The organism is Streptomyces sp. XH2 (assembly GCF_049725035.1).
In the GTDB taxonomy this organism is placed as follows: Bacteria; Actinomycetota; Actinomycetes; order Streptomycetales; family Streptomycetaceae; genus Streptomyces; species Streptomyces roseoverticillatus.
Genome location: NZ_JBMMMZ010000012.1, coordinates 112,802 through 212,890, shown reverse-complemented (window position 1 = coordinate 212,890; position 100,089 = coordinate 112,802). Strand labels below are relative to the sequence as shown.

Annotated in this window: 93 protein-coding genes, 1 tRNA gene and 3 pseudogenes (1 of these 97 running past the window's edge); 28 read left to right on the top strand and 69 right to left on the bottom strand. The window is 70.9% G+C overall.

Features of this window, described 5'->3' with window-relative positions; all coding sequences use genetic code 11:
• Positions 1–113 precede the first annotated feature (113 nt).
• A complete protein-coding gene (locus ACOTKD_RS24915) occupies positions 114–1,325 on the top strand; it encodes an acetate kinase (RefSeq protein ID WP_424891236.1) in 1,212 nt (403 codons plus the stop codon).
• Between the two features lie 72 nt (positions 1,326–1,397).
• Positions 1,398–2,825 carry a pyruvate kinase gene (gene pyk / locus ACOTKD_RS24910; RefSeq protein ID WP_424891235.1) on the top strand — a complete coding sequence of 476 codons (1,428 nt, stop codon included), beginning with the start codon at positions 1,398–1,400 and terminating at the stop codon, positions 2,823–2,825.
• A gap of 83 nt (positions 2,826–2,908) precedes the next feature.
• Here the strand turns inward: pyk and ACOTKD_RS24905 are convergent, their stop codons facing one another.
• The 4 genes from ACOTKD_RS24905 to ACOTKD_RS24890 all read right to left on the bottom strand — a co-directional run bounded on the left by ACOTKD_RS24905 (position 2,909) and on the right by ACOTKD_RS24890 (position 6,956).
• On the bottom strand, positions 2,909–4,180 hold the full coding sequence (locus ACOTKD_RS24905; RefSeq protein WP_424891234.1) for a hypothetical protein: 1,272 nt from the start codon (positions 4,178–4,180) through the stop codon (positions 2,909–2,911).
• Positions 4,170–4,694 carry a DUF6114 domain-containing protein gene (locus tag ACOTKD_RS24900; protein ID WP_424891233.1) on the bottom strand — a complete coding sequence of 175 codons (525 nt, stop codon included), beginning with the start codon at positions 4,692–4,694 and terminating at the stop codon, positions 4,170–4,172. The genes ACOTKD_RS24905 and ACOTKD_RS24900 overlap by 11 nt, the downstream gene beginning before the upstream one ends.
• 92 nt (positions 4,695–4,786) lie before the next feature.
• A complete protein-coding gene (locus ACOTKD_RS24895) occupies positions 4,787–5,428 on the bottom strand; it encodes a DUF6230 family protein (RefSeq protein ID WP_424891232.1) in 642 nt (213 codons plus the stop codon).
• Between the two features lie 559 nt (positions 5,429–5,987).
• Positions 5,988–6,956 carry a tetratricopeptide repeat protein gene (locus ACOTKD_RS24890; protein WP_424891231.1) on the bottom strand — a complete coding sequence of 323 codons (969 nt, stop codon included), beginning with the start codon at positions 6,954–6,956 and terminating at the stop codon, positions 5,988–5,990.
• Positions 6,957–7,137: 181 nt separating this feature from the next.
• Between ACOTKD_RS24890 and ACOTKD_RS24885 the strand changes: the two genes are divergently transcribed.
• A complete protein-coding gene (locus ACOTKD_RS24885) occupies positions 7,138–7,773 on the top strand; it encodes a TetR/AcrR family transcriptional regulator (RefSeq protein WP_424891230.1) in 636 nt (211 codons plus the stop codon).
• 111 nt (positions 7,774–7,884) lie between these two features.
• Here ACOTKD_RS24885 and ACOTKD_RS24880 read toward each other — a convergent pair whose 3' ends face one another.
• The 7 genes from ACOTKD_RS24880 to ACOTKD_RS24850 all read right to left on the bottom strand — a co-directional run bounded on the left by ACOTKD_RS24880 (position 7,885) and on the right by ACOTKD_RS24850 (position 13,071).
• On the bottom strand, positions 7,885–9,585 hold the full coding sequence (locus ACOTKD_RS24880) for an acyl-CoA mutase large subunit family protein (RefSeq protein ID WP_424891229.1): 1,701 nt from the start codon (positions 9,583–9,585) through the stop codon (positions 7,885–7,887).
• A gap of 136 nt (positions 9,586–9,721) precedes the next feature.
• Positions 9,722–10,051 carry a DUF3817 domain-containing protein gene (locus ACOTKD_RS24875; protein ID WP_424891228.1) on the bottom strand — a complete coding sequence of 110 codons (330 nt, stop codon included), beginning with the start codon at positions 10,049–10,051 and terminating at the stop codon, positions 9,722–9,724.
• Positions 10,052–10,129: 78 nt separating this feature from the next.
• Entirely contained in the window at positions 10,130–10,678 is a 549-nt protein-coding gene (locus tag ACOTKD_RS24870; protein WP_424891227.1) for a MarR family winged helix-turn-helix transcriptional regulator, read from the bottom strand.
• A gap of 43 nt (positions 10,679–10,721) precedes the next feature.
• Positions 10,722–11,084 (bottom strand): hypothetical protein, encoded by a 363-nt coding sequence (locus ACOTKD_RS24865; RefSeq protein ID WP_424891226.1) that lies wholly within the window; start codon positions 11,082–11,084, stop codon positions 10,722–10,724.
• A gap of 31 nt (positions 11,085–11,115) precedes the next feature.
• The gene (locus tag ACOTKD_RS24860) at positions 11,116–12,333 is read right to left on the bottom strand and encodes an MFS transporter (RefSeq protein ID WP_424891225.1); all 1,218 of its coding nucleotides are present in this window, start codon (positions 12,331–12,333) and stop codon (positions 11,116–11,118) included.
• Positions 12,334–12,433: 100 nt separating this feature from the next.
• Positions 12,434–12,730 (bottom strand): MTH1187 family thiamine-binding protein, encoded by a 297-nt coding sequence (locus ACOTKD_RS24855; RefSeq protein ID WP_424891224.1) that lies wholly within the window; start codon positions 12,728–12,730, stop codon positions 12,434–12,436.
• Positions 12,727–13,071, bottom strand: a complete 345-nt coding sequence (locus ACOTKD_RS24850) for a DUF3817 domain-containing protein (protein WP_106677035.1) — start codon at positions 13,069–13,071, stop codon at positions 12,727–12,729. Before ACOTKD_RS24850 ends, ACOTKD_RS24855 begins: the two co-directional genes overlap by 4 nt.
• A 174-nt stretch (positions 13,072–13,245) precedes the next feature.
• Here ACOTKD_RS24850 and ACOTKD_RS24845 point away from each other — a divergent pair, with 174 nt between their 5' ends.
• From ACOTKD_RS24845 to ACOTKD_RS24830, 4 genes are all read left to right on the top strand, one after another.
• A complete protein-coding gene (locus ACOTKD_RS24845) occupies positions 13,246–13,884 on the top strand; it encodes an AIM24 family protein (RefSeq protein ID WP_424891223.1) in 639 nt (212 codons plus the stop codon).
• A 94-nt stretch (positions 13,885–13,978) separates the two neighbouring features.
• Complete coding sequence (locus tag ACOTKD_RS24840; RefSeq protein WP_424891222.1) at positions 13,979–14,629, top strand: AIM24 family protein; 651 nt, start codon at positions 13,979–13,981, stop codon at positions 14,627–14,629.
• A gap of 5 nt (positions 14,630–14,634) precedes the next feature.
• Positions 14,635–15,399, top strand: coding sequence for an AIM24 family protein (locus ACOTKD_RS24835; protein ID WP_424891346.1), 765 nt, complete (start codon positions 14,635–14,637; stop codon positions 15,397–15,399).
• Positions 15,400–15,498: 99 nt separating this feature from the next.
• A complete protein-coding gene (locus tag ACOTKD_RS24830) occupies positions 15,499–15,975 on the top strand; it encodes a MarR family winged helix-turn-helix transcriptional regulator (protein ID WP_106677030.1) in 477 nt (158 codons plus the stop codon).
• Positions 15,976–16,006: 31 nt separating this feature from the next.
• On the opposite strand, the gene ACOTKD_RS24825 is transcribed toward ACOTKD_RS24830, so the two are convergent.
• The 3 genes from ACOTKD_RS24825 to ACOTKD_RS24815 form a co-directional block, all read right to left on the bottom strand.
• Positions 16,007–17,911, bottom strand: coding sequence for a transglycosylase domain-containing protein (locus tag ACOTKD_RS24825; protein WP_424891221.1), 1,905 nt, complete (start codon positions 17,909–17,911; stop codon positions 16,007–16,009).
• Between the two features lie 118 nt (positions 17,912–18,029).
• Positions 18,030–18,986 (bottom strand): methylmalonyl Co-A mutase-associated GTPase MeaB, encoded by a 957-nt coding sequence (meaB, locus tag ACOTKD_RS24820; protein ID WP_424891220.1) that lies wholly within the window; start codon positions 18,984–18,986, stop codon positions 18,030–18,032.
• Between the two features lie 39 nt (positions 18,987–19,025).
• A complete protein-coding gene (locus ACOTKD_RS24815) occupies positions 19,026–20,201 on the bottom strand; it encodes an acetyl-CoA C-acetyltransferase (RefSeq protein ID WP_424891345.1) in 1,176 nt (391 codons plus the stop codon).
• Positions 20,202–20,444: 243 nt separating this feature from the next.
• Between ACOTKD_RS24815 and mce the strand changes: the two genes are divergently transcribed.
• From mce to ACOTKD_RS24775, 8 genes are all read left to right on the top strand, one after another.
• Entirely contained in the window at positions 20,445–20,885 is a 441-nt protein-coding gene (gene mce / locus ACOTKD_RS24810; protein WP_424891219.1) for a methylmalonyl-CoA epimerase, read from the top strand.
• A gap of 180 nt (positions 20,886–21,065) precedes the next feature.
• Positions 21,066–25,646, top strand: a complete 4,581-nt coding sequence (gene scy / locus ACOTKD_RS24805; protein WP_424891218.1) for a polarized growth protein Scy — start codon at positions 21,066–21,068, stop codon at positions 25,644–25,646.
• A gap of 114 nt (positions 25,647–25,760) precedes the next feature.
• On the top strand, positions 25,761–26,699 hold the full coding sequence (locus tag ACOTKD_RS24800) for a cellulose-binding protein (RefSeq protein WP_030368023.1): 939 nt from the start codon (positions 25,761–25,763) through the stop codon (positions 26,697–26,699).
• A gap of 175 nt (positions 26,700–26,874) precedes the next feature.
• Positions 26,875–27,867, top strand: a complete 993-nt coding sequence (locus ACOTKD_RS24795) for an ATP-binding cassette domain-containing protein (protein WP_424891217.1) — start codon at positions 26,875–26,877, stop codon at positions 27,865–27,867.
• A gap of 2 nt (positions 27,868–27,869) precedes the next feature.
• Positions 27,870–28,640, top strand: coding sequence for an ABC transporter permease (locus ACOTKD_RS24790; protein ID WP_424891216.1), 771 nt, complete (start codon positions 27,870–27,872; stop codon positions 28,638–28,640).
• Positions 28,641–29,308: 668 nt separating this feature from the next.
• Complete coding sequence (locus tag ACOTKD_RS24785; protein ID WP_424891215.1) at positions 29,309–30,286, top strand: hypothetical protein; 978 nt, start codon at positions 29,309–29,311, stop codon at positions 30,284–30,286.
• Between the two features lie 77 nt (positions 30,287–30,363).
• A complete protein-coding gene (locus ACOTKD_RS24780) occupies positions 30,364–31,512 on the top strand; it encodes an ABC transporter ATP-binding protein (RefSeq protein ID WP_424891214.1) in 1,149 nt (382 codons plus the stop codon).
• Complete coding sequence (locus tag ACOTKD_RS24775) at positions 31,509–32,438, top strand: ABC transporter permease (RefSeq protein WP_424891213.1); 930 nt, start codon at positions 31,509–31,511, stop codon at positions 32,436–32,438. Before ACOTKD_RS24780 ends, ACOTKD_RS24775 begins: the two co-directional genes overlap by 4 nt.
• 132 nt (positions 32,439–32,570) lie before the next feature.
• Here the strand turns inward: ACOTKD_RS24775 and ACOTKD_RS24770 are convergent, their stop codons facing one another.
• Positions 32,571–32,903, bottom strand: a complete 333-nt coding sequence (locus ACOTKD_RS24770; protein WP_424891212.1) for an ATP/GTP-binding protein — start codon at positions 32,901–32,903, stop codon at positions 32,571–32,573.
• 204 nt (positions 32,904–33,107) lie between these two features.
• On the opposite strand from ACOTKD_RS24770, the gene ACOTKD_RS24765 reads away from it, so the two are divergent.
• Complete coding sequence (locus ACOTKD_RS24765) at positions 33,108–34,133, top strand: LLM class flavin-dependent oxidoreductase (RefSeq protein WP_424891211.1); 1,026 nt, start codon at positions 33,108–33,110, stop codon at positions 34,131–34,133.
• A 96-nt stretch (positions 34,134–34,229) separates the two neighbouring features.
• Here the strand turns inward: ACOTKD_RS24765 and ACOTKD_RS24760 are convergent, their stop codons facing one another.
• Positions 34,230–34,622, bottom strand: coding sequence for an SCO5389 family protein (locus ACOTKD_RS24760; RefSeq protein WP_235486060.1), 393 nt, complete (start codon positions 34,620–34,622; stop codon positions 34,230–34,232).
• A 209-nt stretch (positions 34,623–34,831) separates the two neighbouring features.
• Here ACOTKD_RS24760 and nucS point away from each other — a divergent pair, with 209 nt between their 5' ends.
• The gene (nucS, locus tag ACOTKD_RS24755) at positions 34,832–35,494 is read left to right on the top strand and encodes an endonuclease NucS (protein ID WP_189383280.1); all 663 of its coding nucleotides are present in this window, start codon (positions 34,832–34,834) and stop codon (positions 35,492–35,494) included.
• Between the two features lie 138 nt (positions 35,495–35,632).
• Here nucS and ACOTKD_RS24750 read toward each other — a convergent pair whose 3' ends face one another.
• From ACOTKD_RS24750 to ACOTKD_RS24740, 3 genes are all read right to left on the bottom strand, one after another.
• The gene (locus tag ACOTKD_RS24750; protein ID WP_424891210.1) at positions 35,633–38,350 is read right to left on the bottom strand and encodes an ATP-binding protein; all 2,718 of its coding nucleotides are present in this window, start codon (positions 38,348–38,350) and stop codon (positions 35,633–35,635) included.
• Between the two features lie 212 nt (positions 38,351–38,562).
• Positions 38,563–38,874, bottom strand: a complete 312-nt coding sequence (locus ACOTKD_RS24745; protein WP_030368012.1) for an STAS domain-containing protein — start codon at positions 38,872–38,874, stop codon at positions 38,563–38,565.
• Between the two features lie 182 nt (positions 38,875–39,056).
• Positions 39,057–39,905, bottom strand: a complete 849-nt coding sequence (locus tag ACOTKD_RS24740; RefSeq protein WP_424891209.1) for a 3-hydroxyacyl-CoA dehydrogenase family protein — start codon at positions 39,903–39,905, stop codon at positions 39,057–39,059.
• Between the two features lie 250 nt (positions 39,906–40,155).
• On the opposite strand from ACOTKD_RS24740, the gene ACOTKD_RS24735 reads away from it, so the two are divergent.
• Positions 40,156–40,728, top strand: a complete 573-nt coding sequence (locus tag ACOTKD_RS24735) for a cob(I)yrinic acid a,c-diamide adenosyltransferase (RefSeq protein ID WP_424891208.1) — start codon at positions 40,156–40,158, stop codon at positions 40,726–40,728.
• A 21-nt stretch (positions 40,729–40,749) separates the two neighbouring features.
• On the opposite strand, the gene ACOTKD_RS24730 is transcribed toward ACOTKD_RS24735, so the two are convergent.
• Positions 40,750–41,328: a hypothetical protein gene (locus tag ACOTKD_RS24730; RefSeq protein WP_424891207.1), complete on the bottom strand. Its 579-nt coding sequence runs from the start codon at positions 41,326–41,328 to the stop codon at positions 40,750–40,752.
• 159 nt (positions 41,329–41,487) lie between these two features.
• Here ACOTKD_RS24730 and ACOTKD_RS24725 point away from each other — a divergent pair, with 159 nt between their 5' ends.
• The 3 genes from ACOTKD_RS24725 (at position 41,488) to ACOTKD_RS24715 (ending at position 45,773) form a co-directional block, all read left to right on the top strand.
• Positions 41,488–42,687 (top strand): sensor histidine kinase, encoded by a 1,200-nt coding sequence (locus ACOTKD_RS24725; protein WP_424891206.1) that lies wholly within the window; start codon positions 41,488–41,490, stop codon positions 42,685–42,687.
• Entirely contained in the window at positions 42,684–43,364 is a 681-nt protein-coding gene (locus ACOTKD_RS24720) for a response regulator (protein ID WP_424891205.1), read from the top strand. The genes ACOTKD_RS24725 and ACOTKD_RS24720 overlap by 4 nt, the downstream gene beginning before the upstream one ends.
• A gap of 138 nt (positions 43,365–43,502) precedes the next feature.
• Positions 43,503–45,773, top strand: coding sequence for a glycosyl hydrolase family 18 protein (locus ACOTKD_RS24715; RefSeq protein WP_424891204.1), 2,271 nt, complete (start codon positions 43,503–43,505; stop codon positions 45,771–45,773).
• Between the two features lie 63 nt (positions 45,774–45,836).
• On the opposite strand, the gene ACOTKD_RS24710 is transcribed toward ACOTKD_RS24715, so the two are convergent.
• The 25 genes from ACOTKD_RS24710 to ACOTKD_RS24590 all read right to left on the bottom strand — a co-directional run bounded on the left by ACOTKD_RS24710 (position 45,837) and on the right by ACOTKD_RS24590 (position 71,756).
• Complete coding sequence (locus ACOTKD_RS24710) at positions 45,837–46,286, bottom strand: DUF2550 domain-containing protein (RefSeq protein WP_030368005.1); 450 nt, start codon at positions 46,284–46,286, stop codon at positions 45,837–45,839.
• 117 nt (positions 46,287–46,403) lie between these two features.
• A complete protein-coding gene (locus tag ACOTKD_RS24705; RefSeq protein ID WP_424891203.1) occupies positions 46,404–46,775 on the bottom strand; it encodes a F0F1 ATP synthase subunit epsilon in 372 nt (123 codons plus the stop codon).
• A 114-nt stretch (positions 46,776–46,889) separates the two neighbouring features.
• Positions 46,890–48,332, bottom strand: a complete 1,443-nt coding sequence (gene atpD / locus ACOTKD_RS24700; protein ID WP_106679186.1) for a F0F1 ATP synthase subunit beta — start codon at positions 48,330–48,332, stop codon at positions 46,890–46,892.
• On the bottom strand, positions 48,332–49,255 hold the full coding sequence (locus ACOTKD_RS24695; RefSeq protein ID WP_424891202.1) for a F0F1 ATP synthase subunit gamma: 924 nt from the start codon (positions 49,253–49,255) through the stop codon (positions 48,332–48,334). The genes atpD and ACOTKD_RS24695 overlap by 1 nt, the downstream gene beginning before the upstream one ends.
• 2 nt (positions 49,256–49,257) lie before the next feature.
• Positions 49,258–50,832: a F0F1 ATP synthase subunit alpha gene (atpA, locus tag ACOTKD_RS24690; RefSeq protein WP_106679183.1), complete on the bottom strand. Its 1,575-nt coding sequence runs from the start codon at positions 50,830–50,832 to the stop codon at positions 49,258–49,260.
• Positions 50,833–50,969: 137 nt separating this feature from the next.
• Positions 50,970–51,785, bottom strand: coding sequence for a F0F1 ATP synthase subunit delta (locus ACOTKD_RS24685; RefSeq protein WP_424891201.1), 816 nt, complete (start codon positions 51,783–51,785; stop codon positions 50,970–50,972).
• On the bottom strand, positions 51,782–52,351 hold the full coding sequence (locus ACOTKD_RS24680) for a F0F1 ATP synthase subunit B (protein WP_106679179.1): 570 nt from the start codon (positions 52,349–52,351) through the stop codon (positions 51,782–51,784). Before ACOTKD_RS24680 ends, ACOTKD_RS24685 begins: the two co-directional genes overlap by 4 nt.
• Before the next feature lie 41 nt (positions 52,352–52,392).
• The gene (gene atpE, locus ACOTKD_RS24675) at positions 52,393–52,644 is read right to left on the bottom strand and encodes an ATP synthase F0 subunit C (RefSeq protein WP_087926250.1); all 252 of its coding nucleotides are present in this window, start codon (positions 52,642–52,644) and stop codon (positions 52,393–52,395) included.
• Positions 52,645–52,719: 75 nt separating this feature from the next.
• Positions 52,720–53,514 carry a F0F1 ATP synthase subunit A gene (gene atpB, locus ACOTKD_RS24670; RefSeq protein WP_268829425.1) on the bottom strand — a complete coding sequence of 265 codons (795 nt, stop codon included), beginning with the start codon at positions 53,512–53,514 and terminating at the stop codon, positions 52,720–52,722.
• A gap of 273 nt (positions 53,515–53,787) precedes the next feature.
• Entirely contained in the window at positions 53,788–54,225 is a 438-nt protein-coding gene (locus ACOTKD_RS24665; protein WP_424891200.1) for a hypothetical protein, read from the bottom strand.
• A gap of 255 nt (positions 54,226–54,480) precedes the next feature.
• Complete coding sequence (locus tag ACOTKD_RS24660; protein WP_424891199.1) at positions 54,481–55,821, bottom strand: MraY family glycosyltransferase; 1,341 nt, start codon at positions 55,819–55,821, stop codon at positions 54,481–54,483.
• Between the two features lie 111 nt (positions 55,822–55,932).
• Positions 55,933–57,243, bottom strand: a complete 1,311-nt coding sequence (glyA, locus tag ACOTKD_RS24655) for a serine hydroxymethyltransferase (protein WP_424891198.1) — start codon at positions 57,241–57,243, stop codon at positions 55,933–55,935.
• A 195-nt stretch (positions 57,244–57,438) separates the two neighbouring features.
• A complete protein-coding gene (locus tag ACOTKD_RS24650; protein ID WP_424891197.1) occupies positions 57,439–58,098 on the bottom strand; it encodes a protein-tyrosine-phosphatase in 660 nt (219 codons plus the stop codon).
• The gene (locus tag ACOTKD_RS24645) at positions 58,095–58,742 is read right to left on the bottom strand and encodes an L-threonylcarbamoyladenylate synthase (RefSeq protein ID WP_120753735.1); all 648 of its coding nucleotides are present in this window, start codon (positions 58,740–58,742) and stop codon (positions 58,095–58,097) included. Before ACOTKD_RS24645 ends, ACOTKD_RS24650 begins: the two co-directional genes overlap by 4 nt.
• A gap of 49 nt (positions 58,743–58,791) precedes the next feature.
• Positions 58,792–59,637, bottom strand: a complete 846-nt coding sequence (gene prmC, locus ACOTKD_RS24640) for a peptide chain release factor N(5)-glutamine methyltransferase (protein WP_424891196.1) — start codon at positions 59,635–59,637, stop codon at positions 58,792–58,794.
• Positions 59,638–59,732: 95 nt separating this feature from the next.
• Positions 59,733–60,812: a peptide chain release factor 1 gene (gene prfA, locus ACOTKD_RS24635; protein WP_424891195.1), complete on the bottom strand. Its 1,080-nt coding sequence runs from the start codon at positions 60,810–60,812 to the stop codon at positions 59,733–59,735.
• A 106-nt stretch (positions 60,813–60,918) separates the two neighbouring features.
• Positions 60,919–61,140, bottom strand: a complete 222-nt coding sequence (gene rpmE / locus ACOTKD_RS24630; RefSeq protein ID WP_106679164.1) for a 50S ribosomal protein L31 — start codon at positions 61,138–61,140, stop codon at positions 60,919–60,921.
• A gap of 178 nt (positions 61,141–61,318) precedes the next feature.
• The gene (locus tag ACOTKD_RS24625; RefSeq protein WP_424891194.1) at positions 61,319–62,437 is read right to left on the bottom strand and encodes an LCP family protein; all 1,119 of its coding nucleotides are present in this window, start codon (positions 62,435–62,437) and stop codon (positions 61,319–61,321) included.
• A gap of 325 nt (positions 62,438–62,762) precedes the next feature.
• Entirely contained in the window at positions 62,763–64,799 is a 2,037-nt protein-coding gene (gene rho / locus ACOTKD_RS24620) for a transcription termination factor Rho (protein ID WP_424891193.1), read from the bottom strand.
• Positions 64,800–65,224: 425 nt separating this feature from the next.
• A complete protein-coding gene (thrB, locus tag ACOTKD_RS24615; RefSeq protein WP_424891192.1) occupies positions 65,225–66,139 on the bottom strand; it encodes a homoserine kinase in 915 nt (304 codons plus the stop codon).
• 313 nt (positions 66,140–66,452) lie between these two features.
• Positions 66,453–67,520, bottom strand: a complete 1,068-nt coding sequence (thrC, locus tag ACOTKD_RS24610) for a threonine synthase (protein ID WP_424891191.1) — start codon at positions 67,518–67,520, stop codon at positions 66,453–66,455.
• A gap of 8 nt (positions 67,521–67,528) precedes the next feature.
• A complete protein-coding gene (locus tag ACOTKD_RS24605) occupies positions 67,529–68,821 on the bottom strand; it encodes a homoserine dehydrogenase (protein WP_424891190.1) in 1,293 nt (430 codons plus the stop codon).
• Between the two features lie 97 nt (positions 68,822–68,918).
• Complete coding sequence (gene lysA / locus ACOTKD_RS24600) at positions 68,919–70,310, bottom strand: diaminopimelate decarboxylase (RefSeq protein ID WP_424891189.1); 1,392 nt, start codon at positions 70,308–70,310, stop codon at positions 68,919–68,921.
• Positions 70,311–70,325: 15 nt separating this feature from the next.
• On the bottom strand, positions 70,326–71,159 hold the full coding sequence (gene nrtL, locus ACOTKD_RS24595; protein WP_424891188.1) for an ArgS-related anticodon-binding protein NrtL: 834 nt from the start codon (positions 71,157–71,159) through the stop codon (positions 70,326–70,328).
• A 63-nt stretch (positions 71,160–71,222) separates the two neighbouring features.
• On the bottom strand, positions 71,223–71,756 hold the full coding sequence (locus ACOTKD_RS24590; RefSeq protein WP_424891187.1) for a response regulator: 534 nt from the start codon (positions 71,754–71,756) through the stop codon (positions 71,223–71,225).
• Between the two features lie 133 nt (positions 71,757–71,889).
• Between ACOTKD_RS24590 and ACOTKD_RS24585 the strand changes: the two genes are divergently transcribed.
• Positions 71,890–71,961: transfer RNA gene (locus ACOTKD_RS24585), tRNA-Arg, on the top strand.
• Positions 71,962–72,104: 143 nt separating this feature from the next.
• On the opposite strand, the gene ACOTKD_RS24580 is transcribed toward ACOTKD_RS24585, so the two are convergent.
• The 18 genes and pseudogenes from ACOTKD_RS24580 to ACOTKD_RS24495 form a co-directional block, all read right to left on the bottom strand.
• On the bottom strand, positions 72,105–73,535 hold the full coding sequence (locus ACOTKD_RS24580; RefSeq protein ID WP_424891344.1) for a tyrosine-type recombinase/integrase: 1,431 nt from the start codon (positions 73,533–73,535) through the stop codon (positions 72,105–72,107).
• Positions 73,536–73,585: 50 nt separating this feature from the next.
• Positions 73,586–73,780 (bottom strand): helix-turn-helix transcriptional regulator, encoded by a 195-nt coding sequence (locus tag ACOTKD_RS24575; RefSeq protein WP_424891185.1) that lies wholly within the window; start codon positions 73,778–73,780, stop codon positions 73,586–73,588.
• A gap of 326 nt (positions 73,781–74,106) precedes the next feature.
• Entirely contained in the window at positions 74,107–75,648 is a 1,542-nt protein-coding gene (locus tag ACOTKD_RS24570) for a YfjI family protein (RefSeq protein WP_424891343.1), read from the bottom strand.
• 69 nt (positions 75,649–75,717) lie between these two features.
• Positions 75,718–76,083 (bottom strand): annotated as a pseudogene (locus ACOTKD_RS24565) (DnaB-like helicase N-terminal domain-containing protein); the annotation flags it as partial.
• An 84-nt stretch (positions 76,084–76,167) separates the two neighbouring features.
• The gene (locus ACOTKD_RS24560) at positions 76,168–76,719 is read right to left on the bottom strand and encodes a hypothetical protein (protein ID WP_424891184.1); all 552 of its coding nucleotides are present in this window, start codon (positions 76,717–76,719) and stop codon (positions 76,168–76,170) included.
• 17 nt (positions 76,720–76,736) lie between these two features.
• Entirely contained in the window at positions 76,737–77,114 is a 378-nt protein-coding gene (locus ACOTKD_RS24555; protein ID WP_424891183.1) for a hypothetical protein, read from the bottom strand.
• Entirely contained in the window at positions 77,111–77,353 is a 243-nt protein-coding gene (locus ACOTKD_RS24550; protein WP_424891182.1) for a hypothetical protein, read from the bottom strand. The genes ACOTKD_RS24555 and ACOTKD_RS24550 overlap by 4 nt, the downstream gene beginning before the upstream one ends.
• Complete coding sequence (locus ACOTKD_RS24545) at positions 77,350–77,574, bottom strand: hypothetical protein (RefSeq protein ID WP_424891181.1); 225 nt, start codon at positions 77,572–77,574, stop codon at positions 77,350–77,352. Before ACOTKD_RS24545 ends, ACOTKD_RS24550 begins: the two co-directional genes overlap by 4 nt.
• A 10-nt stretch (positions 77,575–77,584) precedes the next feature.
• Complete coding sequence (locus ACOTKD_RS24540; protein ID WP_424891180.1) at positions 77,585–77,773, bottom strand: hypothetical protein; 189 nt, start codon at positions 77,771–77,773, stop codon at positions 77,585–77,587.
• A 5-nt stretch (positions 77,774–77,778) separates the two neighbouring features.
• The gene (locus ACOTKD_RS24535; protein WP_424891179.1) at positions 77,779–78,060 is read right to left on the bottom strand and encodes a hypothetical protein; all 282 of its coding nucleotides are present in this window, start codon (positions 78,058–78,060) and stop codon (positions 77,779–77,781) included.
• 140 nt (positions 78,061–78,200) lie between these two features.
• The gene (locus ACOTKD_RS24530) at positions 78,201–80,378 is read right to left on the bottom strand and encodes a cell division protein FtsK (protein WP_424891178.1); all 2,178 of its coding nucleotides are present in this window, start codon (positions 80,376–80,378) and stop codon (positions 78,201–78,203) included.
• 156 nt (positions 80,379–80,534) lie between these two features.
• The gene (locus tag ACOTKD_RS24525; RefSeq protein ID WP_424891177.1) at positions 80,535–81,071 is read right to left on the bottom strand and encodes a hypothetical protein; all 537 of its coding nucleotides are present in this window, start codon (positions 81,069–81,071) and stop codon (positions 80,535–80,537) included.
• The gene (locus tag ACOTKD_RS24520; protein ID WP_424891176.1) at positions 81,071–82,180 is read right to left on the bottom strand and encodes a hypothetical protein; all 1,110 of its coding nucleotides are present in this window, start codon (positions 82,178–82,180) and stop codon (positions 81,071–81,073) included. The genes ACOTKD_RS24525 and ACOTKD_RS24520 overlap by 1 nt, the downstream gene beginning before the upstream one ends.
• A 53-nt stretch (positions 82,181–82,233) precedes the next feature.
• The gene (locus ACOTKD_RS24515) at positions 82,234–83,688 is read right to left on the bottom strand and encodes a DUF2637 domain-containing protein (RefSeq protein ID WP_424891175.1); all 1,455 of its coding nucleotides are present in this window, start codon (positions 83,686–83,688) and stop codon (positions 82,234–82,236) included.
• The gene (locus ACOTKD_RS24510; RefSeq protein ID WP_424891174.1) at positions 83,685–84,266 is read right to left on the bottom strand and encodes a WhiB family transcriptional regulator; all 582 of its coding nucleotides are present in this window, start codon (positions 84,264–84,266) and stop codon (positions 83,685–83,687) included. Before ACOTKD_RS24510 ends, ACOTKD_RS24515 begins: the two co-directional genes overlap by 4 nt.
• On the bottom strand, positions 84,266–84,556 hold the full coding sequence (locus ACOTKD_RS24505) for a hypothetical protein (protein ID WP_424891173.1): 291 nt from the start codon (positions 84,554–84,556) through the stop codon (positions 84,266–84,268). Before ACOTKD_RS24505 ends, ACOTKD_RS24510 begins: the two co-directional genes overlap by 1 nt.
• A gap of 86 nt (positions 84,557–84,642) precedes the next feature.
• Positions 84,643–85,416, bottom strand: coding sequence for a DUF4097 family beta strand repeat-containing protein (locus tag ACOTKD_RS24500; RefSeq protein WP_424891172.1), 774 nt, complete (start codon positions 85,414–85,416; stop codon positions 84,643–84,645).
• A 91-nt stretch (positions 85,417–85,507) separates the two neighbouring features.
• Positions 85,508–85,978, bottom strand: a complete 471-nt coding sequence (locus ACOTKD_RS24495; protein ID WP_424891171.1) for a transcriptional regulator — start codon at positions 85,976–85,978, stop codon at positions 85,508–85,510.
• A gap of 701 nt (positions 85,979–86,679) precedes the next feature.
• Between ACOTKD_RS24495 and ACOTKD_RS24490 the strand changes: the two genes are divergently transcribed.
• On the top strand, positions 86,680–87,432 hold the full coding sequence (locus ACOTKD_RS24490; RefSeq protein ID WP_424891170.1) for a helix-turn-helix domain-containing protein: 753 nt from the start codon (positions 86,680–86,682) through the stop codon (positions 87,430–87,432).
• Positions 87,433–87,446: 14 nt separating this feature from the next.
• On the top strand, positions 87,447–87,920 hold the full coding sequence (locus ACOTKD_RS24485; RefSeq protein ID WP_424891169.1) for an NUDIX hydrolase: 474 nt from the start codon (positions 87,447–87,449) through the stop codon (positions 87,918–87,920).
• Here ACOTKD_RS24485 and ACOTKD_RS24480 read toward each other — a convergent pair.
• From ACOTKD_RS24480 to ACOTKD_RS24455, 6 genes and pseudogenes are all read right to left on the bottom strand, one after another.
• Complete coding sequence (locus ACOTKD_RS24480; RefSeq protein WP_424891168.1) at positions 87,917–88,474, bottom strand: HD domain-containing protein; 558 nt, start codon at positions 88,472–88,474, stop codon at positions 87,917–87,919. The genes ACOTKD_RS24485 and ACOTKD_RS24480 overlap by 4 nt on opposite strands.
• Positions 88,475–88,490: 16 nt before the next feature.
• The gene (locus tag ACOTKD_RS24475; protein ID WP_424891167.1) at positions 88,491–88,934 is read right to left on the bottom strand and encodes a GntR family transcriptional regulator; all 444 of its coding nucleotides are present in this window, start codon (positions 88,932–88,934) and stop codon (positions 88,491–88,493) included.
• Between the two features lie 1,194 nt (positions 88,935–90,128).
• Positions 90,129–90,833 carry a DUF4231 domain-containing protein gene (locus tag ACOTKD_RS24470; protein ID WP_424891166.1) on the bottom strand — a complete coding sequence of 235 codons (705 nt, stop codon included), beginning with the start codon at positions 90,831–90,833 and terminating at the stop codon, positions 90,129–90,131.
• Positions 90,834–92,526: 1,693 nt separating this feature from the next.
• Positions 92,527–92,772 carry a hypothetical protein gene (locus tag ACOTKD_RS24465; protein WP_424891165.1) on the bottom strand — a complete coding sequence of 82 codons (246 nt, stop codon included), beginning with the start codon at positions 92,770–92,772 and terminating at the stop codon, positions 92,527–92,529.
• A complete protein-coding gene (locus ACOTKD_RS24460; RefSeq protein WP_424891164.1) occupies positions 92,772–93,056 on the bottom strand; it encodes a hypothetical protein in 285 nt (94 codons plus the stop codon). Before ACOTKD_RS24460 ends, ACOTKD_RS24465 begins: the two co-directional genes overlap by 1 nt.
• Positions 93,057–94,025: 969 nt before the next feature.
• A pseudogene (locus tag ACOTKD_RS24455) lies at positions 94,026–94,244 on the bottom strand (hypothetical protein); the annotation flags it as partial.
• A gap of 689 nt (positions 94,245–94,933) precedes the next feature.
• Between ACOTKD_RS24455 and ACOTKD_RS24450 the strand changes: the two are divergent.
• The 4 genes and pseudogenes from ACOTKD_RS24450 to ACOTKD_RS24435 form a co-directional block, all read left to right on the top strand.
• Positions 94,934–95,197 (top strand): CopG family transcriptional regulator, encoded by a 264-nt coding sequence (locus ACOTKD_RS24450; RefSeq protein ID WP_424891163.1) that lies wholly within the window; start codon positions 94,934–94,936, stop codon positions 95,195–95,197.
• A gap of 45 nt (positions 95,198–95,242) precedes the next feature.
• A pseudogene (locus tag ACOTKD_RS24445) lies at positions 95,243–95,596 on the top strand (PIN domain-containing protein).
• 432 nt (positions 95,597–96,028) lie between these two features.
• Positions 96,029–99,706: a DEAD/DEAH box helicase family protein gene (locus ACOTKD_RS24440; RefSeq protein ID WP_424891162.1), complete on the top strand. Its 3,678-nt coding sequence runs from the start codon at positions 96,029–96,031 to the stop codon at positions 99,704–99,706.
• A protein-coding gene (locus ACOTKD_RS24435; RefSeq protein ID WP_424891161.1) for a restriction endonuclease subunit S crosses the window boundary here: on the top strand, positions 99,703–100,089 show its 5' portion. The gene runs 1,005 nt beyond the window's last position; 387 of the gene's 1,392 nt are visible here — the first part of the coding sequence; it begins with the start codon at positions 99,703–99,705; the stop codon falls past the right edge of the window. Before ACOTKD_RS24440 ends, ACOTKD_RS24435 begins: the two co-directional genes overlap by 4 nt.

The following is a 100,089-nucleotide window of genomic DNA, read 5'->3' as shown; positions in this document are numbered from 1 at the left end:
CCGGCGTGCGGCGGGGGGGGGGGGGGGGGGCCCGCCCGCGGGGCCCCGCCCGCCCCGCCCCGCCCCCCACTCCCGACGTAGCCGTACGAGCCCCCACACACCGGAAAGCGTTCATGACTGCCAACCCCACCCGAGTCCTCGTCCTCAACTCCGGCTCCTCCTCGGTCAAGTACCAGCTGCTCGACATGGCCGACGGCGCCCGGCTGGCCGCGGGCCTGGTCGAGCGCATCGGCGAGGAGACCTCCCGCCTCGTGCACTCCCCGCTCGCCACGGGCGGCGACAAGCGCGAGAAGGAGGCGCCGATCGCCGACCACGAGGCCGCGCTGAAGGCGGTCTCCGCCGAGCTGGCCGCGGACGGGCTGGGCCTGGACTCGCCGGAGCTCGCCGCGATCGGTCACCGGGTGGTGCACGGCGGCCAGAAGTTCACCGCCCCCACCGTGATCACCGACGAGGTGCTGGCCGAGATCGAGCGGCTCGTGCCGGTCGCCCCGCTGCACAACCCGGCCAACATCACCGGCATCCGCACGGCGCAGGCGCTCCGCCCCGACCTGCCGCAGGTCGCCGTCTTCGACACGGCCTTCCACACCACGATGCCGGAGTCCGCCGCCCGCTACGCCATCGACACGGCCACGGCCGACGCCCACATGGTGCGCCGCTACGGCTTCCACGGCACCTCGCACGCCTACGTCTCGCGCGAGACCGCGAAGCTGCTCGGCAAGGACCCGTCCGAGGTCAACGTGATCGTGCTGCACCTGGGCAACGGCGCCTCGGCCTCCGCGGTCGAGCGCGGCCGGTGCGTCGACACCTCCATGGGCCTGACCCCGCTGGAGGGCCTGGTCATGGGCACCCGCTCCGGTGACCTGGACCCGGCGGTCCTGCTCCACCTGTCCCGCAACGCCGGGATGTCCACCGACGAGATCGACACGCTGCTCAACAAGAAGAGCGGCCTGATCGGCCTGTGCGGCGACAACGACATGCGCGAGATCCGCCGCCGCATCGACGAGGGCGACGAGCAGGCGCAGCTCGCCTTCGACATCTATGTGCACCGGCTGAAGAAGTACATAGGCGCCTACTACGCCGTCCTCGGCAAGGTCGACGCCGTGGCCTTCACCGCCGGCGTCGGCGAGAACGCGGCCCCGGTCCGCGAGGCCGCCGTCGCGGGCCTTACGGAGCTCGGCCTGGCCGTGGACGCCGGCCGCAACGCCGTGCGCTCCGGCGAGCCGCGCCTGATCTCCCCCGAGGGCGCCCGGGTCGCGGTCGCCGTGGTACCCACCGACGAGGAGCTGGAGATCGCCACCCAGACGTACGACCTGGTCAGCGCTTGATCGTCGGCCGTTACTAGGTCGTTCCCACAGCTCGAATATTCCGCTCCGAAACAAACCGATAGGATCTGCCCCATGCGCCGTTCCAAAATCGTCTGCACCCTGGGCCCCGCCGTCGACTCCTTCGAGCAGCTGAAGACGCTGATCGAGGCCGGCATGAACGTGGCCCGCTTCAACATGAGCCACGGGACCCACGCGGAGCACGAGGAGCGGTACCACCGCCTCCGTAAGGCCGCCGCGGAGACCGGCCGGGCGGTCGGCGTCCTCGCCGACCTGCAGGGCCCGAAGATCCGCCTGGAGACCTTCGCGGACGGCCCGGTGGAGCTGGTGCGCGGCGACGAGTTCACCATCACCACCGAGGACGTCCCCGGCGACAAGACGATCTGCGGCACGACCTACAAGGGCCTGCCCGGCGACGTCACCAAGGGCGACCAGGTCCTGATCAACGACGGCAACGTCGAGCTGCGGGTCACCGAGGTCGAGGGCCCGCGCGTGCGGACCATCGTCATCGAGGGCGGCGTCATCTCCGACCACAAGGGCATCAACCTGCCCGGCGCGGCGGTGAACGTCCCGGCGCTGTCCGAGAAGGACGTCGAGGACCTGAAGTTCGCCCTCGCCATGGGCTGCGACATGGTCGCCCTGTCCTTCGTCCGCGACGCCAAGGACGTCCTGGACGTCCACCGCGTCATGGACGAGGTCGGCCGCCGGGTCCCGGTCATCGCCAAGGTCGAGAAGCCGCAGGCCGTCGCCAACATGCAGGACGTCGTCATGGCGTTCGACGGCGTGATGGTGGCCCGTGGCGACCTGGCGGTGGAGTACCCGCTGGAGAAGGTCCCGATGGTGCAGAAGCGCCTCATCGAGATGTGCCGCCGCAACGCCAAGCCGGTGATCGTCGCGACCCAGATGATGGAGTCGATGATCACCAACTCGCGGCCGACCCGCGCCGAGGCCTCCGACGTCGCCAACGCCATCCTCGACGGCGCCGACGCGGTCATGCTCTCCGCCGAGTCCAGCGTCGGCGCGTACCCGATCGAGACCGTCAAGACGATGTCCCGCATCGTCGAGGCGGCCGAGGAGGAGCTGCTCTCCAAGGGCCTGCAGCCGCTGGTCCCGGGCAAGAAGCCGCGCACCCAGGGCGGTTCCGTCGCCCGCGCGGCCTGCGAGATCGCGGACTTCCTGGGCGCCAAGTCGCTGGTGGCCTTCACCAAGTCCGGCGACACCGCCCGCCGCCTGTCCCGCTACCGCGCGGCCCAGCCGATCCTGGCCTTCACCACGGACGCCTCCACCTGCAACCAGCTCACGCTGAGCTGGGGCGTCGAGACCTTCGTCGTCCCGCACGTGGAGAACACGGACGCGATGGTCGACCTGGTCGACGCGGAGCTGCTGAAGCTCAAGCGCTACAACGACGGCGACACCATGATCATCACGGCGGGTTCCCCGCCCGGTGTCCCCGGCACGACCAACATGGTGCGGGTGCACCACCTGGGCGGCGAGAGCCGCTAGGTTCCCGCTTCCTCAACGGCCGTGGCCGCCGTCCCCTCCCGGGGCGGCGGCCACGGCCGTATCCGCATCCGCGTGCGCCGGACCTACGGGTACGTGCCGTCGGTCATGTACTGGTGCAGGTTCGGGATGTGCAGCGTGCCGCCGAACTGCCCGGCCTGACGGATCTTGACGTTGGTGTAGAAGACCGGGATCGGCAGCTTCAGCCCCGGTATCAGCGGCGGCGGGATGCCCGGGGAGTGCGTCGCCGGGATGATCCCGAGGAGGTTGCCCTTCAGCTCCTCGGTGTACATGGTGATCTTCCCGCCGGTGACGGTGGACTCGGTGCCGATGCCCGCCACGTGGTACTGCTTGCCCCCGCTGTTGACGATCTGGTGCAGGTCCTTGATCGCCAGGGAGTCGGCGGTGAACTTGAGGACGTCCTTCTTCTGCCCGTTCACCATCGTGATCTTCTTGACGCCCTCGTAGGTCAGCCCGGTGAGGGTGAGCTTGCTCGCCTCCAGGTACCAGGGCTGGCCGGGGAAGGCGTGGTGCTCGTTCTCGTCCACGACGGTGCCCTTGGGGCAGGGCGGCAGTTCACCGTCGCCGGGCGCCGCCGAGGGCGAGGTGGAGCCGGAGGGGTCCGGGCTCGGCGACGTGGACGGTCCGGCGGACGGGGCGTCCTCGTCCCCGGCCTTGGCCGCGCCCTTGTCCCCGTCCTTCCCGGCGGGCTTCTCCGCCGGGTCCTTCCGGGCCTCGCCGGGCTGCGCCGAGGGCCGGGGGGCGGGCGCCGAGGACGCCGGGCCCGGGGCGGCCGGGGAAGCCGCCGGAGGAGTCGCCGGAGGGGCCGTCTTCCCGCCGCCGGTCAGGATGTCGTGCAGCTTGTCCCCGAGACCCAGCGGGTCGAGCGGGTTGGTGGCCTTCGACGCGGAGGGAGAAGGGGAGGGAGCCGGGGACGGCGAGCCGGAGGGCGCGGCCGGCTTCGGAGCAGCGGACTTCCCGGGAGCCGCCGGCTTCTCCGGCTTCTCCTGCTTCCCGGCAGGCGCGGAGGCGCCCGCGCTCGGCGCCTTGCCCGGAGCCGCACTCGGGCCGCCGCCCGGCTTCTCGCCCGGCTTCCCGCTCGGGCCGGTGCTCGGGCCGGCGGACTTCCCCGCGTCCGGGCTCTCGCTCTCCACCGCCGTGTCCGGCGCCGTGGCGCACGCGCCGTCGAACAGCTTCTTGGTCGCGGGCTTGGCAGCGGCCAGCGTCGGGGTGAGCCCCATGCCCATGAGCACGGCGCTCGGCATCGCCACGAGGGCGACGGCCTTGCCCGCCGGCATGTGCAGCCGGGCGAGCAGCGGCTTTCTGGGCGCGGCGTGGCGCGGCCCGTCAGTCGGCACGGTGTCCTCCGTCCGTTGCGCCGGCCGCCCCGGCCGCCCCGGTCGCCCCGTCATCGTGCTTGCTGAGCGAGACGGCCGGCTCCGCCTCCGGCTGCGGCCGTGCTGCCGCGGCGGCCGGCCGGCCCGGCGCCCAGGAGACGCCGAGGGCCCCGCCGACGAGGGCGAGCAGGAAGCCGACGAGGAACGCGCCGAAGTTGGAGACGACGAGCGAGACCAGCGCGAGCAGGATGGCCGCGACCCCGGCGAAGATCCGCGACTGCTGCTGGAACCAGAGCGTCAGGCCGAGGACGACCAGCAGCACCCCTATGATCAGCGAGCCCGCGCCCGCCGTGGTGGCCATGCGGATGTGCAGATCGCCCAGCGTCATGGTCTGGTAGGGGATGTACATGATCGGGAATCCGGCCAGCAGGGTCCACAGCCCGCCCCAGAACGGGCGTTGCCAGCGCCACTCCCGGAACGAACGGCGGGCGCGGCCTACTGAACCGGTCTGCTGGGGTCGCGTGTCGACGCTCATGTCGTACAGCTCCTCGGGGGCATGTTCTTCGGTACGGCGCGGACGCGGTACGGGTGCGGGAACTCCCGCCCCGTACCGGCCCGTTCAGCGTGTCAACCCTTGGGCACGTCGCACTGGGACTCGCCCCAGTTGATGCCCATGTGCAGGCCGGGGAGCGTGAACGTTCCGGCCGAGGTGGCCCAGGCCTTCTGGTCGACGCTGTCGAACCAGACCTCGTCCGCCTGCTGGGCGAACGAGCCGGGCACGTGCGCGCCCTCGCCGTTCTTGCCCGCACCGGCCGGGCCGGGGCCCTTGGTGGTGTTGTCCACGGACACGCCGATGTCGACGTTCTTGAACGTGGCGTTGGCCTTCATGTCCTCGGCGTCGATGTACAGCTTCGACGCCGTGACCTGCTTGTCGCCGCCCGCCTCCAGCTTCATCGACACCTTCTTGTCGGTGAGCGGGATGGGGATCGTGACGGCCTGGCAGAGCTTGTTGATCTGCGCCTCGTCGATGCCGACCACCGCGACGGGCTTGGCACCCGCCTTCGTCTGGTCCAGGGCGCCGTACTGGACGAACCCGGTGCCGTGCAGCTTGCCCGCGGTCACCTGGAACTGCTGGCCCGACACGCTGAACGACGCCGCCAGCGCACCCTGTGCGATGGCGACTCCGATCGCGGCCGTCGCCGCGACGCTCGGCACCATGACGACGGCGAACCGCCGCCATCTGGTCCCACCGCGAGTCAAAGACTCCATGACTTGCCTCCTTCTCGGACGTGCATCTCCGGCTCGGGCTCCGCGTTGCGGATCCGCGCCCGGGGATGGGAGACGTGCTACGTCCTCGGGAAGGAGAGCGCCGCCGTCCGGCGACGCGAAACGCCTCCGGGAACACCGGCGATCACCCCCGAGCGACAACCACTTGGCCACGCCTTTCGCGCAACCTCCGGGACAGGCCCTGCCGGAGTGCGGCGGGGACCCCCCTGTCCCTGAACCGGCCCGCGCGGGGCCGGTCCGCCCGGTGGGGACCCGCTCCCCCGACACCGACCGGCTGTCAGGTTGGGGAAATGGACCGAGCGTGGCCGATCGTGGTGCATTCGCGGCTGCCGCACAAGAGGTTCATTACTAGCGAGTAACGAGCCGATAACCACGGGGCGTCCGGTGTGCATCGGCGGGCGGGGCGAGGTCGCCCCACCGTGTCCGGAGAGAAGGGGAGATACGCGAAAAACCCGGGCGAAAGCCCGGGCTTTTCTTACTCGCAGTAACGGAGGCCGCTTTTACCAAGTTTTGGCAAAGCGATGCCGTTGAGTCATGTGGGTCAGAACAGGGCGCGAGAGAGCGCGGTCCGCGCGGCACTCACCCGCGGGTCCTCCGCCCCGATCACCTCGAAGAGCTCCAGCAGCCGCACACGGGCCGCGTTCCGGTCCTCGCCCGCGGTGCGCCGGACCGTGTCGATCAGGCGGCCGAAAGCGTCCTCGACATGGCCGCCGACCAGGTCCAGATCGGCCGCGGCGATCTGCGCCCGCACATCGCCGGGAGCGTCCGCGGCGGCCTTGCGCACCGCCTGCGGGTCGACGCCCTGCACGCGCTGGAGCAGCTCGGCCTGCGCGAGGCCCAGCTTCGCCTCCGGGTGGGCCGGGTCCTCGGCCAGCACGTTCTTGTACGCCTGGACGGCACCGCCCAGGTCGCCCTTGTCCAGCGCCTCGTGCGCGAGGCTCAGCACGCCGTCGTACGGGCCGGCGGGCTGCTCCGGCTCCGGCGCGCCCTCCTCGGCGGCCCCGGCGGAGACGGGCGCGCCGATGATGCCGAAGCGCTCCTCGGCCACCTGCACGAGCTGGTCCAGCACCTGGCGGATCTGCGCCTCCGGCGCGGCGCCCTGGAAGAGCGGCAGGGCCTGGCCCGCCACCACCGCGAAGACCGCGGGGATCGACTGCACGCCGAACTGCTGGAAGAGCATCTGATTGGCTTCGACGTCGACCTTGGCGAGCACGAAACGGCCCGCGTACTCGGCCGCGAGCCGCTCCAGCAGCGGGCCGAGCTGCTTGCACGGCTCGCACCAGTCGGCCCAGAAGTCGATGACGACGGGCACCTCGGCGGAGCGCTGCAGGACCTGGGCCTCGAAGCCGGCCTCGTCGACGTCGAAGACGAGGCGGCCCGCGGCGGCGGGCGGCGCACCCCTGCGGGCGGCCTCGGCGCGCGCCTGCTCCGCCTTCTGCTTGGCTTCCCCGGCCGCCTTCACCGCGGCGAGGTCGACCACTCCACTCATGGACATGTTCCGTGGCTGCATGGGCCCATCCTCCCCCCTCCGCGCGCGAACCGGAAAAATAGCGGTGGCGTGCGACGCCGGGTCCCCACCCGGCGTCCGTGGTTGTCGCTCTTACGCTACGAGCCGTAGCGTAACTCCACCCCCCGCCCTCTCCGCAAGCCCCTCCCGCCACCGGCCCTACCCGGCGGTAGGGTCCGGTGCCATGAGCTCCGCCGCCTCCTCCCCCGCGCCGCGCCGCACCGGCCGCCCGCGCAGCCCCGAGGCCGACCGCGCGATCCTCGACGCGACGCGCGCCGCGCTGGTCGAGCTGGGCTGGGGAAAGCTGACGATGGGCGACGTGGCCGCCCGCGCGGGGGTCGCCAAGACCACGCTCTACCGGCGCTGGGCGGGCAAGAGCGAGCTCGTCGTGGACGCGGTGGCGGCGCTCTTCGACGAGCACCTCGAACTTCCCGACCGGGGCAGTCTGCAAGCCGACATCGAGGGTGTCGTGCTGCAGTTCGCCGCGCTGCTGGAGCGGCCGGAGACGAAGACGGCCCTCATGGCCGTCGTGGCGGAGTCGACGCGGGACGATGCTCTGCGCGAGCGCATCCGGGGCGCGATTGTGGACCGCCAGAAGCGCCTGGTCCTCCTGGGCCGCGAACGCGCCCAGGCACGCGGAGAGCTCCCCTACGAGGAGGACCCGTCGACCGCGGCCCGCACGGCCGATCTGATCTTCGACGTGATCGCCGGCGCGGTCGTGCACCGCACCCTGGTCAGCGCGGAACCGGTGGACACGACGTGGGCGCGAGAGTTCGCGCTGATGCTGGTAGCGGGCCTGAGCGCGGGCCCGCGGCGCTGACGCGCAGCGCAGGGCCCTGGAGCAGAGGGCCACGATCTTGCCGGACGGCTAAAAACCTCTTGGCCGTCCGGCGCTTGAGGACCGGGGTCCGGGGCGGAGCCCCGGGGGCGCTCAGAAGCCGGCCGGCTCCACGTAGACCCCCCATTCCTGCCGCAGCACGTCGCAGATCTCGCCGAGCGTGGCCTCGGCCCGCACCGCCTCCAGCATCGGCTCGATCATGTTCGAGCCGTCCCGTGCGGCGGCCAGCATCGCCTCCAGGGAGGCCCGTACGCGGGCGTCGTCCCGGCCGGACTTGCGGCCGGCGAGGACGCGCACCTGCTCGCGCTCCACCTCGTGGCTGACGCGCAGGATCTCCAGGTCGCCCGTCACCGAGCCGTGGTGGCAGTTGACGCCGACGACCCGCTTGTCGCCCTTCTCCAGGGCCTGCTGGTAGCGGAAGGCGCTCTCGGCGATCTCGCCGGTGAACCAGCCGTCCTCGATGCCGCGCAGGATGCCGGAGGTGATGGGGCCGATGGGGTGCTTGCCGTCGGGGTGGGCCCGGGTGCCCCGCTCCCTTATCTGCTCGAAGATCTTCTCGGCGTCGGCCTCGATCCGGTCGGTGAGCTGCTCGACGTACCAGGCGCCGCCGAGCGGGTCGGCGACGTTGGCGACGCCGGTCTCCTCCATCAGCACCTGCTGCGTGCGCAGCGCGATCTCCGCGGCCTGCTCGCTGGGCAGGGCGAGGGTCTCGTCGAGGGCGTTGGTGTGCAGGGAGTTCGTGCCGCCGAGGACGGCGGCGAGGGCCTCCACGGCCGTCCGCACGACGTTGTTGTACGGCTGCTGCGCGGTCAGGGAGACGCCCGCGGTCTGGGTGTGGAAGCGCAGCCACTGGGACTTCTCCGACTTCGCGCCGTAGACCTCCTTCATCCAGCGGGCCCAGATGCGGCGGGCCGCGCGGAACTTGGCGATCTCCTCGAAGAAGTCGACGTGGGCGTCGAAGAAGAAGGACAGGCCGGGCGCGAAGGCGTCGACATCGAGGCCGCGGCTGAGGCCCAGCTCCACGTACCCGAAGCCGTCGGCCAGGGTGTACGCGAGCTCCTGCGCGGCCGTGGCCCCGGCCTCCCGGATGTGGTAGCCGGAGACGGACAGGGGCTTGTAGGCGGGGATGGTGCGGCTGCAGTGCTCCATCAGGTCGCCGATGAGGCGCAGGTGGGGCTCGGGCGGGAAGAGCCACTCCTTCTGCGCGATGTACTCCTTGAAGATGTCCGTCTGGAGGGTGCCGTTGAGCACGGCGGGGTCGACGCCCTGCCGCTCGGCGGCCACGAGGTACATGCAGAAGACGGGCACGGCGGGCCCGCTGATGGTCATCGACGTCGTCACGTCGCCGAGGGGGATGTCCTTGAAGAGGACCTCCATGTCGGCGGCGGAGTCGATGGCGACGCCGCAGTGGCCGACCTCGCCGAGCGAGCGCGGGTCGTCGGAGTCGCGGCCCATGAGGGTGGGCATGTCGAAGGCCACGCTGAGCCCGCCGCCGCCGTTGGCGAGGATCATCTTGTAGCGCTCGTTGGTCTGTTCGGCGTTGCCGAAGCCGGCGAACTGGCGGATGGTCCAGGTGCGGCCGCGGTAGCCCGTGGCGTACAGGCCGCGGGTGAAGGGGTACTCCCCCGGCCAGCCGATGCGCTCGAAGCCCTCGTAGGCGTCGCCGGGGCGGGGGCCGTAGACGGGGGCGACCTCGTCGCCGGAGAGGGTGGTGAAGTCGGCCTCGCGCTTGCGCGCGGCGTCGAACCGGGCCTGCCAGCGGCTGCGCCCCGCCTCGATTGCGCTTGCGTCCATGGTGGTCTCGTCTGCCTCTCCGTGCCCCGTTGCGCGGTTCAATTTAGTAGGACGTCCTAGTAAATCGTCGCGCAAGAGCGCCCCGAACACAAGGGGTGTCCGGGGCGCGGCGCGGTTCCGGCGTTCGCCGGGGGGCTCAGGCGGTCGCCTGCGCGGGCGCCCCCTCCAGCAGGGGCTCGACCTCGCGCACGACCTGCCGCTCGACGAAGAACGCGGCGGTCGGGATGGTGCCGGAGACCAGCACCCACAGCAGCTTGCCGAACTTCCAGCGCGCCTTCGAGCCGAGGTCGAAGGCGAAGACCAGATAGATGATGAAGAGCACGCCGTGGATCTGCGAGATCACGAGGGTGGCGTTCGCGCCCGCGTCGAAGCCGTACTTGAGGACCATGCTCGCGCAGAGCACCAGCAGCATCACGGCAGTGGCGTAGGCCATCACGCGGTATCGGGTCAGGACGCTCTTCTTCATGGCAACGAGCGTAACCGGCCGATCCGGGGCGATCTTCGCCGCCCCGCCCGCGCGGGGCGGACCCGGCCGCCGCCGGGGCTACGCGTTCCCCGCGGCCTCCGCGTTCTCCGCCTTCTCCGGGTTCTCCGGGAAATCGCCCGCCGCCACCCGCAGGGGCCGCAGCATCGCGAAGATCTCCCCGCACTCCTCCGCCCCGTACGTCCCCAGGCCGAAGTCCATCGCCATCAGGTCGCGCGTGGCCGCGTCGACCACCTCGCGCCCCTTCTCCGTGATCGACGCGAGCGTGCCACGGCCGTCCTTGGGGTTCGGCCGCTTGGCGACGAGCCCGGACGCCACCAGCCGGTCGACGGTGTTGGTCACCGACGTCGGGTGCACCATCAGCCGCTCGCCGATCTTCGACATCGGCAGTTCCCCGGCCTTGCTGAACGTGAGCAGCACCAGCGCCTCGTAGCGCGCGAACGTCAGCCCGTACGGCTTGACCACCGCGTCGACCTGGCCCAGCAGGATCTGATGGGCCCGCATGATCGACGTGATCGCGGCCATCGACGGCACGGAACCCCACCGCTGCTTCCAGAGCTCATCGGCTCGGGCGATGGGGTCGAAGGGGAGGCTGAGCGGCTTGGGCACGGTCACGAGCCTACAGTTCGGTCATTGCACGGACGGCCGGATCTCAGATCCCGGACGGTTCCGCCGTCACCGCCGCGGCCTCGCGCACCAGCCGCACCGCCGTCGCCAGGCTCAGCCCGCGCTCCGCCTTGCGCAGCGCCTTGATGGCGTGGAGCTCCTGGCTCCGCGCGTCGACCCCGGCCTCGGCGAGGATGCCGCGCACCCACTCCGCACGGACCTCGCGCTCCGGCCGGGCCGCGTGCGCGGCGATCAGCGCGGCCGCGCGCTCCAGGCCGGGCCGCTCCTCGGCGCCGGCCGTCGCCAGCGCCTCGCGTATCGCCGTGGCCGCCGCGTGCGAGTCGCGCAGCACCACGACCTCGAAGTCGGCGCCGGACTTCTTCGTCCCGCCGGTGAACACGTCGAGCATGGCAACTCCCCCTGCAGACCTTGATCGTGGATCACCCAGAGCCTACGACAAGCCGCACGACGCTCCCGACCACGAGGGTTCCGATCAGGCCGCTGCCCGCCACGACCCAGTGCACCGGGACGTACGAAGCGGCCGCCCCCGCGAGCGCCATGCCCAGCCCCTGCACGGTCATCGTCCCCGCCGTCTGCAGCGTCATCGCCCGCCCGCGCAGCTCCTCCGGGACCGCGGCCACGAACCACTGGTCGAGGCCGAGCGTGTACGCGGCGCCCAGGCCCGCCAGCGCCACGGCGAACAGGGCGAGGCCGAGCGACGGCCTCAGCACGTAGAGGAGGAACGGCAGCAGGAGCACCGTCGCCGCGGGCAGGGTGATGCGCTCCCGGCCTCGCGGGCCCAGCAGCGAGCCCGCCAGCACCTCGCCGAGGACCGTCCCCACGGGCATCCCGCACATCAGCAGACCCACGCCGACCGTGCCGGCGCCGATCGCGTCCGCGTACGGGGCCGCCAGGGACTCCGGTGCCACGAGGAAGAACGGCGGGCACCAGGAGAGGAGCAGCAGGGCGCGGGTGCGGCGGTCCGCGAGGAGCTGCCGGGCGCCGGACAGCGAGGCGCCGGCCAGGCCCGCTCCCCCGGCCGCCCGGCTTGGACGGCGGCGCGTCCCGAAGCGCAGCAGCAGCGCGGAGGCGAGGAAGCCGGCGGCCGTGCACAGGAGGGCCGTGCGCGGGGAAACGGCCGTCAGCAGCAGCCCGCCCGCCGCGAACCCCGCGAGCTGCGCGCCCTGCGTCGCGATCCGGATCAGCGACCGCCCGAGCACGAACAGGTCCCCCTCGCCGAGCACGTCCCCGAGCGTCGCCGACCTCGTCCCCGCGAGGACGGGCCCGATCAGGGCGCTGAAGCACCGCATCGCGAGCAGCACGGCCACCGGCGCGCCCGGCAGCGCCATGACCACCGCGCTCGCCGCGCAGAGCAGATTGCAGACGACGAGCACACGCCGGGCCGGACAGCGGTCGGCGACCCCGGCGAACAGGGTCCCGCCGAGCAGGTACGGCAGGAACCCGAGCGCGAACGCCAGCGCGCTGAGCAGCGGCGACCCGGTCACCCGGTAGACGAGCACGGACAGGGCGAGCTCCCCGGTGACGAGCCCGAGCAGCGAGAGCAGGTGCGCCGCGAACACGGCGCGGAACTCGCGCACGGCGAGAACGGCGCGGTAGCCGCCGGGGCCGGCGGATATGGACGCTTCAGCGGATGTCATGCGCGAAAGCGTGCGCGGGCGGCCGCCGCGGACAACGACGAACGGCCCGGCCCGAGCGCATAAACGCGCTCCGACCGGGCCGTTCCCGTAAGCCGAGAGGTCAGCCCTCCGCGAGGTACCGTTCGACCGTTTCCACCTTCGACGTCAGGCCGTCCGTGACGCCCGGGCGGATGTCCGCCTTCAGGACCAGGGAGACCCGTCCCGCCCGTGCCTCGACCGCCGCGACCGCGCGCTTGACGACGTCCATGACCTCGTCCCACTCGCCCTCGACGGACGTGAACATCGCGTCCGTACGGTTCGGCAGGCCGGACTCGCGGACCACGCGCACCGCGTCCGCCACGTACTCGCCGACGTCCTCGCCCACGCCCAGGGGCGACACCGAGAAGGCGACGATCATGCGTTGACCACACCTTCCTTGCGTGCACGGGCGGCGATGACGCTCGCCTCCGCCTCGCGGCGCAGCATGCGCTCGGCGAAGAAGCCGCCGGTCGGCAGGACGGAGAGGACGAAGTAGAGGGCCGCGGTCTTCAGGGGCCACTTGGTCTTGTTCCAGGCGTCCAGCCAGAAGAGGACGTAGATGACGAAGAGGATGCCGTGGACGGCGCCCATCACGGGGACGGCGTTGAAGTCCGTCATGCGCTTGAGCACGGAGCAGACGAGCAGCAGGAGGAAGGAAACGGCCTCCGGGGCGGAGACCAGGCGGAGCCGGCGCAGGGCGGAGGCGGTCTTGATGTCCACGGGGGTACGCACCTTCGTGAGTCAGTGGGCTGGACAGTGGCGGATCAACTACAGCTTGTGAGGGTATTCACAAGCTGGTCCATTGTTGCAGCCTCGTCCCGGATGCCTGAATCCGGGGCCGTTCCGGGTCCAAGGCCCTGTCCGACCGGCGAGTCCGCCCGCTAGCGTCGTCCCGTGGCACAGTTTCGGCTCCAGGGGAGCAAAGTCCTCGCCGTCGACCTGACGGGCGACGCGGTCAAGGCCAAGAACGGGTCGATGGTCGCGTACGAGGGCGACATGACGTTCAAGAAGATGACCGGAGGCGGTGACGGCCTCCGCGGCATGGTCACGCGCCGGCTCACCGGCGAGCAGATGGAAGTGATGGAGGTGAAGGGGCACGGCACCTGCTACTTCGCCGACCGGGCGACCGAGATCAACCTCGTCTCCCTCCGCGGGGAGACGCTCTACGTGGAGGCCAGCAACCTCCTCGCCGCCGACGCCTCCCTGCGCACCGGCACGACCTTCACGGGCCTGCGCGGCGCCTCCCAGGGCAACGGCCTCTTCACGACGACGGTCGAGGGCACGGGCCAGGCGGCGGTCATGTCGGACGGCACGGCGATCGTCCTGCGCGTGACCCCGTCCACGCCCCTGCAGGTCGACCCGGGGGCGTACATAGCCCACACGGGCAAGCTCAAGCAGCACTTCCAGTCCGGGGTCAACTTCCGCACGTTCATCGGCGAGGGCTCCGGCGAGGCCTTCCAGATCCGCTTCGAGGGCGACGGTCTCGTCTACGTCCAGCCGAGCGAGCGGACGACCTTCGGAGGTGATGTGTGAGCGACGCACGCGCGGCCACCGGGCCGCAGACGACCATGAAAGCCGCACCTCTGCGCCGCGCGGGCGGAGAAGCGAACGAAAGGGGTGCTGTGTGATGCCGTTCCGGCCTCTTAACTCCCGCATGGTCGAGGCGACGGTCATGCCCGGCCAGCGCCTCTTCAGCCAGCGCGGCGCCATGCTCGCCTACAAGGGCGACGTCTCCTTCACCCCGTCCATCACCGGCGGCCAGGGCGGCGTGATGGGCATGATCGGCCGCCGGATCGCGGGCGAGGCCACTCCGCTGATGACCGTGGAGGGCAGCGGCACGGTGATGTTCGGCCACGGCGGGCACCACGTCCACGTCGTGGAGCTCTCGGGCGAGACGCTCTACGTGGAGGCGGACCGCCTGCTCGCCTTCGACGGCTCCCTGCAGCAGGGCACCATGTTCATGGGCTCGCAGGGCGGCGTCATGGGCATGGTCCGCGGGCAGGTCACCGGCCAGGGCCTGTTCACGACCACCCTCAAGGGCCACGGCGCGGTCGCCGTGATGGCCCACGGCGGCGTCATCGAGCTGCCGATCCGCTCCGGCCGCCCCGTGCACGTGGACCCGCAGGCGTACGTCGCCCACCGCGGTGACGTGCGCAGCAAGCTCTCCGCTGCCCTCGGCTGGCGCGAGATGGTGGGGCGCGGCTCCGGGGAGGCCTTCCAGCTGGAGCTGTCCGGCGAGGGCACGGTGTACGTACAGGCCAGCGAGGAGAAGCTGTGAGCACGGTGAACGGTCCGGTCGTCTTCGACGCGCACACCCTGCCGGCCGACGACAACGTCAATCCGTACGCCTTCAGCGTGGACCTGGACGGCCAGTGGTTCCTGCAGAAGGGCAAGATGATCGCCTATTACGGGCGCATCGACTTCCACGGCATCGGCCACGGGCGGCTCGACCGCCTCATCGCCCACAGCTTCCACTCCCCGCTGCACGCCGCGGACTGGGTGGTCGCCGAGGGCAAGGGCAAGATGCTGCTCGCCGACCGCAGTTTCGACGTCAACTCCTACGACCTGGAGGACGGCAACCTGACGGTGAGGTCGGGGAACCTGCTGGCGTTCCAGCCGTCGCTGTCGCTCAAACAGTCGATCGTGCCGGGCTTCCTGACGCTCATCGGCACGGGCAAGTTCGTGGCGGCCTCCAACGGCCCGGTCGTCTTCGCCCCGCCACCCATCCGGGTGGACCCGCAGGCCCTCGTCGGCTGGGCGGACTGCCCCTCCCCCTGCCACCACTACGACCACCAGTACCTGCGGGGCGTGCTGGGCGGCGTGCGGGCGTTCACGGGGCTGGGCGGGACGTCGGGCGAGGAGCACCAGTTCGAGTTCGTGGGTGCCGGTACGGTGCTGCTGCAGTCCACCGAGCAGCTGATGGCCGAGATTCCCACCGGCGAGACCCCGGACCAGGCGGGAGTGCCGCACGCAACCCCGTCGAATCAGCCATCTATGCCCCGGATGCCGGGCCAGCTCGGAGACCTCCAGCGCCGCTTCGGGCTGTGAGCGGTACTCTGCGGAGTGTGACGTCGAACGTGTGACCTCACACTCCGCACCCACACTGGTTAATCTTTCAACTTTCTTAGGTAGAATTCCTCTATGTCTATGGACACCGAGAACGGCACCCGCTGGCTCAGCGAAGAGGAACAGCGCGCCTGGCGCGCCCACCTGGACGTCAGCCGCCTGCTGATGCACCAGCTCGAACGGGACCTGCAGCCGTTCGGCCTCACCAACAACGACTACGAGATCCTGGTCAACCTCTCGGAGTCCGAGGACCACCGGATGCGGATGAGTGACCTCGCCACCGCCACCCTGCAGTCGAAGAGCCGCCTCTCGCACCAGATCACCCGCATGGAGAACGCGGGCCTGGTCCGCCGCGAGAACTGCGAGTCGGACCGCCGGGGCCTGTACGCCGTCCTCACGGAGCACGGCTGGGACACGATGCGCCAGGTGGCCCCGCACCACGTGGCCTCGGTGCGCGAGCACTTCATCGACCTCCTGGGCGAGGCCGACCTCAAGTCGCTGCACGCCTCCCTGACCCCGGTGGCCCAGCACCTCCGCTCGCTCCGCGGCCGCACCTGAGCCCGAGCCCCGGCCCGCTCCGCCCCCGCCGTCAGGGGCGGTCCGCCACTCCTGTGTAACCGGCCCAGATGCGGGCCGGGAAGACGGTGCCCCGCCGGGAGTCCTCACCTCCCACCGCGGCCATCGGCAGCAGCGGCCCCCCGTCCGGCCTGGTGCGGAACATGGTGACGGCCGTGGACAGGCTGTCCGTGTAGCCCACGTACCAGGCCGAGTTCATCCGGTCCTGGTCGCCGGTGCGGGCCGCCGCGTGGCCCTCCGGGGTGCGCAGGGCCTCCGTGACCTCCTCCGCGGTCTCCTTCGACAGGGCCCGCCTCGCCTTGGCGCGGCTCTCGAAACCCCCTACCGAACGGCCGTCCTTGACGACCTTGGTGACCGAGTACGGGTCGTTCTGCAGGCCCCCGCCGGCGAACGTGCCGTACGCGGCGGCCATGCGCACGGCGCTCGGCGTGGACGAGCCGATGGGGAAGGACCCGTCCAGGGCGGCCATGCTGCTCTTGAGGAGCCCGGTGCGCACGGCCGTGTCCCGGACCTGCGCCGCCCCGGTCTCCTTGCCCAGGCGGACGTACGTCGCATTGCCGCCGGACGTCAGCGCCCGGCGCAGGGTCGGGTGGTTCTCGTCGGGGCCCGCCCCGGCTCCGGCTCCGGCCTGCAGCTTGCCGGCGTCGTCGTAGTAACTGCCGGCGTCCGTCCCGCCCTCCAGGGCGGCGGCCAGGACGAACGGCTTGAACGCCGAGCCGACCGGGACGCCCGAGGTGTCGGCGTTGTTGGCGAAGTGCTTCGTGGCGTCGGGCCCGCCGTAGAGGGCGAGGACGGCCCCGTCCGAGGGGCGCACGGAGGCCGCGCCGACCTGGACGTCCGTGTCGGTCTCCGGGCGTTTGCCGGGGTCGATGTCCTTGGTGACGACGTCGTCGACGGCCTGCTTCAGCCGCTGCATCCGGTTCCTGTCGAAGGTGGTGTGGATCCGGTAGCCGCCGTGGGCCAGGTCCTGCTCGGTGAGCATGGCCCGCTGCTTGATGTACTTGTTGGCGACGTCGACGAGGTAGCCGGTCTGGCCGCGGAGGCCGCCGGCCACGGACGGCTTGCGGGGCTCGGGGAAGTCCCGGTACGCGTCCCGTTCGGCGCGGGACATGCGGCCGGTCCGCACCTCCCGGTCGAGGATCCACTTCCAGCGGTCCACCGCCCGCTCGTGATTGCCCGCGCTGACCGACGGGTCGTAGAGCTCGGCCCCCTTCAACAGCGCCGCCAGCATGGCGCTCTGACTGGGATTCAGTTTCTTGGCGGGAATGCCGTAGTAGGACTGGGCCGCGGCCTCGATCCCGTACGCCCCGCGCCCGAACCAGCTGGTGTTGAGGTACCCCTGCAGGACCTCCCGCTTGCTCTTGGTGCGGTCCACCTTCAGGGCGATGACGAGTTCCCTGACCTTCCGGGTGGCCGTCTGCTCCTGGGAGAGGTAGGTGTTCTTCACGTACTGCTGGGTGATCGTGGAGCCGCCCTGGGTCTCCTCGCCGCCCGCCGTGCTGGCGAAGGCCCGCAGGATGCCCTTGAACGACACGCCGCGGTCACGGTAGAAGCTCTCGTTCTCGGCGGCTATCACCGCGTTCTGCGCGGACTCCGGCACGTCGGACAGGTGGACGATGGTGCGGTTGACCTCGCCGACGGTCGCGAGCTGCGAACCGTCCGACCAGTAGTAGGTGTTGGCCTCCTGGCGGGCCGCCGCGTTCTCGTCGGGGATGTCGACGGTGGCGTAGACGTACGCGAACAGGCCCGTCGCGCACGCGAGGAAGAACAGCACCGTCCCCAGCCACTGCCGCCACGACGGCAGCCAGCGGCGCACGCCGTGTCTGCCCCGGCGGGGGTAGTCGACGAAGCGCTTACGGGCTGGCGGCTCTTCCGTAATGCGGCGGCGGGGACGCGGTTTGTGCCGGTTCTTACTCAAGGGCTGATCGCTCTCGACGGGAACGGGGTACGTCGGTGGAGACGATCCCGGAGCAAGATCCGTTTCAGTTATTCGTGTGAGCGTTCCATGACGGGAAGCCCGGACGGCCGCCGGGGGCTCAGCTGTTGGTGAGCCCCGCCACCAGTTCGTCCGCGGCCGCGTAAGGATCCAGCGAGCCGCCCACGATGCGCTCCGCCAGGGCGGTCAGGCGGCGGTCGCCGTGGAGGTCGGCGATGCGTTCGCGCAGCGCCGTGACGGCGATAGTCTCGACCTCGCGGGCGGCCCGGGCCGTGCGGCGCTCCGCCAGGACGCCCCGCTCCTCCATCCAGGCCCGGTGCTTCTCCAGCGCCTCGACCAGCTCGTCCGTGCCCTCGCCGCGCGCGGCCACGGTCTTGACGATGGGCGGCCGCCAGTCGCCGGGGGCCCGGGCCTCGCCCAGGCCCAGCATGTGGTTGAGCTCGCGGGCCGTGGCGTCGGCGCCGTCGCGGTCGGCCTTGTTGACGACGTAGACGTCGCCGATCTCCAGGATTCCGGCCTTCGCGGCCTGGATGCCGTCACCCATGCCCGGGGCGAGCAGCACCACGCTCGTGTCGGCCTGGGAGGCGATCTCCACCTCGGACTGGCCGACGCCGACCGTCTCGACGAGGATCACGTCGCAGCCGGCCGCGTCCAGCACGCGGATCGCCTGCGGGGCGGCCCAGGCCAGGCCGCCCAGGTGACCGCGCGTGGCCATGGAGCGGATGTACACGCCGGGGTCGGAGGCGTGGTCGGACATCCGTACGCGGTCGCCGAGCAGGGCGCCGCCCGAGAACGGCGAGGACGGGTCGACGGCCAACACGCCGACCCGCTTGCCCATCCGCCGGTACGCGCTGACCAGCGCCGACGTCGACGTGGACTTGCCGACGCCGGGTGAGCCGGTGAGGCCGACGACGTACGCGCCGCCGGTCAGCGGGGCCAGCGCGGCCATGACGTCGCGCAGGTGCGGGGACGCCCCCTCCACCAGGGAGATCAGCCGGGCCACGGCGCGCGGCCGGCCCTCGCGGGCCTGCTCCACCAGTGCGGGGACGTCCACCATCACGGCTCCGTTCTCGTAAAGGGCTCTCCGCCGCAGCGGTTACTTGCCGGGTACCCGGATGATCAGGGCGTCGCCCTGGCCGCCGCCGCCGCACAGGGCCGCCGCACCGACGCCGCCGCCGCGCCGCTTGAGCTCCAGCGCGAGGTGGAGGACGGTGCGGGCGCCGGACATGCCGATCGGGTGGCCGAGCGCGATGGCCCCGCCGTTGACGTTCACCTTTTCCGGGGACACGCCGAGGTCCTTGATTGACTGCACGAGGACCGCGGCGAACGCCTCGTTGATCTCGATGAGGTCGAGGTCCTCGACGGTCAGGCCCTCGCGGCTCACCGCGTGCTTGATGGCGTTGGAGGGCTGGGAGTGCAGGGAGTTGTCGGGGCCGGCGACGTTGCCGTGGGCGCCGATCTCGGCGATCCACTCGAGACCCAGCTCCTCGGCCTTGGCCTTGCTCATCACGACGACGGCGGCGGCGCCGTCGGAGATCTGCGAGGAGGTGCCGGCGGTGATCGTGCCGTCCTTGCGGAAGGACGGGCGCAGCCTGCCGAGGACCTCGACGGTGGTGTCGCCGCGGACGCCCTCGTCGTGGGCGAAGACGACCGGGTCGCCCTTGCGCTGCGGGACCTCGACGGGGGTGATCTCGGCCTCGAAGATGCCGTTCTTCTGGGCGGCGGCGGCGCGCTGGTGGGAGCGGGCGCCGATCTCGTCCTGCTCGGCGCGGCCGATGCCGAGGCGGGTGTTGTGGTTCTCGGTGGAGGCGCCCATGGCGATGGACTCGAAGGAGTCGGTGAGGCCGTCGTGGTCCATCGAGTCGAGCATCTCGATCGCGCCGTACTTGTAGCCCTCACGGGACTTGGGCAGCAGGTGCGGGGCGTTGGTCATGGACTCCTGGCCGCCGGCCACCACGATGTCGAACTCGCCCGCGCGGATGAGCTGGTCGGCCAGCGCGATGGCGTCCAGGCCGGAGAGGCAGACCTTGTTGATGGTGAGGGCGGGGACGGACATGGGGATGCCGCCCTTGACCGCCGCCTGGCGGGCCGGGATCTGCCCGGCGCCGGCCTGCAGCACCTGACCCATGATCACGTACTGCACCTGGTCGCCGCCGATGCCGGCCCGGTCGAGGGCCGCCTTGATGGCGAAGCCGCCCAGCTCGGCCGCGGAGAAGCTGCGCAGGGAGCCGAGCAGCTTGCCCATGGGCGTACGGGCGCCCGCGACGATCACGGAGGTGGTGCCGGCTTTGCCGTTCGTACCAGTCATGGCAGCGGCCCTTTCGGGTGGTGGATGGTCGACGGAGCATCCGGCGCTTCCGGCCGGGGGTCCGGGGGTTGCCCCCCGGGGAGTGCAGCACGGTGGTTTCCGTCAATGTACTGAGCGGTACCCGCGCGGTCACCGGGCAGCGGGTGTGATCGCAAGCACGTTGCGTACACGTTGCGTGACCAAGCCGTACGGCGGTGCACTGGTTCCATGCTGACGCGTATCGACCACATCGGGATCGCCTGCTTCGACCTCGACCGGACTGTCGAGTTCTACCGTGCCACGTACGGCTTCGAGGTGTTCCACACCGAGGTCAACGAGGAGCAGGGCGTTCGCGAGGCCATGCTGAAAATCAACGAGACGTCCGACGGCGGGGCGTCCTACCTGCAGCTGCTGGAGCCGACGCGGGAGGACTCCGCGGTCGGCAAGTGGCTGGCGAAGAACGGCGAGGGCGTTCACCACATCGCGTTCGGCACGGCGGACGTGGACGGGGACTCCGAGGGCATCCGGGACAAGGGCGTCCGGGTCCTCTACGACGAGCCGCGGCGGGGTTCGATGGGCTCGCGGATCACCTTCCTGCACCCCAAGGACTGCCACGGCGTGCTGACGGAACTGGTCACCTCGGCACCCCCGGCGGACCGGGAGCACTGACCCGCACTCCCCCCGGCCGGTAGAGTGCGGGTTCGGCCGGGGTCCTGGGGTGGGGGCCCGGACCGGGCTGTACCGATGATCTGACACCATTTCTTCGGAAGGGCGGGCTCCGGATTCCAACCGATACACGCGGGAACGGGCCGGCCGCCAAGGCGACCAGGGGACGGATGGGACCGCGCAGTGCGGGGCAACGACCGCTACGAGGCTGACGACCACCTCTCGCAATTCGAAGCCGAGATGGAGCGGCTGAAGAAGGAGCGGGAGAAGGCGGTCCAGCACGCCGACGACCTCGGCTACCAGGTCGAGGTGCTGCGCGCCAAGCTCCACGAGGCGCGCCGCAATCTCGCCCACCGCCCGGCGTACGACACCGCCGACATGGGTTACCAGGCGGAGCAGTTGCTCCGCAATGCCCAGATTCAGGCGGATCAGATGCGTACGGACGCCGAGCGCGAGCTGCGCGAGGCCCGGGCGCAGACGCAGCGGCTGCTGCAGGAGCAGGCCGAGCGCCAGGCCCGGATGGAGGCCGAGCTCCACGCGGAGGCCGTCGCCCGCCGCCAGCGCCTGGACGAGGAGCTCAACGAGCGCCGCCAGACCGTCGAGTCGCACGTCAACGAGAACGTCGCCTGGGCCGAGCAGCTGCGGGCGCGCACGGAGTCGCAGGCCCGCCGGCTGCTGGAGGAGTCCCGGGCGGAGGCCGAGCAGGCCCTGGCCGCGGCCCGCGCCGAGGCCCAGCGCCTGGCCGAGCAGGCCCGGGCCCGCCTCAGCTCCGCGGCCGACGAGGCCCGCGCCGAGGCCGAGGCGCTGCTGCGCCGTGCCCGTACGGACGCCGAGCGGCTGCTGACCGCCGCGTCCGCGCAGGCGCAGGAGGCCACCGACCACGCCGAGCGGCTGCGGGCCGCCGCCGGCACGGAGAGCGAGCAGGCGCGCACGGCCGCGGCCGAGCTGAGCCGTACCGCCGAGGCCCGGCTGCAGGAGGCCGACGCGGCGCTGCGCGAGGCGCGCGCCGAGGCCGAGAAGCTGGTCGCCGAGGCGAAGGACAGCGCTGCCCGCAGCCTGTCCGGCGCCGAGTCGGAGAACGAGCAGCGCACGCGTACCGCCCGGGCCGAGGTCGCCCGGCTGGTCAGCGAGGCCACGAAGGAGGCCGAGGCCCTCAAGGCCGAGGCCGGGCAGCTGCGGGCGGACGCCGCCGCGGAGGCCGAGCGGCTGGTGGCCGAGGCCGCGGAGAAGGCCCGCAGCGCCGCCGCGGAGGACTCCGCGGCGCAGCTCGCCAAGGCCGCCCGGACGGCCGAGGAGGTGCTGTCCAAGGCCTCCGAGGACGCCCGCGCCACGACGAAGGCCGCGGCCGCCGAGGCGGAACGCATCCGCAAGGAGGCCGAGGCCGAGGCCGAGCGGCTGCGCGAGCAGGCCGCGGACACCGCCGAGCAGCTCAAGGGCGCGGCGAAGGACGACACCAAGGAGTACCGCGCCAAGACCGTCGAGCTCCAGGAGGAGGCGCGGCGGCTGCGCGGCGAGGCCGAGCAGCTGCGGGCCGACGCCGTCGCCGAGGGCGAGCGGCTCCGGGGCGAGGCCCGGCGCGAGGCGCTGCAGCAGATCGAGGAGGCGGCGAAGACCGCCGAGGAGCTGCTGGCCAAGGCCAAGGCCGATGCGGAGGAGACGCGCAGCAGCGCGGCCGCGGACAGCGAGCGGGTCCGCTCGGAGGCCGCCGAGCGGGCCGCCTCCCTGCGCAAGCAGGCCGAGGAGGCCCTGGAGCGGGCGCGCACCGAGGCCGAGGAGATGGCCGAGGAGGCCGAGGACCACGCCGAGCGCACCCGCGGCGAGGCCGAGGAGGCCGCGCGGAAGCTGCGCGAGGAGGCCGAGAAGGCGGCGGAGGCGCGCCGCGCCGAGGCCGACGCGGAGCTGACCCGCCTGCACGCCGAGGCCGAGCAGCGGGTGGAGGCCGCCGAGGAGGCGCTGCGCGACGCCCGTACGGAGGCGGAGCGGCTGCGCCGCGAGGCCGCCGAGGAGACCGAGCGGCAGCGCACGGAGACCGCGGAGCGGGTGCGCGCGCTGCAGTCGCAGGCCGAGACCGAGGCGGAGCGGCTGCGCGCCGAGGCCGCCGAGGAGGCCGCCGCCGCCCGCAGCGAGGGCGAGTCCGCCGGTGCGCGGCTGCGCGCCGAGGCCAACGCGGAGGCGGAGCGGCTGCGCAGCGAGGCGCAGGAGACCGCCGACCGGGTGCGCGCCGAGGCGAACGCCGCCGCCGAGCGCACGGCCGCGGAGGCCGCCGAGGCGCTGGCCGCCGCGCAGGAGGAGGCCGCCCGCCGCCGGCGCGAGGCCGAGGAGCTGCTGGGCGACGCCCGTACGGAGGCGCAGGCCGAGCGCGAGGCCGCGCGCGAGCAGAGCGAGGAGCTGCTGGCTTCGGCGCGCAAGCGGGTCGCCGAGGCACAGGAGGAGGCCCAGCGCCTGGTCGAGGAGGCCGAGGTGCGCGCCGCCGAGCTGGTGTCGGCCGCCGAGGCGACCGCCCAGCAGGTGCGGGACTCCGTCGCGGGGCTGCACGAGCAGGCCGAGGAGGAGATCGCCGGGCTGCGCTCGGCCGCCGAGCACAACGCGGAGCGCACCCGCACCGAGGCCCAGGAGGAGGCCGACCGGGTCCGGACCGACGCCTACGCCGAGCGCGAGCGCGCCGGTGAGGACGCGGCCCGGATCCGCGCGGAGGCGCAGGCCGCCGCGGAGGCCGCCGAGGCCCGGGCCGAGCGCACGATCGCGGACGCGGTCACGGAGGGTCAGCGCCTGGAGGCGGAGGCCGCCCGCACGCTGGAGGAGGCCACCGACAGCGCCCACGCCAAGCTCGCCGAGGCGGGCGTGCAGGCCGACGAGCTGCTCTCCGAGGCCATGGCCGAGGCGGAGAAGCTGATCGCCGAGGCCGAGGAGACGGCCGAGGCGGCCCGGCGCGACGCCGCCGCCACGGCCGACGAGGCGCGGGCCGCTGCCGCGGCGCGCCGTTCCGAGGCCGCCGAGCAGGCCGACGCGCTGATGGCGGAGGCCACGGCGGAGGCGGAGCGGCTGGTCGCCGAGGCCACGTCCGTGCTGGACGAGGCCCGCGAGGCGGCGGAGGCTCAGCAGGCGGAGGCGGCCGCGGAGGCCGCCCGGCTGCGCGCCGAGGCCGAGCGGACGGTCACGGAGGCCCGCAAGGACGCCGAGAAGCACCGCGGCGAGGCCGCGGAGGCCGCCGAGGCGCTGCTCGCGAAGGCGAAGGCCGACGCGGAGCGCACGGTCGCGGAGGCGTCCGCCAAGTCCAAGCAGCTGCGGACCGACGCGTCCGACGCCCTGGCGTCGGCCGAGCAGGACGCGTCCCGGGCGCGCGCCGAGGCCCGCGAGGACGCGAACAAGATGCGTTCGGAGGGGCACGCCGAGGCCGCGCGGATCGTCCGCGAGGCCGAGGAGCTCACCTCCGGGGCGCAGGCCGAGGCGGACCGCATCGTCGACGAGGCCCGCGAGACCGCGGGCCGGCGCCGCACGGAGGCGGCCGCGCAGGCCGACGAGCTCATCGCCGAGGCCACGGCCGAGGCGGAGAAGCTGCGGGCCGAGGCCGCCGAGACGGTGGAGGCCGCGCGCCGCGAGGCCGCCCGTACGACCGAGGAGGCCCTGGAGGCCGCCGAGGCCGTCCGTGCGGAGGCGGCCGGGCAGGCCGAGCGCACGCTCGCCGAGGCGGACGCCGAGTCCGAGCGGCTGCGCGGCGACGCCGCCCGCGTCCTCGACGAGGCTCGCGAGGCGGCGAACACCCGCCGCGCGGAGGCCGCCGAGCAGGCGGACACCCTCGTCGCCGAGGCGACCGCGGAGGCCGAGCGGATGGCCGCGGAGGCCGCCGAGGCGCTGGCCGCCGCGCAGGAGAACGCCAACAGCACGCGCGCGGACTCCGCGCGGATCAAGGCCGACGCCGTCCAGGAGGCGGAGCGGCTGCGTGCGGAGGCGCGCGCCGAGGGCGAGCGGACCGTCGACGACGCCCGCGAGGCCGGTGCGAAGCGGCTGGCCGACGCCGGCGAGCAGGCGGACGCCCTGATCGCCAAGGCGCAGGAGGAGGCGCTGAGCACGGCCGCGGCCGCCGAGGAGCAGGCCGACACGATGGTGGGCGTGGCCCGCCGCGAGGCCGAGCGGATCGTCGCCGAGGCCACCGGCGAGGGCAACGCCCTGGTGGAGCAGGCCCGTACGGACGCGGACACGCTGCTGGCCGAGGCCCGTGGCGACGCCACCGCGATAAGGGAGCGCGCCGACGAGCTGCGCGCCCGGGTCGAGGGCGAGGTCGAGGAGCTGCACGACCGGGCCCGCCGCGAGGCGGCCGAGGCGATGCAGTCCGCGGGCGAGCGCTGCGACAAGCTCGTCGCGGCCGCGACCGAGCAGCTCGAGGAGGCCGAGGAGAAGGCGAAGAAGCTGCTGTCGGACGCCAGCAGCGAGGCGAGCAAGGTCCGTATCGCCGCCGTGAAGAAGGCGGAGGGGCTGCTCAAGGAGGCCGAGCAGAAGAAGGCCGCTGCCGTACGCGAGTCGGAGCGCCTGCGCACCGAGGGTGCGGAGGAGGCAAAGCGCCTTGTCGAGGAGGGAAAGCGGGAGTTGGAGGTCCTGGTGCGCCGTCGCGAGGACATTCAGGCCGAGATTTCCCGTGTCCAGGACGTGTTGGAGGCGTTGGAATCTTTTGAGGCCCCGGGGGCCGGAAGCGCCAAGGATGGCGGGGTGAAGGCAGCGGCCGGTGCCGGTGCTACACGTTCGGGTGGCAAGCAGTCACAGAAGTAGCCACTCAAACGGGGGGACATTCTCCAGATCTGCCAACCATTCACCTGATGACACGCCGCTCGCACCCCTAGGATTCCCTCTATCACCTCACCGGTCTCTTATGACAGGAACCCCATGAGTGACACTTCCTCCCCCTTCGGCTTCGAGCTTGTGCGGCGTGGATACGACCGCGGCCAGGTGGACGACCGCATTACCAAGCTCGTCGCCGACCGAGACAGCGCACTGGCACGCATCACCTCTCTGGAAAAGCGCATCGAGGAGCTGCACCTCGAGACGCAGAATGCTCAGGCCCAGGTCAACGACGCCGAGCCGTCCTATGCGGGGCTGGGGGCGAGGGTCGAGAAGATCCTTCGGCTGGCCGAGGAAGAGGCCAAGGATCTGCGTGAGGAGGCCCGGCGCGCCGCCGAGCAGCACCGCGAGCTCGCGGAGTCCGCCGCCCAGCAGGTGCGCAACGACGCCGAGTCGTTCGCCGCCGACCGCAAGGCCAAGGCGGAGGACGAGGGCGCGCGCATCGTCGAGAAGGCCAAGGGCGACTCCGCCCAGCTGCGGGCCGAGGCGCAGAAGGACGCCCAGTCCAAGCGCGAGGAGGCGGACGCGCTCTTCGAGGAGACCCGCGCGAAGGCGGCCCAGGCCGCCGCCGACTTCGAGACCAACCTGGCCAAGCGGCGCGAGCAGTCAGAGCGCGACCTGGCCTCCCGTCAGGCCAAGGCGGAGAAGCGGCTGGCGGAGATCGAGCACCGCGCCGAGCAGCTGCGCCTGGAGGCGGAGAAGCTGCGCACGGACGCCGAGCGGCGCGCCCGGCAGACGGTGGAGACGGCGCAGCGCCAGGCCGAGGACATCGTGGCCGACGCCAACGCCAAGGCGGACCGCATCCGCAGCGAGTCCGAGCGCGAGCTGGCGGCGCTCACCAACCGCCGCGACAGCATCAACGCCCAGCTGACGAACGTCCGCGAGATGCTCGCCACGCTGACCGGCGCGGCCGTCGCCGCGGCCGGCGTCCCCGGTGACGACGAGCCGATGTCGCGCGGCGTCCCGGCGCAGCAGAGCCGCTGATCCGACCGGACCTCCGGCAACGCCCTGGTCCGTGCCCTGTGCGCCGCTCGTGCGGGCGCGCAGGGCAGCGGTCCGGGGGCCATCCCGCCGTCCCGCACGGCCGAACGGGTGTCCTCCGCACACGGACGGGCCGCTACCGCTGGCAGGACCCGCCGGTCACCCTTACCGTGGCGGAATGATCGAGCTGCAGGGCCTGACCAAGCGCTACGGCGAGAAGCTCGCCGTCGACGGTCTCACCTGCACCGTGCGGCCCGGGATCGTCACCGGCTTCCTGGGGCCCAACGGTGCGGGCAAGTCCACGACGATGCGGATGATGCTCGACCTCGACCGGCCCACCGACGGCACGGTCCTCATCGACGGGCAGCACTACCGGCAGCTGCGGGACCCGCTGCGGACCGTCGGCGCCCTGCTGGACGCCAAGGCGATGCACGGCGGTCGCAGCGCCCACAACCACCTCCTGTGTCTGGCGCAGAGCAACGGCATCCCGAAGGCCCGCGTCCGTGAGGTTCTGGACACGGTCGGCCTCGCCTCGGTGGCCGGAAAGCGCTCCAAGGGCTTCTCGCTCGGCATGGGGCAGCGACTGGGCATCGCGGGCGCGCTGCTGGGCGACCCGCAGATCCTGATGTTCGACGAGCCCGTCAACGGGCTGGATCCCGAGGGCATCCACTGGATCCGCAATCTGATGAAGAACCTCGCCGCCCAGGGGCGCACGGTCTTCGTCTCCTCGCACCTGATGAGCGAGATGGCCCTGACCGCCGACCACCTGATCGTCATCGGCCAGGGCCGGCTGCTCGCCGACCGCTCGATGGCGGACTTCATCAAGCAGAACTCGCGGTCGTACGTACGGCTGCGCTCGCCCGAGGTGGAGCGGCTGCTGGACGTGCTGGCGGGGGCCGGGGTCACCGCGGTGACCACCGAGGACGGCCATCTGGAGGTCGACGGCACGGAGGCGGCGGAGCTGGGCGAGCTCGCCGCGCGCCACAAGCTCGTCCTGCACGAGCTGAGCCCCCAGCAGGCGTCCCTGGAAGAGGCCTTCATGCAGCTCACCGCCGAGTCGGTGGAGTACCACGCGCACAGCGCACCACCGGGTGCGGACGCCCCGCCGGGCGGCGAAGCGGCCCCGGCCGGCGCCGGGTGGGGAGCCGACTGGCGGAAGAAGGGATCCTGACGATGGCGGTGGTGGGGCAGGTCCTGCAGTCGGAATGGACGAAGATCAAATCGGTGCGGTCGACGGTGTGGACGCTCGGCCTCGCACTGGTGGTGACCGTGGCGCTCGGCGCCCTCATCAGTGCTTTCACCAGCAGTAACTTCAATCAAATGCCGCCGAAGGAGCGGGTGAATTTCGACCCGACCTTTACGAGTTTCGCGGGAATGGGACTCGGCCAGCTCGCCATGATCGTGTTCGGGGTGCTGGTGGTGACCAATGAATACAGCACCGGAATGATCCGGACTTCCCTGGCGGCGGTTCCGCAACGCGGCACGTTCCTCTTCAGCAAGATCACCGTTGCGGCGCTCGTCGCGTTCGTGATCGCGATGGCGACGAGCTTTGTCTCCTTCTTCATCGGCCAGGCGATGCTCGCCGGCCACCGGACGTCGATCGGCGATGCGCACGTCCTGCGCGCGGTGATCGGCGGCGGCCTCTATATGACGCTGATCGCGGTGTTCTCGATGGGCATCGCGGCGATGCTGCGCAGCCCCATGCTCTCGCTCGGCATTCTCATGCCGTTCTTCTTCATCATCTCCAACATCCTCGGCGCGGTGAGCGCCACGAAGAAGGTCGCGCAGTACCTGCCCGACCAGGCCGGCCGCAAGGTCATGCAGGTGGTGACGATCGGGGACGACGCCCCGTACGGGCCGTGGGGCGGCTTCGCGATCATGGCGGTGTGGGTGGTGGCGGCGCTGGCGGGCGGGTACGCGGTGCTGAAGCGGCGCGACGCGTAGCGCCTTGCCGGCGGTTTTGCCGGTGCGGGACGGTTCCGGTGACGGGTCGTTCCGCCGGGTCGGCGCCGCCTTGCGGACGGAGCACCGGGTACGTAGGGGTGCCGGTGACGGAGCGTTCCGCCGGGCCGACGCGGCCTTGCGGACGGAGGACCGGGTACCGGTACGCAGAGGTCCTGGGGATGTTCCGCCGGGCCGACGCGGCCTTGCGGACGGAGTACCAGTACGCAGAGGTCCCGGCGACTGGCGCATTCCGCCGAGCCTCGCCGCCTTGCCGACGGAGGACCGGGTACGTAGGCGTCCCGGTGACGGAGCGTTCCGCCGGGCCTCGCCGCGGGGGTGGATCGCCGTTGCGACGGGCAGTCTTTTCGGAGTGGTGCTGCCGTGCCCTGGTGGCGGGCGTTCTCTCCCGGGCGGCGTCGTGTCCCGGCGACGGGGCCCTCTCCCGGGCGGCGGCGGGTGTCGCCCGGCTGTTGGGTGCCGCCCGGCCGGCGGGGTGTCGCCCACCCGACGGGCCTCGGCAAGCCGCTCCGCATGCCTGTCCTTCCGCCGCCGCGGCGGGACACCACCACGAGCCTGACCGGCGGTGCCGGGCCGGGCCGGGCCGAACCGTACGTGACGGACGACCGATGGTGCCGCGCCGCGCCGCCACCCGTGATCGAGGAGCCGCCTTGACCGACCGGAGTCTGCGGGCCCTCGGGCTCGACGGCGCTCCCGCCGAGCTGCCGCTGACGTACCCCGGCCGCCCCGTCGAGGAGCCGGCTCTGCTGACGGACGGGCGGCTGCTGCCCCTGCGGCCGGCCCCCGGGCCGCTGGGCGAGTGGCGGGTGGTGACGGGGATGGCGAGCGGCCCGGCCGCGGACCCGGCGCGTTCGCCGGGCGGCGCCGGTCCGGCGAACGCCGCCTCGCCGAGCGGCGGGCGGCCGGGTGCCGAGGGCCGTGCGCCGTCCGGCGCGCCCCCGCCGGGCGCGGGCCCCGCCACCGAGCCCGCGCTCGACGAGTTCCTCGACCGGCTCGGCGCCGCGCGCAGCGGCGCGCGCCGCCCCGTCCTCGCCGTCGGCTCCAACGCCTCCCCCGCCCAGCTGCACCACAAGCTCACCCTGCGCGGCACGGACGGCGACACGGACGGCGACACGGGCGCCACCGTGCCGATGGTGCCCGTCCAAGTGCGCGGCATCGGCATCGGCTGCTCCGCGCACATCGGGCGGCACGGCTACGTGGCGGCTGCGCCCTACGCCGATCCCGCTGCCCGGCACACGCTCGTCGCGGGCTGGCTGGACCCCGCGCAGCTGGCCGCCGTCGACGAAACCGAATTCAACTACCGCCGGGTGTGGGTGCCGGGCGGCGCCTTCCCCATGACGCTGCCGTCCGGGGAGCCGCTCGGCGGCGCGTATCTGTACGTGAGCCTGCACGGCGTCCTCGCCGACCCCGCCACCGGGCGGCCGCGGCCCGGCGGCGGCGATCAGGGCGCCCTCCTGGCCGACCTGCTGGCGGCCTCGGCGGAGCTGCGCGCGCTCCTCGGCCCCGGACCGGAGCGCTGGGTGGAGCGGGCGCGGGCGGACGAGGCGGTGCGGGCCGAGGGGAGGGCGGTCTTCCACCGGGCGGGCTGGGCCCGGTCCGAGGGCCTCCCCGAGCTTGACCACGAGTAACGGGAACCGTCAGCTCCTCGTTATGCTCCTAACCCTTACGGGGCCTTACGCCCAAAAGAGCTCGCGAGGGGCGGAGAATGATCGAGGCAGTCGGTCTGACAAAGCGCTACGGCGCCAAGACGGCCGTACACAATCTGTCGTTCCAGGTGCGGCCCGGAGCCGTCACCGGCTTCCTGGGTCCGAACGGATCCGGCAAGTCGACGACCATGCGCATGATCCTGGGCCTGGACGAACCCACGTCCGGGCGCGTGACCATCGGCGGCCACCCCTTCCGCAGCCTGCCCAACGCCCCGCGCCAGGTCGGCGCGCTGCTCGACGCCAAGGCCGTGCACGGCGGGCGCAGCGCCTACCACCACCTGCTCTCGCTCGCCCAGCTCGGCGGCATCCCGGCTCGCCGGGTGGACGAGGTCCTCGGCGTCGTCGGCCTGCAGGACGTCGCGAAGCGCCGTTCCAAGGGCTTCTCGCTGGGCATGGGCCAGCGCCTCGGCATCGCCGCCGCGCTGCTCGGCGACCCCCAGGTGCTGCTCTTCGACGAGCCGGTCAACGGCCTCGACCCCGAGGGCATCCTCTGGGTCCGCAACCTGATGAAGCAGCTCGCGGCCGAGGGCCGTACGGTCTTCGTCTCCTCGCACCTGATGAGCGAGATGGCCCTGACCGCCGACCACCTGATCGTGATCGGCCGCGGCCAGCTCATGGCCGACATGAGCGTCAAGGACTTCATCTCCGCGAACTCCGCGGACTTCGCGCGCGTGCGCACCCCCGAGACCGAGCCGGAGAGCCGCGAGAAGCTCACGGCCGCGCTCGTCGAGGCCGGCGGCCAGGTGCTGTCCGAGCCGGACGGCGGGCTGCGCGTCACCGGCCTGCCGCTCCCCCGGATCAGCGACGTCGCCCACGGGGCCGACGTCCGCCTGTGGGAGCTCTCGCCGCACCAGGCCTCCCTGGAGGAGGCGTACATGCGGATGACGCAGGGCGCGGTCGACTACCGCTCGACGGCCGACCAGGTCGCGGCCCTCGCCCCGCCGCCCCCGGGCCACGGCTACGGCCACCCCGGCGCCGGCGCCCCGCAGGGCTGGGCCCCGCCGCAGGGCAACCCCTACCCCGTCCTGCCGGGCGAGCAGCCCAACCCGTACGCGCAGCCCCCGGCCGCCGCCCCGCAGCCCCCGGCGGCCGCCCCCGCCCCCGCCCCTGCCGACCTCACCAAGCGCGACAGCGAGGACGCCCGATGACCACCCCCCAGCCCCAGGCGGCCCACCCGGCGGCTCCGCAGAGCGCCCCGCAGGTCCCGCCGCACGCCGCACCCGGCTACTGGCCCGGCACCGCGCCCGCGGGCGGCGCGCCCGGTCCCGTCGGCTACGTCTCGCCGATCCCGGTGCGCAAGGCGACGCTCATGGACGCCCTCGCGGCCGAGTGGACGAAGATCCGCTCCGTGCGCTCGACGATCTGGACGCTGAGCGTCATGGTGGCGATCATCGTCGGTCTCGGTCTGCTCATCGCGGCCGGCGTCGACGCCTCCGACAGCAAGATGAGCGGCTCGACGGCCCTGGCCGGCGGGTTCTTCAGCGTGATGCTCGGCATGATCTGCGTGATCACGCTCGGCGTGCTGACGATCTCCTCCGAGTACGGCACGGGCATGATCCGTACGACGCTGACCGCCTGCCCGGACCGCGCGCGCGTGCTGACGGCCAAGGCCGTCGTCTTCTTCGCCCTGTCGTTCGTGATCACCCTGGCGTCCACGGCGCTGGTGGCGGTGGTCGACGTCGCGATGCTGGACGACCAGTCCGAGTTCGCCGCCACCGGCGGCGACTGGTTCAAGGTGACGGTCGGCACGAGCCTGTTCATCGGCCTGCTCGGGATCGTCTCGCTCGCCGTGGGCACCATGCTGCGGCACTCCGCCGGTGCGATCACGGTGATGCTGGGCCTCGTGCTGGCGCCGCTCGTCGTGGCGATGTTCATGTACACGGAGAGCCTGTCGAGCGTCCGCAAGGCGCTGTTCGAGTACTCGATCCCGATGCTGCTGTCGGTCTTCTACGGCGCCTCGGGCCAGGAGTCGGGCACCAGCCTCAGCGGCTGGGACCCGCTGTGGGTCATCGCGATCGCCGCGGCGGTCGCGCTCGGCGGCGCGTACGCCTCGCTGCTGAAGCGCGACGCGTAATGCCCCCGGCGGGACGGCGGACGCGCCGGCTGCGGTGACGGCGGATTCCGCCGGACCCCCGCCGCGGTGGACCACCGCCGTGGCGGCGGGCGCTCCCTCTTCCGTCGCAGGCCTCGGGCACCGCCGACAGGCCTAGTACCGCGGTGCGTTACGGGACCGCTGGAGCCTCGCGCTCCGGCGGTCCCTCGCGTTCCAGCAGGACTTGTGCCAGTGCCGCCGGTCCTCGACGCCGGCCCCGTACTGCGGCCACGCCACCAAGTGCGGTACCCCCGGCGGGATCTCCTGGTCGCAGCCGGGGCAGCGGTAGTGCTTCGTGGCCGCGCCGCCGCCGAGCGTGCGGACCACCCACTCCTCCCCCTGCCATTCCTCCGTGCGCTCCAGGCCGTAGCGGTCGCCGCCCTCCGCGCGCGGAGCGTCGGACTGCTTGTCTGCGCCGCCTCGCGGGCGGTTTCGGCGCGGAGACACGGGGCACCTCGGATGGTCGGAGAGCTACGGGCCGTGACCAGGTTACGCGTCAGAGTCACCGTGGTGGGCAGGCGTCCCCCCGGCCCCTCACCGGGCGCTCTCCCGATCATCATGAAAACTTAACGCGGGGCCGTGCCCAGGGCACGTGTCAGCCGTTATTTCCGGTGGGGGATGCCGCGTCGGTCGCTAGGAGGAGCAAGAGCGATGCGCGTTGGAGCATTCGTCCTGGCCGCCCAGTTCCCGGGCCAGGGGCACGCCGAGGCCCTGCACCGGGCCGTGCGGACGGCGGTGGTCGCCGAAGAGGCGGGCCTGGATGCGGTCTGGTTCGCCGAACACCACTTCGTGCCGTACGGCGTCTGCCCGTCGGCGGTCACCCTCGCGGCGCTGGCCCTCGGCCGCACCCGCCGGATCCGGGTGGGCACCGCCGTCAGCGTGCTGCCCACGGTCCACCCCGTGGCCCTCGGCGAGCAGGCGGCCATGCTGCACCTCGCCTCGGAGGGCCGGTTCACCCTCGGGGTGGGCCGCGGCGGCCCCTGGGTCGACCTGGAGGTCTTCAACTCCGGTGTGGCGGCGTACGAGGAGGGCTTCCCCGAATCCCTGGGCCTGCTGATGCGGTGGCTGCGCGAGCCCCGCGTGGGCGCCGACGGGCCCCGGTTCCGCTTCCGTGCGGTGCCGGTCGTCCCGCGCCCCGACGACCTGGAGGATCGTTCCGGCCCGCCCGTCGTCGTGGCCTGCACCTCGCCGTCGAGCGTCCGTCTCGCGGCCGCGCAGGGGCTGCCCATGCTGCTCGGGATGCACAGCGGGGACGCGGAGAAGGCGGAGATGGTCGCCCTGTGGCGCAAGTGCTCGCTGGAGGCGGGGCGTTCGCCCGAGGAGGTCGCCGCGGCCGCGCACGTCGCGGCCGGCGTCGTGCAGGTCGGGGACCGGCACCAGGAGGCCGCGGAGACGCTCACCAAGGCCATGCCGGGCTGGCTGCACCAGGGGCTCTCCGCCCATGTCACGGTCGACGGCAGGGCCCGCGCGATGCGTGATCCCGTCGAATACACCCGGCTGCTGTGCGAGCTGCACCCCGTCGGCCCGCCGCGGCTGTGCGCCGACCGCCTCGCCGCCACCGCGGAGCGCACGGGCATCACGCGCTTCGCCCTGCTGGCCGAGGGCTCCGGGGACCTCGCCGCCACCGAGGACAACCTCCGCCGGCTCGGCAGCGAAGTGCTGCCGCTGCTCGGCTGAGCCCGCCGGCCCTCCCTCCGGCCTCCCTCCCGGGGCTGCTGCCGCTCCCGCACCGCACTCGACACCTCCCGCATGCGGAGCGGCAGCACGAACGCCTCAGCAGTCCCGGAGCTCCGGGGACTGGTTCAGCAGCTGGCCCCGGATCGACGTGAAGCGGGCGAGACGCTCGTCCGCCTCCGGGGCGAGCGGGAAGACCGCCACCCGGTGGCAGTTCTGGAAGGCCAGCCGCACTCCGAAGTGCCGCTCCAGCGCACCGCGGATGGCGTCACTGGCCAGCGCGCGCAGCAGCTGGCCGCGGGCCTGCTCGTCCGGCGGAGGCGTCTGGTTGTCGGCGAACTCGCCACCGTCGATCCTGAGCCGGGCCACCAGGGAGCCGATCATCTCCCACGCGTACGGCAGGGAGGTCCGGACGCAGTCGACGAATTCCGCTTCATCGACCTCGCCTCGCTCGGCCTGTTCAAGGAGGGCCGGTGAGACGTCGAGCGACATGGGTTCTCCTCTCGCGACCCCGCGAGCGGGGTCTCACGGATGGGCGAGCGGACGACGACGCCCCGTGCCCGTACGACGACCGCCCGCTTCAACGGTAATTCGGCCACTGCGGGCGCACCAGGAGAACGCACCGACAACCAGCCAACGGCGAAGGGGCCCATCAGGGGCGAATCGCGTCAGGGGGCAGGAGTCGAGTAGCGTTGCGCACCATGCGTCTCGTCATCGCCCGTTGCTCCGTGGACTACGCGGGCCGGCTCACCGCCCACCTCCCCTCCGCCCCGCGGCTCATCCTCGTCAAGGCGGACGGCAGCGTCTCGATCCATGCGGACGACCGCGCCTACAAACCGCTCAACTGGATGTCCCCGCCGTGCACCCTCAAGGAGGGCGACGGAAGCGTGTGGACCGTGGTCAACAAGGCGGGCGAGAAGCTGATCATCACGATGGAGGAAGTGCTGCACGACTCCTCCCACGAGCTCGGCGTGGACCCCGGCCTCATCAAGGACGGCGTGGAAGCGCACCTCCAGGAGCTCCTCGCGGACCGCATCGAGACGCTCGGCGACGGCTACACCCTGATCCGCCGCGAGTACCCCACGGCGATCGGCCCGGTGGACATCCTCTGCCGCGACGCCGACGGCGCGACGGTGGCCGTGGAGATCAAGCGACGTGGCGAGATCGATGGTGTGGAGCAGCTCACACGCTATCTGGAGCTCCTCAACCGCGACCCGCACCTGGCGCCCGTGCGCGGCGTCTTCGCGGCCCAGGAGATCAAGCCGCAGGCGCGCGTGCTGGCCACGGACCGCGGCATCGGCTGCGTCGTCCTGGACTACGACGCGCTGCGCGGCATCGAGGACGACAAGCTGCGGCTGTTCTGAGCCGCGCCGCGGGAGCGTCACCGGACGCCGGACGGGCCGTGCCGCCCGTCCGGCGTTCGCGTTCCCGCGCCGGGGCAACGCCGTACGGGCTTGAGCCCGCTGTCTCAGCGGACTCAAGCCCGTACGGCGTTGTGCTGCTCAGGCCCCCGAGGTCGACGGGCTGACGCTGACGCTGCCGTCCGCCGGCTTGCTGCCGGTCGGGCCGCTGGCGGCCGACTGGCTGCTGCTGCCGCCGACGGGGCCGCTCGCCGAGCTCGAACCGCCGCCGGCGGGCTGCGACGGCGCGGAGGACGTGGGCGGCGACGTCGGGGGCTTCGACGAGGGCTGGCTGCTGGCGCCGCCGCCGCTCGGCGGGACCGAGTGCGAGGGCTTGCTGCTCGGCGAGTGCGACGGGCTCGGCGACGTGCCGCCCGAGGACGGCGGGGCGGACGGCTCGCCGCTCGTGCCCGGGGCGCCGCTCGGCGACGTGCTGCCGGAGGCGCCCGGAGAGGCCGAGCCGGAGCTGCCCGCGCCGGGCGAGCGGCCCGGCTTGCCGGGCTTGCCCGGCACCTGGGCGTGCCCGGCCTCGCCGGGGTCCCGCTGGTCGGCGGTGAGGCCGTTGTCGCCGTCCTGCTGCGAGGCGGACTGTCCCGGCTTCACCCGTTCGGGCGACTTACCGTCCTGACCGCCGGAGGTGATCCCCAGGGTGACGACGGTGCCGAGGACCGCGGCGAGCAGGGCGCCCGCGCCGGCCGCGACGAGGTTGCGGCGGGCGCCGCCCATCATCATCTGCCGGGCCCAGGGCTGCCGCGCGGGGCCGCGCTGCTTGCGGTCGCGCTCGGCCGCGAGGCGGGCGATGACGGTGGTGGCGACCTGGTCCGGGTCGGGGCCGGAGCCGGGGGCCGTCGGGGAGGCGGAGGCGGGCACGGACGGCGGCACCGCGGACTGCTCGCTGCGGGCGGCCGGGATCTCCTCGCCTGCGGGCGTGCGCCCGGCGGACCCGCCGGGCCGGGGCACGGCCTGCGGCGCCACGGGCGGTACGGCGCCGGGACGGCCGGCGTCGGGCCGGGGCGCGGCGGCGGACGGGCCTCCCGCGGGGCTGCCCGCCGGGCCGGCCGGGGTGAACCCGGAGCGGTCGGCGACCAGCGCGAGCGCCCGGCGGCCCGCTATGGCGCCGCGCTTGTCGGCCATGACCCCGCGCATGCCGACCGAGGCCTCCAGCTCGGCGCGGGCCCGCTGGAGATTGCCGGTGCAGAGCGCCAGGACGCCCAACTCGTGGTGGAAGTAGGCCTCTTCGCCGACCTCTCCGGCGCGCCGGGCGGCCTCCTGGCCATAGCGCAGGACGCGCTCCCAGGCGCTCCAGTGGAGGGCGGCGGCGAAGGCGGGCGCGGCGGTGCGGGCGAGGAGGACGGCGGCGGCGCGGTGGCCGGGGTCGCCCTCGGCGGCGAGGGCCGCGAGGGTGGCGAGGATCGCGTCGGCCTCGGCGGCGGCCCGCTCGGGGGTGACGGAGGGGTGGCCGGACCACCAGGCGTAGTGCTGGGCGGCGGAGTGGGCGCGCTCGGCGGCGTCGCTGCCGTACCCCTCGGCGGTGAGCTGGGCGGCGACGCCCGCGGCGAGGCGGTAGTGCCCGGCGACGGTGGTGATCAGGCCGGCGGCGAGCAGCTCGCCGACGGCCGCGTCGGCGTGGGTGTCGCCGGCGAGGGCGGGCAGGTGGGCCTGGTGCGGGACCTCGCCGCCGAGGGCGACGGCGAAGCGCAGGGTGTCGCGGGCGGCGTCGCCGAGCCGGGAGGCGAGCGGGACGGCCGGGCGGCAGGCGTCGGCGAGGGAGGGCAGCGGCGCGCCGCCGTGGTCGGCGCCCGTGTCGGCCTCGGCGGCGGCGACGTAGGGCCGCTCGGCGACGACGCCGAACTCGTCGGCGGCGGAGTCGGCGGCGGGCGCCTCGCTCCCGCGGCCGTCGGCGGGCGGCGCCCCGAGCCGCAGCAGCGCGCCGGCCTGGACGAAGCGCAGCGGCAGGCCCTCGGACTCGAACCACAGGTCGGCTGCCCAGCCGGCCTCCTCGTCGGTGAGGGGCCGGTCGACGCAGAGCTCCAGGAGCTCCAGGCAGGCGGTGCGGTCGAGGCCGCCGAGGAAGACCTCTTCGACGTGCGAGTCGGCGGAGGGGGCGGCGATGTCGGGGGTGGCGGAGAAGAGGAAGGCGCACTCGGGGGTGGCGTCGAGGAGCTCGTCCAGGGCGGCGCCGCCGAATTCGAGGTCGTCCAGGACGACGACGGCACCGATGTCGCGGACGAAGCCGAGCAGCGCGGCCCGGTCGGGGCGGTGCTGGGGCGCGTGGTGCACGGCGGCGAACAGGTCGTACAGCACGTCGGTGACGGTGCGGTGGTAGCCGGTGAGGCGGACGACGCCGTCGGGGGCGAGGCCGGCGCAGTCCTCGGCGACGGCGTCCAGCAGGGCGCTGCGGCCGGAGCCGGCGGGGCCGGTCAGCCGGACGGAGCGGCCGCGCGAGAGCAGCCGGGCGAGCCGCTCGCGCTCCTCCTGGCGGTGCAGCAGGGGCAGTTCGGGGCCGGCCTGGCGGGCGGGCGGCGGAGGCGCGGCGGCGCGGAGCAGCTCGGCGCGCTCGTCGGTGGTGTGCCGGCCGGGGGGCGGGGGCACGTCGCCGGGCAGGCAGGGCTCGATCTCGCTGCCGTCGACGGGGTTGACGGTGACGGCGTAGTCACCGGCGACGAGGCGGACGACTCTGGCGAGGCCGGGGGCGCCCTGTGCCGCGTCTCCGGCGGCTCCGAAGTCTCCGTCGGTGCCCGGCAGGTCGCGCGGGCCGCGGTCGTCCGCGGGCTCGTGGGCGCCCTCGCCGAATGCCTCGGGTCGGTTCGTCGGGTCCATGGTGAAAGCCCCCCAATTGCGTGGCGTGCCGTCTGCCCTTCCGGCCTGCCCCACTCCTTCAACCCTCGGCCGGGCGTGCCGGCCGGCGCTTCATCGGTGCCCGCCGTGGGCTCTGTTATGCGGCCCTTTAGCGGCGGGAAAACCGAACCTCAGACCTGGGCACAGTATCCATGAAGCGACGGGCGCCCCGCTGCCCGGGGCACGTCACAGTCTCATGACGCGGCGCCGATGCCGCCTTCGATGGCGAGAATGCGGTGCAGCCGGGTGGCGACGAGGAGCCGCTGCATGCGGTCGGGCACGCCGCGCAGGACGAGGCGGCGGCCGGTGCGGCCGGCGCGGCGGTGGGCGCCCATGATGACGCCGAGGCCGGTGGCGTCCCACGAATCCAGCTCGGTGAGGTCGAGCACGAGGTCGCCTCGGCCCGAGTCGAGGGCGGAGTGCAGGACCGTACGGGCGTCCGCCGCACTGCGGACGTCGAGGCGGCCCCCGACGACCAGTTCGGCGTGGTCGCCCCTGATGTGCATGTGCGCTCCCGGAGTGATGTCCGATGGTGCGTGATGACGGTGTCGCCCTGCGGCTCTTGTGGCACGTGCGGTTCTCAAGAACTGACTGGCTCTCACACGACAAGGTTGCCGTTCATGGGCGAACCGATACCTAATTCACCCGGGCGGGTGAACTAGATATCGGCTACCCGGTCGGCGTCGGTTCAGTGCTGGTAGAAGCCCTGGCCGCTCTTGCGGCCGAGGTCGCCCGCGTCGACCATGCGGCGCATGAGCTCCGGCGGCGCGAACTTCTCGTCCTGGCACTCGGTGTAGATGTTCCCCGTGGCGTGCATGAGGATGTCGATGCCGGTGAGGTCGGCGGTGGCCAGCGGGCCCATCGCGTGGCCGAAGCCCAGCTTGCAGGCGATGTCGATGTCCTCGGCGGTGGCCACGCCCGACTCGTACAGCTTGACGGCCTCGACGACGAGGGCGGAGATCAGGCGGGTGGTGACGAAGCCGGCGACGTCGCGGTTGACGACGATGCAGGTCTTGCCGACGCCCTCGGCGAACTCCCGGGCCTTCGCCAGGGTCTCGTCGCTGGTCTTGTAGCCGCGGACCAGCTCGCACAGCTGCATCATCGGCACCGGCGAGAAGAAGTGCGCGCCGACGACGCGCTCGGGGCGCTGCGTGGCCGCGGCGATCTTGGTGATCGGGATGGCGGAGGTGTTCGAGGCGAGGACGGTCTCCTCCTTCACCAAGCCGTCCAGGGTGCGGAAGATGTCCCGCTTGGTGTCGATGTCCTCGAAGACGGCTTCGACCACGATGTCCGCGTCGGCGGCCGCGTCCAGGTCCGTGGTGGTGGTGATCCGGGCCAGCGCCTGCTCGGCCGCGGCGGCCTCCAGCTTGCCCTTCGCGACGAACTTCTCGTACGAGGCCTTGATGCCGTCCGTGCCCCGCTGCAGCGCCGCGTCGGTGACGTCGCGCAGCACGACGTCCCACCCGGCCTGGGCGGACACCTGCGCGATCCCGGACCCCATCAGTCCGGCCCCGATGACGGCGAGCTTCTTGGCCACGGCTGTCCCCTTACTCCCTGTGCTCAGAGCTGTTCTGTACGCACTCTCTCGGCCGGAGATTAGCGCTCGTCGCGGCGCGGTTGGGCGGTAAGAGATGCGCGTCACGTCCCCCATGACGGACATCACACCGGGGCGCCCACTGGCCCGTCCCCACAGTGCAGTTGAGCCCCATAAGCCCCGGGCGTCACAGGGGTGGCCGGGTTGCGCGTCGGCCTCGGCGGTGCGGCGGGCAGTGGCTACGCTCGTACCCATGGTCAACCTGACGCGCATTTACACCCGCACCGGTGACACCGGCACGACGGCCCTCGGCGACATGAGCCGCACCGTGAAGACCGACACCCGGATCGCGGCCTACGCCGACGCCAACGAGGCCAACGCCGCGATCGGCGTGGCCATCGCGCTCGGGCAGCTGCCCGCGGAGATCGTCCAGGTCCTCGTCCGCATCCAGAACGACCTCTTCGACGTGGGCGCCGACCTGGCCACGCCGGTGGCCGAGAACCCCAAGTACCCGCCGCTGCGCGTCGAGCAGTCCTACATCGACAAGCTGGAGGCGGACTGCGACCGCTTCCTGGAGGACCTGGAGAAGCTGCGCAGCTTCATTCTTCCCGGGGGGACGCCGGGGGCGGCGCTGCTGCACCAGGCGTGCACGATCGTCCGCCGCGCGGAGCGGTCCACGTGGGCGGCGATGGAGCTCCACGCGGACATCATGAACCCCCTGACGGCGACGTACCTCAACCGCCTCTCCGACCTCCTGTTCATCCTTGCCAGGACGGCGAACAAGGAGGTCGGGGACGTCCTGTGGGTCCCCGGCGAGAACCGCTGAGGCGCCGGCCGAGCTGAAGCGTCAGCGCTTCAGCTCCTCCGGGGCCGGGGCCCGGTCCCGCTCCGCCGCCGGGGCCCGCTTCGGCCAGATCGTGTAGCTCAGCGCGATGACCAGGTTGATCCCGGCCACGAACAGCACCCTCGACTGCCAGCCCCGCAGCGAGCTGGTGTCGCCCGCGTCCCCCACGTACCAGATGGCCGCCTGGAGCAGGGCGAGGGCGACCGCGCAGGACAGGAGCCAGCGGGCGGCCGTCCGCCACTCGTGGACGGCCCGCTCCCGGCCGTGCTTCGGCGGCTTGACCGGCGGCGGGCCGCCCGCGAAGCGGTGGGCGAAGCGCACGTCGACCCACTTGACGGTGGCGTGGCCGAGGCCGACCGAATAGCCGAGGTAGACCGCGGCCAGGCCGTGCCTGATGTCGGGCTCCGCGCCGTTCTTCAGGTCGACGGCGGTCGCGATCAGCAGGACGAGCTCCAGCACGGGCTCCAGCAGCAGCACCGCGATCCCCGCGCGGGGCATCCTGGCCAGGTAGCGCAGGCTCAGCCCGCCGGCCAGCAGCACCCAGAAGCCGACCTCGCAGGCGACGATCAGCGTGACGATCACGGTCCTCTCCCTTCCCTCCCCTCCAGGCTCCCCGCCGTGACCAGCGCAATCGTCGTCGCGAGCGACGATTCGGGACTGCATCCTTCGATGTAGTGCGCGGCCTGCCGCACCCTCCCCCGGCCCGTCCCCGCGGCCCCCGCCGCGTGCTGTGATGTACGCATGTCCGTCCGCCTCCCCCGCCGTCCCGACCGCGACGCCGTGCTCATCGCGGCCACGGGCCTGCTCGGGGGCCTGGCGCTGTGGTTCCTCGGCCTGCACAACAACCCGCCGCTGGACGCGCTGCCCGGCTGGCTGTCGCTGGTGCCGCTGGTCATCATGTGCGGTGCCGAGCTGCTGCGGCGCACCGCCCCGCTGACGGCCCTCGCCGTCGGCACGCTCACGCTCGGCCTCGACATCGGCACGGGCTCGCTCATCGCGACGATCGCGATGTACACGGACGTCATCTACGCGGCGGTGCTGTACGGACGGGCGTCCGTCGCCAGGCTGATCCCCCGCGTCACCGAGGTGCTGACCGTCCTGGCGACGCTGCTGGCCCTGGCGCTGATGCGCGAGCCGACGGCCCTGGTGATCGGCTGCGGCGTCGGGGCGATCCTCATCGTGCCGGCGTGGACGGGCGCGGGCATCCGCCGGCACCGCGACGCGGCGCACTCGGCCCGTCTGGAGGCCGAGCGGACGGCGCTGCTCGCCGAGCTGGACCGCCGGGAGGCGGTGGGCGCCGAGCGGGCGCGGATGGCGCGCGAGCTGCACGACATGGTCGCGGGGCACTTGTCGGCCATCGCGATCCATTCCACGGCCGCGCTGTCGATCGCCGACCCGGAGGCGTCGAGCCGGGCGCTGGGCGTCATCCGCGAGAACAGCGTGCAGGGGCTGGCCGAGATGCGCCGCCTCATCACCATCCTGCGCCGGCCCGGCGGCGCCGACGACGAGCCCGCGGCGGCGCCCCGGCTCGACGGCCTCGACGTCCTGCTGGAGCAGGCCCGCAAGGCCGCGGCCGACCCGCGGTTCGCGTTCGCGCTGGACGACGCCCGCGGGCCGGGCCCGCTGCCCGCGCCGATCGAGCTCGCCGCGTACCGCATCGTCCAGGAGTCGCTCACCAACGCGGTCAAGCACGCGGCCCCCGGCCCGGTGACGGTGCGTCTGGCGCGGGAGGGCGGCGGGCACCTGGCGGTGGAGGTCAGCAGCGCGTACGGCGACGGGCCGGTGCCGCGCGCGCCCGGCTCGGGGGCGGGGCTGGTCGGCATGGGCGAGCGGGTGGCGCTGCTGGACGGGGAGTTCGAGGCGGGCCCGGAGGCCGGTCCGGACGGCAAGCGATGGCGCGTGCGGGCGGTGCTGCCCGTACCGGAGGAGGGATCACCGTGACGACAGAACCGACCGGCAGCATCCGCATCCTGGTCGCGGAGGACCAGGCGTCCGTGCGCTCCGGGCTGGTCCTCATCCTGCGCTCGGCGCCCGGCATCGAGGTCGTCGGGGAGGCCGGCGACGGCGAGGAGGCCGTCCGGCTGGCCCGCGAACTGCGTCCGGACCTGGTGCTGATGGACGTGCAGATGCCGCGTCTGGACGGGGTGTCGGCGACCCGGCAGGTCGTGGCCGAGCAGCTGGCGGACGTCCTGGTGCTGACCACCTTCGACCTGGACGAGTACGTGTTCGGGGCGCTGCGCGCGGGCGCGGCGGGGTTCCTGCTCAAGGACAGCGACGCCGCGGAGCTCATCGCGGCCGTGCGGGCCGTGGGGCGCGGCGAGGGGCTGATCTCCCCCGCGGTGACGCGCCGTCTGATCGCCGAGTTCGCGCGCCCGGCGCAGGGGCGGCGGGCGGACGCGGCGGAGCCGGCCGGGCTGGAGTCGCTGACCCGGCGCGAGCGCGAGGTGCTGGGCGCGCTGGGTGAGGGGCTGTCGAACGCGGAGATCGCGGGCCGCCTGGGGATGGCGGAGGCGACGGCGAAGACGCACGTCAGCAGGTTGCTCGGCAAGCTGGAGCTGCGCAGCCGGGTGCAGGCGGCGGTGCTGGCGCAGGAGTGGGGACTGGTCCAGTCCTCTTGACCATTGGTACGGACCTTTCTACGCTCCCCGAGCAACTGCGCACCCCCCACCTGTCCGCACCTCTCGCCGAGGAGCACCCCCTTGAGCGCTTTGAGCACAGGTACCTCAGGAAGCATCGGTCGCACCTTACGAAGAGCCGTGGTCGCCCTGGCCGCGCTCGCCCTCCCCGCCGCCGCCCTCGTCGGCCTGGCGGCCCCCGCCCACGCAGCGCCCTCCGCCACGGCGACGTTCGCCAAGACCTCCGACTGGGGGACGGGCTTCCAGGCGGAGTGGACCGTCAAGAACACGGGCACGACCACCATCAGCGCCTGGACCGTGGAGTGGGACTTCCCCGCCGCCACCACGGTCGGCGCCTACTGGGACGCCCTGCTCACGAGCTCGGGCTCCCACTACACCGCGAAGAACCGCGAGTACAACGGCACCATCGCGCCCGGCGCGAGCGTCACCTTCGGCTTCGTCGCCTCCGGCGACGGCGCACCGGCCGGCTGCAAGCTCGACGGCGGGCCCTGCGACGGCTCCTCCGCCGACACCCCGCCCAGCGCCCCCGGGCAGCCCTCCTCCACCGGGGTCACCGCGAACAGCATCGCGCTGACCTGGGCCCCCGCCACCGACGACAAGGCCGTCAAGAACTACGACGTCTACCGCGGCGACAGCGTGGTCAGCACGGTCTCCGGCACCGCCTTCACCGACACCGGCCTCAGCCCGGACACCGACTACACCTACAAGGTCGTCGCCCGCGACTCGGCCGGCCAGACCGGCCCGGCGAGCCCGTCCGCCACGATCCGCACGGCCAGCGGCGGCGGCACCGACAAACCGCCGACCGCCCCCGGCACCCCGCAGGCCACCGCGGTCACCGACACCTCCGTCTCCCTGAAGTGGCCCGCCGCCACCGACGACAAGGGCATCAAGAACTACGACGTCTACCGCGGCACGGTGAAGGCCGCCACGGTCGCCAAGCTCGCCTACACCGACACCGGCCTGACCCCCGGCACCGACTACACGTACACCGTCGTCGCCCGGGACAGCGCCGACCAGACCGGCAAGGCCAGCCCGCCGCTGACCGTGCGTACGAAGGGCGGCGGACAGCCGCAGCCCGGCACGGGCTACGCCAAGGTGGGCTACTTCGTGCAGTGGGGCATCTACGGCCGCGGCTACACCGTGAAGTCACTGGAGAGCACGGGCGCCGCCGCGAAGCTCACCCACCTCAACTACTCCTTCTCCAACATCCATCCCACCGACCTCACCTGTCTCAATGGCGTCACGAAGGCCACCACGCCCAACCCGCAGGACCCCAGCCAGGGCGACGGCGCGGGTGACTCCTGGGCCGACTACGAGAAGGGCTTCGGGGCCGGCGAGTCCGTCGACGGCGTCGGCGACACCTGGGACCAGAAGCTGGCCGGCAACTTCAACCAGCTGAGGAAGCTCAAGACCAAGCACCCCGACCTCAAGATCAATATGTCGATCGGCGGCTGGACCTACAGCAAGTACTTCTCGGACGTCGCCAGGACGGACGCGTCCCGGCAGAAGTTCGTGAAGTCCTGCATCGACATGTACATCAAGGGCGACCTGCCGGTCACCAACGGCCGCGGCGGGCCCGGCACCGCCGCCGGGATCTTCGACGGCTTCGACATCGACTGGGAGTGGCCGGGCTCCGAGGGCCACGCCGGCAACCACGTCTCGAAGGACGACAAGGCCAACAACACCTTGTTGTTCGCCGAGTTCCGCCGGCAGCTCGACGCCCTGAGCGCGACGACGGGCAAGAAGTACCTGCTCACCGCCTTCACCCCGGCCGACCCGGCGAAGATCGAGGCCGGCTGGGACATCACCACGAAGGACGGCACGCCCAGCGTCTTGGACTACATGGACTTCGCCAACGTCCAGGGCTACGACTTCCACGGCTCCGGCAGCGACAACAGCTGGGAACCGGGCCGCACGGGCCACCAGGGGAACCTCTACCAGGACACCAAGGACCCGTACACCACGAAGTTCAGCGTGGACAAGACCGTGCGGACCTACCTCGACGCGGGCGTCGACCCGAAGAAGGTCGTGCTCGGGCTCGCCTTCTACGGGCGCGGCTGGCAGCAGGTCGCCGACGGCGGCGAGCGGGGCGTCTGGCAGACGGCGAACGGGGCGGCGCCCGGCCAGTTCCCGGAGGAGGCGGGGACGCGCGGCTACGACAACCTGCTCGCGTCCGTCGCGGGCCTGACGATCTACCACGACGAACAGTCCGTCGCCACGTACGGGTACACCGGCAACGCCGGGCAGTGGTGGACGTTCGACGACGCGTGGTCGATCGGAAAGAAGACGGCCTGGCTCAAGGGCCAGAAGCTGGGCGGCGTGATGATCTGGGAGATGTCCGGGGACAGCGGCACGCTGATGACGGCCGTCGACAACGGCTTGCGTTCCTGACGCGCAAGAACGCCGGCCGGGCCTCACGTACCGAGCCCGGCCGGCGTTCGAGGCCACGGGAAGCTAAGCCACGTTCACCCGCTGGCCGGGAGGGGCGGCCTCCAGCCACGCCAGGAAGCCCGTGAGGGCGTCCTCGCTCATCGCGAGCTCAAGCCGCGTCCCCTGGTGGAGACAGATCAGCACGACCGCGTCGGACAGCAGGGCCAGCTCCTCGTCGCCGAGCGGCGACCTCCGCTCCAGCACCTCGATGGACGCGCGCTCCAGCAGCCTCCGCGGCCGCGGCGCGTACGAGAAGACCCGGAACCACTCGATCCGGTCACTGTTGTAGCGGGCGACTCCGTAGACCCACCCCTTGCCGTCCGGCGCGGGGTCCTTCTCCGGGACGTTCCAGCGCAGACTGCAGTCGAACGTACCGCCGGAGCGCTGGATCAGCCGTCTCCGCAGCCCGAAGACGAAGAGCCCCACCAGCACCAGCAGGACGACGACGCCGCTCACGAGCAGAGCGAGGACCATCTCCACCGACCTCCTCGCATCATCTAGAGCAACGGGCTTGTATTGCCTCAGCCGCGGACCGCCCTGGAATGTTCCAGTGCGGTCCGCGGCTGAGGGACGAACTCATCGGGCCGTGGGCTAATGGCCCGCGACCGCTCGCAGCCGGACCTCGGCGCGCCGCTCGGCGGCGGCGTCCGCCCCCGACTTGGCGCGCTCCAGCGCCCGCTCCGCACGCTTGACGTCGATCTCGTCGGCGAGCTCCGCGATCTCGGCGAGCAGCGAGAGCTTGTCGTCCGCGAACGAGATGAAACCGCCGTGCACCGCGGCGACGACATTGCCGTCGGCGGTCCGGATGGTGACCGGACCGGACTCCAGCACACCGAGCAGCGGCTGGTGGCCGGGCATGACGCCGATGTCACCCGATGTGGTACGCGCGATGACCAGAGTGGCCTCGCCGGACCAGACGCTTCGGTCCGCCGCGACCAGCTCGACGTGCAGCTCAGCAGCCAACGTGGCTCCTCGGGTCTTCACCTGCCGGGCACGACAGGTGTTGGGTCAAAGAATAGGGGACGTGGCTGCCGGGGGCGGGAGCGCCCCGCCCCCGGCAGCTTGGAGCCACGGGGCTCAGGAGACGCCCAGCTCCTTGGCGTTCTTCTTCAGGTCCTCGAGACCACCGCACATGAAGAAGGCCTGCTCGGGGAAGTGGTCGTACTCACCGTCGCAGATGGCGTTGAACGCCGCGATGGACTCGTCCAGCGGGACGTCGGAGCCGTCGACACCGGTGAACTGCTTCGCCGCGTGGGTGTTCTGCGACAGGAAGCGCTCGACACGGCGGGCGCGGTGGACAACGAGCTTGTCCTCCTCGCCGAGCTCGTCGATGCCGAGGATCGCGATGATGTCCTGGAGGTCCTTGTACTTCTGCAGGATCCCCTTGACGCGCGAGGCGGCCTCGTAGTGGTCCTGCGCGATGTAGCGCGGGTCCAGGATGCGGGACGTCGAGTCCAGCGGGTCGACCGCCGGGTAGATGCCCTTCTCCGAGATCGGACGCGACAGAACGGTCGTGGCGTCCAGGTGGGCGAAGGTGGTCGCCGGGGCCGGGTCGGTCAGGTCGTCCGCGGGGACGTAGATCGCCTGCATCGAGGTGATCGAGTGACCACGGGTCGAGGTGATGCGCTCCTGCAGGATGCCCATCTCGTCCGCGAGGTTCGGCTGGTAACCCACCGCGGAGGGCATGCGGCCCAGCAGGGTGGAGACCTCGGAACCGGCCTGGGTGAAGCGGAAGATGTTGTCGATGAAGAACAGCACGTCCTGCTTCTGCACATCGCGGAAGTACTCCGCCATGGTCAGACCGGCCAGGGCCACGCGCAGACGGGTGCCCGGGGGCTCGTCCATCTGGCCGAAGACCAGCGCGGTCTTGTCGAGAACGCCGGCCTCCTCCATCTCCACCATGAGGTCGTTGCCCTCACGGGTGCGCTCACCGACGCCGGCGAAGACGGAAACGCCCTCGTGCAGCTTGGCCACACGCATGATCATTTCCTGGATCAGAACGGTCTTGCCGACACCGGCACCACCGAACAGACCGATCTTGCCGCCCTTGACGTACGGGGTGAGGAGGTCGACGACCTTCAGACCCGTCTCGAACATCTCGGTCTTCGACTCGAGCTGGTCGAACGCCGGGGCCTTGCGGTGGATGGACCAGCGCTCGGCGTCGGCGACCGTGGACGGGTCCTCGTTGAGGACCTGGCCCAGGGTGTTGAACACCTTGCCCTTGGTCACGTCACCGACGGGGACGGTGATGCCCGTGCCGGTGTTGGTCACCGGGGCCTGGCGGACCAGACCGTCGGTGGGCTGCATGGAGATCGCGCGGACCAGGCCCTCGCCCAGGTGCTGGGCGACCTCGAGGGTCAGGGTCTTGCGACCGCCCTCCTCGGCCGGGTCGTCGACCTCGACGTGCAGAGCGTTGTAGATCTCCGGCATCGCGTCGACGGGGAACTCCACGTCGACGACGGGGCCGATGACCCGCGCGACGCGGCCCGTGGCGGCGGCCGTCTCAACAGTGGTCGTCATTAGTTGTCACTCCCCGCGGTCGCGTCGGCCAGGGCGCTGGCGCCACCGACGATCTCGCTGATTTCCTGGGTGATTTCGGCCTGTCGGGCCGCATTGGCAAGCCGCGAGAGCGACTTGATGAGCTCTTCTGCGTTGTCGGTCGCCGACTTCATCGCACGGCGGCGGGCCGCGTGCTCGGAAGCGGCGGCCTGCAGCAGAGCGTTGTAGATCCGCGACTCCACGTACCGCGGCAGCAGGGCGTCGAGGACGCCCTCGGCCGACGGCTCGAAGTCGAACAGCGGAAGGATCCGGCCCGGTGCGGCGGTCTCCTGCTCCACCGGGGCCTTCTCCAGGCTCAGCGGCAGCAGGCGGTTGTCGACCGGCGTCTGCGTCATCATCGAGGCGAACTCGGTGAAGACGATGTGCAGCTCGTCCACGCCGCCCTCGGCCGTGTCCTGCTGAACGGCCTCGATCAGCGGACCCGCGATGCGCTTGGCGTCGGCGTAGGTCGGGCTGTCCGTGAAGCCGGTCCAGGACTCCGCCACCGGGCGCTCCCGGAAGCCGTAGTACGCGACGCCCTTGCGGCCGACGATGTACGTGACGACGTCCTTGCCCTCGGCCCGGAGGCGCCCGGTGAGCGCCTCCGCCGCCTTGATGGCGTTCGAGGAGTAGCCGCCGGCCAGACCGCGGTCGCTCGTGACGAGCAGCACCGCGGCCCGGACCGGCTTCTCCGCCTCGGTGGTCAGGGCGTGCTTGGTGGTGGAGCCGGTGGCAACCGCGGTCACTGCCCGGGTGAGCTCACTGGCGTACGGAGTCGATGCGGCCACCTGGCGCTGCGCCTTGACGATGCGCGAGGCGGCGATCATCTCCATCGCCTTGGTGATCTTCTTGGTCGCAGTGACGGACTTGATCCGTCGCTTGTAGACCCGGAGCTGGGCACCCATGCTCAGCCCTCGCCCAGCAGCTTGCCGTCCGCGGTCTCGAACTGCTGCTTGAAGGACGCGATCGCGTCGCCCACGGCCTGCAGCGTGTCGTCGGACATCTTGCCGCCCTCACGGATGGAGGTCATGAGGCCCTTGTGCTCGCGGTGCAGGAAGTCCAGCAGCTCGCGCTCGAAGCGGCGGATGTCCTCGACCGGGACCTCGTCCATCTTGCCGGTGGTGCCGGCCCAGATGGAGACGACCTGGTCCTCGGTGGAGTACGGGGCGTACTGGGCCTGCTTCAGCAGCTCGACCATGCGCTTGCCGCGCTCCAGCGAGGCCTTGGAGGCCGCGTCCAGGTCGGAACCGAAGGCGGCGAACGCCTCCAGCTCACGGAACTGGGCGAGGTCCACGCGAAGCCGGCCGGAGACCTGCTTCATGGCCTTGTGCTGGGCGGAGCCACCGACACGCGAGACCGAGATGCCGACGTTCAGGGCCGGGCGCTGGCCGGCGTTGAACAGGTCGGACTCCAGGAAGCACTGGCCGTCGGTGATGGAGATGACGTTGGTCGGGATGAACGCCGAGACGTCGTTGGCCTTGGTCTCGACGATCGGCAGACCGGTCATCGAGCCGGCACCCATCTCGTCGGAGAGCTTGGCGCAGCGCTCCAGCAGACGCGAGTGCAGGTAGAAGACGTCACCCGGGTAGGCCTCACGGCCCGGCGGGCGGCGCAGCAGCAGCGACACGGCGCGGTAGGCGTCGGCCTGCTTCGACAGGTCGTCGAAGACGATCAGGACGTGCTTGCCCTGGTACATCCAGTGCTGACCGATGGCCGAGCCGGTGTAGGGGGCGAGGAACTTGAAGCCCGCCGGGTCGGACGCGGGGGCCGCGACGATCGTCGTGTACTCCAGCGCACCGGCCTCCTCCAGCGCGGCGCGCACGGAGGCGATGGTCGAGCCCTTCTGGCCGATGGCGACGTAGATGCAGCGGACCTGCTTCTTCGGGTCGCCGGTGCGCCAGTTGTCGCGCTGGTTGATGATCGTGTCGACGGCCAGCGCGGTCTTGCCGGTCTGGCGGTCACCGATGATCAGCTGACGCTGACCACGGCCGACCGGGGTCATCGCGTCGACGGCCTTGTAGCCGGTCTCCATCGGCTCGTGGACCGACTTGCGCTGCATGACCGTGGGGGCCTGCAGCTCGAGGGCGCGGCGGCCCTCGATGCCGGTGATCTCGCCGAGGCCGTCGATCGGGTTGCCCAGCGGGTCGACGACGCGGCCGAGGTAGCCCTCGCCGACCGCGACGGAGAGCACCTCACCGGTGCGCTGCACCGGCTGGCCCTCCTCGATGCCGCTGAACTCGCCGAGGACGACCGCACCGATCTCGCGCTCCTCGAGGTTGAGGGCGAGACCGAGGGTTCCGTCCTCGAACCGCAGCAGCTCGTTCGCCATGGCCGAGGGAAGGCCCTCGACCTTAGCGATGCCGTCGCCGGCAACGCTGACCGTACCGACCTCCTCGCGCGAGGCCGCGTCCGGCTTGTACGCCTGGACAAAGTTCTCCAGCGCGTCCCGGATCTCCTCCGGCCGGATCGTGAGCTCCGCCATCTGGGTTCCCTGCTCTCCTTGTTGGGCCCGAAGTATTTCTTCTCCGGAGGCCGGTTCCCGCAGCTTTCGCTGCTGGCCCCCGGAGGACACCGTCGGCCCAACTCGGGCCGTCAGTCATGCTCTTGAGTTGGTGGCTGTCAGCCGGCCATCCGCCGGTCCGCCTCCGCGAGGCGATCCGCGATGCTGCCGTTGATGACCTCGTCGCCGATCCGCACCTGCACACCGCCGAGGATCTCGGGGTCGATGTCCAGGTTCAGGTGGACACGGCGCCCGTACAGCTTGGCGAGCGCGTCGCCGAGCCGCTGCTTCTGGACGTCGCTCATCGGCACCGCGGACGTGACCACCGCGACCACACGGTCCCGGCGATCCGCGGCCAGCTTGGAGAGGGCATTGAGCCCCGCCTCCAGGCTACGGCCCCGCGGCTGTGCCACAAGACGGACGACGAGTCGCTCGGTGACCGGGTTGGCCCGGCCGCCCAGCAGCTCCCGCACCAGCGCGGCCTTGGCCGAGCGGTTCGCGACCTTGTCCGTCAGCGCGGCCCGCAGCTCGGAGCTGGAGGCGACGATCCGGCCGAAGCGGAACAGCTCGTCCTCGACGTCGTCCAGGACACCGGCGCGCTCGGCGGCGATGAACTCGGCGCCGGAGGCCAGCTCCTCGATGGCGTCCACCAGGTCGCGCGAGCGCGACCAGCGGGAGCGGACCATCCCGGAGACCAGGTCGGCGCACTCGCCGCCCACCTGGGTGCCGAGCAGCCGCGGGGCCCGCGGCGACTTCGCCGCGCCGGCCTGCGCCGGGTCGGTCAGGACCCGGCGCAGCGACACCTCGCGGTCCAGCAGCGCGGTGACCGCGGCAAGGTCCTCGGCGAGCTTCGCCGCGTCCACGGACGTGTTGTCCGCCAGCGCGTCGAGGCGCTCACGTGCGGAGGCCAGCGCCTCCCGGCTCGCTCCGCTCATCGGTTCGCCTCTGCCTTCGTCGCACCGGCCGCCGCCTTGGCCTCGAGGTCATCGAGGAAGCGGTCGATGGTCCGGCTCTGCCGGGCCGCGTCCGCGAGGGACTCGCCGACGATCCGGCCGGCCAGGTCGCCGGCGAGCTTGCCCACGTCCTGGCGGAGCGAGGCCGAAGCGGCCTTGCGGTCGGCCTCGATCTGGGCGTGGCCGGCAGCGATGATCTCCTCGCGCTGACGCTCACCCTCGGACCGCATCTCTGCGATCATCGACGCACCCTGCTCCTGCGCCTCCTGGCGCATGCGGGCGGCCTCATGGCGGGCGTCGGCGAGCTGTGCCCGGTAGTCCTCGAGCACCTGCTGCGCCTCGGCCTGGGCGGCCTCGGCCTTCTCCATGCCGCCTTCGATGGCCTCGCGGCGCTCGTCCAGAGTCTGGTTGATCTTCGGGAGGAGCTTCTTGCCGAGGAAGATGAAGACGATGGCGAAGGCGATCAGGCCGATGACGAGCTCTGGGAGCGGGGGCAGGAGCGGGTTCTCCAGCTCCCCCTCGCTCGCCAGGACTGCCAGGGGATTCACATCAATGCCTTCCGTCGAAAACAGTGGTCGTCAGGCTGTGATCAGGCGGACGGGTAGACGAACGGCATGACCAGACCGATCAGGGCGAGCGCCTCACAGAAGGCGAAGCCGAGGATCTGGTTGGCGCGGATCAGGCCGGCGGCCTCGGGCTGGCGGGCCAGGGCCTGGGTGCCGTTACCGAAGACGATGCCGACGCCGACGCCGGGGCCGATCGCGGCCAGGCCGTAGCCGATCGAGCCCAGGTTGCCCTTGATCTCGACACCAGCGGCGATGGTCTGGAGAGCAGCAGACATGCTCGTTCTTCCTTCTCTTTCACGGACCGGTGGGGGTTGGCCACCGGACGACTGTTGGTCTGGGGAGCGGGGGGCTCAGTGGTGCTCTGCGAGCGCGCCCTGGACGTAGTTGGTGGCCAGCAGCACGAAGACGTACGCCTGGACGGCCTGGATGAAGAGCTCGAAGGCGGTCATCACGATCGTCATCACGAAGGAGACGCCCGCGTACGCGATCCCGATCCCGTTCAGCAGGTACCAGCTGGCGATGGTGAACATCAGGATCAGCAGGTGGCCGGCGAACATGTTGGCGAAGAGCCGCACCGCGTGGGTGAAGGGGCGGATGATCACGTTCGAGAAGAACTCGAGGACCACCGCGAGGGGGAGGATCGGGCCCAGCGACTTGTCGTAGCCCACGATGTTCTTGAGGCCGCCGACGAAACCGTGCTTCTTGAACGTCAGGTACATCCACAGGACGTAGACGATCAGGGCGAGCGCCGCCGGGAAAGCGATGATCGACGTCACCGGGAACTGGGCGACCGGAATGATCGACCAGAGGTTCATGATCCAGACGAAGAAGAACAGCGAGACCATGAAGGGGACGTACTTCTCGCCCTCCTTCTTGCCGAGCGAGTCGTAGACGATGCCGCGGCGCACGAAGTCGTAGCCCGCCTCACCGACCATCTGCAGCTTGCCGGGGACCACCTTGGCCCGGCCGAACGCCGCCCAGAAGAAGCCGATGACGATGACCGTGGTCAGCACGGCCAGCAGCATGGGCTTGTTGAACTCGATCCCACCGACGGTGAAGAGCGGCTCGAACAGGAAGGAGTTGAGGCCTGGGGCCGGGAAGCCGCACCCATCGAAGATGTGGCAATTGGTCTCGAAGGCGAGCATCTCGTTAGCACTCACCGCGAGCTCCTTCAGCGTGGCGCATAGGTACGGCAACCTCGTTGTGTCGGCACGGCTCGAAGCCGCGGAACGGCACTGGACTGGTCTTGCGGATGGGGGGGCGGGTGATCGGCGCGGGGCCGGTCGCGGGCATCAGCTGCATGGACTGCCGATTCCGTCCCGGAAAACTCGGGTGTTCAGCTGCCTGCGCCCACTGTGCCTCAGATGGCACCGGACGATAGCAGGTGAGCACCGGCACCTTTATCGCGGCCCTACCGGTCACGTCGGAGACCCGGCGGGCGCGGACTTCTTCGCCTCGGCGGATTCCGGATCGACGTAAAGGATCTTGGCCTTCAGATACGCCCGGGTCTGCGCGGCGGTCCACACCAGGACCGCACCGAGCAGCGCGAAGGCGAACGCCCGGGTGTTGAACAGCGACGTGTCCCGGAAGACCGCGAGAACGACCGCGGCGATCAGGAACTGCGTCACGTAGAGCACCAGACCCATGGCCTGGAACAGGTGCGGGAAGGACTTGGCCGTGCGCTGGAGAACGAAGAGGCCCATGGCCATGACGCCGCCCGCCACGAGGGTGCCGACGACGGCGCCGATCGCACCCTTGCCGCCGGCGAGCACACCGCTGACGGCGGCGGCGACGATGCCTGCCGCGGCGGTCGGGACGGCGCACTGCAGGAGTGTTCGGGCGTCGTTGGACTGCATGAAGGGTTTCTCCGGCGATGAGGTCGGAAGCAACGATTCGTCGTGGACGAGCGTATCCCCGGAAATGCTCACGGCTTACGACGAAGGACCGCCGCACTACGGTCCATCGGCTCTAGCACCGGGTTTCGTGAACGGTATCACAAACTATTTGATGAGGTCTTTACCTACATCGTGTGCCGGACGTCACACGCAAGGGTCACGTCGCTGGTCAAGGCGCTGACGAGCCATGGGTTCTCTGATAGGGACAGCCGGATCTCAGCTGTTACTGGTGAGCCTGCTGAAACGGGAGCGATCACCGATGGCGGTGGCGCCGTGGATGCCCGCCGGCACGGGCTCGCCCCGCCCGGGCTCCTCCTCCGGCTTCTCCCCCGGCTCCTCCTGCGCCTGCGCCTGCGCCGCCGCGGCCGGCTCCGCGGCCACGGTCCTGCGGCGGCGGTAGCGGGGCGGGACGAACGCCTCGGCCCAGCGCGGGGCGCGCGGCTTGAAGCGCGGCATCAGCAGGAGGACCAGGCCCGCCGCGCTCAGCGCGACGATCAGCAGCAGGATCCAGGTGCTCGCGGAGTGCACCGAGTAGGCGACGGTGCCGAAGGCGATGAGCCCCGACCAGAAGTACATGATCAGCACCGCACGGCTGTGCGAGTGCCCGATCTCCAGCAGCCGGTGGTGCAGGTGGCCGCGGTCCGCGGCGAACGGCGACTGGCCGTTCCAGGTGCGCCGCACGATGGCGAGCAGCAGGTCGGCCACCGGCACCGCGATCACCGTCAGCGGCAGCAGCAGCGGGATGTAGACGGGCACCGTGGCGTGCACGACGGCACGCTCGGAACCGCCCGTGAACGCGTTGAGCACATCGGGGTCGACCTGGCCGGTGATGGAAATGGCGCCCGCGGCCAGCACCAGGCCGATGAGCATCGAGCCGGAATCGCCCATAAAGATCCGTGCAGGGTGCATGTTGTGCGGGAGGAATCCCAGGCACATGCCCATCAGGATCGCGGCGAACAGCGTCGCGGGGGCGGCCGCCTCCACGTTGTGCCCGAACCAGAGCCGGTACGCGTAGAGGAAGAACGCGGCGGCGGCGATGCACACCATGCCGGAGGCCAGGCCGTCCAGGCCGTCGACGAAGTTGACCGCGTTGATGGTGATGACCACGAGCGCGACCGTCAGCAGCGTGCCCTGCATGGGGGTGAGGCTCACGGTGCCCACGCCGGGCACGGGGATCCACAGGATCGTCAGCCCCTGGAGCACCATCACACCGGCGGCGATCATCTGGCCGCCCAGCTTGACCAGGGCGTCCACGCCCCACTTGTCGTCCAGCACGCCGAGGATCCAGATCAGCCCGGCGCCCGAGAGCAGCGCCCGCGGCTCGCTGTGCAGCTCGAAGACCTTGCCGAGGTTGGACAGGTGGGCCGCCACCAGCAGCCCCGCGCACAGCCCGCCGAACATCGCGATCCCGCCCAGCCGCGGCGTCGGCTCCCGGTGCACGTCGCGCGCGCGGATCTCCGGCATCGCGCCGGCCACGATCGCGAACTTCCGCACCGGTCCCGTCAGCAGATAGGTGACTGCCGCGGTGACGCACAGCGTCAGCAGGTATTCACGCACGGGCTGCCCCAGAGGTCGCGCTGGACATCACAGCCCCACACCATATTCGCGTCCGCCCCCGATCCGTGAATACAGCCGTAGACGTACGGCCACGCGCGATGGTTGCAGCCGTCACGTGTGGCCGGGATAAGGAGCGTAGACCGGGAAGCTCCCCGCGAGCCGGGCGACCTCCCCGCGCAGGCCGCCGTCCCGGCCCGCGCCCCGCAGCGCCGCCCCGACGAGCATCCCGATCCGCGCCATCTCCGGCTCCCGCATGCCCTGCGTGGTCACCGCGGCGGTGCCCAGCCGCAGGCCGTGGGCCGCCTCGTGCGGCAGCCCGCAGACGTCCAGGACGATGCCGGCGGCCGCGAGCCTGCCGCGGGCCGTGGCGGCCTCCAGGGCGAGCCCGGAGACGTCGGCGGTGATGAGATGCGTATCGGTGCCGCCCGTGGTCACAGAGAGGCCCTCAGCGGCCAGGACGGCGGCAAGGGCGCGCGCGTTGGCCACCACCTGATGGGCGTACGCGGCGAAGGCCGGCGCCGACGCCTCCCCGAACGCCACCGCCTTGGCCGCGACGGCGTGCATCTGGGCGCCGCCCTGGGTGAACGGGAAGACCGCCCGGTCGATCCGGCCCGCCAGCTCCGCGCGGCACAGGATCATCCCGCCGCGCGGGCCGCGCAGCACCTTGTGGGTGGTCGCGCACACCACGTCGGCGTACGGGACGGGGCTCGGCGCCGCTCCCCCGGCGACCAGCCCGATGGGGTGGGCGGCGTCCACGATCAGGTGGGCGCCGACGTCGTCGGCGATCTCGCGGAAGGCCGCGTAGTCCGGGTGGCGCGGGTACGAGATCGAGCCGCAGACGATCGCCGCGGGCCGGTGTTCGCGGGCCAGGGCCTGCACCTGGTCGTAGTCGATGAGGCCGGTGTCGCGGCGGACCCCGTAGCCGGTGAAGTCGAACCAGCGGCCGGAGAAGTTGGCCGGCGAGCCGTGGGTGAGGTGGCCGCCGTACCGCAGGCCCATGGCCAGCACCGTGTCGCCCGGGCGGAGCAGCGCGGCGTAGGCGGCGAGCATCGCGGAGGAGCCCGAGTGGGGCTGCACGTTCGCGTGTTCGGCGCCGAACAGGGCCTTCGCGCGGTCGACGGCGATGCGCTCGGCCAGGTCGACCAGCTCGCAGCCGCCGTGGTGGCGGGCGCCGGGATAGCCCTCGGCGTACTTGTTGGCCAGCGGGGAGCCGAGGGCGGCGAGGACGGCGGGCGAGGTGAAGTTCTCGGCGGCGATCAGCTGGAGGCCGTCCGCCTGGCGGCGGGCCTCACCGAAGAGCAGGTCGGCGAGTTCCGGGTCCTGGCGCTTCAGCGTGTCCAGGCCGTGGCTCCAGCCGTCGTGCGAGAGCGGCTGCTGCGCGGCGGCGCGCGCGGCCCGGCTGGTCGGTGGGGTGACGGACATCGCGGGCTCCGGGCGATAGGTTCACCACCCAATGTAGGCCCGTGGCGCCGCAGACGCCCGGTTCGCCCGGCCCCTGCCGGGGCGCCTCGTGCGCTCCGCGCGTGGCGGCGGGTTGCGTCGTGGCTGGTCGCGCCCACGCGGCGGAGCCGCGGGCCGGCACTGCCCCGCGCCCCCTGCGGGCGCGGTCTCCTCCGGTCAGCGGCGGGCCGGGACGCCGGTGAGGGCGGTCACCACGGGGTCCAGGGCCTGGTCGATCTCCGCGCCGATGGAGCGGAAGAAGGTGATGGGCGCTCCGTACGGGTCGTGGACCTCGTCGGCCTCCGCGTTCGGCGCGAGCAGCCAGCCGCGCAGCGCGGCCGCGGCCTGCACCAGGGCGCGGGCGCGCTCGACCACGCCGCCGGCCCGCTCGGGGTCCGGGAGCGTCGCCGGGTCTATGGCCCGCACCAGCCGGGTGAACTCCTTCAGCGTGAAGGTGCGCAGCCCCGCCGAGTGCCCCATGGAGATGACCTGGGCGCGGTGGTCGCGGGTGGCGGTCAGGACCAGGTCGGCGCGGATGACGTGCTCGTCCAGCAGCTCCCGGCCGGTGAACCCGGCGGGGTCGGCGCCGAGGTCCGCGAGGACGGTGGCGGCGTGCGCCTCCATCGGGGCGCCCTCGTGGCCCCAGGTCCCCGCGCTCTCCACCACCAGGCCGCCCGCGAAGGGGTCGCCGAGGCGGTCGGTGAGCGCATGGCGGCTCAGCCGCTCGGTGATGGGCGAGCGGCAGACGTTGCCGGTGCTGACGTGGAGGATGCGGAAGGTGCCGGCCTCGGCCGACGGGTCCGGTCCCGCTATGCCACGCCCCTGCGGGGCGATCAATTCGCCACCTCGAGGTCGGGTACCACCTCGCGGAGCTGCTCGGCGCTGATCGCACCGGCGCGCAGCAGGACGGGCACCTTGCCGGTGACGTCCACGATGGAGGACGGCACGTCGGCGGGGGTGGGGCCGCCGTCGAGGTAGACGGAGACGGAGTCGCCGAGCATCTCCTGGGCGGCGTCGCAGTCCTGCGGCGCCGGGTGGCCGGTGAGGTTGGCGCTGGAGACGGCCATCGGGCCGAACTCGGTGAGCAGCTCGATGGCGACCGGGTGCAGCGGCATCCGGACGGCGACGGTGCCGCGGGTCTCGCCCAGGTCCCAGGTCAGGGAGGGCTGGTGGGTGGCGACGAGGGTGAGCGCGCCGGGCCAGAAGGCGTCGACGAGCTCCCAGGCCTGCTCGGAGAAGTCGGTGACGAGCCCGTGCAGGGTGTTCGGGGAGCCGACGAGGACGGGCGAGGGCATGCCGCGGCCGCGGCCCTTGGCCTGCAGGAGATCGCCGACGGCCTCGCTGCTGAAGGCGTCCGCACCGATGCCGTACACGGTGTCGGTGGGCAGCACGACCAGCTCACCGCGGCGCACCGCGGCGACGGCCTCGCGCAGGCCGGTCTTGCGGTCGGTCGCGTCGCTGCAGTCGTATCGCCGTGCCATCACATCTCCTTCGCGAAGCGCTTGCTGTACGTGGGTGCCGCCGCGCCGGTCACGCCGTCGCCCTGCGGGCCGTCGCGAACCGGGGGCGCTTGTTGAGGTCGGGGTGGTCGGCCGCGTCGGCCCAGCCCTTCTCCTCGGTGAAGATCCACGGGACCTGGCCGCCCTGGGTGTCGGCGTGCTCGATGACGACGACGCCGCCCGGGCGGAGCAGCCGGTGGGCGGTGCGCTCGATGCCGCGGATGGTGTCGAGGCCGTCCTCGCCGGAGAACAGGGCGAGCTGCGGGTCGTGGTCGCGGGCCTCGGGGGCGACGTACTCCCACTCGGTGAGCGGGATGTACGGGGGGTTGCTGATGACGAGGTCGACCTGGCCGTCGAGCTCGGGCAGCGCGGTGAGGGCGTCGCCGTGGTGCAGGGTGACGCGGGAGCCCTCGACGTTCTTGGCGGCCCAGCCGTGCGCCGTCTCGTCGAGCTCGACGGCGTGCACGCGGGAGCGCGGCACCTCCTGCGCGAGGGCGAGGGCGATGGCCCCGGAGCCGGTGCACAGGTCGACGATCAGGGGCTCGACGACGTCCATGGCCCGGACGGCGTCTATGGCCCAGCCGACGACCGACTCGGTCTCGGGGCGGGGGACGAAGACGCCGGGGCCGACCTGGAGCTCCAGGTAGCGGAAGAAGGCGCGGCCGGTGATGTGCTGGAGCGGTTCGCGGGCCTCGCGGCGCGCGATCGCCTCCCAGTAGCGGGCGTCGAAGTCGGCGTCCGCGACGAGGTGCAGTTCACCCCGCTTGACGCCGTGCACGAAGGCCGCGAGCTCCTCCGCGTCGAAGCGCGGAGAAGGTACGCCGGCGTCGGCCAGCCGCTGAGTGGCTTGCGCCACTTCGGCGAGCAGCAGATTCACAGTGGTCCTCTCGCGTCTTCGTGTCGTCGTCCCCGGCCGTGGCCGGCCCCGGGCGGGGCCGTCCGGCGGTCGCGAACGGGCTTCTCGGTCTTCGGTCAGCCCGCGGCGGCGAGCTTGGCGGCGGAGTCGGCGTCGACGCACGCCTGGATCACCGGGTCCAGCTCGCCGTCGAGCACCTGGTCCAAGTTGTACGCCTTGAAGCCGACCCGGTGGTCCGAGATGCGGTTTTCCGGGAAGTTGTACGTGCGGATCTTCTCGGAGCGGTCGACGGTGCGGACCTGGCTGCGGCGCGCGTCGGCGGCCTCGGCCTCGGCCTTCTCCTGGGCCGCGGCCAGCAGCCGCGAGCGCAGGATGCGCAGGGCCTGCTCCTTGTTCTGGAGCTGGCTCTTCTCGTTCTGGCAGGAGGCGACGACGCCGGTCGGCAGGTGGGTGATGCGGACCGCGGAGTCGGTGGTGTTGACGGACTGGCCGCCGGGGCCGGAGGAGCGGTAGACGTCGATGCGCAGGTCGTTCATGTTGATCTCGACGTCGACCTCCTCGGCCTCGGGCGTGACGAGCACGCCGGCGGCGGAGGTGTGGATGCGGCCCTGGGACTCGGTGGCCGGCACGCGCTGGACGCGGTGGACGCCGCCCTCGTACTTCAGCCGGGCCCACACGCCCTGGCCGGGCTCGGTCGCGCCGTTGCCGCCCTTGGTCTTCACCGCGACCTGGACGTCCTTGTAGCCGCCGAGCTCGGACTCCGTGGTGTCGATGATCTCGGTCTTCCAGCCCACGCGCTCGGCGTAGCGCAGGTACATCCGGAGCAGGTCGCCGGCGAACAGGGCGGACTCGTCGCCGCCCGCACCGGCCTTGATCTCCAGGATGACGTCCTTGTCGTCGCTCGGGTCGCGCGGGACGAGGAGCAGGCGGAGCTTCTCGGTGAGCTCCTCGCGCTGCTTCTCCAGGTCCTTGACCTCGGCGGCGAAGTCCGGGTCGTCGGCGGCGAGCTCGCGAGCGGTCTCGATGTCGTCCCCCGCCTGCTTCCAGGAGCGGTAGGTCCCGACGATCGGCGTCAGCTCGGCGTAGCGCTTGTTGAGCTTGCGGGCGTTGGCCTGGTCCGCGTGCACGGCGGGGTCGGCGAGCCGCTTCTCGAGGTCGGCGTGCTCGCCGATCAGTTCCTCGACTGCCTCGAACATGGGGTTTCCCTAGCTGCTGGAAGTGACGGGCCTGCTGGACGACAAAGCGCCGGTCCGGTCGCCCTCGCATACGTGAGGGCGACCGAGGACCGGCGCCTGCGGGTCGCTACTTCTTGGCAGCGGCGGCCTTGCCGAAGCGGGCCTCGAAGCGGGCCACGCGGCCACCGGTGTCGAGGATCTTCTGCTTGCCCGTGTAGAACGGGTGGCACTCGGAGCACACGTCGGCACGGATGGTGCCGTCGGCGACGGTGCTACGCGTGGTGAACGAGGCGCCACAGGTGCAGCTGACCTGGGTCTCGACGTACTCCGGGTGGATGTCGCGCTTCAAGGGGTTCTCCTAGGTTCGGGAGGGCTCCGGGTCGTAGAGGCGGGATTGCCTTACGTGAACCGGGGCCGACGGACCAGTTTGCCAGTACTGGCCGCATCCCCCAAAACGGGAGGTCGCGGCCGGTTATTCCCGGGGGTTTCCGGGCCTGGTCAGAGCCGGTCGTACGGGGCGGCCGGGATCATTTGACCACGTCGTCGGCGCCGGTCTTGGTGCCTGCCCCGTCCTTGAGCGCTTCCTCCGGGATCGGCTGGTCGGCGCGGAGCGCGTCCCAGATCCTGGTGCTCGCCTCGGTGATCGGGACGACCCGGTTGTGGTCGGCGGGGTCGTCGCCCACGGGCAGGGTCACCATGTGCATGTCGCCCGAGCCGATGCCCTTGAGGCCGTTGGCGAAGGAGTACAGCTTGTCGACGGAGGCCAGCTCGCGGTCGGTGGTGAGCGCCTTGGTGGCGGTGTCGGCGATCCCGTAGAGCTTGGTGGGGCTGGTGAACAGGCCGATCTGCTTGACCTGGTCGAGCAGGGCCTTGATGAAGGCCTGCTGGAGCTTGATGCGGCCGAGGTCACTGCCGTCGCCGACGCCGTGCCGGGTGCGCACGAGGCCGAGGGACTGCTCGCCGTTGAGCGTGTGGGTGCCGGGCTCCAGGTTGAGGTGGCTCCACTTGTCCTTGATGGGCTTGGTCGTGGTGACCTCGACGCCGCCGAGCTTGTCGATCAGCTTCTGGAAGCCGGCGAAGTCGACCTCCATGTAGTGGTCCATCCGGATGTTGGTCATCGCCTCGACGGTCGCGACCGCGCAGGCCGCGCCGCCCACCGTGTACGCCTCGTTGAACTGGGCGGCCTTCACGGCGGGGCTGCTCTTGCCCCCGGAGGTGCGGCAGGCGGGGCGCGGGACGATGGTGTCCCGCGGGATGCTCACGACGCTCGCCTTCTTGTGACCCGCGTAGACGTGGACGATCATCGCGGTGTCGGAGCGGGAGCTGCCCTCGTCGCGGCCGTAGGCGCTGTTGGCGCCGGCCCGGGAGTCGGAGCCGAGGACGAGGATGTCCTGCGAGCCGTTGTCGATGTTCTCCGGCCGGTTCTTGCCCAGGGCGGCGTTGATGTCGACGCTGCTGAGGTTGCCGTTGAACTTGTAGTAGAGGATTCCCGCCCCGGCACCGCCCGCGAGGACCACACCGGTGGCCGTCCAGGCGGCTATTCGCCAGCCCTTGCGGCGGGGGGCGGGCTTGCGGCGCCGGCCGCGCGGCCCGCCGGCACGGCGGCGGCGCGAACCCGCGGACGTGCCCCTGCTCTCCTCGGCCATGCGTTTCCTCAGTCCTTCGCTGTCGCCCGGTGGTGTCCCGGCTTGTCTCCCTGCGCTGATTGACGGGGAAGTCTGCGACAGGGTTGCACAGCGGTTTCTGAGGACCGACTAAGAAAAGCTCCGGCCGCAGGCGCGGCCGGCGATCTCCACCACCCCTCGCCACCTGCGATTTCGGTCAATTGCGGGGCATTGATTCCGGCCATGCGGAGGGCGGGCGGCTGTGGTACATGTCTCCTGATGTCACGGTAAGATCACGGCGTGGGGGAAACGGAGAAGGCCCCCGTCACCGGGGTGACGGGGGCCTTCTCGGAGCTACTGGTACGGATCAGTCGTTGCCGTTGCCCGAGGAGGGCGTGGTCTTCGCGATCTGCATCAGGAACTCGGCGTTCGACTTGGTCTGCTTCATCTTGTCGAGGAGCAGCTCGATCGCCTGCTGCGAGTCGAGGGCGTGCAGCACCCGGCGCAGCTTCCAGACGATCGCCAGCTCCTCGCCGCCCAGGAGGATCTCCTCCTTGCGCGTACCCGAGGGGTCCACGTCGACGGCGGGGAAGATGCGCTTGTCGGCGAGCTTCCGGTCGAGCTTGAGCTCCATGTTGCCGGTGCCCTTGAACTCCTCGAAGATCACCTCGTCCATGCGCGAGCCGGTCTCGACCAGCGCGGTGGCCAGGATGGTCAGCGAGCCGCCGTCCTCGATGTTGCGCGCGGCACCGAAGAACTTCTTCGGCGGGTAGAGCGCGGTCGAGTCGACACCACCGGACAGGATGCGGCCCGAGGCCGGGGCGGCCAGGTTGTAGGCGCGGCCCAGACGGGTGATCGAGTCCAGCAGGACGACCACGTCGTGACCCAGCTCCACGAGGCGCTTGGCGCGCTCGATGGCCAGCTCGGCGACGGTGGTGTGGTCCTCGGCCGGGCGGTCGAAGGTCGAGGAGATGACCTCGCCCTTGACCGACCGCTGCATGTCGGTGACCTCTTCCGGACGCTCGTCGACCAGGACGACCATCAGGTGGCACTCGGGGTTGTTGGTGGTGATCGCGTTGGCGATCGCCTGCATGATCATGGTCTTACCGGTCTTCGGCGGGGCCACGATCAGACCGCGCTGGCCCTTGCCGATGGGGGCGACCAGATCGATGATCCGGGTCGTCAGAACGCCCGGGTCCGTCTCCAACCGCAGGCGGTCCTGCGGGTAGAGCGGGGTGAGCTTGTTGAACTCGGGGCGGCCGCGGCCGGTTTCGGGCGCCATGCCGTTCACCGAGTCGAGGCGGACGAGGGCGTTGAACTTCTCGCGGCGCTCGCCGTCCTTCGGCTGCCGGACGGCACCGGTGACGTGGTCACCCTTGCGCAGGCCGTTCTTGCGGACCTGGGCGAGGGAGACGTAGACGTCGTTCGGGCCGGGCAGGTAGCCGGAGGTGCGGATGAACGCGTAGTTGTCGAGGATGTCCAGAATGCCCGCGACGGGGATCAGGACGTCGTCCTCGGAGACCTGCGGCTCGTTGCCGAAGTCGTCGCGGCCACGGCGGCCACGGCGGTCGCGGTAGCGGCCGCGGCGGCCACGGCGGCCGCCCTCGAAGTCGTCCTCGTCCTGCGGGCCCGCCTGGGCGCCCTGCGGCGCACCACGGCCGTCGCGCTGCTGACGGTCGCCCTTCTGGGCGTCGTCGCCGCGCTGACCGCGCTCACGGCGGTCGCGCTGGCCCCGCTCGCCACGGTCGCCGCGCTCGCCACGGTCGCCGCGCTCACGGCGGTCGCCCTTCTGGCCGCGCTCGCCGCGGTCCTGGCGGTCGCCCTTGGCCTTGCCCTCGGCGGTGTCCAGCGCGGCCTCGGCCTTGGCCTCGGTGCGCTCCTCGACACGGACCTCGGCCTTGGCCTCGGCGGCGTCGGGGCTGCCGGCGGGCGCGGTGGCCCGGCGGCGGCGGCGCTCGCCGGCCGGCTGCTCGTCGCTGGACGGCTGGCCCGGGATCTCGATCTGCTGCTGGGTGGCAGCCTTCTCGGCGGGCTTGGCCTCGGCCTTCTCGGCCGCCTCACCCGTACGGGCCTTGGAAGTGGCGCGGCGCTTGGGCTTGGTCTCGGCGTCCGCCGCGGCCGCGGTCTCGGCCTTGGCGGGCGCGGCGGAGCCTCCGGCCTGCCTCTCCTTGATGACCTCGATCAGCTGGCCTTTGCGCATCCGCGCGGTGCCCTTGATGCCGAGGCTCGAGGCGAGCTGCTGGAGCTCGGCCAGGACCATGGCGTCGAGGCCGGTGCCCGAGCGGCGCCGCTTGGGGGCGGTGGCAGCACCGGTGGCAGGCGCGGCGGGAGCGTCCGTGGCGGGCGCGGAGGCATTGCCGGCGGCTCCGGCGTTCACGCCCATCAGATCGGTGGTGTCGCTCACGAAGGGGTCCTTCCCTGGAGCGGGCGTCGGCCTGTCTGGCTCGGCGACCGGTTGTGCTGTCCGGCTACGGTCTGGCGGTTTGCGGACCGGGCCGGGGCGGTGGTCCGCCGGTACGGCTGGTACGGCGGAAGAATCAGTTCATTGGTCCGGCGTGAAGAATGAGGTGAAGACATGGAGTATCGGCTTCACTCATGTCACCCACGCCGATTCCGGAGCGTGCTCGAAGCTGCTCAGGCAGGCTGCTCAGGCAGTTTGGGAGGCTCCCGGAAGAAAAGCGGCCCCTGATCGGGACACAGAGCACCGAGCCGATGTGGCTTCGAGTGCAGACTTGAGGTTAACACTACCGGATCCCACAAACATTCCCCCTCTCCAAGACCGGCAACCGCTATTTTTCGCGGAGCCGGGTTTCGCCCGGATTTCCGCTGTCAGGCGAGCGGAAGCACGCTCGTCCCCCCGGCGTCGAGGGTCAGCCGGTTGGCCGCCCACCCCTCGCCCGCCAGTCGTGCGACCTTGTCGGCCGCATCGTTCTCGACCAGCGCGAGGACCGTGGGTCCCGCGCCGGAGATGACCGCGGGGACGCCGTCCGCGCGCAGTCGGTTGACCAGGGCCACGCTCTCCGGCATCGCCGGGGCGCGGTACTCCTGGTGGAGGCGGTCCTCGGTGGCCGCCAGCAGCAGCCCGGGGCGTCTGGTGAGCGCCTCGACCAGCAGGGCGGCACGGCCCGCGTTGGCCGCCGCGTCCACATGGGGGACGCTGCGCGGCAGGAGCCCGCGGGCGGTCTCGGTGAGCACCGGCCGGGACGGCACGAAGACCACCGGAACGATGGAATCCGCAGGGTCCATCCGAATGGCCCGCGCCACTCCGGCGTCCATCCACGCCAGGGTGAATCCGCCCATCAGGCATGCGGCGACGTTGTCGGGGTGTCCCTCGATCTCGGTGGCCAGCTCGAGCAGCGCCGCGTCGTCGAGCTTTTCGGCCCCGCCTATGGTCACGGCGCGGGCCGCGACTATCCCCGCGCAGATCGCCGCCGAGGACGAGCCGAGGCCGCGCCCGTGCGGGATGCGGTTGGCGCAGACGACCTCCAGGCCGCGCGGCTGGCCGCCGAGCAGGTCGAAGGCGGTGCGCAGGGCGCGGACGAGGAGGTGACTCTCGTCGCGCGGGAGGGTGTCGGCACCCTCTCCGGCGATGTCGATGTGCAGCCCGGATTCGGCCACCCGTACCACGACGTCGTCGTAGAGCCCCAGCGCGAGGCCCAGGGCGTCGAAGCCGGGGCCGAGGTTTGCGCTGGTGGCAGGGGTGCGCACGCGGACAGCGGCGGCGCGGAACGCGGGACCGGCCATCGCTCGATGACTCTCCTTGGTCTGGCCTTGGTGGGGCGTGCAACGTCCGCAAGGGCCGCGACGGCGATGCCGTGGGTGTCACGGCAGCGGTCTGCGACGGGGCGGAGTGAGTACAGCCTATCGAAGGAAGGTTCTGCGGCGACATAGGGCGCACGGGAGGCGCACGATGCGTGTCGCCTGCGGCGGGCTTGCGGTTCTTCGCCCTCGGGCCGGACGGGCCGGTCGGTGACTCGGCCCGTCCGGGGGCTCCTCCCAGCGGTGGCCGGGAGAGCTTGAGGACCGGGGTCCGGGGCGGAGCCCCGGAACGGATCGGTCAGACGAGACCCAGCCGCTGCGCGGCGACCCCGGCGTCCACCGGAACGGTGACCGGCTGGGGCGCGCCCGCGACCGCCCAGTCGGGGTCCTTGAGGCCGTTGCCGGTGACCGTGCAGACGATGCGCTGGCCGGGGTCGACCAGGCCGAGCTCGGCGGCCTTGAGGAGACCGGCCACGCTCGCGGCGGAGGCCGGCTCGACGAAGACGCCCTCCTGCGAGGCCAACAGCCGGTACGCGGCGAGGATCTGGCGGTCGGTCACCTCGTCGATGAGACCGCCCGATTCGTCCCGCGCCTGCTCGGCGAACTGCCACGAGGCGGGGTTGCCGATGCGGATCGCGGTGGCGATGGTGTGCGGGTCCTTCACGGGCTCGCCGCGCACGATCGGCGCCGAACCGGAGGCCTGGAAGCCCCACATCCGGGGGGTGCGGGAGGCGATCCCGTCGGCGGCGTACTCCCGGTAACCACGCCAGTAGGCGGTGATGTTGCCGGCGTTGCCGACGGGGAGGACGTGGATGTCGGGAGCGTCGCCGAGCGCGTCGACGATCTCGAACGCGGCGGTCTTCTGGCCTTCGATGCGCACCGGGTTGACCGAGTTGACCAGCGCCACCGGGTACTGCTCGGACAGGCCGCGGGCCAGCGTCAGGCAGTCGTCGAAGTTGCCGTCGACCTGCAGGATGCGGGCGCCGTGGACCAGGGCCTGGCCCATCTTGCCGAGGGCGATCTTGCCCTGCGGGACGAGGACGGCGCAGACCATGCCGGCCCGTACGGCGTAGGCCGCGGCCGAGGCGGAGGTGTTGCCGGTGGAGGCGCAGATGACGGCCTTCGCGCCCTCCTCCTTGGCCCGGGTGATGGCCATGGTCATGCCGCGGTCCTTGAAGGAACCGGTGGGGTTCGCGCCCTCGACCTTGAGGTGGACCTCACAGCCCGTGCGCTCGGAGAGCACCTGGGCGGGGACGAGCGGCGTGCCGCCCTCCCTGAGGGTCACCACCGGGGTGTCGGCGGTGACCGGCAGCCGGTCGCGGTACTCCTCGATGATGCCGCGCCACTGGTGGGTTTGCTTGAACATTGCTTTTGTTACTCCCCTTCAACCCGCATGATGCTCGCGACACCGCGGACCGTGTCCAGCTTGCGGAGCGCCTCGACCGTCGCCGACAGGGCGGCGTCGGCGGCCCGGTGGGTGACCACGACGAGGTCGGCCTCGCCGTCCTTGCCCTGCTGGCGGACCGTGTCGATGGAGACACCGTGCTCGGCGAAGACCGTGGCCACCTGGGCCAGCACACCGGGCTTGTCGGCCACGTCGAGGCTGATGTGGTAGCGCGTGACCACCTCGCCCATCGTGCTCACGGGCAGCCGCGTGTAGGCGGACTCGCCGGGCCCGGTGGCCTCGGCGACCTTGTTGCGGCAGACGGCGACGAGGTCGCCGAGGACCGCGGAGGCGGTCGGCGAGCCGCCGGCGCCGGGGCCGTAGAACATCAGCTGCCCGGCCGCGTCGGCCTCGATGAAGACCGCGTTGTACGCCTCGCGCACGGAGGCGAGCGGATGGGTCAGCGGGATCATCGCCGGGTGGACGCGGGCGGTCACCGAGCGGCCGTCGGCGGCGCGCTCACAGATGGCCAGCAGCTTGATGGTGCAGCCCATCTGCTTTGCGGAAGCGAAGTCCGCGGCGGTGACCTCCGTCATGCCCTCGCGATAGACGTCGTCGAGCTTGACCCGGGTGTGGAAGGCGATCCCGGCGAGGATCGCGGCCTTCGCGGCGGCGTCGAAGCCCTCGACGTCGGCGGTCGGGTCCGCCTCCGCGTAGCCCAGGGCGGTGGCCTCGTCCAGCGCCTCGGAGTAGCCCGCGCCACTGGAGTCCATCTTGTCGAGGATGAAGTTGGTCGTGCCGTTGACGATGCCGAGCACCCGGTTGACCTTGTCGCCGGCGAGCGACTCGCGCAGCGGCCGGACCAGCGGGATGGCGCCGGCCACCGCGGCCTCGTAGTAGAGGTCCACGCCGTGCCGCTCGGCGGCGGCGTGCAGGGCCGCGCCGTCCTGGGCGAGCAGGGCCTTGTTCGCCGAGACGACGCTGGCGCCGTGCTCGAAGGCGGTGGTGATCAGCGAGCGGGCGGGCTCGATGCCGCCGATGACCTCGACGACCACGTCGATGTCGTCGCGTTTGACGAGGGCGGTGGCATCGGTGGTGATCAGCTCGGCCGGCACCCCCTCACGCACCCGGTCGGGACGGCGCACGGCGATGCCGACGAGCTCGACCGGCGCGCCGATGCGCGCCGTGAGGTCGTCCGCGTGCGTCGTCATGATGCGCGTCACCTCAGAGCCGACGACTCCACAGCCCAGCAGCGCCACCTTCAGCGGACGCGTACGCATCATCCGACCTCGTTTCTCATACATCTTGGTTTGTGCACCAGTCTCACTCACCGGACGGGGGTTTCCCTCCGCTGTCCAGTATCCGAGACCTATGTTTCCGTCAGCCGACGTCGAGACGAAGAAGGTCTTCTTCGGTCTCGCGCCGGACGATCACACGGGCCGCGCCGTCGGCCACCGCCACGACCGGCGGCCGCAGGGCGTGGTTGTAGTTGCTGGCCATGGAGCGGCAGTAGGCGCCGGTGGCCGGCACCGCGAGCAGGTCGCCCGGGGCCAGGTCGGCGGGGAGGAAGGCGTCACGGACGACGATGTCACCGGATTCGCAGTGCTTGCCGACGACGCGCGAGAGCATCGGGGCGGCCGTCGACGTCCGGGAGACCAGCGCGACGCTGTACTCGGCGTCGTAGAGCGCGGTGCGGATGTTGTCCGACATGCCGCCGTCGACGCTGACGTACGTGCGCAGGCCCGGCAGCTCCTTGACCGTGCCCACCTCGTAGAGCGTGAAGGCCGTGGGGCCGACGATGGCGCGCCCCGGCTCGACGGAGATGCGCGGCACGGCGAGCCCGGCGGCCTCGCACTCGCGGGTGACGATCTCGCGCAGGGCCGTGGCGATCTCCTGCGGCTCGCGCGGGTCGTCGTCGGAGGTGTAGGCGATGCCGAGGCCGCCGCCGAGGTCGATCTCGGGGAGCTCGACGCCGTGCTCGTCGCGGATCCGGGCGAGCAGCCCGACGACCCGGTGGGCCGCGACCTCGAAGCCGGACGTGTCGAAGATCTGCGAGCCGATGTGGGAGTGGATGCCGACGAGTTCGAGCCCGTCGAGCTTGAGCGCGCGCCGCACCGCCTCGGCGGCCTGGCCGCCGGCCAGCGCGAGGCCGAACTTCTGGTCCTCGTGGGCGGTGGCGATGAACTCGTGGGTGTGCGCCTCGACGCCGACCGTGATCCGGATCTGGACGCGCTGCCGCTTGCCGAGCCGCTCGGCGATGTGCGCGACGCGCACGATCTCCTGGAAGGAGTCGAGGACGATCCGCCCGACGCCGGCCTCGACGGCGCGGGTGATCTCCTCGGTGCTCTTGTTGTTGCCGTGCAGGGCGATGCGCTCGGCGGGCATGCCGGCGGCGAGGGCGGTGGCGAGCTCGCCGGCGGAGCAGACGTCGAGGTTGAGCCCCTCTTCGTGCAGCCACCGCACGACGGCCCGCGACAGGAACGCCTTGCCGGCGTAGAAGACGTCCGCGTCCGTCCCGAAGGCATCGCGCCAGGCGCGGCACCGCGTCCGGAAGTCGGTCTCGTCGAGGAAGTAGGCGGGGGTGCCGAACTCCTCGGCGAGGCGGGTGACGGGGATGCCGCCGACGGTCACCACGCCGTGCTCGTCGCGCGCGACGGTGCGGGACCAGACCTTCGCGTCGAGGGCGTTGAGGTCGGCGGGCGGGGCGGTGTAGTGGCCCTCGGGCAGGACGTCGGCGTAGCGGGGCCCGGCGGGGTGGGCGGAGCGGCTCATGGTGGCGATCCCCTTTTACAGATGTGCGGGTGCGGTGATGCCGAGCTGGTGGAGGCCGTCGGCCAGCACGTTGCCCGTGGCCTCGGCGAGGGCCAGGCGGGCGCGGTGGACGGCCGAGGGTTTCTCGTCACCGCGGGGCAGCACGGAGCGGTCGGCCTGCCAGGTCAGAAAGGCGCCGGCGATGCGGTCGAGGTGCCGGGCGAGGCGCTCGGGGCCACGGGCGGCCGTGACGCGGGGGTGGTCGGCGAGGGCGGCGAGAAGCGGCGCGGCGGCCGTGTGCCCGTACTCGGCCGGCTCGGCCGCCTCGGAGCGGAACCCCAGGTCACGGGCGTTGCGCAGCAGCCCCTGCGTACGGGCATGGGCGTAGCGCACCCGGAAGAGGGGATTGCTGTCGCGCTGGACGAGGAGCTCGGCGCGGTCGAAGCCGGCGGGCCACAGGAGGCTCCAGCGGGCGGCGTCGGAACCGAGGCGGGCGAGGAGGGCGGGACCGGGGTCGGGCAGCGGAAGCGGCTCGGTGGCGCGCGGCGGTGCGCTCAGCAGCTCCCGTACAAGCTGAACGTACGAGATCCCCTCAAGGGTGATGTTGAGGAACCCGCGCCCGGCGATCTCGACACGGGCGATCCCCGGCTCCGCGGCCAGCCGCTTCCGCAGCACCTCGGCGACCTCGCGGGCGGGCCGGCCGGTGTCCTGGGCCACGCGGAGGGCGACGTTGGTGGCGAAGTCCCCGCAACCGGGGCGGGGCGGGACCCGCACGGTGACCCGCGTGGGCACGGCGGCGGGCAGCTCGTCGGCCTCGACGGCGCACTGCACGGTGCGCAGCACGGTACGGGAGAGCTCGGCCGGGGTCACGGGGTCAAGCCTAGGGGAGAGGGGTGGGGCCGAGGCGAATGGGTTTCGCCGACCGAGACGGCGCTACTCCCCCCGGCTGAGGGACTCCACCCCGCAGACGGGCTGCACGGACTGTGCCCCGCCCCCGTCCCCGGGGGCCGAGGCCCCCGGCAACCCGTCGCCCCGCTCCCCCTTGCGGCGCCGCATGAGCCTGCGGACCAGCCGGACCATCTCGGCCGGCTCGAACGGCTTCGCCAGGAACGCGTCGACCCCGGCGGACCGGCCGCCCTCGACCTCCAGCTGGGTGCACGCACTGATGATCGCGATCGGTATGTCGCACGTCCGGGCGTCGGAACGCAGCCGGGCAGCGGTGTTCAGCCCGTCCAGCCGGGGCATGACGACATCCAGCGTCACCACGTCGGGCCGCACGCGGTGCACGATCTCCAGACACTCGGCACCATCGGCCGCGGTCACGACCTCGAAGCCTTCGAGCTCGAGGTTGACCCTGATCAGCTGCCGGATGACCTTGTTGTCGTCGACGACAAGGACCCGGCCGGACAAGCCAGGCACACCCCGAGAGTAAGCGCGCCCCCCGCGCTGCGTCCGGGTTTTCCCCACTTCCACCCCGTGCGGGCGAGCTCCCCCCACCCACCCCGCCCTCCCCCGCCCCCGGACCCCGCCGAACGACGTTGCGGATCACCCATCCGAAGCTGGTAATGTTCTACCCGTCACCGCGCGACGCGGACGACACGCCCCCGTAGCTCAGGGGATAGAGCAACGGCCTCCGGAGCCGTGTGCGCAGGTTCGAATCCTGCCGGGGGCACTTCGCAGAGGGCAGGCCAATCAGCCAGCTGACCTGCAGAAGTGCCAGGTATGAAGCCCCGGACTCAGTCTCACTGAGTCCGGGGCTTTGTCGTTGTCTGCCGCTGGTCGCGAGTGAGTGGCGAGTGAGATTTCAGGCGACGGTCACGGCCCGTTGCCTGCCTCGGAGTCCGAGGCCCACCCCATGGCCTCCTCGATCTTCCGGTTGTTGGCCTCCTCGCTGTCGTCTATGCAGCCGGCGTAGTTCCGGTGGATCACCTCCGGGGAGTTGCCGGCCCGCCGGGCCACCTCGGCAACCGGCAGCCCGGAACGCAGCCAGTTGGTAATGCAGGTCGACCGGAGGTCGTACGGACGCCGGGCGAGCGGCGAACCCACCTTCTCCGGCGGCAGAGCGAGCTCCCGGGCCTCCTGCCAGACACGCCAGTAGCTGGAGCTCCCCAGGAGTCCCCCTCGCTCGTTCGCGAAGAGCCGGCCGTCGGCGGCGGTGCCGAACTCCGTGATGTGTTCTCGGAGAAGCCGCACGAGGACCGGAGGTACGGGCACCGGACGATCCCTCTCGACGTCCCGGGACTTGAGCCCCCGCTTGTCGTGGCGCTCGCCGGAGTCTGTCCACTTCTTCCCCGCGACGGGCCGCGTCTCCTTCAGGGTGATCCTCCCCCAGCCGGTTTCGGGGAGATAGCACTGCGACTCCTTCAGGCCGACCGCCTCGGCCGGCCGCGTGGCCGCGTAGAGCATGCAGCCGAAGAACGGCACGAGCCGTCGGCCGCGGTTCCGGTGAACGGATCCGACGTACGAAACGGCTGTGAGCAGTTGCCGCCCCTGCACCTCATTCACCAGAACGCGCGGATCAACTACGCCGCTGTTTGAAGATCCATTACGCCTCACGCCCGCCAAGGGGTTCGCGTCCAGGTATCCCTCCTGCATCGCGTATTCCATGGCGGTGTTGAACCCGCGGCGCCGGCGCTTGTACGTCTCCGACGCGACCGGGGTGTCGTCCAGCTTGAACGAAAGCCGGTGATGGACATCCCTGACCACCCTCGATTCCAGCAGGGAGGAGAGCGGAAGAGATCGTCTGGAAAGCCACGCGCAGGCAGCGCGCAGTTCCTGCGGGGGCTCCTCATCCCTATGTGCAGGAACAACGGCCCAGCGCATTGCCAAACGCACCTGCTTCAGCTCCGGAGCTCCGGCACCCTCTTCCATCATCGCCAGCGCCACCGTGGCAAGACTGTCCGCCAGCCCCTCCCGCGTCTTCGCAGCCGCGGTCCGCCACCGGGCCTCCACGTACTCACGCGAGAAGTCCCACCAGTTCGGATCAGGGCGGGCGTTCGCCTTCTCGGCCGCGGCCCGCACCTCGGATTCGGGCAGACCGCTGTCGACGTCGAACCCTTCACCGCGCTTCATGGCCTGCCACAATTCCGAACGGCGGCTGTCGGCGAGCGTGACTGTGGCGAAACTGGCCGTCTTGACCTCCCCCGCCACGGTCCAACGCAGTTGATAGGGGGCCCTCTTGCTGTTGACCTTGCTCACCTTCCACAGACGAACGTCCGCGGAGAAAGTGGGCTCGTCAGAATCCACCGGCCCAGTGCTGCTCGCGGGGTGCTGCGGGCCCTTTCTGTTCCGGTCGATCACGCAGCATCCTCCCTGGCGGCGAGCCAGCGGTCGAACTCGGAACGCCGAATGCGGACCGAGCCGTTCGGGAGCTTGATCGACTTAGGCCCCTTCCTCAGCTGTCGCCAGCGGTAGAAGGTGGACCTGGACACGCCGGGCAGTTCGTCCAGCACTTGGGGGATGGTCAGCAGTTCATCTCGGGGCTTGGGCATGACTCCTCCTTGGGCGAGAGAGCAAGGGATGTGCAGGGGCGCCGCAGAAACCGCAGAATCCGCAGAAAGACGTGGAGGTCCGGTCTGACCTGCAGCGATCAAGGTGTGGGAACGCCGGCCGCAAAAACCTCAGGAATCTCCGCAGAAACAGCGGGTGCGCGGCGGGCCAAGTGATCGCCGGGGTGGCAGTCTTGTTTTCTGCGGAAGTTTCGAGGGATTTTGCGGCGGCGCGCTCAGGACTCGCGTCGCCACTGGTCAGGCAGGGTGAACCGCGGTTTCTGCGGATTCTGCGGTTTCTGCGTAAGGCCACCTGTGCGACGCAGGGGTCATCCCTGCGTCTCTCGCAGCTGCGGGTGGATGAGGTACCGGGGTGCCGGAGGTCGCCCGCGCTTGCCCGTGCGGGGTGGAGTCTGGCTACGGAGGTAGCCGTGCTCTTCGAGGAGAGCGACGGCGGGCTCCAGATCGGCGATGGTGGGGAACTCGGAGCGGGAGAGCTTGGCGAACAGGTCGCGGCGGCTGACGCTCTCCCAGCCGTTGGCCGCGAGGACTTCGAGGAGAGTACGGGCACGTGCCTGGGCGGCGTCAGCGCCCATGAGGTCGAAGACCGTCAGGGCGTGCTGAGCGAAGTACTCGGACACCTCGACCGCGGCCTTCATGGTGGCGGCGCTGATGGGTTTGCCGTAGCCGTCTTCGAGGTGGCCGGCCAGGTGGAGGATGCCGGCGATGCGGGCCGTGGCGCCGACGAGCTTGCCCGCCCACTTGCCGATGTGCCCCAGTCGTCCCCCTTTGGCGCGCAGCTGTGGTTCCAGCTGCTGGGCGTAGGCGCTCAGTGCCGCGTCTGCCTCAGGGGTGAGCGGGAGGACAGCGGGGTCGGTCCAGTCGGCCAGGGACAGGGTGAGTGCAATGACGTTGCGCTCGTAGCGCGCCGCGACGGCTTCGGGTACAGGGTCGGGGTTGATCTTCCGGTAGCCGACGAGGGATTCAGGGAGCGAGTACAGGAAGCGGGCCAGCAGTCCGCGTCCGTCGAAGCCGCGGTTCTTGCCGATGTCCTCGAGTACGGTCGGCTGCACGGCCAGGCCCATGGTCAGGGCGGGGGCTTCGACGTATTCCTCGCGGCTTCGGCGGTCCACGCGCAGGCGGTCGCCGGCGTGGCCTTTGAGGAAGACTTCCATGTTGGGGGTGCCGGAGTAACGTCCGGCGATGATGTCGAAGATGCCGCCTTCGGCCGACATGACCGCCAGGCGGCCGCCCTGGTCCGCGAGCAGGGTCGCGATAACTTCGGGAGTCGCGTCGTCGGCCAGCAGTCGGGGGCGCGGTGGGATGGTGAGCGCCTCGGCGGCCTGGGCTAAGGCGATTGCCTCGGCGACCAACAGATCCTTCTCCGGGCCTTCGGTCTTGGCTGCCTTCGCTGCGGCTTGGTCGGCTGCTTCCTGGGCCATCTTCGCGGTGAGTTCCGCCTCGACGATCGGCGCAGCTGCCGCGTTCAGGAGCATTCGTTCAGCCTCGTACAGCGGGCCGGTCATCGTGGCGAACACGGCCGATTTCCGGTTTGCGGGGCCCAGCGCAACGACCACGAAGAGGTTGGTGGGCTCGCGCCACCGCCCCCGTACCTGCACCACGGCCCGGCCGCCGGCTGCCGTTGCCAGGACCGACAGGGCCAGGGCGCCCGCCATGTCGACCGGGGTTTGAGTCTCCTCAGCGACCGCCGCTGTGAACTCGCCCAGCCAGGAGGGGAGGGCGTGGACGGGGAAGGGCGGGAGCTTGGGCTGATGGTTGAGCGGGATGGGCTCCGCCCAGACCCCGGGCAACGTCGAGGCACCGAGGGCCAGGGCCTCGCGCAGGTCCTCGTCGGTGGCGCCCGGGGCCATGCCGGCCTGGACGATGCGGGTACCAGCTTCGATGCTGCGGCGGCGCCGTGCCAGACGGTGCACGATCTCCGCGTAATGCGAAGCATGGGCTGTGGTAGGGACTGTCTGCACCAGGGTGTGCAGGTAGGCGCGGCCGCCGACGCGGACCAGGTCGCCCACCTGATCGAGGTGGTGTCCCAGGGTGATCGGGTCGACGGGCCGTCCTTGAGCGTGCAGCTCGATGATGGCGCAATGAATCGTCTCGTGGGCCGGCCGGTAGTGGTCAGCAGGGTCCATGACCGCGCCCACTTCGGCGATGGCGTCTGGAGCGAGCATCATCGCGCCGACGATGGCCTGCTCAGCTTCCAGGTCGTGCGGCGGAACCAGGTTCGTATCGGCGCCGCCGCGCAGCGGCACGACGGCGCCGTATTCCTCTGGGACTGGCTCGGCTGTCATGCTGGGGGTTCTCCTGTTTCTGCGAAGGGACAGTGAGCCGGGGTGGTCGCGGTCTTTGGCGAGAGGCGGCCACCCCGGGCGTATCTACTGGTCGGCGAGCCAGCGGGCGTAGGCCTGGCGGACGTAGCCGCGGTAGGACTCCTCGCCCTCATGACCCATCGGCTGTTCGCCGCACCCCGACTCGTGGTCTGCGCGGGCGAAGGCAAGGGCCGCGGCTTCGGCGGCCTCGACTACGTTGGCGGCGGCATCCGGGGCGTAGGTGGCGGCCTCGTCCAGGGCGATGCGGTCGAGCAGCGCCGCTTTGCGGAGCTGCTGTTCGCGCTCCGCCATCGGGGTGCGGCCGCCGGGCCGGCTCAGCTGCAACGACAGGCTCAGGACGTTGTTGATCTCCCTGAGGACCGGCGGGGCGCCCTTGTAGGCGGTCTCAGCGTCCGGCGACTCCTGGGCGGCTGCGGCGGCAGGTGTGCGGTCGATCGTGAGGCACTGGCTGTGGTCGGCCCTGATGTAGAGGCGGACCCGGTCACCCCCGCGAGCGGGGTAGGGGCGGCTCATGGCGCTGATGTCGAATGCGCCGGACAGGCGCCGGGTGATGGCATCTACGTCGTGGCTGTCGCAGATGATGCGGATGTCGAACACGTCTCTCCTCTGGGGGGTTAGAACGGCGGCTGGTCGTGGGCGCAGGCCGGGTCCGTGCACCAGGGGTCGTGCGCGGCCGGGCGTCGGCGGCGGGGGAAGCGCGGGGGCTTGGGGAGCCAGATGAAGGCCAGGGGCTGGAACGGCGCGCAGTGGCAGTCGTCGTAGCCCGGCTCGTCCACGTCGGGGCCAGCGCAGGTCACTTCGCCCAGGCCGCCGCAGGTGGTGCAGTCGGGGTCGGGTAAGCGGTGCAGGGCCAGGACTGGCCAGGGGCCGACCGTTCGACCGCTCCGGCTCGTGGAGACCCAGCCGGCCCAGTAGTGGACTGCCAGCCGGTGGCGGGCCAGCAGGTCCCGGATCGCGTGGTGCAGACGACGGTGAGCAGGGACGTTCGTCATGCGGCCCTCCGGGTCCTGCGGCGGTGGGCGTCGAGGTGGACGACGGCGGCCAGGGGGTGCGGTTCGCCCGGGGACGGCGGGAGCGGGGCGGGCGTGGGCGGTGTGGGGCGGAAGGCGGCGATGGCGGCCGCGGCGGCTTCGTCGTGGCGGCGGGCCTGGCGGTGTCCGAACAGGCAGACCGGACCGAGGATCAGGCCGGGGCCGAGGAGCACGCCGGCGGCGAAGAGGTCGGGGTTCATGGTCGGATCTCCCTGACGTGGTGGAGAAGGTCGGTGGCGGTGCCGCCGAGAAGGGCCAGGCGGTGTTCGATGGCCTGCCAGGACTCGGGGTCGATGCTCATCAGCGCGCTGATGGCTGTCGGCAGGTCTCCGCGGCCATGGGCGTTCAGGGCGTCGCGGAGGTGACCGGCTGCCATGAGGGTGATCGCCCCGGGGCCGGGCGGACTGGTGGGCTGGTTCATGAGCGCCCTCTCAGATGTTGGCGAAGGCGTTGACGACGGCGGCCGTCAGGCTGGTGACGGGTCCGGCGGCGCCGGTCGCGGCGAGGTGGAAGCCGAACATGGTGGCGACGAAGGCGGAGCCGTAGCCGAGGGACTTGGAGCGTAGGAGGAAGAGCAGGATCAGCCCGTACAGGAAGACGAGTGAGACGGTGACGCCCATGGGAGCTATCCCTTCTGGGGGCGTTTGGAGGCGGGAGAGTCGGTGCCCTGGCGGTAGGTGCGGGTCCAGCCGTTCCAGAGGTGGCGGCCGAAGCGGATGCGGATGCCGTGGCCGTCGCAGCGGCGGCAGTGCTTGCCGCGCTTGGGCTTGCCGTTGCGCCGGTGGGCGAGCTGGAAGCCGAGGCCGTCGCACTTGCGGCAGCGTCCGAATGGCGAGGCGGCACACACAGCGACGTAACAGAGTGTCACGCCCAGGAGGAGCGTGATAGCGAGCGCTACAGGGGTCATCGGGGCCCTTCCAGGCGGGTTCCAGGGGTTTCCGCAGGTGGGCCGCTATCCGCTAGCGGCCTGATCAGGCTCGGTTCGGGGTGCTAGCGGGGCCGCTAACGTTAGCGGGGCGTGCCGCTAGCGCTAGCGGCCCCGGACGTTCAGCTCGCGTCCCGCTTTCCGTGACGCTCTGCGATCGCTGCAGTGATGTGGGAGCGGTCGATGCCGCGCCGGTTGACGACCTTGCCGTCCAGTCGGCGGCCCACCTGGATCGTGGAGATGCCGTGCGGCTTGAGGGCCGCGGCGAGGGCATCGGGGTCCCATCCGTCGTAGACGTCGGGGCGCAGTTCGGCGAGCCGGGCGGTGACGGTCTCGGACCAGACCTTGAGTTCCTTGGCCGGGACGACGGCCAGGATGTCGGCGAGCAGGTCGTAGGCGGCACTCGGGTCGGTCTCGGGGACTTCGCCGAGGGCGTGGCCGGAGAGGGTGCCGGCGTCCTCGCGGAGCTTGCGGGCCCGTACCGCGAGCCGGTCGGCGGCGAGGCCGTCGGCGTAGACGGAGCGGACGATCCGGGCGTCGGAGCCTTCGCCAACGAAGTAGTGAACGCCCTTGTCAGCCCAGGCGAACATGGTCGCCCGCACCCCGCGCTTGTACGCGGAGGTGCCGAGGACCATGTCGTTCTCGACCTGGCCCATGACCTTCAGGCAGAAGCGGGCGGAGGCGTTCGCGCTGATCCCGGTCGGCAGGGACTTGGCGTCCGGGCGCTGGGTGGCCAGCAGCAGCACGATCCCGGTGGCCGGCCCGCGCTTGACCAGGTCGGTGCAGATCTCTTCGAACTCCGCACCGTACTTGGGGTGCTCGAACCACACCTGGCACTCGTCCACGCCCACCACGATCGGGTGCAGGTTCAGTCCCTTCTTAGAGGCGAGTTCGCTGGTGACCTTCGACTCCGGGCAGATGTCCCGCGGCAGAGAACGGATCGCCCGGGCCCGTCGGCGCAGCTCGTCGCGCAGCGCGCGCATATCGGCGATCGCGTACTCGATGTCCTCGTCCTCGTCACCCGCGCGGTGGCGGTGAGAGACCCGGTCTCCGACCGGGTCCAGGTCGCCGGTGCCCTTGAGGTCGTAGGTGTGCAGCTCCGCCCGGACATCGAGGGCGGCAATGAGCAGAAGCAGGCGGAGCAGGAAGGTCTTGCCCATACGCGGGATGGCGCCGATCACGGCGGCGATGTACATGAGGGTCAGCTCCACCCAGCGGCCCCGCTGGTCGGTGCCGAAGGCGACCGGCTTGAACAGGTCCACGGCCCCGCCCCTGAACAGCGGCCATACCGCTTGCTTGGACTTGGCCATGTCCTGATCGCCGACCCACAGCACCAGGCGCCCGGTGTGCTCCTCCGGTACCGCCTCGGGCCACACGCACCCCAGCGGCCGACGCAGGCCTGAGGCGAGCTTGTCGCGGCGCTCGATCACGTCCGTGACCGTCACGCCGTACGGAAGATCGCCCTCGGCGCGCCAGCCGGGGCCGTCGCGGGTAATGGGGGCGGTGAAGCTGAAGCCGTCCCGTCCCTTGCCCTGCGCTTGGTTGATCGCCGAGATCCCCAGAGCGCCCAGGGCTCGCAGGACGATGTCGCTGGTGAGCTTCTGAACCTTGGGCGTCTCCACGGCCCGCGTGATGACCGGGGCGTCCGCCCGGGTGCCGAAGCTGCCCAGGGCCAGCACCAGGGCACCGAGGGAAACCGCCTGCAGCCAGCCCGGGGCCAGGACATACAGGGCCAGGGCCGCGCCGAGGCCGACGAGGGAGGAGAGGATCGCGATCAGGGTGCGGAGCTTGACGCGGTTGTCGCGCTGGCGAGAGAGCTTGAGGTACTCGCCGGCGTCCTCGCGGCGCACCGAGGCCAGCCGTACGGGCTCGCCCTCGGTGTCAGCCACCCACCGCATCGCCCCGCCTACGAACCGGGCCGCGCCCCGCGGCGCCTGCAGACCCAGCCGCGCGGCGTACACCGGGGACCGCCACAGATGGTAGGCGGTCAGGTGGCCGTAGTGGCCGGCCACCCAGCGGGCGGCCGTCTCCAGCTCGGCCCGCGACTTCAGCCAGGACGGGACCACCGGCCGCCGCTTCGCCACGGCCAGACGCGCCATGAAGCCAGGGCCGGCCGGGTCCGGGCCGTCGACCATCACCACCGCGTCCGGGGCGTCCTCTTGGGCGTCGTCGGCAGGCGGTGCGGCAGTTTCGGTGCGGGCGGTGCGGGCCTTGTTCAGGTCGACGATGTCCGCACCGAATGGAACTTCCGGCTGGTCTTCGAGATGGGCGGGAGCTGCGTTTTCGTCTTCGTGGTTCACTGAGCTGCCCTTCCGTGCAGGGAGGGACGGGGCCCGGTTGTCGCTTTGGTCGGTGGAAACCGGGCCCCGCCTGTCAGTTGGCGTAGATGTTAAGCACGATCTAGGCCTCACAACCCGGAAAAAAATTCCGGGTTGTGGTCTCTATACGGTCTCGTTTCAGGCCAGTTGGGCGGCGAGGCGTTCGAGGGATCGAGCCTGTTCCTCGTCGCGGTCGATCGCACGGTTGGCGGCCTCGGCTTCGCGCCGACTGAACCGCTCGATGCCGTAGTTGCTGCGGATCTGCGCCTGCCGCACAGCGCGGGCACCGGGGGCGGAGAGCTGGACGGCGTGCACCAGCTCATGGACGAGCGTGACGTTCACTTCGGCCAGGTCGTCCTTGTGGGCCTCGGCGTTGACCAGCAACAGCAGCCCCTCCCCGCTCACGGAGGCGCGGCCGAACACCGGCTTCGCCGGCCTGTGGAGGTAGCCGAGCAGCACCTGCCCCAGCGTGCTGGGCAGGCCGACGCTCTCGCGCTCGGCGCGCTCGGCCAGGGCCCATACGCCGCGGGTGTCGGTGACGGTGATGGTCAGCGGGTCACAGAGGCGAGCGCGCATCTCCCTCTCGACCAGCCGCTTGGCCTGTTCGGCGACGGTGTGGATGTGCTGGACGGCGCGGCACTCGGACCTGCCGGTCCGGTCCGTGGAGATCCTCATCAGTCCTCCTCGGACCAGCCGTCGTCGCAGGAACCGACGCACCCGGTGAGGGCCTCGGCGTCCTTGAGCGCCAGGGCGAGGCTGTAGTCGTCGTCCACGACGGTCTCGATGTAGCGGCCGCACGCGCACGGCCGCACGAGAAGCACAACATCGCGTTGGCCGCCCCAGGGGGCGTCGAAGACGACGGGCCGGGACTCGTAGGTCACGAACATCCCGCCGCCCAGGTAGGCAACGGCCATGGGCCCTGTCCCTTCCTGCCCGCCCGGGTATCCGCGCCACGAGTCCCTCGACAAGACCTTGCCGAGCGTGCCCGGGAAGACCTTGTTCATGCAGGTGAACGCCCTGGCCTCGACGTCGCTGCGCTCGCGCTTCTCCTGCTCGCGGCGTGCCTTCGCCCGCGCCTCCTCCGTGTCAGCGAGGTGGCCGGCAGCCAGCTCCCGCAGCTGTGCGAGAAGGCCGTCGTCGCTCATGTCCCCTTCCTTCCGGGTGGCGACCACCTTGCGCCAGCTGTCCAGGCCGGGTCCGGCGGCGGGCTGCCTGCGGCGGGGCGCCTGGAGGCCGAGGAAGTCGTCGGCCATCACGAGCACGGGGTTACCGGCCCCGCGGTGACTGAAGGTCGCAGAGTCCCCCGCGGCCGCCCAGCGCTGGAGCAGCCGAGGGCTGAGGACCACCGGTTCATCCTGGGCGGGATTGGCCAGGGACTTGGCGACGAGCTCGCGCCAGTCGGGGAAGTCGGGATTCTCGTCGGTGACGAGCTCCACCGATCCGTGGCGGCCCTTCAACCACAGGACAGGCGCCTCGTCCACGTCGTAGCCGCTGCTCAGAGCCACCGGATCACGCGGATCGGTGAGCTCCAGGAAGCGATCGAGATTGCTGACCGCGGGCATGTCGAGGTACCTGGACCAAGCAGGCGCGGACTGGATGGCCGCGGCGCGGCCGATGGCAAGGGTGAACCGGTCGCTGGCCACCACGTAGAGGTGACTGCCGTCGAAGTCCAGCAGCAGCCCCTCCAACGTCGGGTTGGCGCAGGGCAAGGCCTTGTGCGGCAGAACCCTGGCCACGGCGGTACGCAGGCCGATGATGTCCAGGTCGTTCGGGTGGCTGGTCATCCCAAGGTTCCTTCCGGGGGATTGAAGGTGGGGATTGCTGGACGTGTGCGGCATCACCGGTCACCGCCGGTCGGTACCAGGAGGTCCTGCAGGCGGGCGGCCGTGGTGGCCTCGTCTTCGGGGACCAGGTGCAGGCCGTGCCGGCGGTCGGCCTCGTCGGCCTGAAACTGGGCGGTGATCTCGGCCCGCTCGGCCTGGAGGATGTCGCGCAGGTTCCGGGCCTTCGCCGCACCGATCCGCAGCGTGGTCCGCAGACGCTCGGCGTTCAGCTCCTCATCGGGCCACGCCGCGGTCTGCTTCCGCGCGGAGTCGAGCAGCTCGTCCGCGGACCGCCGGGCGGCCGCCTCGTACCGGGCGGCGGCCGGTACCCGGCCGGTCGCCCAACGGAGTGCCCTGCCGGTCGACTCCTCGGTACCCCGACTCCGCGGCTTTCCCGCAGGGCCATCGACCGCCTTCCGGACCGGTCGGACCGGCAGCGGAGGGAGCGGCCGGGCGGGTTCGGAGTCGGCCGACCGGTCGGGCAGCAGGGGCGCCGAAACGTGCAGATCAGCTACCGACCGTTCCGCCGCAGAGTCGGGACGGTCCTCCGGGTCCGTACGGGGTACGGGGCAGGTACGGCCGAGGACCGGGAGCACCTTGTCGTCGGCGGTCCACAGTCGGGCGGTGACCCGCTGCGGGCCGCTGTCGGCGGCCTCCTCGACCACCGCGCCCAGCCCTGCTTCCGCGGCGAGTCGGTCGGCCAGGAGTTGTGCGGTCAGTCCGGGGCTGGTGCCGTGGCGGATACGCCACGCGGCGATGAACGCTTCTTCGGCGGTGAGCGTGCCGTGGGGCGCCGCGGTGATGAGCCGGTCGGCGACCCGGCACACCTTGCGGTGGTGCCACTGGCGGCGGCGCTGGTGCCGGATGCGCTCGCGCTCCTCGCGGGAGGGGGCGTGGGAGCCGTTCAGGTGCAGCTCCCACATCCCCACCGCGAACAGCGACGCGACAGCCAGCACAACACCGAGCCATAGGCCGTAGTCGTGGCTGCCGTGCGAGAAGTTGATCGCAGCAGCCACCACCGCACAGGCCCACGTGGCGGCCCGGTAGCGGCCGGTCGGCCGACCGTGGCGGGCCGCCTCCGCGGCACCGAACGTCGCTGCCCACGCCCCGCCTTCGAGCATGGACGCCAGCAACGCGGCCAGCAGCGGCCCCACGCCGGCGGTCGACAGTGCGGTGAACTGCGCGGCCAGGGCCGGGACGATGGCGCAGGTCATGACAATGCCCGTGCACATCAGCGCCCCGTGGCCGACGATCCACGCCCGCCGGCTACGCCAGCGCTCGGCACGGTAGGCCTTGTCCTGCCGCTTCTCACTCCTGGCGGCCGCCCGGTCAGCCCGGTCCTGCTCACGCTCCAGCCGACGATCCTCACGCCGCTCACCAGCCAGCGCGGCCTTGTCGGCCCGGTCCTGCTCCCGATCGGCCAGTCGGTCCCGGCGCCGCTGCTCCTGCCAACTGCTCAGATCACTCATGCCGCCACCGCCTTGGCCGCATCAGTGCGGCGCCGACGTCGACTGCCTGCGACGTGGTTCAGGCATGCCTCGCACGGGTCTTCGCCCTCGCGGCGGTGCCGGAGGTAGCCACGGCGCGTACCGCACGGAGCGGGCTTGCTTTCCTGAACGCCTGAGGGCCGTGAGGCCGTCGCGATCTCCACCGGAGGTGAACCGGCCGCCTCGCTGGCCGGGAGCGCGGCTTCCGCGGCCTGACTGGCTCGGCGCATGCGTCGAGCCAGGTGATAGCGCTGGTTCGGGCTCAATCCACCGCGGATCCCGAACCGGCTGCTGTGGCTCCGGCCGCCCTCCGCCTTGAGGGCGTCAGCCAGGCAGGCTTCGATCACCGGGCAGCGAGCGCAGATCTCCCGTGCGAGGTCAGCGGTCTTGTGATCTCCCCGCTCGGGGAAGAAGAGTTCCGGCTCGACCGCAGCGCACAGAGCGCCGGCCAAGCCGGGGTTCGCCGCTACCTCGAACGCCAGCATCGCCCCAGCGGGACGCGCCGCCGCATAGTCGTTCCGCCTGCCCTCGATCACGAAGGCCGAGCGACGGGTACCCATCACGCCACCGCCTTCACGGATCCGACGAGACGGCCAGCGCGAACAGACCTGATGAACAGCGCCGTGCACGCAAGAGCACCCGCGTACAGCGCGTCCCAGGCGGCGATCTCGTCGCCAGCATTGCCCTGCTGGCGCAGGTCAGCGATGACCTGTTGGGCCACGTCCAGGCGAGCCACCCGGTTCTCGGGCGACTCGTGGATCAGCGGCCCCTGGAAGAGGTCGCGGTCGATACCGACCGGCACTTCTTCGAACTCCGCAGGGTCAGCTGCCCTGCCGATGTACGTACGCATACGGATCTCTCCTCTGCGAAGGGAGCCGGGGTGGCTGGGTCTTTGGCGAGAGGCAGCCACGCCGGCGGGAGAAACGTGCGAGTGGGTCAGCGCGTCCGAACGCGACCCGAGACGCTGCGGGCGCTCACCTGCAGTGCTCCGGCGTCGGTCACGGTGACGTCCCCGGAGACGCTGTGGGCGCGCAGGGCGCCGGAGGCCTGTCCCAGCGCCATGACGGAGATGTCACCGGACGTCGTGCTCAGGTCCGCGGCCTCCCCGTGGTACCGCTCCACGCTGATGTCACCCGAGACGGAACGTGCAGTCACGCGGCCGGCGGCGCGGTCCGCCATCACGTCGCCGGAGGTGGTGGAGGCATTCAGGTGGCGGACGGCCTGGACATGCAGATCGCCGGAGACGGAACGGAACTCCATCTGCTCGATGTCCCCGTAGACCCGGGCGTCCGAGGACTGCGAGACGATGCCGAGCGAGGAGCCGGCGGGGAGCGTCACGCGCGCCCGGATCGGGCTGACGGTGACCGTCCCTCCCCCGCCACCGCTCATCACGCGGCCGCCGATGATCACGGCCCCGGTGACTGTCCCGTTCACCACGCCCATCTGCTGCACGAGCCGGTTGCCCTGGAAGCTCTGCATGATCACGTTGTTGCCGATCTCGGGGACCTCCACGGTCATGGTCTGCCCGGTCTGGCTGCTACGGGCCCGGGCGACGGCCTCTGCCGCCGGGCCGGATTCGTCGTCGGTGACCAGGACCACCCCGGCGGTGGTCACGCTCTCGAAGACCTGGACGTCGATGGCCCCCATCGGCAGGTCCAGGCCCAGGATGACCGGGCCGGTGGACTCGGAGACGAACATGCGCTCAGTCATTGCGGAACTCCTCGATGCGCGAAGGGATCGTTCAGGGAGCGGGGCGGCCGCGGTCCTTGGCGAGAGGCGACCGCCCCGGTGGCTGCGCGGTTCAGACGGTGGCGATGATGAGTGCGGCGACCAGCAGCCACAGGTGGTGAAAGGACTGGTCCAGCGCGTAGGCCCCGGTCCCGAGATGCCCTGCGGGCCTACCCCCGGCAGTGACCGGGTGCGCCGGATGGACGGAACTGCCGAGGCTGTAGAACTCAGACTGACCGGTGACCCTGGCCAGCCACGCGAGGGTCGAACGGCGGTCTGCCCACCAGTGCGTGAATGCGTCCACGCCGAGACCGGCTACGAGCCCCGGGACCGCAATGTCCAGGTCCAGGACGGCAGCGGTCAAGAACAGCACGACGAGCTTGGTGGCGGTCAGGGTGGCAACGTGCTGGGTGTCGGCCAGACGGCCGGCCCACCCGGGCTTGCCCTTGATGGCCGACTGCTGCGACGTCTGGATCCAGTGATCCCCGACGCTGTGGCCGATGTACAAGGCGATGAACACCGCGGCGAACACGGCAGCGGGCATGGAGTCTCCTGGTTCTGCGATCGGGTTCGAGCGCCCTGGCGGGCGTCTCGCGGATCGGCGGAAGCCGGCTCCCCTCTGCCCCGCCCGTACAGCACTGGGTGCTGGACGGGCGGAGGAGACAACCGGCCGCAGCGCTTCGGCTGCGCAGGCGGCCTGAGCCCCCGGATCACCGGCTATCCCGGTGCGCTTGCGCGGAGACTCAGGCGGGACGCGGTGGGCCTTGCTGCGCGCGCCGGTCCAGCACGAACAGCGCCCAAGGCAATCGACGGATCACGTCGGCTCCTCAAGGACGAGCTGTGATCAGTACGGATGTCTCCTTTGGGAACACGAGCTCCCGTTTTAGGCCTATGGAGACGTGACCTTTCGGTCTAAGCCCTCCCGCGTGACTAGGGGTCGGGTGCGCCCTCGGCCCGCTCTGTCCCGGGCCCCTTGAGCCCGGTTCCCCGGGCCCCATTGCCGTGCAGATCTTGCTGACTCACGCCTCGGTCGATGCGAGGTATGTAGCACCTACCTCGTATCGTGGCGATGGCGGTTCGCGGCGTCAAGCCCTTCCGGGGATCCCGCCGACGAACCCTCTCGCGTTCGGCGCATCTACAGACTCCGCGCCCCGGTCGAGACAAGTAACCGCGCTGCTGGACGTGTTGAAGACGTCTCATCTACCGTCAAGACGTCCCAGCGCGTCCCAACGTCAGGAGTGCGGCATGGCCAACGAACGGCTTCGCGGGGCGATCGTGGAGTCCGGTCTGACCGTGGAGAAGGTCGCGGATCACCTCGGTGTGAACATCAAGACGGTGGAGCGCTGGATCAGCGGCGGGCGGCCGCCGTACCGTCGACACAAGTACGCCGCGGCCGCCCTCCTGCGCCGCGACGTGTCCTACCTCTGGCCGGAGGAGGCCACCGCCTCCGAGGTAACCGAGGCCGGCCAGGCCGAGCTGGTCAAGGTCTACCCTCACCGCAACGTCGTGCCGGGCCCTGTCTGGCCAAAGCTGTACGCACGGGCGACACGGCAGTTCGACATCCTCACCTACTCCGCCTTCTGGCTGACCGAGGATCTGGAGTTCCACCGAATCGTGAAGGAGAAGTCCGCCGCCGGCCTGCACATGCGGTTCATGTTCGGTGATCCGGACTCCGCGGCTGTCGCCGTCCGCGGTGAAGAGGAAGGGGTGGGAAACGCACAAGCGAGCAAGACCCGCAACGCTCTCGTGAACTGCGCCCAACTCTTCGGCCTACCTGGCGTGGAGTTCCGCCTTCACGGCACCACGTTATACAACTCGCTCTACCGAGCCGACGACGAGATGCTCGCCAACACTCACGTCTACGGCATCAGTGCTTGGCTCGCCCCCGTGCTCCACATCCAGCGAGTCCCCGGTGGGGAACTGTTCGACACATACGCCGAGAGCATCGAACGAGTCTGGGAGTCAGCCCGCCGCATCTCCTCCCCCAAAGAATGCTGAGGTAGAACGCCATCATGGGCCGCATCGACTACTTCGAAGACCCGCATGCCCCGAAAGCCAACTCGGTTGTTCCCTCAGCCAGCGTCGTCGTTGTTGACGATGCAGGGCGAGTACTCGTCATCCACAAGACAGACAACAACCTGTGGGCACTCCCCGGAGGAGGCCACGACATCGGGGAGAGCATCACCGATACGGCTATCAGGGAAGTGCGAGAAGAGACAGGCATCGAAATCGAGATTGAGCGCATCACCGGTGTTTACACCAACCCGCGCCATGTCATGGCGTACGACGATGGCGAGGTCCGCCAGCAGTTCACGATCTGCTTTCGCGCCCACCCAACGGGGGGCCAGCTGCACGGCAGCCAAGAATCGAAGGATGTCCGCTGGGTGCCACCCGCCGACCTCCCCAGTCTCGACATCCACCCCTCAATGCGGCTGCGCATCGAGCATGGGTTGGAGGAGGGGCGCACGTCGCCCTACGTCGGCTAGCGGCGGCCGGCCGCGGCCAGACGTTGATCCACTCGCGCAACGGTCGCGTGGACTTCAGGCGCTGCCCGCTGGATGAAGCGGCCGACGATGGAATCCGGGCTGTACCGCTGGATGATTTCGTCCACCCGATCCTTCGGTTCGGTCCGGGTGCCGTCTGGAGTCGTCGTCATGTCGCAGTAGACCAGGGCGTCTACAAGGTGCGGCTCCTCCACGACAAATTCACTGGAGAGCTCTTCCAGAAGGCCTCGCTCTTCCGCCTCCAGCAGAGCGAAGGTGTGGTGAGCCACGAGCCTCACGATGCGCTCGTCTGCATTCTGGTCATGACGGAGAAAGCGCGCTCCGTCGAGCGGGTGAAACCCCGTCTTGACCAGCGCCGGGCTGTACCCGATGTCGTGTAGGACGGCCGCGGCCTCCAGGAGCTCCGCGTCGTCACCAAGGATCGGCTGCAGGCTTCGGGCCCGCTCCGCCACTCCGAGCGAGTGTGCCCATCGGCGAGGAAGCGGCTCAGACAGCAGAGCTCGCGACAACTCGTAGGCCCACTTCGTCATTCGCATACTGATCCACCCTCTATCAGTGACCGTCGTCCGGCAGGGCCCGCACCTCCCGCCGCTTTCCCGGCGCGGCGCCGGCAAGCAGCCCTTGCCCTTCCATCTTTGCGATGGCGGAGCGCACTGCGGTTCGGGAAGCGTGGAACCGCTCGCACAGCTCGTCTTCGGTGAAGAATGCGTCTCCTGGCTTAACACCGCATGCTCGTAGAAGGTCCGCCACCTTCTCCACGAGCGGACGTCTGTCGCCGGTGCCCGCCACGTAGTTGCCGGCTCCCCGCACGGACTCGATGAGCCCTTCTGCCTTCAGTACTGCAAGCGCACGATCGATCGTGCTGGCACCCACGCCGTGGATGCGTCGCAGCTCGGCCTTCGACGGCAGCCTCTCTGGGATCTCCCCAGCCTCAATCTGCTCACGCAGAACACCCGCGACCTGCAAGTAAGTACCCCGCGGACTGGCCTGCGGCACGTGCCCTCCCCCGTTCCCCACCTGGCATGACAGCAGCTGACCGCACCAGCTTCGCACGGGTCCATCCCCGCGTGCGCGGGGAACAGAGCTTGATGTCTACCTGGTATGCGGTGCGGCCGGGTCCATCTCCACGTGTGCGGAGAGCAGGTTTGGTCCGCCGTCGCCTCGCCAGCGTGCCAGGGGCCATCCCCGCATACACGGGGGAGCAGCCGATCGCCAAGCACTAGGACGACAACGAGGAGGGTCCATCCCTGCGTGCGCGGGGAGCAGTTCCTCGACGAGCGCGGCTGGGCGTCGCCGCAAGGCAGGGTTATCCCCCGCGTGCGCGGGGAGCAGCATGAGCTCCTGAAAGGGACCCCGGGCTGCAAGGGGTCATCCCCGCGCGTGCACGGGGAGCAGACGGGATTGACCGCCCTCCATGTTGCATGCTGAGGGTCATCCCCGCATGTGCGGGGCGCGGAGCTCACCCAGGTCATACGCCTGCACACCGCCGGGGTCATCCCCGCAGGAACGGGAGCAGCACATCGCCTGGCTCGGCGATCACGTCGAGGGAGGGACATCCCCGCGTACGCGGGGAGTAGGCGGAAACCCTGCCACCGTCCTCAACGCTGATGGGTCCATCCCCGCATGCGCGGGGAGCAGTGATCCCTCCTCGCTGGCTTCCAGCTGGATAAGGGGCCATCCCCGCGAGCGCGGGGGGCAGAGCAGCGGCAGGCCGATGCCGTACTCGGGGACGGGGCCATCCCCGCGAGCGCGGGGAGCAGGGTTCACGACCTGGGCATCTTTCCACGCTCACGCTGCTTTCTGACCACTTTCCGAGATTCCGGCAAAGCGCATATACGGCCAATAGATGGATGAAGTTCATCATGATTGGCGTCCTGCGCACCGCCGACCCCTGGCCGCCAACGAGGGTCCGCGCAGGCCGAGATCACACCCCAGGCGTGAGTAGCGCGTGGGATTCCCGCCCTCCAAAGCCCCTCCCTGCCCCCTTTGCGGAGGACTGCATCGGCGCAGAAATCTCCCAGGCCGGCGGAGTGACTATCCTGGAGCTCCCCGACCTGGGGGAACAAGCTCGAACAGTAAACGCGCACCTGCTGACTTAATCAGATCAAAGCTTCCCTCCATGGCCTGGGCTGCAAAAGCCTAGGCCATTGCGCGTGAGTACGCACCACAAAACCACGCTCTGTCAATCCGTTAGGAAGCGCCACCCGCACCTCGCTCACGTTCACCGGACGATTGCTCAAGCTGCAATTCCCTCTTACGTTGCTCGTCCTTAAGAGACTCGACTCTCTGCGCAAAACGCGCAAGAACATCCTGCTCTCCACCTCCGGAATAATCGCCAATCCGGAGCTCAACCCCCTTGTACTCCTTCTCGATCGCATCGGCAGTCTGTTGCTCGTTAAATCCACGTTCCCTGAACTTGAAATAGGCTGTCAACCCAGCAGCGATACTAACAAGGGCACTAATCACAGGGGCAACCTTGGCGGCAAGGTTTCCACTGGACTCAGTAGCAAGGCTCGTGAGGCTCGTTGCTGCTACTGATCCAACAATCACCATCCACTGAAGGATGTTGCTATATCTCCGATTCCTTCGCGCCCCATCCCGATACCTCTCAATATCCTCGACCGCCTGCACTCGATACACCCGCAGAGCGTCGATGGGGTTTAGGGCCTCCTTCGCTGCCAATGCAACGCGCTTTGCGTGAAGTTCAGAGATCTGATATCGCTGCTGAGTGAACTTGGGGCGCATCTGCAGAAGTTGCCAGGAGGCAAGCGAGGTAGAGACCAACGCCATCGCTCCGCCAACCACACTGACTGCCCCGCGGGAAGATTGCCAGGCTCCCAGCACCATCGTCCAACCAAGGAAAGCCGTCGTCGCGAGACTGCTCAGCAGCCACAAGACACGCAATCGTCTCGTAGCAACCATGTCCCTGAGTTCGGATTCCTTCGTATCCAACTTTTGGGCGTTGTCGCGTCGCTCATCCGCCGAAGTGTCCCGATCGTGTCCACCTGCGTCACCTGTTGCGATATGTCCGCCAACCACTGATCTCTCCGCCAGTCACAGCTATCAACCTTTAGTCAGGCGAAATTACAGGGCAACCCCTGCATCCCGCAGCGAATCCAGACAGGCAGGGCCTACGGCTTGACGCAGGGCCATCCCCGCGGGCGCGGGGAGCGGCGCGTCATCCCGATGGAGACGCTCCGGGTGCCGGGTCCATCCCCGCGCGCGCGGGGAGCAGCAGTCGAGCGACTACGACACAGACGACCTCGCGGGGTCATCCCCGCGTGCACGGGGAGCAGGGTCGCTACATCCTCGGCGCCCAGGCGGTGCTGGGGTCATCCCCGCGTGTGCGGGGAGCAGTACAGCGAACAGGATCCCGAGCAGCCCGGCTGGGGGTCATCCCCGCGCGCGGGGAGCAGAGATCTTCGGCGCTGGCGCTGTCCTCGTGGTGGGGGTCATCCCCGCGTGCGCGGGGAGCAGGCGTACACGGGCGGTGTCGGCGACGACGTGAAGGGGCCATCCCCGCGTGTGCGGGGAGCAGAGGGCCGGAGTGAGCGGACTGACCAGTCCCAGGGGTCCATCCCCGCGTCCGCGGGGAGCAGGGATAAGCCAGGTGCCCATGTCCCGCAGCCAAGGGCCATCCCCGTGCGCGCGGGGAGCAGCAGTGCGTCATCGCCCCCTGGTACGCCATCAAGGGTCCATCCCCGCGTGCCCGGGGAGCAGGTGCTGGGCCGCACCTTCGACACGCCCCTCAAGGGTCCATCCCCGCGCGCGGGGAGCAGGACCGTCCACCGTTCGCCACCCTCGTCCACCGGGGTCCATCCCCGTGTGCGCGGAGAGCAGTGTGCCTTCCGGCAGTCCTCGCACATGAACTGGGGTCCATCCCTGCGTGCGCGGGGAGCAGTCTTCAGGAGGCTCTTGTCGGCCATGGTGGTGGGGTCCATCCCTGCGCGCGCGGGGAGCAGCGATCCGGGTCATGCACGAAGCGGTAGCCCACGGGGCCATCCCCGCGTGTGCGGGGAGCAGGTCAGCGCGGGGATCACCTTGTCCCCCATGAAGGGTCCATCCCCGTGTGCGCGGGGAGCAGTCCATGGCTTCGTCGTAATTCTTGACGAGCCCGGGTCCATCCCCGCGTGAGCGGGGAGCAGTAGCCGCGGGGCGCGCCGCCGATGCCGGTCGTGGGTCCATCCCCGCGTGAGCGGGGAGCAGAGACCCCGGTTTCGGACCGTCCTCGGCTCGACGGGTCCATCCCCGCGTGAGCGGGAGCAGTCGTACCAGGCGCGGGCGTCTTCGTCGCGCGGGGGTCCATCCCCGCATGTGCAGGGAGCAGTAGACCAGAAGCCACGCCTCACTATGGGATTCGGAGCCATCCCCGCGTGTGCGAGGAGCAGTGCGGCTGCCCCGGGTCCTTGAGCCAGCACAGAGGGCCATCCCCGCGTGTGCGGGGAGCAGACCGTGCCTTTCGGATGCTGTCGGCACTGGCTGGGGTCATCCCCGCAGGTGCAGGCACCAGGCGTCGCGCTGGTTGGCGTAGGCGATCACCTGGGGGCCATCCCCGCGGACGTGGGGATTAGAGCGCGCGCGTAGCGGCTCAGCCGGTGTAGCTCAGCTGCAGGACCGTGAGTGTCTTCGTGATCTGGCCGACTAACAGGACCGCGATGACGTGCTCGGTGACGAGCATCCGCACGACGCTATCGTCTTCGCCGTACGGCTCCGTAGCAGCGATCGGGTCATCGCACGCCGCCGCGAGCGCGAGCGAAAGCCGCTCGCTCGCCTCCGGCGGCAAGGCGTCGTGCACCGGCTCCGCCGCCCGGTCATACCTGAGGCGGTAACCCATCAGGCGGCGCCTCGCCCACGAGCCGCGGCCGCCTCACGCTGGACCCGGTCGGTCATGTCCACCCAGTCGCCTGGAATCTCCCCCGTGGCGGCCTCCTCCCGCTCCAGAGCGCGCCCGCGCGCCGCCGCGGCGGAAACGCCGGCCGCGATGGTCTGCCACTTCGCGAAGACAGTAAGCAGTTCGTGGGCGGGGGCACGGTTGATCTCGCCGAGGAATCTCTGACTCAGCGCCGGGGTGCCCAGCGCCTCACAGATGGATTCGATGGTCCAGCTCTGGTCGCTCACGGCCCAGGCCTCCCGCGATCGTGGCATTCCTTCGGCACTACCGTACGCGCGCCGCAAGCCTCACGTCAGCTTCCCGAGCCCTCAGCACTGAAGCGCGCAAAAGCGCACCCAGGCGCAGCTGGGCCATCCCCGCGGGCGCGGGGAGCAGTCGGAAGAGTCGAAGGACATGGCGCTCCTCCGGGGTCCATCCCCCGTGCGCGGGGAGCAGGGAGACATGCCGCTATGGACGGGGGCCATCCAAGGTCCATCCCCGCGTGCACGGGGAGCAGAGCCGCGGACTTGATCCACACGGACTCATTGTGGGGGTCATCCCCGCGTGCACGGGGAGCAGTAGATGCTCCGGGTCAGGATGTCGCCGATCGTGGGGTCATCCCCGCGTGCGCGGGGAGCAGAGTTCGTGACATGGGCATCTTTCCACGCTGCCGCTGCTTTCTGACCACTTTCCGAGATTCCAACAAAGCGCACATATGGCCAATAGATGGATGAAGTTCATTATGATTGGCGTCCTGCGCACCGCCGACCCCTGGCCGCCAACAAGGGTCCGCGCAGGCCGAGATCCCACCCCGCGCGTGAGTAGCGCGTGGGATTCCCGCCCGCCAAAGCCCTTCGCGCGGTATCCGCAGGTCAGCAGGCCCTTTGGCCCCAAGGAAGTCACGCCCTCCGGAGCCGTGTGCGCAGGTTCGAATCCTGCCGGGGGCACTCCGGATTAAGGCGCTGACCAGGAAGAACTACTGGTCAGCGCCTTTCTTGTCTTCATGCCAAAAGACATACGGCCCGCCTTGCCGTTGCCCCTCTCGCCTGACCTGGCTTTTACCTGAGCACGCATACGAGATCGCGTGTGACCGACCCCATGAAACCGGCTCGCACGGGACATGTGCGGGACGCGGGGTCCATGTGGATCTCATTTCAGCACGCAAGCTGACCTGCACGTTCCTCGAGCAAGCTCAGGTAGTGCCAGAAGAGCCGCCCTCACGGATGTCGTCTCAGCTCCTCTGGTCGGCAGAGTGTCCGGGATTCACGACAAGAGGCATCCGAGCACAGGATTCTGACTGTCCCTCGGCTGTACTCATCCAGAAGCTCGCCGATGCGTCTGTTCACGAGAGCCTGACGCCCGTAGAGGCATTTCGCGTACCGGGTCATGCGCACCTCGACACTGTTGCCCGCCCGCTCAGCGACCTCGGTGGGATCAGCACGGAGCTCGCCCTGCTCGAGCGTCATGCGCTTGCGCCGCTGCGTCTCGGCGGCCGCGAGCGTGCCGTCCTGCTTCAACCGGAGAACCCGCAATACACTCCGCATCACGACTGGGTTCCAGCAAGTCACCCAAACGACGTGAAGCCCGGGCGACCCAGCCCAGAGCGAGCCGCACCTCCGTGAGGCGCCCTGCGCGTATCAGGCCGGGGCATCACAAGCACCCAGTCCCGCAACGCCCGCTACAACAGCTCGTCATTCGAACAGCCCCGCGCCCTTCAGAGCATCACCCTGGTGTATAGAACCCAGAGCGTCATTGGTCTCGTTTCGCGTCTTCGCCGCGACCTGTCCCCAATGCATCTCCAGGCACTCGAGCGCGAAGGCGCACCAACTAATGAAGGCCGGACCACGCCTCTCTCCCCCAGCCGGCGTGATCAGCGACGGCTTCCCTGACGGCCCGAACCAACGAAGACCCGAGCTCGTCGGCCAACGCTCTAACATCCGCCCTGGCTCCCTCAGCCCGGCCCCAGTGGGGCTGCGCGGCAATCACCATCCTTGGCCCCCCCTGGGAGCACGCCACACCTGACCCCTCGAACTCCGCATAGCATCCACCACTTCTCTCCAGGTCAACGCATCGCTTGTGGCAGCCCTGCCACAGGGGAAGGGTGCTCCCCTGAACGGGGAGGGTGATGAGTGAGCCCACCAGCAAGTACTCGACCACCATGCCGCGCGACATCGCTGAGGCCGCCAAGGCCCTCAGCGACCCCTCCGGTCTGTCCGCCTACGTGGCCACCGCCGTCGCCCGCCAGGTCGAATGCGACAACCTCAACAAACTCATCACCGTCGCCGAAGCCGAGCACGGCCCCGTCACGGACGAAGAGATCCAGTCCCTGCGCGACCAGCTCAACCAGGCACGACGCGAACAGACAGAGCACGGAGCGAGCGCAGCGTGACCCGCCCCAGTCGTCCCCGGCGGCACCCTCCTCGGCAGCGAAGGGCTGGCCAAAGCCGTCCTGCGCGACTGCACGATCACCAGCTAGCTCGCCCTGGCTCGCGTCGACGACTTGCGCGTGATCACTTCTATGGCCACCCTCGTCGAGCTAGTCCACCCCTGCAACCGCCCGGCCTTGGAGTGGACACTCTCCCGCCTGGGCATCGAACCGATCACCGAGCCGATCGCCCGCCACACCGCTGCTCTCCTCGCCGAAACCGACCTCCAGTCACAAGTACGCCATCGACGCCATGCTCGCCGCCACCGCCCTGGCCGCCCAGGACCAGCCACGATCCTCACTTCCGACCCCGAGGACCTCATGGCGCCGTGCAGCGGACACGCCACGGTTATCGAGGTCTGACCGATCGAACACCAGAACTGTCGGCATGGGTCAAGCCACGCCCGGGGGGCGGGTGAGGCTCGAAGGCCAACCACTGATCGCATCAAGCTGGCGCAGCCAAGGGCGCGGACTCGTTGTGCACATCAACGGGACGAATGCACACGGCGCTGGGGCACCGTTCACCTTTGATGAAGTATCACGTGATCAACATGGTGCGCTGCCCGGCATAACGAAGAATGGTCAAGGGCTGACCACAAAGCCAGAGTGCGCGCACGTCTGTTGAGCCATGGGCACGGGGCAAGCCCTTGTGTGCGCTCTCCTCAACCCCCTGCCAGTTCAAAGTGCTGGCACTGTGAACGGGTATCGCGTTAGGCTCGAAGATCCACCGTAGTCTGCCCAGCGGGCGGGCATGAACTCGCAGGCACAGCGTCAGGAAGAGTCGGGACACATCTGATGAGCTCAGGCGGCACGGCGCACACACCGGACCCTAGACTGGCCGAACTCGCCCGCACCTCACGCAACTTCGGCTTCCTGTACGAGCATCTCCCGCTGCTCGTCGCCTATGGCGCCGCCGCCGAGGCCAACGTCTTCGCCGACCCCAACACGTCCCTGCTCAAGTCCCGGCAGTTCGGCGAGGCGCTCGCGTCCGACCTGGTGCGCCGGGGCCGGGTCCCCTTCCGTGGCAGCAAGCAGGTGGAGCGCCTGGCCGCCCTGGATCGAGAGGGATACCTCCACGGCAACGTGAAGTCCGCTTTCGATGAAGTCCGCGTCCTGGGCAACAACGCCAACCACAATGACCACGACAGCGCGGACGACGCCTTCCGCGCCCTGCGGACCTGCTTCCGTCTCGGTGCCTGGTACCACCGCCTACTCACCGGCTCTCGTGAGCAGCGAGCCTTCGTGCCGCCGGACCCGGCCCGTACCCCGGCGGCAGAAAACGCGGCCCTGCGCTCGCAGGTGGCGGAGGCCCGTCGTGCGCTGGAGGAGACGCGCCTCACCTACGAGGGCAAGGCCTCACAGGCGCAGGCCGAACAAGCCGCGCGGGCCGCCGCCGAGCAGGAGCTCGCGGCGGCCACTGCGGAACGCGAGGATTTGGCCCGCCAGGTGGCCGCCATGCAGGACCAGCTTGCGGCACTCCAGCAGGCACAGTCCGCCGCAGATGCCCGACTGCTGCGTGAACAGGCCACGAGCCGCGTCGCCGCCTCGAAGGCCGTCGCCGAGCGCGCACGTCTGCTGGACAACGCCGAACAGGCGGCCCGCGAACCCCTCACTGAGGCCCAGGTACGCACCCGCCTCGACCAGATGCTCACCGAGGCCGGCTGGAGCGTCCAGGACGCGGGCAACAACCTCAACCTGTACGCGCAGGACAGGTACGGCAACGGCGTCGCCGTCCGAGAGACAACCATTGCCACGGGCCGCGCCGACTACGCCCTGTACGTGGACCGCAAGCTAGTCGGCGTGATCGAAGCCAAGCGGGAGGGCGGGGACCTAACCGCCGCCGAGAAGCAGGCCGATCGGTATGCCGACCATCCCACCGATGCTCAGCAGCGCATGATCGCCTGGCGTACCCCGCTGCCCTTCCGGTACGTGTCGGACGGTGGCGAGACTCGATTCCGCAGCACCCTTGACGCTGATTCCCGTAGCCGTCGGATCTTCTCCTTCCACCAGCCCCGCACTCTCTCCCGCTGGATGCGTCAGGCCGATCAGGACCCGCAGGCGCCCTCGTACCGCTCCCGGCTGCGGCTACGAATGCCCGAACTCGACGAACGCCTTCTTCGCCCGGCCCAGATCCAGGCAGTGCGCGGTGTGGAGGAGTCCGTCGCACACAGCCGGGGCCAGCAAGGCACTGGCCAGTCCCGCTCGCTGGTGCAGATGGCGACCGGAGCGGGCAAGACGTACGCGGCGGTGACGTTCTCGTACCGGATACTCAAGCATGCCCAAGCCGAGCGCGTCCTCTTCCTGGTCGACCGCAACAACCTGGGTGCCCAGGCGCAGAACGAGTTCGAGAACTTCACCACACCTGATACCCACCGCACCTTCGCCGATCTGTTCAACGTGCAGCGTCTGGGTGCGGACGGCATGAACCCCTCGGCCAAGGTCGTCGTCTCCACGGTGCAGCGCCTGTACATGGAGCTGACCGGATCGACCGTGCCTTCGGTGACTGGCAACGACGGTGAGGAGGAGTACACCTACGACGCGCCCGGCGACATCTCTGTCGGCTATAATTCACGGATTCCTCCGGAGTCCTTCGATCTGATCGTCGTCGACGAATGCCACCGCTCCATCTACGGAAAGTGGCGCTCTGTCCTGGAGTACTTCGACGCACCCGTCGTGGGTCTGACCGCGACGCCCGTCGCCCAGACCTTCGGATACTTCAACGGCAACCTTGTCAGTGAGTACACGTACCCTGAGGCCGTCGCCGACGGCGTCAACGTCGATTTCCAGGTGTACGAGATCCAGACGCGGATAACAGGCGAGGGCGGCGTCATCGCCCAGGGCACCATCCCGGTCCGCGACCGCCGCACACGTCGTCAGCGTTACGAGGACTTCGACGAAGACATCACATACGGCGCCGCGGAGGTCGGTGTCGGTGTGATCAGCAAGGACCAGTTGCGCACGGTCATCCGCACCTTCCGCGAGCGGCTGTTCACTGAAATCTTCCCCGAGCGCGCCAAACGGGACAAAGAGACCGGTGATCTGTTGTGGGACGAGATGTACGTCCCGAAGACCCTCGTCTTCGCCAAGAATGACAATCACGCCGAGGAGATTGTCGAGGTCATCCGTGACGTCTTCGGCAAGGGCAACGACTTCTGCGCGAAGATCACGCATGCGGCGAAGAAGCCGACCGAACGTCTCTCCGATTTCCGTAATCTCCCGCAGCTGCGCATCGCCGTCACCGTTGACATGATCGCCACCGGTACCGACGTCAAGCCGTTGGAATGCCTGCTGTTCCTGCGCGATGTCAAGAGCTGGGCGTACTTCGAGCAAATGAAGGGCCGCGGAGCGCGGACTCTGTCCCTGACCGAGTTCGAGCGGGTCACGCCGGGCGTCGGTCCGAAGACCCGTTTCGTGATTGTCGACGCGGTAGGCGTGACCCGGAAGCCGAAGGTGGACGCGGCGCCGATGGAGCAGCACACGGAGAAGGATCTGAACCTGGAGAAGCTGCTGCGACTCACGGCCCGTGGTGAGGCCGAGGAAGCACACGTCTCCACTCTCGCCTCCCGCCTCGCCAAGCTCGACCTTCAGATGACTGATGACGAGCGCGCGGAGATCGAGGGGCTGAGCGACGGAGTCCCGTTGAAGAAGATCCTGCACGGCATGGTCGACGCTGTCGCCATCGATGGGCAGGCCAAGACCCGCGAAGCCGCCGAACACCTCGGCCTCGACCCCGACCAGGCAGTCAAGGACATGATCGAACGGGCGCTGCGCCCGTTGGCATCGAACCCCGCCCTCCGCAGGCGGCTCCTGGAGATGAGGCGCGCGAAGGACATCCTGTACGACGAGACCAGCCGTGACGATCTGGTGCGAGCCGGCGCCGTCCCCGAGGACGAGTCGACAGCGCGCGACACGGTGCGCGACTGGAAGGCATACATCGAGGAGCACCGGGACGAGATCGCGGCACTTGCCATCGCCTTCTCCCCCGACTCGCCGGTTCCACCTCGCGACGCGCTCAAGCGCCTCAAGGACCTGGCGCGCGCGGTGGCCCGCCCGCCGCGCGCCTGGACTCCGGAGAAGTTGTGGCGCTCGTACGAGCAGGTAGGCAAGGCCGTCTCAGCGAACCACGCGGCCGCTCGCACCGCGGCTGACTTGCTGGCCCTGCTGCGGTACGAGCTGGCGGGCGGCGCAGAACGTGGCGCGACATTGCCTCGCCCGCACGAGGAGGCAGTGCGGGAGCGGTACGCGGCGTGGCTAGCTAGGCAGGAACAGGCCGGCATGACTTTCACCAAGACGGAACGCTGGTGGCTTGATCACATCACGCGTGCCACGATCCAGCATGTACGCTTCGACACCGCCGACCTCGACTACCCCCCGTTCACGAAGATGAACGGCACAGACGGCTTCCTCGCGGAATTCGGCGAGGCGAGGGCGGATGAGATCCTCGACGAACTGGACAGGGAGCTGGGCGCGTGACGCTGGGTCTGGATGCAGAATCGGGGGAGCTTCCGGCAGGGTGGGCTCGGGCTATAATCAGTGATCTTTGCGAGGTGAATCCTCGTGGATTCGATGAGGAGCCTGGAGATGATGATCTTATCTCCCAGGTACCCATGGCCTCCGTGGAGGCCGAAACAGGGCGCATAGATGCGTCAACCCGGGTGCGATACGGCGACCTCAAGAAAAAGTCTCTGACACGCTTCCAGGAGAACGACGTTCTCTTCGCGAAGATCACGCCTTGCATGGAGAACGGCAAGATCGCGAAAGCTCGAGGACTTGTCGGTGGACGTGCTCTCGGCAGCACCGAGTTCCACGTACTCCGCAGCCACGGCGCGGTGCTCCCCGAATACCTGACGCACTAC

What these genes read in the sequence shown, in the direction of transcription:
- pyk (WP_424891235.1), top strand. Translation starts at nt 1,398, where the DNA reads ATGCGCCGTTCCAAAATCGTCTGCACCCTGGGCCCCGCCGTCGACTCC.
- ACOTKD_RS24895 (WP_424891232.1), bottom strand. Translation starts at nt 5,428, where the DNA reads ATGGAGTCTTTGACTCGCGGTGGGACCAGATGGCGGCGGTTCGCCGTC.
- ACOTKD_RS24695 (WP_424891202.1), bottom strand. Translation starts at nt 49,255, where the DNA reads ATGGGTGCCCAGCTCCGGGTCTACAAGCGACGGATCAAGTCCGTCACT.
- atpA (WP_106679183.1), bottom strand. Translation starts at nt 50,832, where the DNA reads ATGGCGGAGCTCACGATCCGGCCGGAGGAGATCCGGGACGCGCTGGAG.
- ACOTKD_RS24760 (WP_235486060.1), bottom strand. Translation starts at nt 34,622, where the DNA reads ATGTCGCTCGACGTCTCACCGGCCCTCCTTGAACAGGCCGAGCGAGGC.
- ACOTKD_RS24775 (WP_424891213.1), top strand. Translation starts at nt 31,509, where the DNA reads ATGACCACCCCCCAGCCCCAGGCGGCCCACCCGGCGGCTCCGCAGAGC.
- ACOTKD_RS24765 (WP_424891211.1), top strand. Translation starts at nt 33,108, where the DNA reads ATGCGCGTTGGAGCATTCGTCCTGGCCGCCCAGTTCCCGGGCCAGGGG.
- ACOTKD_RS24860 (WP_424891225.1), bottom strand. Translation starts at nt 12,333, where the DNA reads ATGACATCCGCTGAAGCGTCCATATCCGCCGGCCCCGGCGGCTACCGC.
- prfA (WP_424891195.1), bottom strand. Translation starts at nt 60,812, where the DNA reads ATGTTCGAGGCAGTCGAGGAACTGATCGGCGAGCACGCCGACCTCGAG.
- ACOTKD_RS24780 (WP_424891214.1), top strand. Translation starts at nt 30,364, where the DNA reads ATGATCGAGGCAGTCGGTCTGACAAAGCGCTACGGCGCCAAGACGGCC.
- ACOTKD_RS24885 (WP_424891230.1), top strand. Translation starts at nt 7,138, where the DNA reads ATGAGCTCCGCCGCCTCCTCCCCCGCGCCGCGCCGCACCGGCCGCCCG.
- ACOTKD_RS24465 (WP_424891165.1), bottom strand. Translation starts at nt 92,772, where the DNA reads ATGGGTTACCGCCTCAGGTATGACCGGGCGGCGGAGCCGGTGCACGAC.
- ACOTKD_RS24575 (WP_424891185.1), bottom strand. Translation starts at nt 73,780, where the DNA reads ATGCCCAAGCCCCGAGATGAACTGCTGACCATCCCCCAAGTGCTGGAC.
- ACOTKD_RS24570 (WP_424891343.1), bottom strand. Translation starts at nt 75,648, where the DNA reads ATGGCCCCGGGCGCCACCGACGAGGACCTGCGCGAGGCCCTGGCCCTC.
- ACOTKD_RS24555 (WP_424891183.1), bottom strand. Translation starts at nt 77,114, where the DNA reads ATGACGAACGTCCCTGCTCACCGTCGTCTGCACCACGCGATCCGGGAC.
- ACOTKD_RS24790 (WP_424891216.1), top strand. Translation starts at nt 27,870, where the DNA reads ATGGCGGTGGTGGGGCAGGTCCTGCAGTCGGAATGGACGAAGATCAAA.
- ACOTKD_RS24545 (WP_424891181.1), bottom strand. Translation starts at nt 77,574, where the DNA reads ATGAACCAGCCCACCAGTCCGCCCGGCCCCGGGGCGATCACCCTCATG.
- ACOTKD_RS24710 (WP_030368005.1), bottom strand. Translation starts at nt 46,286, where the DNA reads ATGGTCCTCGCTCTGCTCGTGAGCGGCGTCGTCGTCCTGCTGGTGCTG.
- ACOTKD_RS24450 (WP_424891163.1), top strand. Translation starts at nt 94,934, where the DNA reads ATGAGTGAGCCCACCAGCAAGTACTCGACCACCATGCCGCGCGACATC.
- ACOTKD_RS24510 (WP_424891174.1), bottom strand. Translation starts at nt 84,266, where the DNA reads ATGGGTACCCGTCGCTCGGCCTTCGTGATCGAGGGCAGGCGGAACGAC.
- nucS (WP_189383280.1), top strand. Translation starts at nt 34,832, where the DNA reads ATGCGTCTCGTCATCGCCCGTTGCTCCGTGGACTACGCGGGCCGGCTC.
- atpB (WP_268829425.1), bottom strand. Translation starts at nt 53,514, where the DNA reads ATGCTCGCCTTCGAGACCAATTGCCACATCTTCGATGGGTGCGGCTTC.
- thrC (WP_424891191.1), bottom strand. Translation starts at nt 67,520, where the DNA reads ATGTTCAAGCAAACCCACCAGTGGCGCGGCATCATCGAGGAGTACCGC.
- ACOTKD_RS24830 (WP_106677030.1), top strand. Translation starts at nt 15,499, where the DNA reads ATGGACACCGAGAACGGCACCCGCTGGCTCAGCGAAGAGGAACAGCGC.
- ACOTKD_RS24865 (WP_424891226.1), bottom strand. Translation starts at nt 11,084, where the DNA reads ATGCTCGACGTGTTCACCGGCGGGACGAAGAAGTCCGGCGCCGACTTC.
- ACOTKD_RS24840 (WP_424891222.1), top strand. Translation starts at nt 13,979, where the DNA reads ATGCCGTTCCGGCCTCTTAACTCCCGCATGGTCGAGGCGACGGTCATG.
- ACOTKD_RS24520 (WP_424891176.1), bottom strand. Translation starts at nt 82,180, where the DNA reads ATGACCAGCCACCCGAACGACCTGGACATCATCGGCCTGCGTACCGCC.
- thrB (WP_424891192.1), bottom strand. Translation starts at nt 66,139, where the DNA reads ATGGCCGGTCCCGCGTTCCGCGCCGCCGCTGTCCGCGTGCGCACCCCT.
- ACOTKD_RS24515 (WP_424891175.1), bottom strand. Translation starts at nt 83,688, where the DNA reads ATGAGTGATCTGAGCAGTTGGCAGGAGCAGCGGCGCCGGGACCGACTG.
- ACOTKD_RS24505 (WP_424891173.1), bottom strand. Translation starts at nt 84,556, where the DNA reads ATGCGTACGTACATCGGCAGGGCAGCTGACCCTGCGGAGTTCGAAGAA.
- ACOTKD_RS24735 (WP_424891208.1), top strand. Translation starts at nt 40,156, where the DNA reads ATGGTCAACCTGACGCGCATTTACACCCGCACCGGTGACACCGGCACG.
- ACOTKD_RS24500 (WP_424891172.1), bottom strand. Translation starts at nt 85,416, where the DNA reads ATGACTGAGCGCATGTTCGTCTCCGAGTCCACCGGCCCGGTCATCCTG.
- ACOTKD_RS24525 (WP_424891177.1), bottom strand. Translation starts at nt 81,071, where the DNA reads ATGAGGATCTCCACGGACCGGACCGGCAGGTCCGAGTGCCGCGCCGTC.
- ACOTKD_RS24490 (WP_424891170.1), top strand. Translation starts at nt 86,680, where the DNA reads ATGGCCAACGAACGGCTTCGCGGGGCGATCGTGGAGTCCGGTCTGACC.
- ACOTKD_RS24605 (WP_424891190.1), bottom strand. Translation starts at nt 68,821, where the DNA reads ATGATGCGTACGCGTCCGCTGAAGGTGGCGCTGCTGGGCTGTGGAGTC.
- ACOTKD_RS24625 (WP_424891194.1), bottom strand. Translation starts at nt 62,437, where the DNA reads ATGGCCGAGGAGAGCAGGGGCACGTCCGCGGGTTCGCGCCGCCGCCGT.
- ACOTKD_RS24440 (WP_424891162.1), top strand. Translation starts at nt 96,029, where the DNA reads ATGAGCTCAGGCGGCACGGCGCACACACCGGACCCTAGACTGGCCGAA.
- meaB (WP_424891220.1), bottom strand. Translation starts at nt 18,986, where the DNA reads ATGGTGGACGTCCCCGCACTGGTGGAGCAGGCCCGCGAGGGCCGGCCG.
- atpD (WP_106679186.1), bottom strand. Translation starts at nt 48,332, where the DNA reads ATGACGACCACTGTTGAGACGGCCGCCGCCACGGGCCGCGTCGCGCGG.
- ACOTKD_RS24800 (WP_030368023.1), top strand. Translation starts at nt 25,761, where the DNA reads ATGAGTGACACTTCCTCCCCCTTCGGCTTCGAGCTTGTGCGGCGTGGA.
- ACOTKD_RS24855 (WP_424891224.1), bottom strand. Translation starts at nt 12,730, where the DNA reads ATGATCGTCGCCTTCTCGGTGTCGCCCCTGGGCGTGGGCGAGGACGTC.
- ACOTKD_RS24915 (WP_424891236.1), top strand. Translation starts at nt 114, where the DNA reads ATGACTGCCAACCCCACCCGAGTCCTCGTCCTCAACTCCGGCTCCTCC.
- ACOTKD_RS24540 (WP_424891180.1), bottom strand. Translation starts at nt 77,773, where the DNA reads ATGGGCGTCACCGTCTCACTCGTCTTCCTGTACGGGCTGATCCTGCTC.
- ACOTKD_RS24795 (WP_424891217.1), top strand. Translation starts at nt 26,875, where the DNA reads ATGATCGAGCTGCAGGGCCTGACCAAGCGCTACGGCGAGAAGCTCGCC.
- ACOTKD_RS24485 (WP_424891169.1), top strand. Translation starts at nt 87,447, where the DNA reads ATGGGCCGCATCGACTACTTCGAAGACCCGCATGCCCCGAAAGCCAAC.
- ACOTKD_RS24495 (WP_424891171.1), bottom strand. Translation starts at nt 85,978, where the DNA reads ATGCCCGCTGCCGTGTTCGCCGCGGTGTTCATCGCCTTGTACATCGGC.
- ACOTKD_RS24900 (WP_424891233.1), bottom strand. Translation starts at nt 4,694, where the DNA reads ATGAGCGTCGACACGCGACCCCAGCAGACCGGTTCAGTAGGCCGCGCC.
- ACOTKD_RS24875 (WP_424891228.1), bottom strand. Translation starts at nt 10,051, where the DNA reads ATGAAGAAGAGCGTCCTGACCCGATACCGCGTGATGGCCTACGCCACT.
- ACOTKD_RS24665 (WP_424891200.1), bottom strand. Translation starts at nt 54,225, where the DNA reads ATGCAGTCCAACGACGCCCGAACACTCCTGCAGTGCGCCGTCCCGACC.
- ACOTKD_RS24725 (WP_424891206.1), top strand. Translation starts at nt 41,488, where the DNA reads ATGTCCGTCCGCCTCCCCCGCCGTCCCGACCGCGACGCCGTGCTCATC.
- lysA (WP_424891189.1), bottom strand. Translation starts at nt 70,310, where the DNA reads ATGAGCCGCTCCGCCCACCCCGCCGGGCCCCGCTACGCCGACGTCCTG.
- ACOTKD_RS24550 (WP_424891182.1), bottom strand. Translation starts at nt 77,353, where the DNA reads ATGAACCCCGACCTCTTCGCCGCCGGCGTGCTCCTCGGCCCCGGCCTG.
- glyA (WP_424891198.1), bottom strand. Translation starts at nt 57,243, where the DNA reads ATGTCCGTCACCCCACCGACCAGCCGGGCCGCGCGCGCCGCCGCGCAG.
- ACOTKD_RS24535 (WP_424891179.1), bottom strand. Translation starts at nt 78,060, where the DNA reads ATGACCCCTGTAGCGCTCGCTATCACGCTCCTCCTGGGCGTGACACTC.
- ACOTKD_RS24880 (WP_424891229.1), bottom strand. Translation starts at nt 9,585, where the DNA reads ATGGACGCAAGCGCAATCGAGGCGGGGCGCAGCCGCTGGCAGGCCCGG.
- ACOTKD_RS24480 (WP_424891168.1), bottom strand. Translation starts at nt 88,474, where the DNA reads ATGCGAATGACGAAGTGGGCCTACGAGTTGTCGCGAGCTCTGCTGTCT.
- mce (WP_424891219.1), top strand. Translation starts at nt 20,445, where the DNA reads ATGCTGACGCGTATCGACCACATCGGGATCGCCTGCTTCGACCTCGAC.
- ACOTKD_RS24645 (WP_120753735.1), bottom strand. Translation starts at nt 58,742, where the DNA reads ATGGCACGGCGATACGACTGCAGCGACGCGACCGACCGCAAGACCGGC.
- ACOTKD_RS24750 (WP_424891210.1), bottom strand. Translation starts at nt 38,350, where the DNA reads ATGGACCCGACGAACCGACCCGAGGCATTCGGCGAGGGCGCCCACGAG.
- atpE (WP_087926250.1), bottom strand. Translation starts at nt 52,644, where the DNA reads ATGTCTGCTGCTCTCCAGACCATCGCCGCTGGTGTCGAGATCAAGGGC.
- ACOTKD_RS24745 (WP_030368012.1), bottom strand. Translation starts at nt 38,874, where the DNA reads ATGCACATCAGGGGCGACCACGCCGAACTGGTCGTCGGGGGCCGCCTC.
- ACOTKD_RS24685 (WP_424891201.1), bottom strand. Translation starts at nt 51,785, where the DNA reads ATGAGCGGAGCGAGCCGGGAGGCGCTGGCCTCCGCACGTGAGCGCCTC.
- ACOTKD_RS24890 (WP_424891231.1), bottom strand. Translation starts at nt 6,956, where the DNA reads ATGCAGCCACGGAACATGTCCATGAGTGGAGTGGTCGACCTCGCCGCG.